Raw genomic sequence first — 96,779 nt, 5'->3', positions numbered from 1 at the left:
AAGGCGGGTGGAAGTGCAAGCTCGAGATGATTCCGCGGCGACCTCAGACGAAGCGGCGGCTGACCTTCTCCGGGAGCAGCGTGAGCAGCGGGCCGATCACCTTCCAGGGCTTGGCCGGGACGAGCGCGCGGACGGGCTCCGCATCGATCGTCTTGACCAGCGCGTCGACGCCTTCGTCGAACTCCGTCATCAGCGCGGTCTTCACCGATCGGTTGATGTCCGTGCGGATGTAACCGGGGAGGATGTCCGTCACCTTGATACGGCTTCCGGCGCTGTCGAGTTCGGCGTACATCCCCTGCGCCAGGGACGAGACGAAAGCCTTGGTGGCGCCGTACGTGTTCTGCGCCTTGGGCATCCCCCGCAGCGCACTCACAGACGAGATGAACACCAGGTGCCCCTCCCCTCGCGCGAGCAGCAGCTGAGTCGCCGCCTCGGCCTGGTTGAGAGTGCCGATCACGTTCACCATCGCGGTCTCGCGATTGGCGTGCGCCTTGCCCGTGCCGATAGAAGCGCCCTTGCCCAGCCCGGCGTTGAGCACGAACCTGTCGATCCCACCGAGCTCCGCGTCCAGCTCGCGGAAGACCCGCTCCACCGCCTCCCCGTCGGCCACATCAAGCTCGCGAACGGCGACGGTGATCGACGGGTTGGCGGCCACCAGCTCGGCGCGCAGCTCCTCGAGGCGGTCGAGACGCCGTGCGCACAGTGCCAGGTTCTTGCCGTGCGCCGCCCAGCGGCGGGCCATACCCTCGCCGAGCCCGGAGCTGGCCCCGGTGATCAGGATCGTCTTGCGGTCGGTCACGAGTTCTCCTCAGTTGGCGATGCGCCCAGTGTGGCACGGCTCGGCTGGCAGGACGGGCAGCGGTACGCGATGCGGTCGAGCGAATCACTCGGCTCATCGGGGTTCGCGAGGCCGCCGAGGCGGAAGGTCTCCACCTCGGTCCCGCACCGTCTGCACGGTTTGCCGTCGCGGCCGTACACCCACAACTCGCGACCACGCCGGGCCTCGCCCGTGGTCACCCGGACGACACGGTCGGCGTTCGCCACCAACATCCTGCGTGCGAGCCTCACCATCGCCGGGAGATCCCGGACCGTCTCGACGGGATCGCGCGGGTCCACTCCCCGCACGAAACACAACTCGGCGCGGTAGACGGTGCCGATGCCCGCGAGGTTGCGCTGGTCGAGGAGCGCCTCGCCGATGGTGCGGGTGGGACGTTCCTCGATGCGCCGCACGACCTCGGCCACGCTGGCCGCCGGATCCCAGTCGGCACCGAGGAGGTCGGGCCCGAGGTGCTCGACAGCCACGTCGGCTTCGGCGGGCGACAGGGCGCGCAGGAAACCGAGTTCGGTCCCCACCACCTCGACGTCGTCCGCGCGCAGGACCAGCCGGGCGGTGTGTGCGGGGAACCGCCACCTCTCCCCGGCGCGGAGCACGAGGACCCGGCCCTCCATCTTGAGGTGGAGGTGGAGGGTGACGGGGTCACGCCCCTGGTCGTCGGGCCCGATGTCGACGAAGAGGTGCTTGCCCCGCGACCGGGCAGCCTTCACGGTCCTCCCGCGCAGGTCGACCGCGGCGAACCTCGGCACCCGGAGTTCGCCCCGGTCCAGGGTCCGCCCGGCGAGTGCGGCGTCAACCCGCGTGGCCGCGCGGTGGACCGTGTCTCCCTCGGGCACGGCTCACCACCCCAGTTCGCGGCAGCCGCCGACGCCCGCGGTCTCGATCTGCACGGTCACGTGCTCGATCCCGTGCTCGTCGAACAGGACACGTCGGGCATCGTCGAGCACCTCGGCGTGGTCCGCGTCCGGGGCGACGACCAGATGGACGGTCCCCACGTCCATCCCGGACGTGAGTGTCCAGAGGTGGAGGTCGTGCACCTCCTTCACGTCGCGCAGGACGCCGAGCTGGGCCTCGACCGCGGCGGGTTCAACACCGGCCGGGGCGTGCTGGGCGAGGACTGCGAGGACCTGCCGGCCGAGCGCCACCGCGCGGACCACGATGAATACCGCGATCGCCGCGGCCACCACGAGGTCCCAGACCGTCGACCCGGTGGTACGTATGAGCAGCGCGGCCGCGATCACCCCGACCGACCCGGCGGCGTCGGCGAGGACCTCGAGGTAGGCGCCGCGTACCGCGAGGCTCTCGTCGGACCCGCCACGGAGCAGCAGGAGGGAGATGACGTTGACGACCAGGCCGAGCACGCCGACGACGAGCATCGTCCCGGTGGCGACGGGCGTATCGGAGCCGAGGCGGCCGAGCGCCTCGACCAGAACGTACACGCCCATTCCCAGCATGATGAGCACGGCGAGGCCGGAGGCGAAGATCTCCACGCGGTAGCGGCCGAACGTTCGCCGGCCGGTGGAGTCGGGACGGGTGGCGATGATCGTCGCGAGGAGAGCCGCACCGAGAGCGACGACGTCGGCCCCCATGTGGCCGGCGTCGGAGAGCAGGGCGAGGGAGCCGGAGAGCAGGCCGGCAACCAGTTCGACGACGAAGAACGCTGCCGTCAGTGCTAACGCGATCGCCAGCCTGGCGCGGTGGCGCCCACCGGCATGTCCGGCGGGACGAGCGTGGGTGTGCCCCGAGCCGTGTGCACCGTGCGCGTGACCCACTCCCATCCGGCTACCCCCTCTGACATATGCACCAATGCGCATATTCTAACTAATCGGGCGTGGGGTCTCAAGGGCGTCAGCGCCGAATGCGCACCCCCTTGGGGGTGATGCCGAAGCCCGCCGCCTCGAACGCGGCGGCGTGTGGAGAGCCGTGCACGGGCTCGCCGCCGATAGTGGTGACGGTCAACGGACCGACCGCTCCCGAGCGGACGGCGTCGACGAGCGCGCCCGCGGCGAGAGGCACCGCACCGGCGCGGTCGTCGAAGATGAGGACGGTGCGTCCGCCGCGCTCGACGAACAGCACGCAGATCCCGTCGACCAGAACCACGAGCGCGCCCGCCTTCCGACCGGGCCGGTGACCCGAGCCGCCCGTGGCCGCTGCGTCGCCTCCGCCCGCCGCGTCGCCTCCACTGGGCGCGGTGGCGGGCCAGGGCAGAGCGGCACCGTAGGGGTTGGCGGGGTCGGTGGCGGCAAGAACCCGGACGGTGGGTTCGTCGGTTCCGGAGGGCCAGTGGGCGTCGTCGGCGGTGTCGTCGAACGTGCGCAGTCTGTCGATCGTGTTGCCGGCCGCGAACTGCGCTGCGCCGAGACCGTCGACGAAGTACCCGCGGCGGCAGCGGCCGGAGTCCTCCATCTGCGCCAGCACCTTGTACACGGCGGCGAACCCGCCGGGGATCTCTTCGGCCTCGACCGCGCCCCGGGTGACGACGCCGTGGCGCAGCAGAAGGGTCTCGGCCCAGGCGTGCGCCCGCAGCGTGGCGTCGCTGATCGGCTCCGGAACGAGGGACCAACGGCCCGCCAACACGGGTGGCGTCCTCGTCCCCGCGGCGACCGCACCGTTGAGCTGCGCCATCGCGGTGCGGCCGAACCGGGCGCGACGTGGGCGGGCGGAGGCGCGGGGCGACCGGTGCGCGGTCCCCGACCCGGACGAGCCACCGCCGGCGAGCACCGCGCGCAGCGGTGAGAGCGTGTCGTTGGTGACGACCCCGTCCCACACCAGGTCCCAGACGGCGTCGCGCACCGCAGCCTCGGGGACGGCGGGTGCGGGGTCGGAAGGGGCGGGGTTCACGGGCCCAGCGTCGGTAGGGGCGGTGAGTGCGCTCCTCACCGTGGTGACTATGTCGCGGAAGAACAGGGCTCCGCCGCGCAGGGAGTCGACGACGGCGAGGTGGACCGGCCCCTCCGGCTGCGGTCGCCCCAGGGGCAGGGTGGCGCCGGCGGAATCGGCCGGGTGCAGGGAGATCCAGCCGTCGCGGGATCCGGCACGTCCACGCCCGCTCCAGATGACCTCTCCCCCGGCGAGGAGTTCGTCGAGCATCGCCGGAGAGTAGTCGCTCACCCGGGGCGCCAAGACGAGTGGTTCGAGGGCGGAGGCGGGAAGCGCGAGCCCGTCGAGCTGCTCGATCACTGCGAGCAGCCCGTCGACACCGGATTCGGCACCCGCCCGCGCGCCACCGCCAGCGCCGCCACCTGACCCCAGGCTCTGCCACCCGGGCAGGAAGCGGCCCAGCGCGGACTGGGACACCGGCTCGATCTGCGAGCGCAGAGCGGCCAACGATCGACGGCGGATGTGGCGCAGCACCTCGGCGTCGCACCACTCGGGACCCGTCGCGCCGGGGCGGAACTCTCCGGCCAGCAGTGTGCCCGAGGAGGTGAGCCTGTCGAGCACGCCGCGAACGACCGCCACGCCGAGTCCGAACCGCTCGGCGACCGCCTCGACCGAGAAAGGGCCGTGGGTGCGCGCGTAGCGGCGGATCAGCTCACCCAGCGGGTCGCCCACGTCGCCGAGGAAGGCCGACGGCACGCCGGGTGGAGGCGGGACTCCGAGGCCGTCGCGGAGCCGGGCCACGTCCTCGACCCCGGCCCACCAGCTGCGACCGGAGTGCTCCACCGGCACGATCCGCCACGTCCGAGCCAACTCGTCGAGCCAGCCCGGGACGGCGCCGGGCTCGGCGGAACGTTCGGCGATCTCGTCGACGGTGAGCGGGCCGAGCAGCCGGAGCAGGTCGACCACCGCCTCGGCGTCGCGTGCCGCGCGCTCGGGCTCGAGGTGCTGAAGGCGTCGCTCGATCGAGTCGAGGACCTCCACGTCGAGCAGTTCGCGCAGCTCGACGCGGCCCAGCAGCTGACCGAGCAGGGCGGGATCGATGCTCAGTGCGGCGGCCCGCTTCTCGGCGAGCGGGGAGTCACCCTCGTAGAGGAAGGCGCCGACGTAGTCGAAGAGCAGCGACTGCGCGAACGGCGAGGCGCCGGGCGTATCCACCTCGACGATCCGCACGCTGCGCGACTCGATCTCCTCCAGCAGCCGCTCGAGCGCGGGCACGTCGTAGACGTCCTGGAGGCACTCGCGCACCGCCTCGAGGATCATCGGAAAGTCCGGATACCTCCGCGCGACGTCGAGCAACTGCGCGGACTTCTGCCGCTGCTGCCACAGCGGGGCCCGCCGGCCCGGATCCAGCCGGGGGAACAGCAGGGCGCGTGCGGAACACTCGCGGAAGCGTGAGGCGAACAGCGCCGACCCGCCCACATGCCGGGTCACCAGATCGACCGCCTCCTCCGCAGAGATCGCGAACGTCTCAGCCCCCGGGCGCGCGCCCCCCTCGCCGTCGTCACCCGTATCGGGAACCCGGAGGATGATGCCGTCGTCGGACACCACCGGCACCGCGTCGAAGCCGTGCGCGGCGGCCAGCCGGGCGCGCACGGCTTCCGCCCACGGCCAGTGCACCCGCGCGCCGAACGGCGAGTGCAGCACGATCCGCCAGTCCCCCACCTCGTCGCGGAACCGCTCCACGACCAGGGTCGTGTCGCTGGGCACGTGGCCGGTCGCCTCGCGCTGATCGGTCAGGTACCGCCGGAGGTTGGCGGCGGCGTAGGTGTCGAGGCCGGCGGCGTCCAGGCGCGCGGTGACCTCCGCCTCCGACCCGGACGACACCTCGCGCAGGAACCCGCCGAGGGCGCGGCCGAGTTCGGCGGGCCGGCCCTGGTCGTCGCCCAGCCAGAACGGCAGCCGGCCGGTGCCGCCGGGCGCGGGAGAGACCAGCACGCGGTCGTGGGTGATCTCCTCGACGCGCCAGCTGGAGGCCCCGAGCGCGAAGACGTCACCGACCCGCGATTCGTAGACCATTTCCTCGTCCAGCTCGCCGACGCGGGCGGCCTTCTCCCCCACCATGAACACGCCGAACAGGCCGCGGTCCGGGATGGTGCCGCCGGAGGTGACGGCCAGTCGCTGGGCGCCGGGGCGGCCGGTGAGGGTGCCGGCGTCGCGGTCCCACACCAGGCGTGGCTTGAGCTCGGCGAAGTCCGCGGACGGGTACTTGCCGGCGAGCATGTCGAGGGTGGCCTCGAACGCGGACCGCGGCAGACCGGCGTACGGGGCGGTGCGCCGGACGGCCGAGAACCACTCCTCCACGTCGATCGGCTCGAGTGCGCACGCGGCCACGGTCTGCTGCGCCAGCACGTCGAGCGGGTTGGCGATCACCGTGAGTTCCTCGATCGCGCCGGCGAGCATCCGCTCCACCGTGACCGCGCTGTGCACGAGGTCAGCGCGGTGCTTGGGGTAGACGACGGCCCGCGACACCTCGCCGACCTGGTGTCCCGCGCGCCCCACGCGCTGCAGCCCCGAGGCCACCGACGGCGGGGACTCGACCTGCACGACCAGATCCACCGCGCCCATGTCGATGCCCAGCTCGAGCGAGGAGGTCGCCACCACCGCGCGGAGCCGGCCGGACTTGAGCGCGTCCTCGATGATCGCCCGGCGTTCCTTGGACACCGACCCGTGGTGGGCCATGGCCAGTTCCGGCGGCGCCCCGCGCGAGACCTCTGACGGCACCATGAGCTGCGCGGGCGGCCGGGCGGGGGGCTCGGGGAGCGAGCCCGGGTCGGTGTCCTCGGCGTAGATCTCGTTGAGCCTCGCGGTGAGCCGCTCGGCCAGGCGCCGGGAGTTGACGAACACGATCGTCGAGCGGTGGGCGGTCACGAGGTCCACGACCTGACGCTCCACGTGCGGCCAGATGGAGCCCTGACCCGGGGTGCCGGGCGGCGCGGTGACCTCCGGGGCCGACGAGGACAGGTCCGCCATGTCCTCGACCGGCACGCGCACCGAGAGCTCGAAGCCCTTGTCCGACCCCGGCGCCACGATCGTGGTGGGACGCTCCCCCGCGAGGAAGCGGGCGACCTCGCTGTGCGGCCGCACCGTCGCCGACAGCCCCACCCGCTGCGCGGGCGTGTCGAGCAGCTCGTCGAGCCGCTCGAGGCTGAGAGCGAGATGCGCGCCGCGCTTGCTGCCGGCGACCGCGTGGATCTCGTCGATGATCACCGTGTCCACCGTGGCGAGGGTCTCCCGCGCGGCGGAGGTGAGGAGCAGGAACAGCGACTCCGGCGTGGTCACGAGGATGTGCGGTGGCCGGGCGCGCTGGCGGCGACGCTCGTCAGGCGGGGTGTCACCGGTGCGGATCCCGACGGTGACGTCCGGCGTCGGTACCCCCATCGACGCGGCCTCACGGGCGATCCCCGCGAGCGGCGCGCGCAAATTGCGCTCGACGTCCACCGCGAGGGCCTTGAGCGGCGAGACGTAGAGGACGCGGGTGCCGGGCCCGGGGTCCGGCGCGCCGCCCCGGTCACCCAGGAGCAACCCGTCGAGCGCGGCGAGGAACGCCGACAGGGTCTTGCCGGAGCCGGTAGGGGCCACGACGAGGGTGTGCGATCCGCCGGCGAGCGCGGTCCACGCCCCTTCCTGGGCCGCTGTGGGCGCGTCGAACGCGCCTCGGAACCAGGAGGCGGTGGCCGGGTGGAACCGGTCCAGGGCGGCGGGCATGAAGTCATGATGGCCTACGACTACGACAGAGCGGCCTACGACAGAGCGGCCGACGACACAGGCCGCCACGCGCCGCCTGCTCCGTAGAGTGAGGGCATGCGCGAACTCAGCGACCACGACCTGGCCTACCACCTCGCCACGGGCATCGGGGACATCGTCCGGGGCACCCGGGCCGGCGGGTTGCTGCACGGGCGGTCGCTCGCGCGGGTCGCCAACGAGGTCGCCCAGAGCTGGACCGACGAGGTGCTCGCGGTGCACCGGCCGGACGACGGCACCCTCTCGGAGGGCGTCTCCGACGACCTGAGCCGCCTGGACAAGGCGCGCGTGTGGATCATCGATGTGATCGACGGGACCAAGGAGTTCTCGACCGGCCGCTCGGACTGGTCGGTGCACGTGGCGCTCGTGGTGGACGGCCGGCCCGCCCTCGCCTCGGTGGGCCTGCCCGACGCGGGCAGGGTGTTCCGGTCGGACCAGGTCGACCACGTCGACGGGCCGTTCTCCGGCACCATGGTGATCAGCCGCAACAACCCACCGGCCGGCGTGCACGAGATCGCCGACGAGCTCGGGCTACGCGTGCGTCCGATGGGCTCCGCCGGGGCCAAGATGCTCTCGGTACTGCTCGGCGACGCCGACGTCTATCTCCACGCCGGCGGGCAGTACGAGTGGGATCAGGCCGCGCCGGTCGCGGTGGCGCTGGCGTCCGGGTTGCACGCGTCCCGGCCCGACGGCTCGCCGATCGAGTTCAACAAGTCCGACGCCCACTCCCCGGACATCCTCGTCTGCCGGCCAGATCTCACGGAGAAGGTGCTCGCCGCCACGGCGGGCTGGTCGGTGTGACGGAATGGGTCGCTGAGAGCCCCAGTGGGTCGGCCCCCGGATTTTCAGTAGACTCCGCCTCATGACCGTCCCCACCCCGTACGAGGATCTGCTCCGGCTCGTCCTGGAAGAGGGCACCCCGAAGGCGGATCGCACGGGAACGGGCACGCGCAGCCTGTTCGGTCACCAGATCAGGTACGACCTCGCCGCCGGCTTCCCCCTTCTCACGACCAAGCGGGTCCACTTCAAATCGGTCGCCTACGAGCTGCTGTGGTTCCTGCGCGGCGACTCGAACGTGCGATGGCTGCAGGACCACGGCGTGAGCATCTGGGACGAGTGGGCGGACCAGGCCGGCGAGCTCGGCCCCGTCTACGGCGTCCAGTGGCGGTCGTGGCCCACCCCGGACGGCCGGCACATCGACCAGATCGCGGCGGCCGTGGACCTGCTGCGTACGGACCCGGACTCGCGGCGCAACATCGTCAGCGCGTGGAACGTCAGCGAACTCTCGCAGATGGCGCTGCCACCGTGTCACCTGCTGTTCCAGTTCTACGTGGCCGACGGCAAGCTCAGCTGCCAGCTCTACCAGCGCAGCGCCGACCTCTTCCTGGGCGTGCCGTTCAACATCGCCTCCTACTCCCTGCTCACGCACATGGTCGCGCAGCAGGTAGGCCTCGAGGTGGGCGAGTTCATCTGGACCGGCGGGGACTGCCACATCTACGACAACCATGTCGAGCAGGTGCGCACCCAGCTGGAGCGTGAGCCGTACCCGTACCCGGAGCTACGGCTACGGAAGGCGGAGTCGATCTTCGACTACCGTTTCGAGGACTTCGAGGTCGTCGGTTACGAGCACCACCCGGGCATCAAGGCCCCGGTCGCGGTCTGAGCCGGCGCCGTGGCGGTGCGGATGGTGTGGGCGCAGGCCCGCGGCGGGGTGATCGGTGACGGCCGGGATATGCCGTGGCATATCCCCGAGGACCTGGCCTTCTTCAAGCAGGCCACCGTCGGCCGCCCCGTGGTGATGGGCCGCGCGACGTGGGACTCTCTGCCGGAGCGCTTCCGCCCTCTGCCGGGACGCCGCAACATCGTGTGCACGCGGGACCCCGGGTGGGCGGCCGACGGCGCCGAGCGCGCCGGGTCGGTGGACGCCGCGTTGGCCTCGGCGGGCCGCGACGCGGTCGTGATGGGCGGCGGTCAGGTCTACGCCGCCGCGCTGCCCGCGGCCGACGAGTGCCTGGTGACCGAGATCGACGCCGACGCGCCCGGGACCGTGCTGGCGCCCACGTTGGACGCGGCGTGGGAGCGGGTGGAGGTCGGCGAGTGGATCACCGATCCACGGAGCCGCGTCGACGGGTACGACGACGAGGTGCGGCACCGGCACACCGTGTGGCGTCGCCGGGAGCGCTAGAACCACTTCCAGGTCTTGGGGATCTTCTCCCCCGCGGCGAGGATCTTGATCTTGGCGTTGGCCATGAAGCCGTTGATCTCGATGTCCAGATGCGGGCCGCCGTGGACCTCGTAGCGCCCCTCGTCGATCTTGAGATCGGTCATCGTCCGGTTCCCGGTGATCGTGACCGAGACGCCCGGCGGGAGCAGCACCCGGGCGTTGGCGGCCCACAGGTCCAGCTGGAGGTGGGTGCGGGGGCGGTCGACGACGGCCTCGCGGGCGTCGAGGTAGATCTCCCCCATCCACGAGGTGAGCCGGTAGTCGTCCGGCAGCATCCATCTCCCCTCGCGCTTGAGGGTGTCAAAGATCGAGGTGGTCTTCTGGCCCTCGTCCACGACGATGGCGGCGCCGGGGCGGGGGGCCGGCGGGCCCGGGCGGTGCGCGGCGGGCGGGGCGGCCGGGTCGGACCCGGCGGGCAGTCCGCTCAGCGCCACCTCGAGTTCGGCGGGGCAGGTGGCCGCCCAGATCTGGGCGGCGCGGTCGGAGAACTCGGCGAGCGAGAGCTCACCGCGCCCCACCATCGCCTCCAGTCGCCGTTGGGCCAGTGCTCTGGGGTCGTTGTCCTGCTCCGGATCCATGGCCTCAGATTACCCAGCGACCGGGTGCCTGATGGGAGGGCCCGGAACGCCAGACCCCGCGGGGTCGGTGTAGGTCCGGGTCGTGGGCCGCCGCGGTCAGTCCTCGTGCACGATGATGCCGCGCACCATGCCCTCGCCGCCCGCCTCCATCATCTCGTAGCCCTCGTTGACCTGGTCGAGGGTGAAGCGGTGGGTGACGAGCTCGTCGAGCTTGAGCTGCTTCTCGTCCCACAGACGCAGGATGTTGGGGATGTCGTGGAACGCGTTGGCCGACCCGAAGAGCGACCCCTTGATGACCTTCTCGTACTGGGAGACGAACAGTCCGGTGAGGGTGATCGACTGGTTGTCGAGGCCGCCCATCGAGGTGAGCACCACGACACCGCGCTTGCCGACCATGTCGACGGCGTCGGCGGTGACCTTGGCGTCGGCCACGCCGATCGTGATGATGGCCTTCTCCGCCATGAGGCCCCAGGTCAACCCGGGCAGCTCTGCCTTGGCCTGCTCGACGTCCGTGTAGACGTGGGTGGCACCGAACTCTCTGGCCTTGGCGAGCTTGGTCTCGTCGGTGTCGATCGCGAGGATGAAGCGGGCGCCGGCGTGCCTGGCGCCCTGGATCGCGTTGATGCCGATGCCACCGATGCCGAAGACCACGACGGTGTCTCCGGCCTTGACGTCGGCGGAGTAGACCGCCGAGCCCCACCCCGTGGTGACACCGCAGCCGACGAGCGCGGCGACCTCGAAGGGGATCCAGTCCTGGATCTTGACCACCGAGTTCATGTTGGCGACGGTGTACTGGGAGAACGTTCCGAGCGTGCACATGGCGCCGGCGGTCTCGCCATTGTCCAGGGCGAAGGGGTACCGGCCGTCGGCCATGACGCCGAAGGTGCCGTTCAGGCCGCCGTCGCAGAGGTTGGACATGCCACGGGCACACGCCGGGCACTTGCCGCACGCGGGGATGAACGAGCCCACCACGTGGTCACCGGGCTGGACGTGGGTGACCCCCTCACCGACGGCCTCGACCACGCCCGCACCCTCGTGCCCCAGGACGATCGGGAGCCGACCGGGCAGGTCCCCGGTCCGCATGTGCAGGTCCGAGTGGCACAGGCCGGCGACCTTCCACTTGACCAGCACCTCACCGAAGTGGGGTCCGTCGAGCTCGGCCTCGACGATCTCGAACGGCTTGCCGAGCTCACGGGCGATTACGGCCTTGGTCTTCACTGCGACTCCCTCCGGGCGCGACGGTGGTAATCACCGTCACTGGAACGTGTTCTCGTCACACTAACCCCGGTTCTGACATCTGTGGGGTGGCTACAAGAACGTGTTCTCCCCCCGGAGGGAGCGCGGTGCGGACCAGAGGTCCCGGATCCGCGCGCGGGGATTCAGGCCTGGGCGTCGCCCTGCTGGGCCTGCGCCTCCTCGACGGCCTTGCGGACCTCGTCCATGTCGAGTCCCTTGATCTGCTCGACCAGGTCGTCCAGGGCCTGCTCCGGGATCGCACCCGAGTGACGGAAGACGGCGATGCCCTCACGGAACGCCATCAGCGTCGGGATCGACTGGATCTGCAGCATCGCACCGAGCTGCTGCTCGGCGTCGGTGTCGACCTTCGCGAAGGTCACCTCGGGGTGCTTGCCCGACACCTTCTCGTAGACCGGGCCGAAGGCCTTGCACGGGCCACACCACTCGGCCCAGAAGTCCACCAGGACGATGTCGTTCTCGGTGACGGTCTTCTCGAACTCGGCGGTCGTGATGTCGACGGTGCTCATACGAATGCCCTCCTTGCGCGTACGGGGCGACTCTCGACCCGTCTGCTTGTCGCCAGCCTACGGATCGCGCGGGCCGGCGACGAGATTCCCCGGCCACCGATACCCGGACGGGTATCGACGACCGCTCATCCAGGGCAACGTACACGGAGTGGGGTTATTCCCCGGACGCCCCCGCGCCGCGGCTCGTCGGGGACTCAGCGGAGGGGCGGCGAATCGAGCACCTCGGCCAGGAACCACTCGAGCTGGTCGAGGAAGACGGCGTTGTCGTCGCCGGCGACCATGTGACCGGCGTCGGCGACCTCCGTGGTGTGGGCGTGCGGGAGCAGCTCGAGCAGATGCTGCACGGAGTCGTCGCTGACGATGTCCGAGGCCGACCCGCGGATGAGCAGGGTGGGCTGGGTGATCCTCGGGACGAGCTCCTCGAAGAAGGCGTTGCCGATCTCGGCGTTGTCGGCGGAGGCCCCGCCGGCGAACTGCGGGTCCCAGTGCCAGTGCCAGCGCCCGTCCTCGCGCAGCCGCAGGTTCTTGCGCAGTCCCTCGGGGTTCGGGGGCCGCTTGCGGTGGGGCTGGTAGGCGGCGATCGCGTCGGCGGCCTCCTCGAGACTCGCGAACCCGTCGAACCCGGACCGCATGAACTCCCCCACCCTCTCGACGCCCGCGGCCTCGAGCCTGGGGGTGACGTCGACCAGGACGAGCGCGCGGGCGACGTCCTTGCCGGTGCCCAGCGAGAGCATCGCGGTCATCCCGCCGAGCGACGCACCGACGACGACCGGACGCCGCTCGGGGAACCGCTCTGCGACGATCGCCTCGAGATCGGCGGCGAGGCGATGGATGTCGTAGTCACCCTCCGGGTCCCAGTCGCTGTCCCCGTGTCCGCGCGCATCCATCGCGGTGACGCGGTAACCCTCGGCGGCCAGGCGGCGGGAGGCCCGGCTCCAGGCGTGGCGGGTCTGCGCACCGCCGTGGAGCATGAGGATCTCGTCGACGGGCTCGGTGGGCCGGCCGTCCGGTCCGTGCGGCTCCCAGACCTCGCCGACCAGCCGGACGCCGTCCTCGCGCTCGACCGCGAACTGCTGTGGCTCGACGGTGGTCTCAGTACTCGGCATGCGCGCCTCCCGGGCCGCCGCCCACCCTCTCGGTGGAACGTGTTCTATCTGTGTTCTACCACGCCCGCTCGGCGACCATCCGCGCGGCGAGGTCCTCGGCCACCGCCAGGACGGTGTAATACGGACCGCATAGCGGCAGCGACGGCAGGACCGACGCGTCGGCCACCCGCACTCCCTCCACCCCGAGCACCCGACCGGAGTCGTCGAGCACCTCCCCGACCCGCGCCGCGCCCGACAGGTGGTGGGAGGTCGAGCGGGTGACGGTGCCGTCGATGCCCAGGCGTTCCGCCACGAACGCCGTCGCCTCGGCCAGCGCCGTCGCGTCGCCCGGGTCGTCCGGGAGGTCCACGCTCCCGTCGGCGTGCACCCGCCCCCGTCCGAGGGGGTTCATCAGTGCCACCCCGATACGGTGCGGCACCTCGCCGAGGCCGGGGATCGCGCGGTGCATCGGGACCGCGTAGGGGCGCACCTCGATCTCCGGCACCCACCCGCGCTCCCGCACAGGGAGGTCGAGCCGCACCACGTGGGAGAGCAGGGGCGGCAGCCCGCCGGCCGCGTCGGGCCCGGCGCCCGCCCCCGCGCCTAGCCCGGCGTCAGCCACGGCGGTCAAGCCCGCGGGCACGTCCAGCAACAGTTCGGGATGCTCCTGCACCCTGTGGCCCACGGGGTGCCCGCCGGCCCGGTCGATGCCGGAGCCCAGCAGGAGAACGGTCGTCCCGATCGTCCCTGCGCACAGCACCACCTGGCGGGCGGCGATCGCCTCGTCGTCGTCGAGGACCACGCCCACACACCGCCGGGCGCCTCCCGTTCCGCCGACGGCCCCGCCCGCCCACGACAGTTCACGTACCGCGGCACCGGTGCGTACCCGCACGCCAGCGCCGGCGGGGTCCCACGCGTCGAACGCCGTCACCCTCCGCCCGTCGCTGCGCGCCTGCGGGACGGCCGCTACGCGTCCGGGGAACGCGGCGGCGACCCACGCGGCGACCGGCCCCATCGGCGCCAGGCGGGGGCGCAGGCGCTCGGCCGCCCGCGCCAACCCCACCGCGTAGCGCCGGGGCCAGCCCTGTCCCCACGCCTCGAGATCCGCCGGCCGGGCCGGCGCGCAGTACCCCCCGTTCACCGCGCCCGACCCGCCGACCGCCCGGCCGCGGGGCAGCTCAAGGGCCGTGTCCCCGAGCGTGGCGGGGTGGCGTGCGACCACGCGGGAGCCGGGGCCGATGTCGAGCAGGCCCGCGAGCGGGGTGGCGGCGGCCGTACCGGCCTCGAGCAACAGGACGTCCGCGCCGGCGTCGGCGAGCCGCCGGGCCACCACACACCCGGCGGCGCCCGCACCGACCACCACGACATCGGCGTCCCCGCCCGGGCCGCCGGTCATCGCGTGAGTTCCGGGCGCAGGGCGGCCGGGGAGCGCTCCGTCACCGCAGAGCGCCAGACCCCCGCGCCGTAGGCCAGGTCGTCCAGGCGGTGCAGCAGGACGTGCCCGACCGGCTCGTCGGCCGGCCATCGGCCCGGTTCCCGCGCGCTCCACCAGTGCCACAGCCCCTCCGCGGCGGCCGCGACCGCGAGGCGCCGGCGCAGCGCCCGCGCGATCCGGCCCCGCGACCCGGCGGTGAGCGCCAGCGCGGTCGCGGTGACCGGCCCATACGGGCGTAGTAACGCCTCCGGCAGCTGCCTGATCGAGGCCCCGGCGCCGCGGGCGACGAGCTCGGCGGCCGCGCGTCCGTCGCCGGTCAGCGCGCGCGTCCGCCACCACGCCCTGGCCACCGCGCCGAGCGCGACCACCGTGCCGAGCGGGCTCGCGCTCCATACCCCGACCGCCACGGCCAGCGACCACGGCGCGGCGACGGCGGGCGCGACGTCGGCGCCGTGCCGCGCTGCCAGAGGTGCGGCTCCACGTCCGTAGTAGGCGCGGCGGGTCAGCAGGGCGCGAAACCCGGTGCGGTGGCGGTGGGCGACGCGGGCGGCGGGCTCGTAGCGGATCCGGCCCCCGGCGTCGTCGATGCGCCAGCACAGGTCCACGTCCTCCGCGACGTGCATGCGTTCGTCGAACGGTCCGGTGCCCCCTCCGGCCGGGACCGGGGGCAGCCGGTCGGGGCGGACCGCGAGCGCGGCACTGGGCACGTACGCCACGCGCGTTCGCGGCCTCACCCGCGCCGGTTCGGGCCCCATGTCCAGCGCCGAGCGCGCCGTCTCGTAGCCGCGCACCCAGAACCGGCCGGGCTCGGCGGCGACGACGCGCGGCGCGACCGCCGCGACCAGCGGATCGTCGAGGCGGGCGAGGAGGATGTCGAGCCAGCCCGGTAGTGGGAGGACGTCGGCGTCGAGGTACACCACCACCTCGGCGCCGGAAGCGACCGCCGCGGACGTGCCGGCGTTGCGCGCGGCCGCCGGGCCGCGGGAGCGGTCGTGGCGCAGGACGGTGACGGGCGGATCGGGGGCCCGCGCGGGACTGAGAGGCACCGTCAGCGGCGGGGTGGAGCCGTCGTCGACGACGACGAGGTGGACGCCGCGCGCGAGTTCGGGGGCGAGGGTCCGCGCGAGGGCGGCGACCCCGTCCGCGTCGTCACGGACGGGGACCACTACGGCGACGCCGTCCAGCGGGCGGTCCGCCGACACCGGGCCGGCGGGATGGGCCATCCCGCGATCGGTGAGAGCGCGGGCGAGCGCGGCCCCCGCGGGAGTGTCCGTCGCGACGGCCCGGCCCCCGTCCAGGAGGCCCGCCACCGACGGCGCGGGCGTGATGAGCGTGACCGGGTCGCCGCCCAGGACGCGCACGACGCCGCCGCGTCGCAGGATCCGGGTCCGGCGGTCGAGCAGCACGTGCGGCCGGTCGGTGGCGGGCGGGGTGGGTGCGGCGGGCGGGGCAGGTGAGGGCGCACGGTGTCCGGCTGGTCTCATCGGAGCATCCCGTCGTCGTCCGGGCGCCACCCGTCGAGGCGCGCGCGGGCGTCGGCCACCAGCGAACCCCACAGCCGCTCGCCGTCCGCGGCCGTGGCGGTGGTGGGATCCCCCAGGACACCGGACGGGCTCACCGCGGCGACCCCGCCGTCGCGCACGGCGGGCAGGATCTGCGGCAGCGGCCGGACACAGCCCCGGGTCGCGAGATCGGTGCGGACGAGGTCCGCGTGCAGGTGCAGCATGAGCGAGGTCTCGGCGTGCCCGGCGTGGGTGTCGCGGGCGTCCTCGGCGGTGCGGCAGGACAGCCAGGCGGCGTCGCGGCCCTCGCTGCGCAGCCGCGGGACCGCGCGGCGGAGGGCGTCGACGTTGCCGCCGTGACCGTTGACCACGAGCAGTCGGTCCGCCCACGAGGACACGGACCTGCCCAGCTCGAGGAGCACCTCGGCGAGCGCCCCGGTCCCGATGGAGACGGTCCCCGCGAACGACTGGTGCTCCCCGCTCGAGCCGTAGGCCAGGGCCGGGAGCACGCGGACGTTGTCGCCGGTCGCCGCGTGGGCCGTGGCACCGGCCGCCGCGTCGGCGACGGCGCGGGCCGCGGCCTCCGCGAGGAGGGTGTCGGTCTCCTGCGGCAGGTGCGCACCGTGCTGCTCGGTGGCCCCGAGTGGCAGCACCGCCAGCACGCCGCCGCCCGGCCGTCCGTCCGCGCCGGTCGCGCCCGTCATGTCGGGTCAGACCTTGATCGCGCCCATGTCGACGGTGAAGGTCGAGGCGGTGATGGTGCGCGAGGCGTCCGACGCGAGGAACATCACCGAGTCGGAGATGTCGTCGGTGCTGGCCATGCCCATGCCCAGGATCGGGGTGAAATGCGGCAGGAACTGCGGCATGTTGTTGAACACCTCGAGCGCGTCGGGGTCCTCGGCACCCATCGGCGTCCGCACGCCGTAGGGGTGGATCGTGTTGACCCGGATGCCGTGCTCACCGAGCTCCTTCGCGGCGGTCTGCGCGAGGCCCACCACGCCGTACTTGGAGGCCGAGTACGGGGACTGCACCGGCATGGCCTTGAGGCCCGCCACCGAGCTGACCAGGATGATCGAGCCGCCGTTACCCGCGTCGAGCATGTGCGGGATCGCCGCACGCAGCGTCTTCCAGTACCCCGTGAGGTTGATGTCGAGGGTGTCCTGCCACTGCTGCTCGTCGAGCTCCCAGACCTTGCCCCAGTTGCAGATGCCCGCGTTGGCGATCACCACGTCCAGGCGGCCACCGAAGCGCTCCAAGCCGCGGGCCACGAGGGCCTGCTGGAACGCCAGGTCGCGGACGTCACCGACCTCGGCGAGGATCTCCCCTCCCTCGGCCTCCACGCGCTCGATGGTGGTGGCCAGGTCGTCCTCGGTGGCGGCCCGGTACTTCACGTACTCGGACGGCGAGTCACACAGGTCCAGGCCGATGATCCTGGCGCCCTCGCGCGCGAAGCGGATCGCGTGCTTGCGGCCCTGGCCGCGGGCCACACCGGTGATGTAGACGACCTTGCCGTCGAAATCTCCCATTACAGGGGGTGTCCTTCTCTTCCGTGGTGGTGGGTCAGACGCCGAGACGGCGCATGAAGTCGTCGGGGATGACGTAGTCGTCGCGGTTCAGCTCGGAGATCGAGGACTTGCTCAGCCCGATGAGGCTCGAGTCGAGTCCGGAACGCATGATGTCGAGGACGTTCTCCACTCCCGCCTGGCCGTTGGCCCCGAGCCCCCACAGGTACGCGCGACCGATCATCACGGCCCGGGCACCGAGCGCGAGTGCCTTGGCCACGTCCGAACCGCGACGGATGCCGCCGTCGAGCAGGACCTCTACCTGATCGCCCACCTCGTCGGCGATCGGCGCGAGGCACCGGATGGACGCCGGGGTGGCGTCGAGGTTGTTGCCGCCGTGGTTGGAGACGGAGATCGCGGTGACCCCGGCGTCGACGGCCCGCTTGGCGTCGTCGACCCGGATGATGCCCTTGAGCATGACCGGTCCGTCGTAGTTCTCCACGACCCAGGCGATGTCCTCCCACGTGGCCGGCGGGGTGCCCATCCACTCGCCGTAGGCACCGAAGAACGTCGGGCCCATCTCGCCCTTGCCCACCAGGTTGGGGGTCGTCAGATCGGGGAACCGCTTGTTGACCACCACGTCGCGGGCCCACTCGGCGGCCCAGCGGGGACGCACGGCGATCTGCGGGGCGAGGGTGATCATGGCCCTGGCATCGAGCTTCTCCGGGATGGCCGGGCTGCCCCAGTCACGGCCCATCGAGAACGACCAGTCGGTGGTGAGGATGACCCCCGCCGCCCCGGCGGCCTTGGCGCGCTCCAGCCGCTCCAGCACCTTCTCCTTGCCGCCGAGCCAGTACACCTGGAAGAAGGTCTGCGGGTTGGCCGCGATGACCTCCTCGATCGGCTTGGACGCGAACGAGCTCAGTCCCATCGCGGTGCCGCGGGCGGCCGCGGCACGGGCCACATCCACCTCGCCGTCCGGCGTGACGGCCTGGACACCGGTCGGCGAGATCATCACCGGCAGGCTGATGGGCTGGCCCATCACCGTGGTGGCCATGTCACGGTCCTGCTTGGCGCCGATCACGTGGGGCTTGGGCTCGAGCTCGGTGAAGGCGTCCATGTTGTCGCGGATGGTCACCCCCGCCTCGCTGCCGCCGACGAGCGCCATGTACACGCTCTTGGGCAGCTTCTTCTTCGCGCGGCGCTGGGCCTCCGCGACAGACTCGAACCACGGGTTCTGGCGCCAGGGGTTGGCCTCGGCGATCTTCGACAGGCGGGACACGGTGGTGGCTGCTCCTTCTAGGGGGTTGGTCCGGGCCAGCGGGGTTCGTCCGGGCGGGCCGGCTCAGATCGGGGACTCGTCGCACAGGCTGGTGGGCCTGCGCGGCGGTGTCGTGACGAGGGTCAGCGGCACCGGGCCGGTGGGCTGCTTACGCGCCGCGAGCCCCATGGGCCGCGTGTGGTCCTGCGAGGGGTCGGGGATGCTGCGCTCAGCCGCGAGCAATCCCTCTCCGTAACCCTGGACGCACTCGGGGTCCGGGCCGTCCATCGGCAGCCCGGTGAAGAACTTGGCCGCCATGCAGCCACCCCGGCAACTGTCGTAGAAGTCGCAGGACGCACACGCCCCGGCCGACTGCGGCTCGCGCAGCTCACGGAACAACTCCGAGGTCTGCCACACCGTCTCGAGCCCGCCGTCGGCGACGACGTTGCCGGCGAGGAACTCCTCGTGGATGGCGAACGGACAGGCGTAGACGTCGCCGATCGGGTCGATCAGGCACACCACACGGCCGGCGCCGCACAGGTTGAGCCCGGGTAGCGAGCCCTGCGCCTGTCCTTCACCGAAGGGGGTCAGGTGGAAGAAGCTGTCGCCGGTAAGCACATCGGAGCCGTTCGCGACCAGCCAGTCGTACAGGTCCTTCTGCTGCTCGGGCAGGGGATGCAGGTCGTCCCACACGTCGGCGCCGCGGCCCGACGGACGCAGGCGCGTGATGCGCAGGGTCGCGTCGTACTTGTCGGCCAGCGCCTTGAACTCGTCCAGCTGGGTGACGTTCTCGCGCGTCACCACCACCGAGATCTTGGCGTCGGTGAAGCCGGCGTCCTTGAGGTTCTGCAGCGCACGGCAGGCCATGTCGAAGGACCCCGGGCCGCGGACCGCGTCGTTGACCTCCGCGGTCGCACCGTCGATGGAGATCTGGACGTCCACGTAGTCGCTCGCGGCCAGGCGCCTGGCGACCTTCTCGTCGATACGGACACCGTTGGTGGAGAACTTCACGCCCACCTGGTGGCTGGTGGCGTAGTCGACCAGCTCCCAGAAATCGGAGCGGACCGTCGGCTCGCCTCCGCCGATGTTGACGTAGAAGACCTGCATCTTCTGCAGCTCGTCGATGATCGACTTGCACTGCTCGGTGCTGAGCTCGCGCGGGTCACGGCGACCGGAGGAGCTCAGGCAGTGCACGCAGGCGAGGTTGCAGGCGTAGGTGAGTTCCCAGGTCAGGCAGATCGGCGCGTCGAGCCCACGCTCGAACTGGTCGACGAGGCGGCCGACGGGCGCCGGGGCGGGACGGTCGAGCATGCTGGTCATGAGGTCTCCTCGATCATGCGCGAGGCGGCGAGCTGGCCGAGCGCGTGCAGGTACAGCCGCGCTGTCGCCGGATCATCGATCGACACCCCGGCGGCGGCACAGGCGGCGCGCGCGGTGGGGTGGTCGGCGAGGGTGCTGACCACCTCGACGATGGTCGGCGACTTGAGGAAGCTGAGCTTGCGGGTGTGGAAGTGGTAGAGCAGTGCCCCGAACGGCTCGGGCCGGAGCGCCACGCCGGGGTGCAGGCGCCAGCCGGCGTCGAGGTCGAATTCCGCCGGGGCGGCTGACTGCTCGGCGTCGGCCGGCGCTGCTGCGGAGGTCATCTCAGTAGACCCCACACATGCCGTCGATGGAGACCTCCTCGATGAGGGCCTCCTCCAGCACGACCTCGGTGTTCTGCGTGTTCTCCATGACGTGTCCTTTCGTCTGGCACTCCAGCGACATCCCACCGGTTTCCGGTGAGATCTGCATCATATTGGCACTTAGTGCCAGTGGCAAGAGTCACTCATCTAGGCTCTCGTGTCATGGGAATGCCGGAAATGCCCGGAACCGAGACACGGCCCCCGGGACGTCGGCCGTCGACCACGCGCGCCTCCATCGTCGACGTGGCCCTCGACCTGTTCGCCCGGCAGGGCTACGACGCGACCAGCGTCGACCAGATCGCCGAGGCCGCGCACATCTCCCGCCGCACCCTGTTCCGCTACTTCCCCGGCAAGGCCGCCATCGCCTGGGGCGAGTTCGACGAGCAGATCGACCTCATGCTGGGGTACCTGGACGGCGTCCCAGAGAACACGCCGCTGCGCGACGCGCTGGCGGACGCCCTCATCGCGTTCAACACGTTCCCGCGCGAGCAAACGGAAGCGCACCGACTACGGATGCGCCTCCTGCTCGGCGTGGACGAACTGCAGGCGCACTCGACCCTCGTGTACGCCGACTGGCGCCGGGCCGTGGCCGGGTTCGTCGCCGCCAGGCTCGGCCAGACGGTGGACGATCTCGTGCCCGCCGCGACCGCGCACGCCGCGCTGGGGATCGCACTGTCCGCCTACCGCCTGTGGGTGGCCGAGCCCGGAGCCGACCAGGATCGCCTCCACGAGCTCCTGCGTCACGGGACGCAGATCCTCGCCCGAGAGGACGCGTTCGAGCCCGGTGGGCGACCGCGCTGAACTTACCGGCGGGTAACCTCGTCGTCGTGACCCACTCCGACACCTCCCCCACCCACCACACCGACACCTCCACCTACCGGCTGTGGAAGACCGCCACCCGGCTCCCGTTCGGCTCCCGCCTGTTCAGCGCGGCGGTGAGCCTCAAGGCCCCGTACTTCCGCACCGCGTACCCGCACGTCGTCGAACTCCGACCGGGCCGCTGCGTCGTCCGCGGACCCGGCTGGTGGGGCAACCGCAACCACATCGGCACCTTCCACGTGATCGCGGCGTGCAACCTCGCCGAGATGGCCATGGGCATGCTCGCCGAGGCCACGGTTCCCGCCACCCACCGATGGATCCCCGTGGGCATGAACGTGCGCTACCCCGCCAAGTCGACGGGCGGGATGACCGTCACGGCCGAGTGGACCGAGCTGCCCGACTTCGCGTCGATCACCACCGGGCAGGACGTCGAGGTGCCCCTGCGGTTCGTCGACGACGCGGGGGTCGAGCCCATCACCGGCTCGATCACCATCCGCGTCTCGCCCAGGAAGAAGCGCTGAGACGGTACCGGCTCTCCCGTCGGCGGGCTCGTCGGCGGGCTGACCGGCGCGCTAATCGCGGGTGCGGGCGTCGAAGGCCTTGATCGCTATCGGGGCGATCACCACCGTCAGGCCGACGATCCACAGCAGTGACGCCAGCACCGGGTGCTGCAGCGGGAGGGCGGCGTCCGGGCCGACGGCCGGGGCGTTGCCCCAGAGTTCCCGCATCGCCTGCACCACCGAGGAGAGCGGGTTCCACTCCGCGATCGCCCGCAACCACACGGGCATCGACTCCGGCGGGGCGAAGGTGTTGGCGACGAACGTGATGGGGAACGTCGTGGTGAACATGACGCCGTTCACCGCCTCGATCGTCTTGAGCCGCGAACCGACGACGATGCCGATCCAGATCATGACGAAGCCGAAGCCCAGCAGGATGAGGTATCCGAGCAGCGCGTCGATGATCCCGCTGCGGATCCGCCACCCCACGATGAGGCCCGTCAACGACATGACCACGACGCCGATCGAGGAGTGGATGAGGCTCGACGCGCTCCGCGCGATGAGGATGGACGCCCGCTGGATGGGCAGCGTCCGGAAACGGTCGATGATGCCCTTGTTGAGGTCGTTGCACAGTCCCGAGGCCACGACGAACGACGAGAACGCCATGGTCTGCGCCATGATCCCGGGAAGCAGCCACTCGCGGTAGTTCCCGCTCCCCGCCACGGCGATCGCACCGCCGAAGACGTACGCGAACAGCAGCACGAACATCACCGGCTGGATGGTGACGTCCGCGAGGTTCTCCGGCTGCCGCCGGATGTGGAACAGATTGCGGCGCACCAGCGCCGAGACCTGCCGGCCGAACGACGGGCCGTCCGGGCGGGCCGGGACGACGAAGCCGTCCGCGCTGGTGGTTCCCACGGCGGGGTCCGCGACGGTGCTCATACCCGGTACTCCTCCTCGGTGGTGCCGAGACTGGCGGTCTCGGATCGGGCGGTGTCGGATCGGGCGGTGTCGTCTCCGCCGGACTCGAGTCGGGGGTCCTCCGCCTTACGCCCCGTCAACGAGAGGAAGACGTCGTCCAGGCTCGGGCGCTGCAGGCCGATGTCGTCCAGCTCGATACCGGCCTCGGTGAACGCCGCGGCGATCCCCGCGAGCGCGGAGACACCTTCCGACGGCGCGGTGAGGCGGCGCGCGTCCCGGTCGACGTGGAAGTCGGCGATCCGGGTCGTCAGCACCCGCGCGGCTTCGTCGACGTCCTCCGGACGCGACACCGTGATCACCAGACTCGCCACCCCCGAGCGATCCTTGAGCTGCAGCGGCGTGCCCTCCGCGATGACGCGTCCGTGGTCGATCACGATCACCCGGTCGGCGAGCTGATCGGCCTCGTCGAGGTACTGGGTGGTGAGCAGCAGCGTGGTGCCGTCACGGACCAGTCCGCGCAACACGTCCCACAATTCGTTGCGCGACCGTGGGTCCAGACCGGTGGTCGGCTCGTCGAGGAACAGCACCGGCGGGGCCGCCACGAGACTGGCCGCCAGGTCCAGGCGGCGCCGCATCCCGCCGGAGTAGCTCTTGGCGACGCGGGTCGCCGCCTCGGTGAGCGAGAACTTCTCCAGCAGTTCGTCCGCCCGCGCCTTCACCGCCTTCTTCGGCAGCCCGTACAGGTCACCGACTAGCCGGAGATTCTCCCGCCCGGTGAGCAGTTCGTCCACCGTCGCCGATTGGGCGGTCAACCCCATCTTCTTGCGCACCAGTGCGGGTTCGGAGACGACGTCGTGGCCGGCCACCCGGGCGGTTCCCGAGGTCGGCGGACTCAGGGTGGTCATCATCCGGATCGTGGTGGTCTTGCCGGAACCGTTCGGGCCGAGCAATCCGAGGACCGTCCCGGTGGGGACGGTGAACGAGATGTCGTCGACAGCGGTGAAGTCACCGAATCGCTTGACGAGGTGTTCGGCCTCGATCGCCGGTGCGGACGTGGATCGGGTACTCACCCTCAAAGGGTGGCCTCCACCCGTGGAGTAGTCAACAGTCCCGCCGCGCCGTGCGGACAGATCCTGTCAGCAATGCGGTCCGCGGCGCCGGATCGGATGCCGACGAGCCCCGACCGACCTACCGTCGTTCCATGCCCCGCATAGCCATCACCTCCGTCCACGTCGACGACCAGTCGCGTGCGCTCACCTTCTACACCGAGGTCCTGGGGTTCGTCCACAAACACGACTTCCCCGCAGGCGACTTCCGCTGGCTCACGGTGGTCGACCCGGGTGACCCGAACGGCACCCAGTTGCTGCTCGAGCCCGATCAGCACCCCGCCGCCCGGGCCTACGCCACCGCGTTGCACGCCGACGGCATCCCCGCCGCCCAGTTCGAGGTGGACGACATCCACCGGGCGCATGCCGAGCTGCAGGAACGGGGCGCGCGGATCGTGCAGCCGCCCACCGAGGCGGGTCCGGTGTGGACGATGATCCTCGACGACACCTGCGGCAACCTCGTCCAACTCGTCACCGCCGCGGACGTCTGAGGTCCGGTCGCCGGAGCCGTACCCGGCTCGTCGACGTATCGTGGGGAGGCCGCGCCAGCGCCTTCCGACGCCCCCACGACCAAAGGATGACCGGTACCCGTGAGCCCCCAGTCGACCATCCCGCCGACCATCGCCCGTTCGTGGCTCCTGCTGCCCGCGGACAAGTCCGAGCGTTTCGACGACGCCGTGGACTCCGAGATGGACGTGGTGGTCCTCGACGTCGAGGACGGGGTGCGGCAGTCCGAGAAGGAACGCTCGCGCCGTGAAGTGCGCCAGTGGCTCGAGGCGGGCAACCACGCGTGGATCCGCATCAACGACGTCCGTTCGCCGGAGTGGGAGAAGGACCTCATGGCTCTGGGCCACTGCCCCGGGCTGGACGGAGTGATGCTGGCCAAGACCGAGAACGCCGAGCACGTCGCCCTCACCGCGGCCCGCCTGGCCGAGGGCACCCCGATCGTCGCCCTGGTCGAGTCCGCGGACGGCCTGGCACAGGCGGCGGAGATCGCCAAGACCGACCAGGTCGTGCGCCTGGCGTTCGGCGTCGGGGACTACCGCCGCGACACCGGGATCGGGTCCTCTCAGATCGCCCTGGCCTACACGCGCTCGCAGTTCGTGGTGGCCAGCCGGATCGCGCGCGTCGCCCCGCCGATCGACGGGCCGACCATCTCCAACGACACCCGGGTCCTCATGGACGCGGCGGAGCACGCCGTCGAGATGGGCATGACCGGCAAGCTGTGTCTCCGGGTCGACCAGGCGCCGTACATCAACGAGGTCCTCTCCCCCTCCGCCGCGGACGTCTCGTGGGCCGAGTCGGTCATCGACGAACTCGGGAACGGCGGCGAGCGCTGCCGCGACGGTTCCGACCTGCCGCGTCTGGCCCGCGCGCAGAAGATCGCCCGGCTCGCGCAGGCGTACGCCGTCGCGCGCTGACGGAAACCGCGGACGCCTGGCGCGTCGCGGACGTGACAGGGCCCCGGCCGCGGGTGCGGCCGGGGCCCTGTCGTCGCTCCGGGGCGGTCAGCGGGGCGAGTCGCCGGTGACCAGCGGGAGGCCGGGATCGCCGGCCCACGCGGTCATCGACCCGTCGTACACCGCCACGTCCTCGCGGCCGGCCAGCGCCAGCGCGTGGGCGACCCCGGTGGCCGCGATCCCGCCACCGCAGTAGGTGACGACCGTGCGGTCCTCGTCGAGCAGCCCGGCCGCCTCGAACTCGGCGCGCAGTTCCTCGAGCGGACGCAGCGTGCCGGTCTCGGGGTCCCGGAGGCGGGCCACCGGCAGGTTGATGCTGCCGGGGATGTGGCCGGGACGCCCGTACGAGGCGACGGCGCCGCGGTACGTGGCCTCGTCGAGGACGTTGACGAGGATCGTGTTCTCGTCGTCGAGGGCCGCGGTCACGTCCTCGGTGGACCGGATCAGTTCCGGCCGACGGACGCCCGTGAAGGTGCGCGGCGTCGGCACCGCGATCTCGTCGGTGACCTCGTAGCCCGCGGCCTTCCACGCCGGTAGGCCGCCGTCGAGGACCGCGACGTCGTCGAATCCCTCGAAGCGCAGGTGCCACCAGAACCGGGTGGCCCAGAACCCCTCGTGCTGGTCGTAGACCACCACGGTCGCGCCGTCCCCGATGCCGAGCCCGCTCGCGGCGGCCGCGAAGCGCTCGTGATCCGGCGCGGTGGCGGGCAGGGGGCTGGACGGGTCCGCGAAGTCGCCGAGCAGGTCGGCGAACAGGGCACCGGGGATGTGCTCGGGCCGGTACGTCTCGAGGCCCGAGACCGGGCGTGGGGTGCCGTCCGCGTCGGCGGTCAGGTGGGTCGTGGCGTCGACGACGACGAGGTCGGCCTCACCCAGGTGGTCGTGCAGCCACTCGGGGCTCACGGTGAGCGGAGTCGTCATGTCTCGTCCTTTCGATGGGGTACGCCCCCCGAGAATAGACAGATCTGTTCAGCTGACGCGCTGGAGCCGGACGTTGGCGAACTCGGTCAGGCCCCATCGTCCCAGTTCGCGGCCGTATCCGGAGCGCTTGACGCCGCCGAACGGTAGCCCCGGGAGGGTGGTGCCGTGTTCGTTGACGTAGGCCATGCCCACCTCGAGCCGCTCCGCCACCTCGGAGGCGCGCTCGGTGTCGGTGCCCCACACGGATCCGGAGAGCCCGAAGGGCGTGTCGTTGGCGATCCGCACCGCCTCGTCGATCGAGTCGTAGGTGTACACCATCGCGACGGGGCCGAAGATCTCCTCGCGGTAGGCGTCCATCTCCTCGGTGATGCCGGTGAGGATGGTGGGCTGCATGAACGCGCCGGGCCGGTCGATCGCCGCGCCGCCCGTGACGAGCGTCGCGCCCTGCCGGACGGCCGTCTCGACCTGCTCGACGACGTCGTCGCGGGCGTCCTCCGACGACAGGGGCCCGAGCTCGGTGCCCTCGTCGGCGGCGGGCCCGACGGTCAGCTCCTCGTAGAGGTTCTTCAGCCGGCCGAGGAAGTCCTCCTCGAGCTGCGTCGGGACGAAGATCCGCTTGGGCGAGTTGCACGCCTGCCCGCAGTTCGACAGCCGCGCCCGACCCACGGTCTCGGTGAGCTCGTCGAGATCGTCGGCGTCGAGGATGATGAGCGGGTCGGACCCGCCGAGCTCCAGCACGCTGGGCTTGAGGTTCTCCGCGGCCACCGTGGCCACCGCGGCGCCGGCTCCCTCGCTCCCGGTGAGGGAGACGCCCTTGATCCGCGGGTCGGCGATCATCTCGGCGACCGTGTCGCTGGAGGCGTAGACGTTGACGAAGACGTCCTCGGGTAGGCCCGCCGCGCGCTGCACCTTCTCGATGGCCGCGGACGAGCGGGCACAGATGCTCGCGTGCTTGAGCACGACGGTGTTGCCGAGCAGCAGGTTGGGCGCGGCGAACCGAGCGACCTGGTAGTAGGGGTAGTTCCACGGCATGATCCCCACCAGCGGCCCGACGGGCTCGTAGGTGACCCGGTTGAGACGCGCCTCGGGCACGTCCAGCGACTCGGGCTCCAGGAGGGCGGGACCGTGCTCGCCGTACCAGCGGTAGATCGACGCCGCGAGCTCCACCTCGCCCTGCGCCTGGTCGGGCAGCTTGCCCATCTCGGTGGTGATCGCCTTACCGAGTTCCTCGCGGTGCTCGTCGAAGGCGTCGGCGATCGCCACCAGGATGCGGGCCCGCTCGGCCACGTCGGTGGCGCGCCAGGTGGCGAATCCCCCGGTGACGGTGTCCAGGACGCCGTCGACGTCGCGGATCTGCTCGTACTCGCGGTCGGTCCGACCGGTGGACGGGTCGTGCGTGACGTACATGCGGTCCTCCCTCTTCTCGCGGCGGCCGGTGGTGGTACCCGGTCGTGTCCCGCGACGGTAGGCGGGGGGTGGGACCGTTGCATCCGGTCGGTGCGCCCCGACCCCGCCGCCGCGGTGGTGCGGGGCGGGGTCGCGGGAGGTCGGACGTGGGTGTCGGGGCCGGTGGATCAGCTCCAGCCCTGAGCGGCACGACGATCCGCGTCGGCCATGCCCTCGTTGCCCTGGGCGGCGGCGCGGGAGATCTCGGCGAGCATCGCCTGCAGCGCTGCCGCGGCCTGGTCCCAGTCGTTCTGGTGCGCCTGGTAGGCGACCGCGGCGTCGCCCTCCCACTCGGCGACCAGCGGGGCGAGGTAGGCCTTGAGGTCGTCGAGGGTGGTGCGCAGGCTGGTGGACGCCTGCGCGACCTGGCCGACGAGGGCCTCGATCGGGCCGTGGTTGTAGGTGATCTGTCCAGAGGTCATGACGGTCCCTTCCGGTGGTGGTGGTGTCGGCGATCAGAGGTTGAGCGGGCCGGTGCCGCCGGCCCGGGTGATGAGGGCGGCCGAGTCCTGGTCCGCGGCGTCGAACGACGAGCTGTTGGTCCGCATCGTCTCCGAGATCCCGGCGAGGGCGTTGTTGAGCTTGGCGCTCTGCTGCTGCCACTCGGTCATGATCTGGGTGAAGCGTGCCTGCGCGGCGCCGCGCCACACCGAGCCGCCGAGCTGGGACACCGAGTCCCGCACGGTGCCGAGCAGCCGGTCGATCTCGAGGTTCACGTCGTCGACCCTCCTGGCCGCCGTGTCCATGGTCCCGATGTGGGTGTTGAACCCGGTCATCTCGTCCTCCCCTGTGGTCGCTGCGGACTCCCCTTCTGGGTCCGTCACAGTGTTCGACGCGGCCGGGAGGTCGTTCGGTTCCACGGGATCGGGAAAATCTCCGTCGGGCTCGTCAGGAGGTGGCGTAGAGCCGGGCCGCCGCCTCGACCGGCGCGACCTCGGGTACGACGAACGACAGCAGGCGGGCCCGGTCGCACGCGTCCACGACCCGCTCGGCGACCCGTCCGCGCACGAGGACCTCCGCGGACCCGGTGGCCGCCTCGCGCCGCCGGCGCCTCAGGCCGGTGACCGCGTCGAGGATGCGCGGCACCTCGTCGTCGGCGGCGGTGTCGCGGAACGGGTCGCGGCGCTGCACCACGGCGCGGTCGACCAGGGTCAGTCCGCCGCGCGCACGTTCGACGAGTGAGACCGTGGTGCGTGTGCGGGAGGCTTCCACGCACACCGCCCAGCGCGCCGACGACGACGGGAGCGCCTCGGCCGTGACCAGGGCTGAGCGGACCACGCGGGCGGCGACCCCCACGTCCCGGGCGGCGGCCACGAGCCGGGTGGTGCGGCTCGTCCCCCAGTCGCTGGGCACCACCAGCACGGCGGCGTCGCCGTCACCGTCATTGTCGCCGGCTGAGGCCCCGGCCCAGCGCAGTGCGCGCGCGACGGGGGCCGCGAGGAGTTCGGAGACCGGCACGGAGAGGCCGGCGACGTCCACGCGGTCGCGGTGTGCGTGGGCGACCGGGTCCGCGAGGCACCGGGCCGGGAAGCGGGCGGCGGCCTCGTCGGCCCGATCCGAGCACTCGATGCGGTCGCCACCGGGCGGGAGCGCCGATCCGTCGAGGCCGGCGAGGACGGAGGCGGGGGCGACCACCGGGGACAGCACCGCCGAGGCGGACGCCGCCGCGACGGCCAGCCCCGAGCAGGACAGGTCGACGGCCAGGGTCGCCGCGCGCGCGTCGGTCACGGTTCGGACAGGGCGGTCTGGACCAGCCGCACGCCGCCGTCGCGGGTGACGAGCCGTCCCCGCCCCGCGGGCAGCGGGCCGGGTCGCACCCCTCCGAGCAGCGGCCCCTCCTCGCGGCTGCCGGACATGACGAGACCCGCGCCGCCCAGGTCGCGGATCCGGGCGACGAACGGGTCGAACAGCGCGCGCGAGGCGCCGGCGCTGCGCCGGGCCAGGACGACCGACAGGCCGATGTCCCGGGCGTGCGGCAGGAAGCGCGCCAGGGGCTGCAGCGGGTTGCCCCCTCCCGTGATGACGAGGTCGAGGTCGTCGACGAGGAGGTAGATCCTGGGTCCGCTCCACCACGACCGCGCGCGCAGCTCCTCGGCCGTGACGTCGGCGCCGGGCATGCGCTCGTCGAGGACCTGCGCCAGGTGCTCGACCATGGGCACGAGGGCCGTCTCGGTGGGCGCGTATCCCGCGAGGTGGTCCCCGGTGACCTCGCCGAGCATCGTGCGCCGGTAGTCCACCACGATGAGCTTGGCGTGTTCGGGGGTGTTCCCCGCGACCAGCCCGCGGGACAGCGACCGCAGAAGGGAGGTCTTCCCGCACTCCGAGTCGCCCAGCACCAGCATGAGCGGGTCGCCCTCCAGGTCGGCGTAGACCACCGTGAGGTCGGCCTCGTCCACGCCGAGCGGGAGGCGGGTGCGACGACCGTCGGCGTCGGGACGGGCCAGGCTCGCGACCTGCGCGTAGGGCAGCACCTCGGGCAGCATCCGGACGGGGGCGGCGCCGACGTCGCCCACCCGGGCGCGCCACCGCCGGGCGAGGTGACGCGAGGCCTCGGCGGTCGCGTCGGCCATACCCTCCGGGTCGACCCGACCGTCGAGCCGGGGCTGGTAGACCAGCATGTGATCGCGGGTGCGGGTGAGTCCCCGCCCCGGGGCGGCCGGGACCGTCATCGCCGCGCGCCGGTCGATCATGGAATCGGTGGGATCACCCAGGCGCAGCTCGACCCTGGTACCGAGGGCGTCGCGCAGCGCCGGCCGCAGGTCCGCCCAGCGGGAGGCGGACAACACCACGTGGATCCCATAGGACAGCCCGTCCGCGGCCAGGCCCAGGACCACGGCCTCGAGGTCCTCGAACTCGGTGCGCAGGGCCTGCCATCCGTCGAGTACCAAAAGGACGTCGGGGTACTCCGCCACGGGGCGCCCGTTCCGGTCGATCTCCCGACGGCGCGCCTGGTCGACGGAGGTGATACCCGCCTCGTGGAAGGCGGTCTCGCGACGACGACGCTCGGCGTCCACCTCGGCGATCGTGCGCCGGATTCTCTCCTCCTCGCCGCGGCGGGCGACCCCGCCCACGTGCGGCAGGTCCGCGACTGACTGCAGCAGTCCGCCGCCGAGGTCCACGACGTATACCGACAGCCGGTCGGGCTCGGTGGTCGCGGCCGCGGACAGCACGAGGGTGCACAGCGTCGTCGACTTGCCGGAGCGGGTGCCGCCGACGACGGCGACGTTGCCGTCGGCCCCGGACAGGTCCACGTACCAGGTGTCGCGGCGCTGCTCGAACGGCAGGTCCACCTCGGCGAGCGGGAACCGCAGCCCGACCGGCCGGACGGCCGCGATCGCGGCCCCCGCCGGGTCCGAGCCGGTCGGCTCGGTGCCCGTCGGTTCGGTGCCCGTCGGTTCGGTGCCCACGGCCGAGTCCAGCGGGGCGCCCTCCCCCAACGGGGCCAGCCACACCTCGTGCGCGGGTCGGCCGTGCCCGGCGAGTCGGCCCACCAGGACGTCGAGCAGGCTCGCCGACTCCCCCGCGCCGTCGGCGTCCGCGGCGTCGCCGGGAACGAGGTCCTCCTCGTCGTCGCCTCCGATCACCACCGGTGGGGTCGGCACCGGCATGTACCAGGCGGTGAACGGCCGCACCGCGGCCCGGGCGGCGACCATGGCCACCGTGGAACCGTCGAGGCGTCGGTCCTCGGTGTACGGACCGGAGACATAGGCGGCGTCGAACCGCACCGGGTCGCCGGCGTCCACCTTGAGGTAGCCGGCGCCCGGGGTCGCGGGCAGGTGGTAGGCGTCGGTCACGCCCAGAACCGTGCGGGACTCGGTGGCCGAGAACGTCTTGAGCGCGATCCGGTAGGACAGGTGGCTGTCCAGCCCGCGCAGCCGTCCCTCCTCGAGGCGCTGGGAGGCGAGCAGCAGGTGGATGTGCAGGGACCGCCCGAGGCGCCCGATCGTGAGGAACAGCTCGGCGAACTCGGGCTTGGAGGACAGCAGTTCGGAGAACTCGTCGACCACGATCACCAGCGCGGGGAGCGGGTCCAGCGGGGCGCCCTTGGCGCGGGCGGCCTCGTACTCCGCGACGTTCGAGTAATTGCCGGCCGCGCGGAGCACCTCCTGGCGCCGGGTGAGCTCCCCCTCGAGGGCGTCCCGCATGCGGTCCACCATGGTGACCTCGGCCTGCAGGTTGGTGATGACCGCGGCGACGTGCGCCAGCGACTCCAGCCCGAGGAACGTGGCGCCGCCCTTGAAGTCCACCAGCACGAGATTGAGCGAATCGGGGTCGTGGGTGGCGACGAGGCCCAGCACGAGGGTGCGCAAAAACTCGGACTTGCCGGATCCGGTCGCGCCGATGCACAGCCCGTGCGGACCCATGCCACCGTGAGCTGCCTCCTTGAGGTCCAGCTCCACAGGCGCGCCGTCAGGACTAACCCCCACGGGCACGCGCAGCCGGTCGCGCTCGCCGCGGCGTCGCCACGCGACCGCCGGGTCGACCTGGGTGGCCACGCCGATCCCCAGCAGGTCGGGCAGGCCGGGCGCGCGGCGGGTCGAGGTGGAGCCGTCGGCGTGGGTCACCGTGTCGGCGGGCCGGTAGCGCGACAGCGCCATGGCCAGGCGTTCGGCCTCCGGCGGGCTCATCGCGTCGACACACGCGACCTCCTCCTCCCCCGCCTCGGTGCGGACGCGCGCCACACGATCATCGTCGACGCGGATGCACAGACCCCGGCGCAGCGCGAGGTCGCGCAGCTGCCCGGCGCGGCTGCCGGAGACCTCGAGCACCGTGACGCCGTCGAGACCGTCCTCGGCCAGGAGACGCTCGGCGCCGGTGACGCCGACCCCGTCGACGACGACGACGAGGTGCGCCCGCCCCGGGACACCGGCCGCGCTCGGGGAGAAGGCGGGACGGTCCGAGAGGTCGGTCCCGAGCATCGACTCGACCCCGGCGAGCGAGAACTCGGTGAGCCGGACCCGCCCGCCGCCGTCGGTGTAGACGGGGTGTTCGTGGTGCGGGAGCCATTTGAGCCACTCCCAGGCCCGGCGGGCGTCGCCCTCGCTCGCGGCCACCGCGACGCGGACCCGGTCGGGACCGTGGGCCACCACGAGGCCGGCGATCATGGCGCGTACGGCGGCGCGTACGCGGTCGACGTCGCCGTCGAGGGACAGGGCGGCGAACGCGCGCAGTTCCAGCGCGACGGGCAGCTCGTCGACCACCGAGTGCACGCGGACGAAGCGTCGCATGCTCACCACCGACACCGGCTCCAGGTCGTCGACGGGACCGGCGTCCGGGGCCTCGAGCCGGGTCGCGAGCGACTGGCGGCCGGGGCCCACGCGGATGGTGAGGTCGTCGGGATCCGACTCGTCGCGCTCCCACATGCGGGGCGTACCGACGAGCGCGGGCAGCTCGACGGGGTCCGGGTGGCGCCACAGTGCGGCCGCCCGCTGCGCGGCCGCGGTCTCACGGACGATGTCCCTGGTCTGACCGAGGTAGCGCAGGTAGTCCTTGCGCAGTTCGTCCGTCTCGGCGGTCTTGCTCCCGCCGGTCAGCGTGCCGGCGAGCATGCCCACCGCCGAGACGGCCATCATCACGGGGAAGAGCATGAACACGGGGTTGCGCATCATTCCCGTGCGCATCATCACCACGACCATCCCGCCCACGGCCACCACCAGGACGATCGGCAGCACGATCTGGATGAGCGGACGCGGGGTCGGCCGCGGCAGGGCGGGCGGCGCCTGCAGCGCGATCTCGCCGCCGGGTATGGGCGGGGCGTCGAGCTTCTCGGCGCGCGCGAACACGACGTCACCCATCAGCGGCACCCGTGTGCGTCATCTGCGATCGTCCCCTCCACTGCCGACGGGCGCGCGGCGCGCCGCCGGGAGTTGGGGCCCCCACGAGCGCCCTTCCGCCCCGACAATGATCGGCGTATCGGGTGGCGATGTTAGGGCAGTACACGTCCTGGCGGGGGCACCAACCGGGAACGAGCAGGAGGTCGGTGAGATGTCGGCGGACAGTGAGATCAGGGGCGTCGCCGCGGGCGTCGAACCCCTGGACCAGCGCCGGGTGTCGGTGGTGTGCCGCTCCACCCGGGTGGATCTGAGTCTGCCCGCCCACCTCGAGCTGGTCGCGGTGATCCCGGAGGTCGTGGACCTCGTCCGCGACCACATCCGCGCGGCCGCGGGCCCGGCGTCGGGGGTGGACGTCGACGCCCGGATGGGCGGCGGCACCGGCGGGTCCTGGCAGCTGTCCCGACTGGCCGGCGGCCCGCTGGCCGTGTCGGAGACCCTCGCCCAGCAGCGCGTCCACGACGGCGAGATACTCGTGCTGGACCACCGCCCGGTGCCGACGCCCGCCCCGCTGTTCGACGACGTCCTACAGGGACTGACCGAGCCGGACGTGGCCCGCTCCGCCTCGTGGGACCGCCGTGACGCGGTCACCACCGCGACCGCCGCGACCGCTGTCGTGGCGGTCGCCGCCGCGGTGGCGGCGACACGGCAGTGGTGGCTCGACGGCGGGCTCACGACCCCGCTGGTGTCGTTTCTGCTCGGGCTGCTCGGCCTGGCCGCGGTCCTCGCCCTGCGTCGCGCCTCGGTGCACGGGTCCGCGGACGCCGTCGCGGGTGCGTGTGCAGTGGGCTTCACGGTGCTCGCGGGGGCCACCGTGGGTGGCCCTCCCGTCGGCGCCGGGCATCTCCTGGGCGGGCTCACGGCCGGGTCGGTCCTCGCCGCGTTGTTGCGGTCGACCGTCTTCCGCCCCGGGCCGGCCCTCGGCTACGACACCGCCGCCGGGTACCTCGCGGCGTGCGTGGCGCTCGCGACGGGCGCGGTCGGTGCGCTCGTGGCGGCGACGACCCCCACGCCGGCCCCCGCGGTGGGCGCCGGTGCCGTGCTCGTCGGGCTCCTCGTGCTCACCGCGGCCCCGCGGATCGCCGTCTGGGCCGCCCGCATCCCCATCCCGCCGGTGCCCGCCCCGGGCGAGGACGTCGAGGCCGGCGACCTCGAGGACATCGACCACGACGTGCGCGGTAGGGCCCGCGGCCCCCTGCCCACGCCGGGCGTGTTGCGGCACCGGTTCCTCACCTCGCGGTCCTGGCTCACCGGCCTGTTGGCCGCGGCCGGCGCGGTCTGCACCGCCGGGTCGCTGACGTCCCTGACCGGCGACGGCGACACCACCCGCTGGTCGGCTCCGCTGGCGCTGGTCCTCATCGTGGTGCTGGTGCTGCGCGGGCTGGGCTACGCCGACCGGGTCCACACCGCCGTGCTGCTCATCTCGGCGCTCGTGCTGACCGCCAGTGTACTGGTGGGCGCGGGCCTGACCGTCGACTCGCCGGTGGGGGTCGTCGTCCCGGCCGCGGTGGCCGTCGCCGCGGCGGTCATCGTGGCCGCGTCGGTCCTCCCGCACGTCGACCTCTCCCCCGGGGCGCTCCGGGCCGTGGGCGTGGTCGAGGCCGTCGCCCTCTGCGCGATCGTCCCCCTCGCGGTGGGTGCCATGGAGGTCTACTCCCTCGTCCGCCAGCGATGACCGACCCGGGACCGGCCGCGCGCCCCGCCCACGGCCGCCGTGCCGCCCGTGTCGCCCGTGCCGTCCGGCGGACCGCTGCCACGGCAGCCGTGGCAACGGTGGTGGCCGGTCAGCTGCTCGCCCACCCGGCGGGGACGCCCGCCGCGTCCGCGGTGGAGCGCCCGTCGATCGACGGCCCGGTCCCCGAGGGCTCAGGGCTGGACTCCGGGCCGCTTCGCCTGGACGGCCCGTGCCGCACCACCGCCGCCGTCCTCGACCCGACCGCCCCACCCGCCTCGGCGACCGCCGCCGAGCTGGCCGACGCATGGATCCACGGCCGCGGGGAGGGCCAGGTCGTGGCGGTCATCGACACCGGGGTCAACCCCGGGCCGCGGCTGCCCCGGGTCCGCGGCGCCGGTGACGTGGTGCCCGGCCGGGACGGTACAGAGGACTGTGACGCCCACGGCACGCTCGTGGCCGGGGTGCTCGCGGGCACCGAGGACGCCACCGGACACTCGGGCATCGCACCCGGCGTCGAGATCGTCTCGATCCGCCAGTCCAGCAGCGTCCTCCGGGCCGAGAGCCCCGGCCCCGACGGCCCGACGGTCGGGGCCGGGGTCGGCACCCTGTCCACCCTCGCCCGGTCGATCCGGGCCGCCGTCGACGCCGGCGCCGGCGTCATCAACATCTCCGAGGTCGCCTGCGTCCCCTCCGGCACCGTGCTCGCAGACGCCACCCTCGGCGGTGCGATCCGCTACGCCGCCGTCGACCACGACGTCGTGGTCGTCGCCGCCGCCGGGAACGTCGGCGAGGCGTGCGGCGAGCAGAACCCGCCCTCCGCCGACCCGTCCGTACCGGGCGACGACGGTTGGGACGACGTCCTCACTATCGCCTCCCCCGCCTGGTACGACGACCACGTGCTCACCGTCGGTGGCGTCGACGCGGACGGCGCCCCCGCGGAGTTCTCGTTGCGCGGCCCGTGGGTGGACGTCGCCGCGCCCGCCGTGGGGCTGCGGTCCGTGGGCGCCGACGGCGCGGGCGTGTCCGACTTCGTCGTGGCCGGCGACGGCTCCCGCACCCCGATCAGCGGCACCAGCTTCGCCGCGCCGTTCGTCGCCGGCACCGCCGCGCTCGTCCGTCAGGCCCACCCCGGACTCACCGCACGTCAGGTGATCGCCCGGATCGAGGGCACCGCGATCCCTGCCGCGGGCGGGCACGACCACGCGATCGGCCACGGGGTGGTGGACCCGGTGGCGGCCGTGACCGGCGTCCGTAGAGCCGGCCGTCCCGCCCCGTCGACCACCACGATCGCCGCTCCCCCGCCCGATCCCGGCCCACCGGGTGCGGGCGCCGGCGCGGGCGTGGCGGCGGGCGCTCTGGCCCTGGGCGCGATGGCCCTCGTCGTCGTCACCCTGCTCGGGTCCCGCGACACCGGGCGCCGCGACGACCGACACACCCTCGCCGACTGACGGCGCCCCGCCGCCCGTCGCGCACCTCCCACCCGTCACGGGCCACCGCCCGCCACGCGCCCGGTTCAGCGCGTCGCGTCGTCCGGACCCGCCGGCTCCAGATCCGAGCCGTCCCGGGCGACCAGCGCCGACCCGCGGTCCAGGCGCGGTCCGGCCGGGAGGCGGTCGAGAATCGCGGTGTCCACGGGCACCGGCGCGCCACCCAGGCCGAGCACCGCGGCGGTCGGTGCGTCGGGGACGTCGAACCGCACGCCGGTGTCGGCCACGATCGTCGTGACCGCGGTGCGCGTCGTCGTGCCCCGTCCCGTCGCCGCGACGAGCAGCCCGCCGCCCGGCACGCCCACGGCGTCGACCGCCGGGCCTCCGCCGTCGGCGCCGGCCACCGCCCGGGCCTCCCCGGGGCCCGGAGCCGGCGCGCCCGCCACCAGGGACACCCGGCGCGCGGCGGGGCCCGGCCCGCCCGCGTCGCGCACGCACATCACCGGCGAGGCGGACGTCTCCAGCACCGTCGGGCGCTCGCCGGGGAAGGCCTCCACGTCCAGCGCCACCGACCGCGGCACGCCCATCCGGTCCGGCGGCACCTGCGCGACCGTCCCGACCGTCGCGGTGGACCGGATCACGTCGGCGAGGACCGGTCCGACCTCCTGCACACCGTCGGCCAGCGCGACGTGGGTCCGCGTCCCCGTGGCCGTGTCCACGGTGAACACCTGGCCGATCCGCAGCCCGTGGAGTCCGTAGTCGACCGGTTCGCCCGCCATCTCGATCACCGGCCGGCGCACCGGGTCCACCTCCGGCAGCGGGTCCACCAGGGCCGCCGTGACCGGACGCGGGTCGACCCCGCCGAGGCCGAGGATCTCCAGCAGGTCGCCGTCCCCGAGGTCGATGCGCGCGCGGGTGCCGTCGCGGAGCAGCCAGCCGGTGCCGTCCTGGTCCGCCAGCACGATCTCGTCCGGGCCCGTCTCGCGACCGGACGCGGCCCCGGCGTCAGCGTCCTCCCGCGCGACGATGCTGGTGCCGGTGACGCGCGGGCGTCCGCGGTCGGCGTCGACGACCTCGTCGCACACCGTCCACGACACGGCGGCCGCCGCCTCGGCGTCCCGGTGACCCGGTAGCGCCGAGGGCGCGCCGGGGATGCCGAGCAGCCCGCCGCGCGGGGTGCCGGCGATGTCGGCGTCGCGCACGGTCCGCGGCTCCGCCGGCTCTCCTGACACGAGGCGCGCGGACGCGAGGTTGCGCACGGGGTGCACCTTCTCACCGGCGCGCACGTACATCTGACCGGAGTCCCGCCCGACCATGATCATCGTGCTCCCGACGTCCGGGGCGGGGTCGAGCAGGGCCAGCACCGCGGCCCCGGCCACACCGAGCACAGCCGCGACCACGCCCACCGTCAGCCCCGTCGACTGACGCCTGAGCGGATCGTGCAGCATCCGGACGTCCCGGGCGACCACGGCGTGGCGGGCCCGGCGGGCGAGAAAGCGGTGGCCGTCCACCTGCGCCCTGGTCGTCGGCTTGAGCGGCACCGGCGCGGCCCCCTTTCCACGGATGTGGGACCCCCGCGGCCGGGGGCACCGGGGGTAGGGTACGCCAGGATCCGGCCCCCGTGGCCGGTCTTCCGGGCGCCGTCCGCACGCGCCCGAGTGCTCGGGACAGGCGTGGAGGAGGCGGGTGGATGACGGCGGTTCCCACCCTGGCCGGGCTGCTCGCCGCGCTCGTGGCGACGGTCGTTCTCACCGTGGTCTGCCCGCCGCAGGCGCAGCCGTGGGCCCAGTTCGCGACGGTCGCGCTCGTCGCCACCGTGATCACCGCGCGCCGCGGCGGCCGCCCGGTGCTGGCGCGCCCGGGGACCGCGCGTCAGCGGCCCGTCGACGTGGTGGACCTCGTCGCCCCGGACCGCTCCCCCGTCGGATGCGTGGAGGGCGAGCGCGTGGTGACGACCGCCGTGGAGATCTCGGCTGGCGCGCTCGTGACCACCGAGGTGGGGCGCGACGACCCGGCCGCGCATCGTGGTGTCCGCCTCCCGCTGGCGGTGGTGGCGCGCCAGCTCGAGCAGGGCGGGGTGCGCCTCGAGGGGATCGACGTGGTGGCCGACGGTCGCCGCGCCGCGACGGGTGGCGACGGCGAGGTGTACGACGCGCTCGTCGGCCCGCTCGCGCTGATCTCGCACCGACGCGTCCACCTGCTGCTGCGGTTCGACCTCGCGCGGCTCGCGCTGGGGCCCGCCGGACGGGCCGACGGCTCGCTGGAGCAGGTGGTCACGGTGGCCACCGAGCGGTTGCGCCGGTCGCTGGTGCATCACGGGGTGCCGTGCCGGGTCCTCGACGCGGCCGGACTCGCCGGCCTCTACCTGGACGCCGAGGGCGACCCGGGGCCGGGCGTCGGCGTGGTGGTGCGCCCGTCCGCCGACCCGCGGTCGGTGATCGACGGGCTCACCGCCGTGCGGGCCGCGCGCGTCACCGAGGTGCTCCGTCTGAGGCGTGTGGAGGGTCGTGACGACGTGGTGGACGTGGTGACCACCGTGGGGCTGACCGGCGTGGCCGAGGGGGCTGTGGCCGAGCGCGTCCTGCCGACCACCGCCAACACCTGCCATCGACTGCCGTCGGCGGGTGTCCTGCCCGTCCCCGGCGAGGAGATGCCCGTGGCCGTGGCCGGGTCGCTGGTCCGGCGCCGTGTCGACGAGCTCGCAGCCCTCGCCCCGCCGGCGCACGGCTGCGGACAGATCCTGGGAGCCACCCGCACCGGGGGCGCGGCGGCGGTCCAGCTGGCCGGCCCGCATCTGCGGTCGGTCCTGCTCGCCGCGGGACCCGCGGTCTGCCGACAGGTCGCGTTCCGCGCGGTCGCGGCCGGCTACCGGGTCGCGGTGGTCACCGACGTCCCCGACCGGTGGCGGCCCCTGACCGCGATCGGCGACGAGTCCCGCTACCGGATCGTCGACCCCGACGCCTCCGACGCGGGAGCCCCGGTCGACGCCGTGATGTGGGATGTCGACGGCCCGTTGACCGAGGGGCGCATCGACGCCCTCGCCGGGCCGGGCGGGCCGGACGTCACCCCGCCCACCGTCGTCCGCGTCGACGCCGACTGGGACCTGCGGGGCGAGCGGCACGCGGACACCGCGGCCCCGCCGGACCTCGTCCTGGACGGGCGGATCGACGGGTGGATCTCGATCGAGCCGCGCGCGGGTGAGTCCCGCCGCGTCTCGGTGGTGGCCGGGCCAGGCGAGGAGGCGTTCGTCGGCCCCCTCACCGTGCCGGGCGAGCTCACACCCGCAGGTGCTGCACCTTCCGCCAGCCCGGATCGTCCGTGACGGTCACCGTCACCTCGCCCTGATCCCAACCGGACGCCGCCACCCGCAGCTGCTCGTGGGCGGGGGTCGTGGAATCGACGTAGAAGTGCAGCAGACGGCGCCCGTCGCAGCTCTCCGCCCCGACGCACTCGCCGTCGCCCTCGAGGCGCTCGACGAGGTGGTCCTCGAGATCCCGCAGGCCGGGCAGCGAGCGAGAGCCGGGCAGGCCCCCGTCCTCGACGTCCGTGTACGGCACGTCGACGGCGACGTGGCGGTCGAATTCCGGCGCCGACAGGGCGACCAGCGGGACGCGGACCACGGCCACGAGCGGGCCCCGGTCGGTGTCCCCGTGGAGGATCTGCCACGCCGGGTCGCCCAGCTCGTCGGTGTTGTCCGCGGCGAGCTCACGCAGGATCCGGGGCAGGTCGGCGAGCGGCACCGCGTCGACGCCAGGCGCGGTGGCATTGGCCCTGATGAGCCCGACCCACGTCTCGACCTGCTCCTCGCCGCACAGGGCGTCCAGCAGGAGGTAGGCGGCGATCGACGAGTCGGCCCCGGTCAGCGCGGTGAACGCCGGGTGGTGGACGGTGACGTCGGCCCGGGACAGCCCCAGGTCCACCACGACCTCGGCGTCATCGAACCCCAGCCGGTGATCGCGGAAGTACATCGCGCAGCCCCGGACCGGCTCACGCAGGTCGGCGAACGACCACGTCTCGTCGGCCCGCGGCGCGGCGGCCAACCACCGGCGCGCGGCGCCCCGCAGCTCGGGCACTCCGGCCGCGGTGACGGTCAGCCGGTGGGGCACCTCCTCGCAGCCCGGGACGAACTCCCACGACAGGCCGGGATCGATGGCCTCGATGAGCGAACTGAGCTCCGCGACCACCCGCCCGGTGACGCCGGAGTCGATCGCCGCGGTGGCCCGGCGCCTGCCGTCGGCGGACCACCAGCGCCAGAAGGTGGTGATGGCCCGGTCCGATCGCGAGCGGGCCGTCTCGATGCGCACGCCGGAGAAGTCCAGCGATCGCGAGAGCTGCCGGGGTCGAGCCGCGCGAATCGCCATGTGTTCTCCTCCCGTGGCCGCGGTCCGTGAATGCGTGTCTCACCCCAGTATCCGGATTACCCGCCGATCGCGCCCGCGCCGACACACCCGGACAGGTCGTAAGGCTGATCGCGGTGCGGGTGCGGCGGGACGGTGACGGTGGCATGGTCGGAGCCATGACCTCCTCCCAGGACCTGGCCGGGCTGTCTTCCGGAGCGCAGCACGGCCGGCGGGTGCTCGTGATCGGCGCGACCGGATACATCGGATCGCGGCTGGTACCCCGGCTCATCACGGACGGTGCCGAGGTCTCGGTGCTCGCGCGCACCCCCGCCAGACTCGACGACGTGCCGTGGAGAGACGAGGTGACCATCCACGAGGGTGGCCTGGGCGATGCCGACGCTCTCCTCGCCGCCCTCCGCGAGACCGACGTGGCCTGCCACCTCGTGCACTCGATGGGTGGCTCCAGGGACTTCGAACGGGAGGAGCGCGAGACCACCGAGCAGTTCGTCCGCGCCGTCGAGGAGGCGGGTGTCGAGCGCATCGTCCACCTGTCTGGCCTCCATCCGGAGGGCGAGGAGGAGCTCTCCCCCCATTTGCGGTCCCGCGCCGAGGTCGCCCGGATCATGCTCGAGTCAACCGTGCCCGCGCTCGTGATCCAGGCCGGGGTGGTAATCGGCTCCGGCTCGGCGTCATTCGAGATGATCCGGCACCTGACCACCCGGCTCCCGGCCATGGTCACGCCCAAGTGGGTGAGCAACCACATCCAGCCCATCGCGATCCGCGACGTCCTGCACTACCTCTCCGCGGCCACCACGGTCCCCCTGTGCGGCGAGCTGGCCCACGGCCGGGCCATCGACGTGGGCGCGCCGGACTTGCTCACCTATGGCGAGATGATGCAGGTCTACGCCGAGGAGGCCGGACTGCGGCGCCGGGTCATGGTCCCCGTACCGGTGCTCACCCCCAAGCTGTCCTCCCACTGGCTGGGACTGGTCACACCCCTCGAGACCGGCCTGGCCAAGCCGCTCGTGGAGTCTCTGCGCTGCGAGGCCGTCGTCGCCAGGGACGACGCCGACGAGGTGCTCGGGCCCCCGCCGGGCGGGCGCACGACCTACCGCGACGCCCTGCGCGAGGCGCTCCGGGTCCCGCACGGTCCGGCGCGGCCACCCCTGTGGGAGGGCGCGGATCCGCTCGGCGACCCCGCGCGCCTGCTGCCGTCCGACGCCGACTGGGCCGGGGTCCGCCCGCCCACCCTCGGGCGCACGCGATCCCGGCCGTGACGTCCGGGCAGCGGGACCGGGACACGCCCACCGGCCGCTACCTGCGGGCGCTGCGGACCGGTGACATGGACACCGCGCCGTCGCACCCGTCCCGGCGGCGCGTCCTCGTCGTCGTCGTCACCCTCGTCGTCGGCGCGGCGGTCGGCGCGTGGGCGCTCCGGATCCCCGCCGGGGACGCCCTCTTCTACCCCGCCACCGCTCTCCTCGCCGCGGTGTGGCTGACCGGCGCGTTCGCCTCGGGACCGATCCGGGTGGGCTGCGAGCCGTACCGCCCGCGCCGGCCGGTGCTGTCCTCGGTGCTCACGGCCGCCGCGCTCGCGGTGGTGTTCTGCCTGGGGGCGCTCGTCGTGGCGCGTATCGAGCCACTCCGCGACCCGGTCGACGCGCTCCTCGCCCACGCGACCGTGGGGAACCTCGCGCTGGTCGCAGCCCTCACGGCGGTCAACGGGGTCGCCGAGGAGTGCTTCCACCGCGGTGCCGTGTACTCGGCCGTCGCCAACCTGCGGCCGATCCTCACGACGACGGTGATCTACGCGACCGTCACGGCCACCGCCGGGATCCCCCTGCTGGTGCTCGCGGCCGTCATCGTGGGTGTCGTGACGGCGCTACAGCGGCGCGCCACCGGCGGCGTCCTCGGGCCGGCGATCACGCACGTCGCGTGGTCGATGGTGATGCTGTTCGCGCTCGGCCCGATCCTCGACGCCGCGCGGGCCTGATCCCCGCAGGACCACGCGGCGCGGCCCGGCCCCGCTATCCCCCGCAGCACCCCGCCGCGCCGCCGCCCGGGCCCGGCCGCAGCTCGCGCGTGACGAGGTTCCGCGCGGCGAGCTCGTCGTCCGCCGGGTAGTCGACCCCGATCAGCGACAACCCGCGCGCGGGCGCCACGGGCACCGCGGAGGACCGCTCGGTCTCCGCCAGCAGCCCGCTGATCCAGTCGAGGCTGCGCCGGCCCTCCCCCACGGCCATCACGGCGCCCACGAGGCTGCGCACCATCGACCAGCAGAACGCGTCCGCGCTGACCGACGCCGTCCACACCTCGGTCGCACCGGGCGCGTCCGCACCGCGCGGATCCGGCTCGGTCCGCCACTCGAAGCGCTGCAGCTCCCGGATGGTGGTGGCACCCTCGCGGCGGCGGCAGAACGCGGCGAAGTCGTGCAGGCCCAGCAGCCGCTCCGAGGCCGCGCGCACCGCCTCGAGGTCCGCGGTGCGGGTCCACGCCGCCGTGTCGCGGGCGCGGGTGGGTTCGGCGCCCCACGGCGCGGTGGTGAGGCGGTACTCGTAGTGACGGCGCAGGGCGGAGAAGCGGGCGTCGAACTCGTCCGGCACCCACCGCGCGTCCATCACGGCGATGTCCGCGGGCAGCAGCCGTGCGAGCCTCCGGACCAGCGCCTCAGGGCGCCCGTCCAGCGAGCGCTGGTCGAGCCACGCCGGGTCCACGTCGACGTGGCAGACCTGGGCGCGGGCGTGCACCCCGGCGTCGGTCCGGCCCGCGACGGTCAGCGTGACCGGGTTCCGCAGCACGGTGCCGAGTTCGGCCTCGAGCACCCCGCACACCGTCCGCAGCCCGGGCTGACGCGCCCACCCGGAGAAGTCGGTGCCGTCATAGGCGACGTCGAGGCGGATCCGGCGGGTGCTCACGGCCTACAGACGCTAGACCACGCCCGCGCGCGCCCGCCACACCAGCCCACCGCCGCCCGGTCCGGCACGATGGCCCCATGTCGTCGCCGCGCCCACCGTCGTCCCCGTCCCGACCGGCGCCGGGGTGGTCCGCCCCGTCGGTCCGTCCCCCGCACCGCGCCGCGCGTAGCCGCCCACGCAATGCCGCGCTCCTCGCCGTCGGCGTAGCCGTCGCCCTCACGCTGGGGGCCTGTTCCGGGAGCGACGACGAGGCCCCGCCCCCCGCGTCCCCTCCCGCGCCCACCGACATCGCAGGACCGCCCGACACCGCCGTGGCCCGGTACGTGGCACTCGGCGACTCGTTCGCCGCCCTGGGTCCGACCAACGCCCCGACGAGCGGGCCGGAGGCGTGCCTGCGCTCCACCCGCAACTACCCGTCTCTGCTCGCCGGCGACATCCGGCCGGGCGAGTTCATCGACGCCACCTGCGGCGGAGCGCGGACGGTGGACATGACCGCACCCCAGATCCCCGAGACCCCGCCGCAGTTCGACGCCCTCACCGCCGAGACGGACCTGGTGACCCTGTCGATCGGCGGCAACGACATCGGGTTCGGCGACATCGTGGGATGCGTGATGCGGACAGCCCGAGTCGCCGACGGTGCGCCCTGCCGCGAGCGGCTGGACGGCGTCACCTCGGACGCGCTGGCCGGGCTGGCGGGCCGACTGGATGACGTGTACGCCGGCATCCGCGAGCGCTCGCCCGATGCCCGGATCGTCACCACCGCGTACCTCCCGCTGGTGCCCGAGCTCGACAGCTGCGACTTCGTGGACCGGATGAGCCCCGGTGACGTGGACTGGACGCGCTCCGTCACCGAGCGGATCAACCGGGTCGTCGTGGACGCCGCGGACCGCGCGGGCGCCGCGGCGGTCCTGCCCGACGACGCCGCGAGCCGCCACGCCTGCGCGCCGGTGGCGGGGCGTTACACCGACTTCACCGGCATCGAGACCGCCTCGCACCCGATGCACCCCACGGCTGCGGGGCACCGGGCGATGGCCGAGGCGGTCGCGGACGTGCTCTGACCGGAGGCGTGTACGACGAGGGCCCCGTCTCCGCGGGTGCGGTGACGGGGCCCTGCATCTCGTACCGGGGCGGATCAGGCCTTGTCGGCGTCCGAACCCTCGGCGTGGGTCGCGTCCTCGGACACGGCCTCGGCGGTCTCCTCAACGGCGTCCACCTGGGCGTCGTCGGCGCCCTCGACCTGGTCGGCGATCGGGCTGTTGGCCTCGGCCTCGGCGGTCACGTCATCGGTCGACTCGGCGGCGGCCGGGGCGGCGGCGGCCTTGGAGGCGGCGGCGCGGGTGGCGCGGGAGGCCTCCGCGGAGGCGAGCTCCTCGGTCACGAGCGCGATCATCGCCATGGGCGCATTGTCGCCCTTGCGGTTCTCGAGCTTGACGATCCGGGTGTAGCCACCGTCGCGGTTGGCCGCGCGCGGGCCGATCTCGGCGAACAGCTTGTGCAGGACGTCCTTGTCGCGGATGACCTTGGCGGCCTCACGACGGTCGGCCAGCGTGCCGCGGCGGGCCTTGGTGATGAGCTTCTCCGCGTACGGGCGCAGCAGCTTCGCCTTGGTCTCCGTGGTGCGGATGGCGTCGTGCTCGAACAGCTGGGTGGCCAGGTTCGAGAGGATGAGCCGCTGGTGGGCGGCGGATCCGCCGAGGCGGGCGCCCTTCTTGGGCTTGGGCATCAGATTCTCCTAGGAATGGTGTTCCGGGCGCTCGTCAGAGCTGCTCGGTCTCGGCGTAATCCTCGCCGCCCTCGTCGGTCCACGTCCCGGTCTCGGCGTCGTAGCCGGCGACCGAGGCGGGATCGAATCCGGGGGGCGCGTCCTTGAGCGACAGGCCCAGCTCGACGAGCTTGACCTTGACCTCGTCGATCGACTTCTGGCCGAAGTTGCGGATGTCGAGCAGGTCCGACTCGCTGCGGGCCACGAGCTCGCCCACCGTGTGGACGCCCTCGCGCTTGAGGCAGTTGTAGGACCGGACCGACAGGTCCAGGTCGTCGATGGGCATGCCGTAGGCGGCGATGTGGTCGGCCTCGGCCGGGCTGGGCCCGATCTCGATCCCCTCCGCCTCCTCGTTGAGCTCACGGGCGAGACCGAAGAGTTCGACGAGGGTCTTACCGGCGGACGCCAGGGCGTCACGGGCGGTCATCGAGTTCTTGGTCTCGACGTCCAGGACCAGGCGGTCGAAGTCCGTGCGCTGGTGCACACGGGTCGCCTCGACCTTGTAGGTCACCTTGAGGACGGGCGAGTAGATCGAGTCGACCGGGATCCGGCCGATCTCGTGGCCGGCGTCCTTGTTGAGCCCGGCGGGCACGTAGCCACGGCCGCGCTCGACGACCAGCTCGATCTCCAGACGGCCCTTCTCGTTGAGAGTGGCGATGTGCAGGTCCGGGTTGTGCACCTCGACGCCGGCGGGCGGGACGATGTCACCGGCGGTGACGGCACCCGGCCCCTGCTTCTTGAGGTACATGGTGACCGGCTCGTCCTCGACGGACGAGACGACCAGGCCCTTGAGGTTGAGGATGATGTCGGTGACATCCTCCTTGACGCCCGGCACGGTGGTGAACTCGTGCAGGACGCCCTCGATGCGGATGCTGGTCACGGCCGCGCCCGGGATGGACGACAGCAGCATGCGCCGCAGCGAGTTGCCGATGGTGTAGCCGAAACCGGGCTCGAGGGGCTCGAGCACGAACCGCGAGCGGTTCTCGGAGACGACCTCCTCGGTGAGGGTGGGCCGCTGGGAGATGAGCATGTGCTACCTCTTTCGATTCTCGGCGCCCGCTATTTGACGCCGTGGGAACCCACCGTCGCCGGGCGGGCCGCGGTGTGCGGCCCGCCCGGCGACGAGGGAGGACAGATCACTTCGAGTAGAGCTCGACGATCAGCTGCTCCTGCAGCGGCACCTCGATCTGGGCGCGCTCGGGGAGCTGGTGGACGAGGATCCGCAGGGTCGTGGGGACGACCTGCAGCCACGCCGGGACGGGACGCTCACCGAGCGTCTCCTGGGCGATCTCGAACCAGTCCATCTTGGTGGACTTGGGACGGACATCGATGATGTCGTACTGCGAGACGCGGTAGCTCGGGATGGTCACCTTCTGGTCGTTGACCAGGAAGTGGCCGTGCGCCACGAGCTGACGGGCCTGGCGGCGCGTCCGCGCGAGACCCGCGCGGTACACGACGTTGTCCAGCCGCGACTCGAGGATCTGGAGGAGGTTCTCACCGGTCTTACCGGCGCGGCGGTTGGCCTCCTCGTAGTAGCGACGGAACTGCTTCTCCATCACGCCGTAGGTGAAGCGGGCCTTCTGCTTCTCCTGCAGCTGGGTGCGGTACTCGGACTCCTTGATCCGCGCACGGCCGTGATGACCGGGCGGGAAGGGCCGACGTTCGAATGCGGTGTCTCCACCCACGAGGTCCACGCCGAGACGGCGGGACTTGCGGGTGACGGGGCCGGTGTAACGTGCCATGGTCTAGTGCGTTCCTTCCGGCTCAGACTCGACGCCGCTTGGGCGGACGACAGCCGTTGTGGGGCTGGGGGGTGACATCGGAGATCGTGCCCACCTCGAGGCCGGCGGCCTGGAGGGAGCGGATCGCGGTCTCACGTCCCGAGCCGGGGCCCTTGACGAACACGTCGACCTTCTTGACGCCGTGCTCCTGCGCCTTGCGGGCCGCGTTCTCGGCGGCGAGCTGGGCGGCGAAGGGCGTCGACTTACGCGAGCCCTTGAAGCCGACGTGGCCGGAGGACGCCCATGCGAGGACGCCACCGGACGGGTCGGTGATCGAGACGATGGTGTTGTTGAACGTGCTCTTGATGTGGGCCTGGCCCAGGGGCACGTTCTTCTTATCCTTGCGACGGCCCGTCTTCTTCGGGCCCGCAGCGCGTGACTTGGGGGGCATTACTTCTTCTTTCCGGCGACGGTCTTCTTCGGACCCTTACGGGTACGGGCATTGGTCTTGGTGCGCTGACCACGGACGGGCAGGCCACGACGGTGACGCAGTCCCTGGTAGCTACCGATCTCGATCTTCCGGCGGATATCGCCCTGGATCTCGCGGCGGAGGTCACCCTCCACCTTGTAGTTGCCCTCGATGTCGTCACGAAGGACGGTCAGCTGCTCGTCGGAGAGGTCCTTGGTGCGCAGATCGGGGCTGATACCCGTACGCTCCAGGATCTCCAGCGACCGGGTGCGACCGATGCCGAAAATGTAGGTGAGCGCGATCTCCATGCGCTTGTCGCGTGGGAGATCGACGCCGGCAAGGCGTGCCATGTGGCGTATCTCTTTCGTCGTGCGGTAGGTCTGCTCCCCGACCGTCCCCGATCCGGATGGTCATCTCTCGATGAGCAACCGTCCGGGGCCCCGGCCTCCGCAACCGGGGGTACGAACCCGCCGACCCCTTTCGCGGAGGCGGCGGCTGGTACGGGGAGTTGAGCGTCTTTACTTGTAGCGGTAGACGATCCGTCCACGCGTCAGGTCGTAGGGCGAGAGCTCCACGACCACGCGATCCTCCGGGAGGATGCGGATGTAGTGCTGCCGCATCTTCCCGCTGATGTGGGCGAGGACCTTGTGCCCGTTCTCGAGCTCGACGCGGAACATTGCGTTCGGCAACGGCTCGACGACACGGCCCTCGACCTCGATGGCTCCGTCTTTCTTTGCCATGCTGGTTACGGTCCTCCACGATTCCCCGGATGACGTCTACCGGATTGTGGTGCACTGGTGGGCACACCGACGTATAAGCCTACGCGAGGTCGCTGGTCAGCGCCAATCGCGACGAACCGGCCCGCCCGGCCACCTGTCAGACGTAGCAGGCGCGACCGGCGGGGGCGCCCTCGAACCGCTGCTGTAGCCAGTTCATGGCCGCCGGCAGCTTCTCCACCGCGCCCAACAGATGCTCGGGCGCAAGGCCGGGTTCCCAGGTGACCGGCGCCCCCTCGCGGCAGTACCGCTTCGCCGTCTCCTCCGCGTCCCAGAACGGCACGAGAGGATCGGTGCCGGAATGCCACATGAACACCGGCACCCGCGGCACATCCGGACTGAGGCGGACGCTGTTCTCGGCGAATGCGCGCATGAGCCCCTCCTCCGCCATGAGGTCGCCGCCACGCAGGACCATCGGGACCGACCGGAACGCGCCGAAGGTCAGCAGCGTCGCGGTACACCGGCCCTTCAGCTGGTGGTAGAGATGCCAACCGTCAGGGGTGAGCTTCTCCTCGAGACGGATCGCTTCCGGGTACTCACGGGCCATCCCCACCGCGGCGGCGAACGCCAACCCGAACGCCGGGTGCGGCTGGTTGCCGATCATCCGCGCCATCGTGGTCATGTCCGTCGGGACGCCGCCCTTCGCAACGCCCACCAGGTTCACGTCGGGGGCGTAGTCGTCGTGCAGGAGCGAGACCCAGGCACTGGCGATGCCGCCCCCCGAGTACCCCAGCGCGCCGAACCGGCTGTTCCGGGAATCGAAACGAGGGTCATCCCGCACCGCCCGCATGCCGTCGAGGACGATGCGCCCGGACAGCTGTCCCCCCGGGTATGCGACCTTGGGTCCCAGATGGTCCGGGATGATGACGGTCCAGCCCTGGTCCAGACGGGACCGGAGGAAGACCATGGCGTTGTCCTGCACGGTCTCGAGGGTGGGGTGCACGAGGGTCTCGGTGGGCGCACACCGCTGCCCCAACGCGTTGAGGTAGTGCTGGTAGCTCAGGACCGGGCCGTCGGGGCGGGCGTGATGGGGCCGGACCACGGTCGCGGTGGCCAGCAGCGGCCGGTCCCGAGTGTCCGTGGACCGGTACGCGATCTCGGTGACGCCGTACCCGAGGAATACCGGCATCGTCACGGTCCTGGAGTTGATGACCCGGCCCGGCGCCGCATCCGCGAGCGCCTGCGGGTCAGCGTGGTAGAAGGGTCCGGGCTGCGGGTCCTCCGCGATCGACCCCGCGCCGCCCTCCGCCACGGATTGTGCGGCGGCTCCCTGCGTTACGAGCAGGGCCTGCGCTAGCACGAGGGAGAGCATCACCAGGACCGCGACCGCGGGACGCACTGACGTGGGGAGTTCCCGGGGAACGCGGACGGGTGTTGGCATGCCCTGACCTTTCAGGCCGATCTGAACCGAGAGAACATGCTAACCCGACCGCGGTCGTCCGCGGCCGGCCCCCCGGGCCCGAGCGACGCCGGCCCCCGGGCCGGCCTGCGCCCTCCGGGGCGCGGGACGACCCGCCTCAGCCGAGTGGACGGGGGGTGAGGATCCGGGGCCCGTCCGCTGTGACGGCGACGGTGTGTTCCCAGTGCGAGGCCGGCGAGCCGTCGACGGTGACGACCGTCCAGTCATCCGACAGGGTCCGCGTGTCGGTCTCTCCGCCGAGAACCAGCATCGGCTCGATCGCCAGGACCGACCCCTCCTGGAGGCGCGGTCCCCTACCGGGCTTGCCCTCGTTGGCGAGGAACGGCCATTCGTGCATCTCACGGCCGATGCCGTGGCCGCCGAAACCGTCGACGATCCCGAGTGAGACGCCGTGCCGTTCCTCGGCCCGCCGGGTGGCCACCTCGAGCGCGTGCGACACGTCGGTCAACCTGTTCCCCGGGAGCATCGCGCGCATGCCCACCTCGAGGACCTCACGTGTCGCGTCGTTGAGGGCGGCGACATCGGGCGCGAGGGAGCCCACGCCGAACGTCCACGCCGAGTCCCCGTGCCATCCCTCGAGGATGGCTCCGCAGTCGATAGAGACGAGGTCCCCTTCCCGCAGCACCGTCTCCGGTCCGGGGATCCCGTGCACCACGACCTCGTTGACCGAGGAACAGATGGAGCCGGGGAAACCCTCGTACCCCTTGAAGGACGGTATGGCGCCGGACTCGCGGATCACCTGCTCAGCGACCTCGTCGAGATCACCTGTCGTCGCGCCCGGGACGGCGGCGTCCCGGACCGCGATGAGCGTGCGGCCGACGATGCGCCCCGCCGCCTCCATCGCGTCCAGTTCCCCCGCTGTGCGGGCGGCGACGACGCCCTTGCGCGACCGGCCGAGCACGGCGGGCGTCAGCGACCCAGCGCGGCGAGCGCGCGGGCGTTGATCTCCTCGACCGAACCGACGGCGTCGATGCTCTTGACGTCGCCCGCGTAGTACTCGAGCAGAGGGGCGGTCTCGGACCGGTACACCGACATGCGGTTGCGGATGACGTCCTCGGTGTCGTCCTCGCGACCGCGGGCCAGCATCCGCTGGACGACCGTGTCGTCGTCGACCTTGAACTCCAGCACCGCGTCGAGGGAGCACCCCGCCTCGGAGAGCATGTCCTTGAGGGCGTCCGCCTGCGCGACGCTGCGGGGGTATCCGTCGAGCAGGAAGCCCTCCGCGGCGTCGGGCTCGGCGATCCTGGCCTTGACCATGCGGTTGGTCAGCTCGGCCGGGACCAGGTTTCCGGAGTCGATGTACCCCTTCGCCTCCTTGCCCAGATCGGTGCCCTGCGAGATGTTGGCGCGGAAGAGGTCACCGGTCGAGATGTGGGGCACGCCGAGCTTCTCCGACAACAGAGCCGCCTGGGTTCCCTTACCGGCACCGGGAGGGCCGAGGAGGACGAGACGCATGGTGGGGACCTGCCTTTCTACAGTGGGGTTGCTCGGACGAGGCCGCGGCTACTTGAGGAAGCCCTCGTAGTTGCGCTGCATCAACTGGGCTTCGATCTGCTTCACCGTGTCGAGGCCCACGGAGACCATGATGAGCACGGCGGTGCCGCCGAACGGCATGTTCTGCATGTCGCCACCCCCGCTGCCCATGTCGAGGAAGATGTTCGGGAGCACGGCGATGAGGCCGAGGTACAGCGAACCGAAGAGCAGGATCCGGTTGAGGACGTAGCCCAGGTACTCGGCGGTCGGGCGACCGGGACGGATCCCGGGGATGAATCCGCCGTACTTCTTCATGTTCTCGGCCTGCTCCATCGGGTCGAACTGGATGGCCACGTAGAAGTACGCGAAGAAGATGATGAGGGCGAAATACAGGACGATGTAGCCCCAGCTCGACGGGTTCTGGAGGTACTGCATCACGTAGCGCTGCCAGAAACCGTCACCCGACGGCTCGGGGCCCTGCACCAGCTGGGTGATGAGGATCGGCACGTACATGAGCGACGACGCGAAGATCACGGGGATGACGCCCGCCTGGTTGACCTTCAGCGGGAGGTAGGTCGAGGTCCCGCCGTACTGACGGCGACCGACCATCCGCTTGGCGTACTGGACGGGGATCCGGCGCTGTCCCTGCTCGACGAAGACGACGGCGACGACGATGAGCACGACCGCGAACATGACCGCGGCGAACTTCATCGTCGAGGAGTTCTGGTAGATGTTCACGCCCTCTGCGGGGATACGGGACGCGATGCCGGCGAAGATGAGCAGCGACATGCCGTTGCCGACGCCGCGATCGGTGATGAGCTCGCCGAACCACATCACCAGGGCCGCACCGGCGGTCATGACGATCACGATCGTGATGAGCGTGAGCACGTCGTCGTCCATGAGAACGGACTGCCCGTTACCGAGGAGCTGTCCCCGGTCGGCCAACGCGACGATGCCGGCGGACTGGAGCACGGCCAGCGCGATGGTCAGATAGCGCGTGTACTGCGTCATCTTGGCCTGGCCGGACTGCCCCTCCTTCTTCAGCTGCTCGAAGTAAGGGATGACCACGGTGAGTAGCTGGACGATGATGCTCGCCGTGATGAACGGCATGATGCCGATCGCGAAGACGGACAGCTGCAGCAGCGCGCCACCGGAGAACAGGTTGACCAGGGAGTACAACTGGGCGTTGTCCCCGGTCATCGCGGTGTCGAGCAGGCCGCGCAACTTGGGGTAATCGACGCCGGGCGACGGGATCTGCGCGCCGATCCGGTAGAGGATGATGATCCCGAGGGTGAAGAGGATCTTCTTCCTCAGGTCCCGGTCCTTGATCGCGGACGCGAGTGCGGAGAGCACATGTCCTCCTGGTCGTGGTCGGCCGTGGGCCGCCGGTCGTCGTAAGCAGATGCGCCGGGCGCGGGTCACATGGACCGCACGGCGGATGCCGGGCCCGGAGCGCACAACGGGAAAACTCTATCAAGACGAGGGCAGGGGCCGGATCCGAGACTCTCGGACCCGACCCCTGCGCACCTCAGCGGCCCTCGGCGGGCCTACCGGGGATCAGGCCCCGGCCTCCGACACGCTTCCGCCCGCGGCCTCGATCTTGCTCTTGGCCGACGCGGAGACCTTGTCGACGGTCAGTGTGACGGCGACGGAGATCTCCCCGTCACCGAGAACCTTGACCGGCTGGTTCTTGCGGACAGCGCCCGCGTCGACGAGCTCGGTCACGCCGATCTCGCCGCCGTTGGGGAACAGCCGCTGGATGTCGGACACGTTGACGACCTGGAAGACGACCTTGTTGCGGTTCTTGAAGCCCTTGAGCTTCGGGAGCCGCATGTGGATCGGCATCTGGCCGCCCTCGAACGCCGCGGGGACGTTCTTACGCGCCTTGGTGCCCTTGGTACCGCGACCGGCCGTCTTGCCCCGCTTGCCGCCTTCACCGCGACCAACGCGGATCTTGTCGGTGTGGGCGCCCGGCGCGGGACGCAGGTGGTGCAACTTGATGGTCATTCTCACTCCGTCTCTTCGACCACGACGAGGTGGTTCACGACGTTGATGAGACCCCGGGTCTGCGCGTTGTCCTCACGCACGACCGACTTCCGGATGCCCTTGAGGCCGAGCGTACGCAGGGAGTCCCGCTGGTTCTTCTTGGTCCCGACGGTCCCACGGACCTGGGTGATCTTGAGGTTCGCCATGGTCAGGCCCCCTGTCCGGCACGCGCGCGGAGCATGCCCGCGGGCGCGACGTCCTCGATCGGCAGGCCGCGACGGGCCGCGACCTCCTCTGGACGGTGCAGACCCTTGAGGGCGGCCACGGTCGCGTGAACGACGTTGATGGCGTTGTCCGACCCGAGCGACTTGCACAGGATGTCGTTGACGCCGGCGGCCTCGAGCACGGCGCGCGCGGCGCCACCGGCGATGACACCGGTACCCGGGGACGCCGGACGCAGCATGACGACACCGGCGGCGGCCTCACCCTGGATGGGGTGCGGGATCGTGGAGCCGATGAGCGGGACGCGGAAGAAGTTCTTCCGGGCCTCCTCATTGCCCTTCTGGATGGCCGCGGGGACTTCCTTGGCCTTGCCGTAGCCGACGCCGACCATACCGTTGCCGTCACCGAGGATCACGAGCGCGGTGAAGCTGAAACGCCGACCGCCCTTCACGACCTTGGAGACGCGGTTGATGGTGACGACGCGCTCGATGTACTGCGACTTCTCGTCGTCGTGGCGGCCACGACGGTCGTCGCGGCCCCGCCCGCGGCCGCGGTCGCCGCCGCGCCCCTGGGCGTTGTCGTTGGTGTTCTTGTTGTCTGCGGCGGGTCCGTTGCCTCCGCCGTCACGACGCTGACGTCCCGGCATCAGACGGTCCTTCCATTCGCGGTCAGTGCAGTGGTGTTGATCATCAGAACTCCAGCCCACCCTCGCGGGCGGCGTCGGCGAGCGACGCGATCCGGCCGTGGTACTTGTTGCCGCCACGGTCGAACACGACGGCGTCGATGCCGGCGGCCTTGGCGCGCTCGGCCAGGAGCTGGCCGACCTTCGCGCTGCGGGCCTTCTTGTCGCCCTCGAGGGACCGCACATCGGCCTCGATGGTCGACGCGGCGGCGAGCGTACGGCCCGCCAGGTCGTCGACGATCTGGGCGTGGATGTGGCGCGAGGAGCGGTTGACGACCAACCGCGGACGCTCCGGCGTGCCGGAGACCTTCTTGCGGAGGCGGTAATGGCGCCGGGCCCGACCCTCGCGACGTGCGGTCGAGGCGTCGGTTCCCAGCGGGGAACGCTTCTTGGTGCTGCTCATGATCACTTACCCGTCTTTCCGACCTTGCGACGGACCTGCTCGCCGGCGTAGCGGATGCCCTTGCCCTTGTACGGGTCGTGCTTCCGCAGTCGCTTGATGTTGGCGGCGATCTGGCCCACCTGCTGCTTGTCGATACCGGAGATCGAGAACTTGGTCGCACCGTCGACGGCGAACGTGATGCCCGCCGGGGCGGCGACCGGCACCGGGTGCGAGTAACCGAGGGCGAACTCGAGGTCCGAGCCCTTGGCCACGACGCGGTATCCGACGCCGAAGATCTCCATGTCCTGCTTGTAACCCTCGGTCACGCCCACGACCATGTTGTTGACCAGCGAGCGGGAGAGGCCGTGCAGGGAGCGGTTGTCGCGGTGGTCGTCGGGACGGTTCACCGTGAGGGTGCCCTCCTCGACTGTCACCGAGATGGGCTCGGGCAGCACCTGGGTGAGCTCACCCTTGGGGCCCTTGACCGTGATGGTCTGGCCGTCGACCTTGATGTCGACACCGGACGGGACTGTGATCGGAGCCTTGCCGATACGTGACATTTCGTCGCCCCCTTACCAGACGTAGGCGAGGACTTCCCCGCCCACCTTCTTGTTGTTCGCCTGACGGTCGGTGAGCAGACCCTGGGACGTCGAGATGATCGCGACGCCCAGCCCGCCGAGGACCTTGGGCAGTTCGGTGGACTTGGCGTACACACGCAGACCCGGCTTCGAGATGCGCTTGATGCCCTGGATGCTCCGCTGGCGGGACGGGCCGTACTTCAGATCGATGGTGAGCTTCTTGCCCACCTCGGCGTCGGAGACGGCGTAGTCGGCGATGTAACCCTCCTGCTTGAGGATCGCCGCGATGTTGCCCTTGAGCTTGGAATGCGGCATCGACACGGTGTCGTGGAACGCCGAGTTGGCGTTACGCACACGCGTCAGCATGTCCGCGATGGGATCGGTCATCGACATGGATGGACCATGTTCCTTTCTCGTAACGGTTCCCATGCAACACGCCCGCCCGGCGACCTGTGGGTCGCCCGCGAACGCCGTGGGCCTATCACGAAGAGTGCGAATGTTCTCTTGTATGGGATCCGGCTCCCCGTGGGGCGCTCGGGTGTCCCGCCGTTCACAGTGCTCTTCTCACTGTTCACGACCAGACGACTGGGCCGTCTGCCCGTCGCCGGGGACCCGCGATGCGGTGCCCCGGCGAGGACGGCCGGTCCGGCCTGTCAGGAGAGGATCAGTTCTCCTTGAAGGGGAATCCGAGGTGCTTGAGAAGCGCCCGGCCCTCTTCGTCGTTCGTCGCGGTGGTGACGACAGTGATGTCCATACCGCGCGGACGATCGACCTTGTCGACGTCGATCTCGTAGAACATCGTCTGCTCGTTGAGACCGAAGGTGTAGTTGCCGTGACCGTCGAACTGCTTGCCGGAGAGGCCGCGGAAGTCGCGGATACGCGGCAGGGCGACGGTGGTCAGACGGTCCAGGAACTCCCACATGCGGTCGCCACGGAGGGTGACGCGCGCGCCGATGGGCATGCCCTCACGCAGCTTGAACTGCGCGATGGACTTGCGGGCCCGCCGGACCTCCGGCTTCTGGCCGGTGATCAGGGTGAGGTCGTTGATCGCGCCGTTGATGAGCTTGGCGTCGCGAGCGGCGTCGCCGACGCCCATGTTGACGACGACCTTGACGACGCCCGGGATCTGCATGACGTTCGCGTATTCGAACGTCTCGTTCAGCGCCGGCTTGATCTCGCTACGGTACTTCGCCTTGAGGCGCGGGGTGTAGCCGGTGGGAAGAGCGGTATCGGTCATGGTCACAGGTCCTTCCCGGTCTTACGCGAGACACGGACGCGCTTGCCGTTCTCGTCGGTGCGGATTCCGACCCGGGTCGGGGTGCCGTCGGCGTCCACGACCATCACGTTGGACACGTGGATCGGGGCCTCCTGGGTGACGATGCCGCCGGAGGAGGCGCCACGCTCGGCAGCCGAGTTGGAGGTGTGCTTCTTGATGCGGTTGACGCCCTCGACGAGGACCTTCTCCTGGGCGGGGAAGGCCTGGATGACCTTGCCCTTCGCGCCCTTGTCCTTGCCCGAGATGACGAGCACGGTGTCGCCCTTGTGAACCTTCATGTCAGAGCACCTCCGGAGCCAGCGAGACGATGCGCATGAACTTCTTGTCGCGCAGCTCGCGGCCGACGGGCCCGAAGATGCGCGTGCCACGCGGGTCGTTGTCGTTCTTGATGATGACGGCGGCGTTCTCGTCGAACTTGATGTACGACCCGTCCGGGCGACGGCGCTCCTTGGCGGTGCGCACGATGACGGCCTTGACGACCTCACCCTTCTTGACGTTGCCGCCGGGGATGGCGTCCTTGACGGTGGCGACGATGATGTCGCCCACGCCCGCATAGCGACGCTTGGACCCGCCGAGAACGCGGATGCAGAGAATCTCCTTGGCACCCGTGTTGTCGGCGACCTTCAGCCGCGACTCCTGCTGGATCATGGTTCTCCTGACCAGGTCTGTTCGATGTGTGCCGGATACCGACCCGACACACGCGGTCATGCCGCCCGGGCGCGCGAAAGGTGCGCGACAGCTCGGGCAACTGTTCCAGTGTAGGGTGCGGCTGCTCCGCGGCCCAAATCCCGGTCAGCTGCCGCCCGACCCCGCCGAGCCGCCGCCCACCGTGCGGAGCGATCCGGAGGCGCCGGCCGAGCCCGTCCCGCCCGAAGAGCCGGCCGAGCCGGCCGAGCCCAGGGAGCCGAGCGGGCTGTGCTCGCGATCCGCCACTCCCCCGGTCGTGGCCCGCGAGTTGGGAACGGCGGCATCGAGCCCGGAGAGGATGTGCTGCAGCCCCGGAAGCATCTGCGGGACGAAGGTCGGCCAGTTGTGGATACCCGCGTCCATGTAGACGACCTGCAGATCGACATCCGGGACCCCGCGCAGTGCGCCCTCGAGCGCGCGGGTGCTCTCGTAGGACCCCTTCTCGAGGATGTGGCCGTCGAGCAGCACGACTTCGTTACTCCCGAAGTACCCCAGCTCGGTCGATCCGACGAGCCCGGTGGCAGCGCTGAGGAACACGGACTGTCCGGCCAGCCCGCTCGGGTCGGCGACCGTGTCGTGGTCCTCCCACGCCTGCGATCCCCGTGGTCCCCACATGTTGGTCACCTCACCGTGGCGGGCGGCCACGGTCAGACGGGCGTACTGGTACCCGAGCTCGTCCAGTGTCGAATAGGCACCCGACACTCCCCCGGCCCCGCTGAACATCTCCGGAGTGGAGTTGGCCAGGTGGAGCGCCGACGCCGCCCCCATCGAGACGCCCAACACGCCCCAGTCCCCGTTGTGCGCGAGCCCGTCGGCGGTGCCTTCGAGACCCTGCTCGAGCAGCGGCGGCAGCTCCTCGGTCAGGAACGTCTCCCAGCTGTTGGGGCCGAGGACCGGATCGTCGGTCCGCCAGTCGGACCACATCGATGACGGAGCGCCGGTCGGCGCGATCACGTTGACGTCGAGGTCGCGCACGGCCGGATCGCCCCAGCCCATGCCACCGCTCCAGCCCGAGGGGGACTCGCTGCCCACACCGTCGAGGAAGTAGACGTTGGGGGCGTCGACGCCCGCGGGAGCGCGGTAGACCTCCACCCGCACGACCCGCTGCATCGTCGCCGACGTGACCGTCCAGACCTCGGCGCGCCCGTCGACCTCGTGTGGGGACGCGGGGAAGAGCGGATCTATGCTCCGCACCTCGGACCGGGTGATCGACTTGTCGCGGACCGCTATCGGCTGCCCGGGCGGCAGCGAGCTGCCGGGGCGGGCGAAATCCCCGGACCCGGCGTCCGCGAGTGATCCGAGGACGCCCGTCAACGGGATCGGCGCGCCGAGATGGGTCGAGGCGGCAATACTCAGCGACGGTACCCCGAACAGGCTCCCGGGCACGACGCTCGGCGCCAGGGACGCAGGGTCGACGGACCCCGGCCCGATCGATCCGGCGTCGGGGCTCTGCGCGGCGGCCGGCACGGCCCCGCCGGCGATCAGAGCCACCGCGGCTGCCGACGCGGCGAGGGCGCGCAATCCGCGGGCGGCCCCGGCTCGCACTTCCTTCCGCTGGTGATTATCCACTCGTACGGTCATGTGGCGTCCTGTCCTGGCTGGGCGATGTCGCTGTCGTGTGTGAGGCTCCGGTCCGTACCCGGGCCGATGACACAGTACGTTCCCCGTCGTATCAGCGTCTACTCATGTGACAAATGCGAACAACCCGCCCCCGGGAATCCCAGGGGCGGGTTGCTCGTGTGGAGCGGGGCGGACCTACTTGGCGCGCTCCAGGACCTCCACGAGGCGGTACCGCTTCGAGGCGGACAGCGGGCGGGTCTCCATGATCCGCACGCGGTCGCCGACACCGGCGGTGTTGGTCTCGTCGTGCGCCTTGACGCGCTCCGTACGTCGCATGATCTTGCCGTACAGCGGGTGCTTCACGCGGTCCTCGAGCTCGACGACGATGGTCTTCTCCATCTTGTCGGACACGACGTACCCGATCCGCACCTTGCGGCTGTTGCGCTCGGTGTTCTCGTTGGACTCAGTCACAACTGCTTCCTTGTCACTCACTTGGCATCACCCGGCGCCGCCGACAGCCCGAGCTCGCGCTCGCGCATGACAGTGTAGATGCGAGCGATGTCGTGACGGACGACACGCAGGCGACGGTTGTTGGTCAGCTGACCGGTGGCCATCTGGAAGCGCAGGTTGAACAGCTCTTCCTTGGCCTCACGCAGACGCGCGGTCAGCGCTTCCGCGTCGAGCTCGCGCAGCTCGGGGGCGGTGGTTCCACTAGCCATCAGAACTGCTCCTCCCGGGTCACGATGCGGGTCTTACAGGGGAGCTTGTGCTGCGCGCGGCGAAGCGCCTCGCGAGCGGTCTCCTCGTTCGGGTACGACATCTCGAAGAGGATGCGCCCCGGCTTGACGTTGGCGACCCACCACTCGACCGAGCCCTTACCGGAACCCATGCGGACCTCGGCGGGCTTCTTGGTCAGCGGACGGTCCGGGTAGATGTTGATCCAGACCTTGCCACCACGCTTGATGTGGCGGTTGATGGCGATACGAGCGGACTCGATCTGACGGTTGGTGACGTACGCCGGCTCGAGGGCCTGGATGCCGTAGTCACCGAACGTCACCTTGGTGCCGCCCTTGGCCGCACCGCTGCGGCCGGGGTGGTGCTGCTTGCGGTGCTTGACGCGCTTCGGGATCAGCACGGTCAGGCCTCCTTGTTTTCTGCGGGCGCCTCGGCCGGGGCAGCCGAGCCGGCGCGGCCGGTCTCGGTGCTGGTGGCCGTGGTGCCCTGGGCGCCGGAGCGACGGGGCCGGCCGGCACCGCGCTCGCGGCGCGGGCCACGGTCAGCGCCACCGCGGTTGCTGGACTGGGCGTACTGGTCGGACTCGCGGCGACCGCCCACGACGTCGCCCTTGTAGATCCACACCTTGACGCCGATGCGACCGAAGGTCGTCTTGGCCTCGTAGGTGCCGTAGTCGATCTCGGCACGCAGGGTGTGGAGCGGGACGCGGCCCTCGTGGTAGCGCTCCGAGCGGGACATCTCGGCACCGCCGAGACGGCCCGAGCAGACCACCTTGATGCCCTTGACCTGCGGCTGGCGCATGGCGGACTGGATGCCCTTGCGCATCGCGCGGCGGAAGGCGACGCGGTTGGACAGCTGCTCGGCGATGCCCTGGGCGACGAGCTGGGCGTCGGCCTCGGTGTTCTTGATCTCGAGGATGTTGAGGTGGACCTGCTTGCCGGTGAGCTTCTCGAGCTCGCCACGCAGGCGGTCGGCCTCGGCGCCACGACGACCGATCACGATGCCGGGACGGGCGGTGTGGATGTCCACGTGGACTCGGTCACGGGTACGCGAGATGTCCACGCCCGAGATGCCGGCCCGCTCCATGCCCTTCGACAGGAGCTGGCGGATCTTGATGTCCTCGGACACGTAGTCGGCGTACTGCTTGTCGGCGAACCACTTGGACGTCCAGTCCGAGGTGATGCCCAGACGGAAGCCGTGCGGATGGATCTTCTGTCCCATTTAGCGGGCACCTCCCTGGTTACGACGTCCCCGGCCGGATCCGGCCTTCTCGGGCACGCTGGTCACCTCGACGGTGATGTGGCTCGTGCGCTTCCGCACGCGGAAGGCCCGGCCCTGGGCGCGCGGACGGAACCGCTTCAGGGTCGGCCCCTCGTCGGCGTACGCCGTGGTGACGACCAGGGTCCGGGGATCCAGATCCAGGTTGTTCTCGGCGTTCGCGATCGCCGACGCCAGAACCTTGGCGACCGGCTCGCTGGCGGACTGCGGGGCGAACCGCAGGATGTCCAGCGCGTCAGAGGCGTCCTTGCCTCGGACCAGGTCGATCACACGACGCGCCTTCATGGGCGTGACGCGGACGAACTTAGCGGTGGCGCGGGCGGTGAGCTTCTGCTCGGCCTGCGCGTCGTTCTTCTGGGTGTCAGTGCTCATCGACGCTTACTCTTCCGATCGTCCTTGATGTGCCCCTTGAACGTGCGCGTCGGCGCGAACTCGCCGAGCTTGTGACCCACCATCGAGTCGGACACGAACACGGGCACATGCTTGCGGCCGTCGTGGACGGCGAACGTGTGGCCGATGAAATCGGGCAGGATCGTCGAGCGACGCGACCAGGTCTTGATGACCTGATGAGTGCCCTTGTCGTTCTGCACGTCCACCTTCGCGAGGAGGTGTTCGTCGACGAACGGACCCTTCTTGAGACTACGAGGCATCCTAGTTTCCCTCCTTAGCGCTTCTTACCGGTGCGACGGCGACGGACGATGAGGCTGTCGCTCGCCTTGTTGGGCTTGCGGGTCCGGCCCTCGGGCTGGCCCCACGGGCTGACGGGGTGACGTCCACCGGACGTCTTGCCCTCGCCACCACCGTGCGGGTGGTCGATGGGGTTCATGACCACACCACGGACGGTCGGGCGGACGCCCTTCCACCGCATGCGGCCGGCCTTACCCCAGTTGATGTTGGCCTGCTCGGCGTTGCCGACCTCGCCGATCGTGGCGCGGCAGCGCACGTCGACCCGGCGGATCTCACCGGACGGCATACGCAGGGACGCGTAGGTGCCCTCCTTGCCGAGCAGCTGGATACCGGCGCCGGCCGCGCGGGCCATCTTGGCGCCGCCGCCCGGGCGCAGCTCCACCGCGTGCACGACCGTGCCGGCGGGGATGTTGCGGAGCGGCAGGTTGTTGCCGGTCTTGATGTCGGCGCCTGCGCCCGACTCCACCTTCATGCCCTGCTTGAGGTTGCGGGGGGCGAGGATGTAGCGCTTCTCGCCGTCCGCGTAGTGCAGGAGCGCGATGTTCGCGGTGCGGTTCGGGTCGTACTCGATGTGCGCCACGGTGGCGAGCACGCCGTCCTTGTCGTTCCGACGGAAGTCGATGACACGATACTGACGCTTGTGCCCACCGCCCTTGTGGCGGGTGGTGATGCGGCCGTGGCCGTTACGGCCGCCGGTCTTGCTGAGCGGGCGCAACAGCGACTTCTCGGGCGTCGAGCGGGTGATCTCGGCGAAGTCCGAGACGCTCGAGCCGCGACGACCGGGGGTCGTGGGCTTGTACTTGCGGATAGCCATGAGGTTCTCTCGTCCTTAACTCTTCCCGCCCTCAGGCGGTCAGACCCGGGATCTCGATGGGCTTGCTGTCGGCCGCGAGGGTCACGATGGCGCGCTTGGTGCTCTTGCGCTGTCCGTACCCGGTGCGGGTGCGCTTGCGCTTGCCCTGACGGTTAGCGGTGTTCACGGACTCCACCGTGACGCCGAAGATCTCCTGGATGGCGATCTTGATCTGCGTCTTGTTGGCGTCCGGGGCCACCAGGAACGTGTACACGCCCTGCTCGAGCAGGCCGTATGCCTTCTCGGAGACGACCGGGGCGAGGATCACGTCCCGGGGATCGGCGACGGTGCTCACTTGTCGGCCTCCTTCGCAGCCTTGCCGGCGAGCGAACGGCTCGCCTGCGTGACGAACGCGTCCAGAGCCTCGACCGAGAACACGACGTCGTCGGCGTTCAGGACGTCGTAGGTGTTGAGCTGATCCGGAGCGATCGGGTGGACATGATCGAGGTTGGCGGCGGAGCGCCACGCGGCGAGGTCCTCGCGGCCGACGACGATCAGGAACTTCTTCCGGTCGGACAGGGTGCCGAGGAAGTCACGGACACCGGAGGTCGACGGCTTCTGGCCCTCGACGAACTCGGTGACCACGTGGATACGCTCGCTGGCGGCCCGGTCGGACAGGGCGCCACGCAGAGCGGCGGCCTTCATCTTCTTGGGCGTGCGCTGCGAGTAGTCGCGCGGCTTGGGGCCGTGGACCGTGCCGCCGCCGGTGTAGGCGGGGGCGCGGGTCGAGCCCTGACGGGCGCGGCCGGTGCCCTTCTGGCGGAACGGCTTACGACCGCCGCCGCGGACCTCGCCGCGGGTCTTGGTCGAGTGGGTGCCCTGGCGCGCCGCGGCGAGCTGGGCCACCACGACCTGGTGCATCAGGGGCAGATTGGGCTCGACGCCGAAGATCTCGGCGGGGAGCTCGACCGAGCCGTCGGTCGAGCCGGCTGGGGTACGGACATCCAGCTTGAGGTTCACGGTGTTCTCCGTCGTGGTCATGCGCGCGCACCGCCCTTCACAGCGGAACGGACCATCACGAGGCCGCCGTTGCGACCCGGGATGGCTCCCTTGATGAGGAGGACGCCGGCCTCGGCGTCAACCTTGTGGACCTTGAGGTTCATGGTGGTCACACGCTCGTTGCCCATGCGGCCGGCCATGGCCTTGCCCTTGAAGACGCGGCCGGGCGTCGAGGCGCCTCCGATGGAACCGGGCTTACGGTGCACCGCCTGGGTACCGTGCGAGGCGCCCTGACCAGCGAAGCCGTGGCGCTTCATGGTGCCGGCGAACCCCTTGCCCTTCGACGTGCCGGTGACGTCGACGAAGGCACCGTCCTCGAACACGTCGGCGCCGATCTCCTGGCCGATCTCGAAGCCGGAGGCCTGCTCGGCGTTGTCGAGCCGGATCTCGGCGATATGCCGGCGCGGGGTGACCCCGGCCTTCTCGAACTGACCCGCGACCGGCTTGGTGACCTTGCGGGGGTCGATCGCGCCGAACGCGATCTGGACGGCGTTGTAGCCGTCGTTCTCTTCGGTACGAATCCCGGTCACGACGCACGGCCCGGCCTTCACGACGGTCACCGGGACCACCCGGTTGTTCTCGTCGAAGACCTGGGTCATGCCGAGCTTGGCGCCCAGGATGCCCTTGATCTCGGTGTTACTCATCTGTTCACTGTCTCCGCTGCACGTTGCTTGCTGACCGCTACGCGGTCGGAGGTCACTGGATGTTGACGTCGACGCTGGCAGGCAGGTCGATGCGCATGAGCGCGTCCACGGTCTTCGGCGTGGGGTCGAGAATGTCGATCAACCGCTTGTGGGTACGCATCTCGAAGTGCTCACGCGAATCCTTGTACTTGTGCGGCGAGCGGATGACGCAGTAGACGTTCTTCTCGGTGGGCAGCGGCACGGGGCCGACGACACGAGCACCCGTACGGGTCACCGTCTCGACGATCTTGCGCGCCGATGCGTCGATGGCCTCGTGATCATAGGCCTTGAGCCGGATGCGGATCTTTTGTCCCGCCACTTCGTCCTCTTCTCCTCCCGCCCGTGAAGGCGGCTGTCGTGAGCGCCCTCGCCGCGCGGGGACACTACTGTGTTCGCTTGTCATACGTGACACCGTCAGACCGTCGATAACCCGGTCCCGTGCATCGGTGCCCGTCGTGGAGGGCTCCCCCGTGCACACACGTGACACGACTACGAGACCCCCAGAGGACGGGATGCCGCACACTCGCGCGAGGCGAGGATGACGGCGGACCGATCCGCTGCCGCTGTTGACGTGTCACGACGCGTCCACGCAGTCGGGCGTGTCGCCCTCCCGCTTTCCCGGCGGGTGATCGCTCACCCGCCACTGTCGTGCTCGCCCGGCCAACCCGACCCAGCGCACCGATCCCTGAGGACCCATACGCAGACGCCGCCTTGTCCGGGCAACTCGACCAGTATGCAGTACATCGTGGCCGAGGGCAAAATCGGCGGGCCCGACGCCTTACTCCCGCACCGCCTCAGCCCGGACATCGCCGCGTCGGGCATGCTGATGTGGGTACCGTCGGGGAGATCAACGACCGCGTCCGCCCACTAGGAGATCTGCCCGTGAACAGTCGACGTGAACCCCGTGACCCGGTCGCCTATCGAAGGGACAGGCGGCAGGCCGTCCTCCGCCATCATCCCGACAAGGGCGGCGATCCCGACGCGCTCCTGCGCGCTCTCGAAGAGGTCGACAGGCGACACGGCGTGGTGGGCGCCGGTCGCGGCGATCACGGCGCCAGCGCCGAACAGGTCGCCGCGGTCGCCGTCACGGCGTTCGCGGGGGTCGCCGCGGTCGGCCTGTCCGTCGCCATGAGCATCCTGGGCCGCCGACGATGATCGACTCGGGACCACCGCCGCCAGCGAATGCGTGAAGGGCGCCCCACCTCTTGGTGGGACGCCCTTCACGAGTAGCGCGAGTTGCTCACCCGCGCCGTGGGATCACTCGATCACTTGATGATCTTCGTGACCTGGCCGGCGCCGACGGTGCGGCCACCCTCACGGATGGCGAACCGCAGGCCCTCGTCCATCGCGACCGGCTGGATGAGCTCGACGCTCATCTCGGTGTTGTCGCCCGGCATGACCATCTCGGTGCCCTCGGGGAGGGTCACGACGCCGGTCACGTCCGTGGTACGGAAGTAGAACTGCGGGCGGTAGTTGTTGAAGAACGGCGTGTGACGGCCACCCTCGTCCTTGGACAGGATGTACGCCTGACCCTCGAACGTGGTGTGCGGGGTGTAGGCGCCCGGCTTGATGACGACCTGGCCGCGCTCGACGTCCTCACGCTTGAGGCCACGCACCAGCAGACCGACGTTGTCGCCGGCCTCGCCGTAGTCGAGCAGCTTACGGAACATCTCGATGCCCGTGATGGTGGTCTTGGTGGCCTTGTCGCGGATGCCGATGAGCTCGACGTCCTCGTTGACGTTGATCCGGCCACGCTCGATACGACCGGTGACGACGGTGCCACGGCCGGTGATCGTGAAGACGTCCTCGACGGGCATGAGGAACGGCTTGTCCGTCTCACGCTCGGGATCGGGGATCGAGTCGTCGCAGGCCTGCATGAGGTCACGAACGGCCTGGACCCACTTCTCGTCACCCTCGAGCGCCTTCAGCGCCGAGATGTGCACGACGGGGGCGTCCTCGTCGAACTCCTGCGAGGCCAGCAGCTCGCGGACCTCCATCTCGACGAGCTCGAGGATCTCCTCGTCGTCGACCATGTCGCACTTGTTGAGGGCGACGAGGATGTAGGGCACGCCGACCTGACGGGCGAGCAGCACGTGCTCACGGGTCTGGGGCATCGGGCCGTCGGTGGCCGCCACGACCAGGATCGCGCCGTCCATCTGGGCGGCACCGGTGATCATGTTCTTGATGTAGTCGGCGTGACCGGGGGCGTCGACGTGCGCGTAGTGACGCTTCTCGGTCTGGTACTCGACGTGGGAGATGTTGATCGTGATGCCACGAGCCTTCTCCTCCGGCGCCTTGTCGATCTCGTCGAACGCGAAGGCGTCGTTGAGCTCGGGGTAGGTGTCCGCCAGAACCTTGGTGATGGCCGCGGTGGTGGTGGTCTTACCGTGGTCGACGTGACCGATGGTGCCGATGTTAACGTGCGGCTTCGTCCGCTCGAACTTCGCCTTCGCCACTTGTTGTCCTCCTGGACTGGTCTGTCCCCACCCGTCGAGGTGGGCACTGCATTGTGTGGGGTCTGATCTTACTCATCGTGCCGTGAGGCACGAACCGGCGGCCACCCGGAGGTTCGACCGTGCGCCGCCGGCATCGGCCCCGGCGCGCCTTCACAGACGCACCGGAGCCGTACCGGTCACTCGCCGGTCGCCTTGGCGATGATCTCCTTGGCCACGCTCGCCGGGACCTCGGCGTAGTGGGAGAAGACCATCGAGTAGTTGGCCCGGCCCTGCGTCTTCGACCGGAGGTCACCGACGTAGCCGAACATCTCGGAAAGCGGCACGTTGGCCTTCACGACGCGGGCGCCGGAGCGCTCCTCCATCGCGTTGACCTGGCCGCGGCGGGAGTTGAGGTCGCCGATGACGTCACCCATGTAGTCCTCCGGCGTCACGACCTCGACGGCCATGAGCGGCTCCAGGATCACGGGCTGGCACTTACGGGCGGCCTCCTTGAAGGCCATCGAACCCGCGACCTTGAACGCCATCTCGGACGAGTCCACCTCGTGGTACGCGCCGTCGACCAGGGTGGCCTTGATGTTGACCATCGGGTACCCGGCGAGGATGCCGTACTGCATCGCGTCCTGGATACCGGCGTCCACGGAGGGGATGTACTCCTTGGGGACGCGGCCACCGGTGACCTTGTCGCTGAACTGGTAGGTCTCGCCCTCTTCGACGGCCTCCTGATCGAGCGGCGCGAGCGCGATCTGCACCTTCGCGAACTGACCGGAACCACCGGTCTGCTTCTTGTGGGTGTAGTCGTACTTGTCGATCGAGCCCTTGATGGTCTCACGGTACGCGACCTGCGGCTTGCCGACGTTGGCCTCGACCTTGAACTCGCGCTTCATACGGTCCACGAGGACGTCCAGGTGCAGCTCGCCCATGCCGCCGATGACCGTCTGACCGGTCTCCTCGTCCAGGCGCACGGAGAAGGTGGGGTCTTCCTCGGCGAGCTTCTGGATGGCGGTCGACAGCTTCTCCTGGTCGGCCTTGGTCTTGGGCTCGATGGAGACGTCGATAACCGGGTCCGGGAACGTCATCGACTCGAGGACGACCTGGTCGTTCAGGTCGCACAGCGTGTCACCGGTGGTGGTGTCCTTGAGTCCGATGAAGGCGTAGATGTTGCCGGCCACGGCCTCGTCGACCGGGTTCTCCTTGTTGGCGTGCATCTGGAAGAGCTTGCCGACACGCTCCTTCTTGCCCTTGGTCGAGTTGGCGACCTGGGCACCCGGCTCGACCCGACCCGAGTAGACGCGCACGAACGTGAGCTTACCGAAGAAGGGGTGCACGGCGATCTTGAACGCCAGCGCGGAGAACGGCTCGTCCTTGGACGGCTTCCGGAGGATCTCGGTCTCCTCGTCGCCGACCTTGTGGCCGTGGACCTCGCCGATGTCGAGCGGGGTCGGGAGGAAGTCGATGACCGCGTTGAGCATCGGCTGGATGCCCTTGTTCTTGTACGCGGAACCGCACAGGACCGGGTACACCTCGGAGTTGACGGTCATCTTGCGGATGGCCGCCTTGATCTCGTCGAGGGTGAGCTCTTCGCCGCCGAAGTACTTCTCCATGAGCTCTTCGCTGCTCTCGGCGACGGTCTCGAGGAGCTTCTCGCGGTACTCCTCGGCCTTCTCCTGGAGCTCGGCCGGGATGTCCTGGATCTGCGCCTCGGCGCCGATCTCGGTCTTACCCGGCCAGACGTGGGCCTTCATGGTGAGCAGGTCGACGATGCCGTCGAACTGGTCCTCGGCACCGATCGGCAGCTGCAGGACCAGCGGCTTGGCGCCGAGACGGTCGATGATGGTCTGGACCGTGTAGTAGAAGTCCGCACCCAGCTTGTCCATCTTGTTGACGAAGCAGATGCGGGGGACGTCGTACTTCTCGGCCTGGCGCCAGACCTGCTCGGACTGGGGCTCGACGCCCTCCTTGCCGTCGAAGACGGCGACGGCGCCGTCGAGCACGCGGAGCGAGCGCTCGACCTCGACTGTGAAGTCGACGTGACCCGGGGTATCGATGATGTTGATCTGGTTGTCGTTCCAGAAGCAGGTCACCGCGGCCGAGGTGATCGTGATGCCGCGCTCCTTCTCCTGCTCCATCCAGTCGGTGGTCGACGCGCCGTCGTGGGTCTCGCCGGCCTTGCGGTTGACACCCGTGTAGAACAGGATGCGCTCGGTCGTGGTGGTCTTACCGGCGTCGATGTGCGCCATGATGCCGATGTTTCGGACCTTGTTGAGGTCGGTCAGCACGTCCTGTGCCACGGATTCTCCCGATTGTGAGTCGTCGGTGGCCCGTGCGGTCGGTGTCGACCGTCCGAACCGGGTCGGTGTTACTGCCGGTACCCGCACTCGGTGCGGCCGGTACGGGCCTTGTTCAATGATGCCACCCGGCGGGTGACCGCGGGACCCTGGCCGGGGGGGTCGTTCCCGACACCGCCCCGGCCACGGCCCCACCGGATCACCAGCGGTAGTGCGCGAACGCCCGGTTGGCCTCGGCCATCTTGTGCGTGTCCTCGCGACGCTTGACCGCGGCACCCAGGCCGTTGGCGGCGTCCAGGATCTCGTTGGCGAGACGCTCGACCATCGTGTTCTCGCGACGCTGCCGGGAGAAGGTCACCAGCCAGCGCATCGCCAGGGTCGTCGAACGCCCGGGGCGGACCTCGACGGGCACCTGGTAGGTGGCGCCGCCGACACGACGGGAGCGGACCTCGAGGGCCGGGCGGACGTTGTCCAGGGCCTTCTTGAGGGTGATGACCGGGTCGGTTCCGGTCTTCTCGCGGCAGATCTCCAGCGCCGAGTAGACGATGCGCTCGGCGGTGGTCTTCTTACCGTCGAGGAGGATCTTGTTCACGAGCTGGGTGACCAGCGGCGACCCGTAGACCGGGTCGTTGATGAGCTGGCGCTTCGGGGCGGGACCCTTACGAGGCATTACTTCTCCTTCTTGGCGCCGTAGCGGGAGCGGGCCTGCTTGCGGTCCTTCACACCCTGGGTGTCGAGCGAGCCGCGGATGATCTTGTAACGGACACCCGGGAGGTCCTTCACACGACCGCCGCGCACGAGCACCATCGAGTGCTCCTGCAGGTTGTGGCCCTCGCCGGGGATGTAGGCGGAGACCTCGACGCCGCTGGTCAGGCGCACACGGGCGACCTTACGGAGCGCGGAGTTCGGCTTCTTGGGGGTCGTGGTGTACACGCGGGTGCACACGCCGCGACGCTGAGGCGAACCCTTGAGGGCAGCCGTCGACGTCGCCGACTTCTTGTCCTGGCGGCCCTTGCGGACCAGCTGGTTGATGGTTGGCATGAACCGACTTTCTCTAGCTGGCGGCCTCCGTCGAGGGCGACCACCGGTCTCTGGGACATGGCTCGTATCCGGACTCTCGCGCACCTGTCGCCGCGCACGGGCGACCTCGTCAGCCGCTCTCGCTGGCCTACAGGGCACGATCCTCCAGCTCGCATACTGCGAGCACGATGGTCAAGCCTAACCGCCCGGAGGAGTGACGGTCAAAATGAGGCGTTCGCGACATCCCCGGACGGCGACTCGGGGGTCTCCTCGAGGACGCCGTCGAGGGTTTGCGCCCAGAACCGCACAATCTTCTCACGCCGCTCGGAGTCGTCCGAGAGGACGTCGGCGAGGCCGAGCCCGCGGGCGAGGTCGAGGGTGGTCTGGAGCCCGCGTCGCACGCGGACGTCGGCGGCGTCCCGACCGAGTGCCGCCGCGGCGATGGCCAGCACCTCGCGTGACATGTGGTTCTCGAGGGGCAGGACCCGGTCACGGAGCGCCGGATCGCTCGCCGCGGCGGTCCACACGTGCAGGGCGGCTTTGAACAGGTTCGAGGTGTAGTGCTGAACGATGAACCCCACCACGGCGACGGTCCGCTCGGGCCCGGGCTCGGGCAGATCGAGCCCGCCCCGTCGGACGTCGGAAATGCGCTGCTCGATCATGTGACCGAGCGCGGCCGTGATGAGGTCCTCGCGGGTCGGGAAGTGGTGCTGGGCGGCGCCCCGTGAGACGCCGGCGGCGGCGGCCACCGCTCCGACGGTGGTCGCCGCCCACCCCTGGGTGGCGAGGAGGTCGATGGAGGCACCGAGCAGTCGCTCCCGCGTGATGCGGCTGCGGTCCTGCTTGGGCACGCGCTGCTCTGGTGCCGTCATGCGTCCTCCTATTACCAGTCCTGCTCGTCGTAGATGATCACACCGCGAAGATTCTTGCCGTCGCGCATGTCCTGGTAACCCTGGTTGATCTCCTCGAGCCGGTACGTCTTGGTGATGAGTTCGTCGAGTTTGAGGTTGCCCGCCCGGTACTGGTGCAGCAGGTGCGGGATCTGCTTGCGCGGGCCGGTGCCGCCGAAGATGGCCCCCTGCAGGGTCTTCTGCTGCATCGCCAGGTCAAGTATTGAGATCTGGGCGTCGACCGCGTTCATGTCGCCGAGCCCCACCACCACGCACCGTCGCCCCTTGCCGGTGAGCAGCAGCCCCGGGAGCAGATCCTTGCCCTCGACAACGCCCATGGTGAGGATGACGAGGTCGGCCATCCGGCCCCAGCTGATCTCCCCCACCAGCCCCATCGCCTCGTCCATCGAGGCACAGGTGTGGGTCGCGCCGAATTCCACGGCCTTCTCACGCTTGAACTCGACGGGGTCGACCGCGACGATGGCGCGCGCTCCGGCGGCCGCCGCGCCCTGCACGGAGTTGACGCCGATGCCGCCCACGCCGACGACGACGACGATGTCGCCCTCCTTGGCGCCGCCGATCTCCGTGGCCGATCCCCAGCCCGTGCACACGCCGCACCCGAGCAGGGCAGCCTTGTCCAGGGGGATGTCCTTCTCGATTTTGATGACCGACGACTGGTGCACGGTGACGTGGGGCGCGAACGTGCCGAGGACACACATCGTGGCGACATCGGTTCCGTCGGCCGTGTGGACCCGGTACCCGCCGTCGCTGATGGCCCGCCCGCTGAGCAGGCCGGCGCCGTTGTCACAGAGGTTCTGCAGGCCTTCGGAACAGGGCGGACAGGTACCGCAGGCGGGGATGAAGGCCAGGACCACGTGATCGCCCTCCTCGAGTCCGATCACCCCCTCCCCCACCTTGGTGATCACACCGGCACCTTCGTGACCGCCCATGATCGGATACGACTCGAACTGCAGGTCCCCCGTGAGCAGGTGCTCGTCGGAGTGGCAGAGACCTGACGCTGCCAGCCTGATCTGGACCTCCCCGGCTTGGGGATCGTCGATGTCGACGTCGACGATCTCCCAGCCGTCCTGCTTCGGCTCCCGGATGATGGCGGCCTTGGTGCGCATTCGCGCCTCCTCAGAAGAGAAAGGGTGAGTGAGAAAGAGTGACGTGGCACTAGTCACGTGACCAGTGTCACAGTTCAACCTACTCCGACTCCGCCTCCCAGGAGGGCCGTCTGCGTTCCAGGAACGCCGTCATCCCCTCGGCGACCTCGGGGGTGCCGAACAGGCGGGCCGTGACGCCCGCCAGGTCCTCGCCCCGTGCATCCAGCTCGGCGAGCAACGGTGCGCTGAGCAGGGCCTTGTTCTCCTCGAGGCCTTGTGGGGAGCAGGGCCCGAACGCCGCGACGAGCTCGGCGACGGCGGCGTCGAGATCGTCGACCGCCTCGGAGAGCAGACCGATGGAACGCGCGTGGGCGGCATCGAACTTCTCCCCCGTCAGCAGTGCCCGGGTGAGGTCACGCGAGTTCACGCGCGCGGCCAGCGGTACCGAGATCATGGCCGCGGCGAGGCCGAGGCGGACCTCGGTCAGTGCGAACGTCGAAGCCGGGCCGGCCAGCGCGAAGTCGCATGCCGCCACCAGCCCCATCCCGCCCGCACGGACATGACCGTCGACGGCCGCGATCACGGGTTTGGGATGGGACACGATCGCCCGCAGCAGGCCCAGGAAGATCCGGGTCCGCTCGGCCGCCTGCTCCTGCGGACTGCTCTCCGGAGCGGCGGCCGAGGCCTCCGAGAGGTCCGCCCCGGCGCAGAACGTGCCGCCCGCGTGCCCGAGCACGACCACCCGCGCGGCGTCCTCGCCGGCCGCGCGTTCGAGCGCGGCGTGGAGTTGCTCGACGAGAGCCGTGGAGATGGCGTTCCGGTTGTGTTGCGAGTCGAGGGTGAGGCGGGCGGCACCGCCGGAGACCTCGTAGCGCACCAGCATCCGGTCGCCCCCGGCCCGATCACTCCGGGCCTGATCACTTCGGGCCTGATCACTCCGGGCCTGATGACTCATCGCCTGGTCACTCATGTCACGCCCCTCAGTAGCTCTTCGGCAGCCCGAGCGAATGCTGGGCGACGTAGTTGAGGATCATCTCCCGGCTGACGGGCGCGATCCGGGGCAGCCGGGACGCGGCGAGCATCCCCGCCAGGCCGTACTCGACCGACAGTCCGTTGCCGCCGAGGGTCTGGATGGCCTGGTCGACCGAGTGGGCCGAGACCTCGCCGGAGGCGTACTTGGCCATGTTCGCGGCCTCCCCGGCGAGGTCGTCGCGGCCGGCGTCGACCAGGGCGGCTGCCTTGCGCATCATCAGCCGCGCGAGTTCGAGCTCGATCTTGCACTGCGCGAGCGGGTGGGCGACGCCCTGGTGCGCGCCGATGGGGGTCTTCCACACCGCCCGCTCGTTGGCGTACTTCGTGGCCCGGTCCAGGGCGAAGCGAGCGGTGCCGCACGCCATGCCGGAGGCCATGATGCGCTCGGGGTTGAGGCCCGCGAACAGCATGAGCAGGGCGGTGTCGCCGTCGCCGATGAGCGCCTCGGCGGGTACGCGGACGTCGTCGAAGTACAGCTGGAACTGCCGCTCCGGCGTACGCACCTCCGTGGGGATGTGGGTCTTCTCCAGCCCGGGCGCGTCCGTGGGGACCATGAACAGCGCCGGCTCGAGTCGGCCCGAGGCGGAGCCCTCGAGCCGGGCCACGACGAGGATGGCATCGGCCTGGTCGACGCCGGAGATGTAGGTCTTCTGACCGCTGATGAGGAAGTCCGCGCCGTCGCGGCGGGCGGTGGTGGTGATGGCGTGTGAGTTGGAGCCGGCGTCGGGTTCGGTGATCGCGAACGACGTGATGGTCTCGCCCGACGCGATGCCGGGCAGCCAGCGCTTTTTCTGCTCCTCCGTGCCGAAGCGAGAGATGATGGTGCCGTTGATGGCGGGCGAGACGACCATCATGAGCAGCCCGGCGCCGGCGGCGGAGAGCTCCTCCTCGACGATCGCGAGCTCGGTCATGCCGGCACCGCCTCCGCCGTACTCCTCGGGCAGGTTCACGCCGAGCAGGCCGAGCCTGCCGGCCTCGGTCCACAACTCGTCGGTGGTCTCCCCCGCGTCGGACTTCGATCGCATGTATTCGAGCCCGTAGCGCGAGCCCAGGTCATAGGCCACCTTGCGGAGCTGGGCCTGCTCGTCGGTGTCGATCACGGGATTGGGGATCTGGGAGATGTCGGTCATCGTGGTCACTCCTGGGCTGTGGTGGGATCGGTGGTGTCGGTGTCGTCGGTGTCGGTGCCGTGGGTGTCGGTGCCGGGTTCGGTGACGACGGCGAGGACCGTTCCCGACTCGACCTGGGTGCCGACCTCCACGGGAAGCTCGGTGACGATGCCGTCGACGGCGGCCGCGATGGTGTGTTCCATCTTCATGGCCTCCATCCACAACAGGGGCTGGCCCGCGGTGACGGTGTCCCCGACGGAGACGGCCACCCGGATGACCGCACCCGGCATGGGCGCGAGCAGCGACCCCGCGGCGACCTCGGCGGCCGGGTCGGTATAGCGCGGAGGTTCGACAAGCGAGACGGGCCCGAGCGGCGAGTCGACCTCGACGACGGTGTCCGCGCCCGGGGTCTCGTAGCGCGCCACGGTGAACACCCGCCGTACCCCCCGGACCGAGAGCACGGCGGAGTCGGCGGACACATCCTCGATGCCGACGACGTCGGCGAGCTCGCCGACCGGGCGGGGGCCCGAGCGGTCGCGGAGGTAGCTCACCTCGAGCTCGTCCTCGCCGACCCGGAAGGTGCGCTTCTGAAGGGCGCGACCGACGTTGCGGAAGCCTGGCTGCGCCAGAGCGACCGGGCCGGCGGCGTGCTCGGCGGTGCCGGAGACGACGGCAGCGGCCAGGGCGGAGATCCGCACCGCCTCGGCGTCGGCGAGCGGCGCGGCCAGCGCCCCGGCGCCGTGGTCGTCGAGGAACGCGGTGGACAGGTTGCCGGCGACGAACTCGGGGTGACGCAGTACGCGGACGAGCTGCGCGCGGTTGGTGGTCAGGCCGTGCACCTTCGCGCGGGCGAGCGCTCCGGCGAGGGAGGCACGGGCCTCGGCGCGGGTGCGACCGTAGGAGATCACCTTGGCCAGCATGGGGTCGTAGTGCACGCCGATGAGGGCGCCGCCGGGGCCCGGCTCGACGCCGCTGTCCAGGCGGATGCCCGGGCGGTGCGGCCCGGAGAACCATGACGAGACGCCGGGGACGTCCAGCGCCCACAGGGTCCCCGTCCCGGGCGTGTAGTCGTTCGCGGGGTCCTCGGCGTACAGGCGGGCCTCGAGAGACCAGCCGTGGGCGGCCGGGGGCTCGGCCGACGGCAGCGGCAGGCCCGCGGCCACGTCGAACTGAAGGGCGACGAGGTCCAGACCGGTGGTGGCCTCGGTGACCGGGTGCTCCACCTGGAGGCGGGTGTTCATCTCGAGGAAGAAGAACTCGCCGTCGTCGGTGGCCAGGAACTCCACCGTGCCGGCGCCGGTGTACCCGATCGCGGCGGCGGCGTGCCGCGCCGCCTCGTAGAGCTTCTCCCGCATGCCGGGGGTGCGCTCGACGAGCGGGCTGGGGGCCTCCTCGATGACCTTCTGGTGGCGGCGCTGGATGGAACACTCGCGCTCCCCGACCGCCCAGACGGTGCCGTGGGCGTCTGCCATGACCTGGACCTCGATGTGTCGGCCGCGTTCGAGGTAGCGCTCGCAGAACACCGCGTCGTCGCCGAAGGCCGACCCGGCCTCGCGCTGCGCGGCGGCGATCTCGTCCTGCAGCGAGTCGAGGGTGCGGACGACGCGCATGCCACGACCACCGCCACCGGCGGAAGCCTTGATCAGGACGGGGAGCATGTCGGAGGTGACGTCGGCGGGTTCGAGGTCGGTGAGCATCGGCACGCCCGCGGCGGCCATCATCTTCTTGGCCTCGATCTTGGAGCCCATGGCCTCGATCGCGGCGACCGGCGGCCCGACCCAGGTCAGCCCTGCCGCGATCACATCGCGGGCGAACCCGGCGTTCTCGGACAGGAAGCCGTATCCGGGGTGGATCGCATCGGCGCCGGCCGCCTGCGCCGCGGCGATGACCAGGTCACCGCGCAGGTAGGTCTCGGCCGGGGTGTTTCCCGGCAGCCGGACCGCCGCGTCGGCCTCGCGGGTGTGGGGCGCGTCCGCGTCGGCGTCGGAGAAGACGGCGACGGTGCTCATCCCGAGCGCGCGGGCGGTGTGGTGGACGCGCCGGGCGATCTCGCCGCGGTTGGCCACCAGGACGGACGTGATGGGTGTGGTGCTCATGGTCTCGTTCCTCACATCCGGAAGACGCCGAAGCGGTCGGTTCCGGCGACCTCTCCGGAGTGGATCGCGGACAGGCTGAGGCCCAGCACCGTCCGGGTGTCTCGGGGGTCGATGACGCCGTCGTCGTAGAGCATCCCGGACAGGAACGCCGGCAACGACTCGGACTCGATCTGGTCGGCGATCGCCGCCTTGAGCCCCTCGATGGTCTCGGGGTCCATCTCCTCTCCACGGGCGGCCGACGCGGCGGCCGCCACCGAGGTGACGACGTCGGCGAGCTGCTGGCCGCCCATCACCGCGGACTTGGCGCTGGGCCAGGAGTAGAGGAACCGCGGGTCGAAGGCGCGGCCGCACATCCCGTAGTGGCCGGCGCCGTAGGACGCGGCCGTGATGAGAGACAGGTGCGGGACCTCGGAGTTGGAGACCGCGTTGATCATCATGGCGCCGTGCTTGATGATGCCGCCGCGCTCGTACTCCGAGCCGACCATGTAGCCCGTGGTGTTGTGCATGAACAGCAGCGGGGTGTCGTAGCGGTTGGCCAGTTCGATGAACTGCGTGGCCTTCTGGGCCTCCTCGCTGAAGAGCACGCCGCGGGCGTTGGCGATGATGCCGATCGGGTAGCCGTGGATCTCGGCCCACCCGGTGCACACGCTCGCGCCGTAGAGGGGCTTGAACTCGTCGAAGTCCGAGCCGTCCACGATGCGGGCGATGATCTCGCGCGGGTCGAAGGGGATCTTGAGGTCGTCGGGCACGATGCCCAGGAGCTCGTCGGCGTCGTAGAGCGGCTCGACCACGTCGGCGCGCGGTGCGCGCCCGGCCTTGGTCCAGTTGAGGCGGCGGACGATGCCGCGGGTGATGCGCGCGGCGTCGGACTCGTCGACGGCGAGGTGGTCGGCGAGCCCGGAGACCCGAGCGTGCATGTCGGCGCCACCGAGAGTCTCCTCGTCGGCGATCTCCCCGGTCGCGGCCTTGACCAGCGGAGGGCCGGCCAGGAAGACCTTGGACCGTTCCTCGATCATGACGACGTGGTCGCTCATGCCGGGCACGTAGGCGCCGCCGGCGGTGGAGTTGCCGTACACGACGGCGATGGAGGGGATGCCGGCCTTGGACAGCCGGGTGAGGTCACGGAACAGGCCGCCGCCCGGGACGAAGACCTCCTTCTGCGTGGGCAGGTCGGCGCCGCCGGACTCGACGAGGCTGATGACCGGGAGCCGGTTCTTCATGGCGACGTCGTTGAGTCGGAGGATCTTGCGTAGGGTCCAGGGGTTGGAGGTGCCGCCCTTGACCGTGGGGTCGTTGGCGATGAGCAGGCATTCGACGCCGGAGACCACCCCGATGCCGGCGACCACGGAGGCGCCGGTCTGGAAGTCCGAGCCCCACGCGGCGAGCGCGCACAGTTCGAGGAAGGGCGACTCGCGGTCGAGGATCATGTCGATCCGCTCGCGGGCGGTGAACTTGCCGCGCTCGCGGTGGCGGGCGACCTTGCGCTCGCCGCCACCGGCCAGTGCCGGCTCGAGGTCGGTGGCGAGCTGGTCCAGCTTGCCCTCCATCGCCTCTCTCGCTGCGCCGAACTCGGCGCTAGTGGTGTCCAGTGTGGACCGCAGGATGGTCATGCCGTGTACCCCAAACGTCGTCCGGCGAGGGTGGTGAGGATCTCGGTGGTGCCGCCGCCGATGCCGAGGAGTCGGACGTCGCGGTACTGGCGGCTCACCTCGGACTCGGCCATGAAGCCGAACCCTCCGAAGAGCTGCACCGCCTGGCCCGCGACCCATTCGGCGCACTCGACGGCGGTGTTCTTGGCGAAGCAGACCTCGGCGATGGCGTCGTGCCCGGCGACGGCGAGGTCGGCGCACCGGTGCGTGTAGGTGCGGGCCACGTCGACACGACGGGCCATCTCGGTGACCGTGTTCTGCACGGCCTGGCGCGACAGCAGCGGGCGGCCGAAAGTCTCGCGTTCGCGGACCCAGGCCAGGGTGAGGTCGAGGCAGCGCTGGGCGTGGGAGTAGCCCTGGGCGGCCAGCGCGATCCGCTCGCCCACGAAGCCGATGGCGATCTGGGCGAACCCCTCGTTCACCTCGCCGACGAGGTTCTCGACCGGCACCCGGCAGTCGGCGAAGGTCATCTCCGCGGTGTCGGAGGCGCGCCAGCCCAGCTTTTCCAGCGGGGCCGATCGGTGGAATCCCGGGGTGTCGGTGGGGATGACCAGGAGGCTGACGCCGGACGCCCCGGGTAGGTCCTCGCCGCCGGTGCGGACCGCGGTGACGACGAAGTCGGCGCGGGTACCGGAGGTGATGTACGTCTTGGCCCCGTTGACCACGAAGTGGTCGCCGTCCCGGCGCGCGGCGGTGGTCAGGTGCCCGACGTCCGACCCGCCGCCGGGCTCGGTGATGGCCAGGGAGCCGATCATCTCGCCGGCCAGGGTGGGGCGGACCCACCGGTCGATCTGATCGGGGCGTCCGGACTGGGCGAGGTGCGGGGTGGCGATGCCGCAGGTGAACAGGGAGGCGAAGACCCCGCCGGACACGCCGGCCTCGTGGAGGGCCTCGCACACGATGACCGAGTCGCGCATGTCTCCCCCGCCGCCGCCGACTTCCTCCGGGAACGACACGCCGAGCAGGCCGAGCTCCCCGGCCGCGCGGTGCAGGTCGCGGGGGATCGCTCCAGCGGCCTCCCACTCATCCTGGTGCGGCAGGATCTCACGCTCGGCGAAGCGAGTCGTGGTCTCGCGCAGGGCGAGACGTTCGTCGGTGTACCAGGGGTCCCCGGGGACGTGCGGTGGGATGGTGGGGGCTGTACTGCGTGGGATGGTCACGCGTTCTCCTCGGCGGCCGCGCGGGCGGCATCGGCGGTGGTGGGCACGGGGGCGGTGAGGGAGTCGGGGATGTCGACGTGTCGGGAGCGCAGCCACTCGGCCAGCCCCTTGGCCTGCGGGTCCCAGCGGTAGCCGTGGGCGACGCCCTTGCCGAGAAGACCGTCGATGACGAAGTTCACCGCGTGCAGGCGCGGCAGCTCGTAGCGCTCGATCGGCAAGTCGGCGGCCTCGGGCAGCAGGCGGCGGACTTCGTCGACGGTGAGCGTGGCCAGCATCCAGCGGTAGGCCTCCTCGTCACCGGCCCACAGCCCGATGTTCGCCGTACCGCCCTTGTCCCCCGAGCGGGCGCCGAGAACGTCGCCGAGAGGGCGACGGCGGACCGGGCCGGAGGGCGGGACGTAGGCGTCGAGCGGGGCCCCGTCGGCGCCGAGCCCGTCAGAGGTGTGGCCGTCGCCCATCTCCTGCGTCCGCTGCGGCGGTTCGATGTCGACGCGGGTGCCGTCGGGGAGCACGGCCACGTGCGGCACCTCGGTCTGCGGGAGGTAGGCGGGGATGTAGACGCCGTACGGTCCGCCGCGGCCGGGCGGTCCGCTCGGGGTGGCCCCGGGGTAGCTGGACAGCGTCATCGCGACGGCGGCGTCGGAGAACGCCCGGCCCACAACGTCGGGGTCCGCATCCCAGGCGACGATGGTCAGCATGGCCGTCGCGGCGGCCTGGGTGTCGGCGTCGGGGTGGTCGGTCCGGTGCAGACGGAAGTCGAGCTGGGCGGGTTCCCGCTCGAGGCCCGCGCGGAACTGCCGCTCGACCAGGGCGGCCTTGTCGGAGATGTCGAGGCCGGTGAGCAGGAACGTGACCTCGTTGCGGAATCCGCCGAGGCACGTGACCGACACCTTGGTGGTGGGCGGGGCGGGCTCGCCGAGGACTCCGGAGATGCGGACGCGGTCGGTGCCCTCCTGCTCCACCACGGCGGTGTCCAGGCGGGTGACGACGTCGGGGCCGCCGTACCGCGCGCCGGTGACCTCGTACAGCAACTGGGAGGTGACGGTGCCGACGGTCACGGCGCCGCCCGTGTCGGCGTGCTTGGTGATGATCGAGGTGCCGTCGGCGGAGATCTCGGCGATGGGGAACCCCGGTCGGGTGAGGTCGGCGATCTCGCCGCGGTCGAAGAACGCGTAGTTGCCGCCGGTGGCCTGGGTGCCGCACTCGATGACGTGACCGGCGGCCGTGGCGCCGGCGAGCGCGTCGAGGTCGTCGCGGCCCCAGCCGAAGTGGCTGATGGCCGGCCCGACGATGACAGAGGCGTCGGTGACGCGACCGGTGACGACGATGTCCGCGCCCGCGTCCAGGCAGCGCGCGATGCCGAACGCACCGAGGTAGGCGTTGGCGGTGACGGGGACGCCGGCGTCGGCCGGGATGTCGAGGTCAGAGACTCTGGACATGAGGTCGTCGCCCTCGACGTGCGCGACGACCGGCGACAGTCCGAGGCGCGTACCCAGCTCGCGGATCGCGTCGGCCAGTCCGGCCGGGTTGAGGCCGCCCGCGTTGGCGACGATCTTCACGTTCTTCTCGAGCGCGAGCCCGAGGCAGTCCTCGAGCTGGCGGAGGAACGTCTTGGCGTAGCCGAGCTCGGCGCTCTTCAGCCGGTCCCGGCCCAGGATGAGCATGGTCAGCTCGGCCAGGTAGTCGCCGGTGAGGACGTCGAGCTCGCCGCCCTCGAGCATCTCGCGCATCGCGGAGATGCGGTCGCCGTAGAACCCGGACATGTTGCCGACGCGGAGCGGGGGCACCGTCGACTCAGGGCCGACGCGGCGCGGCGCCGGTGGGGTGGACCCGGTCATGCCCGCGCTCCCTTCTCGCGGCCGCCGCCGGGGAGGCCGGCGAAGGCCTGGGCGATGCGCAGCCACTCCTCGGCCTCGGCGCCGACCGCCTCGTGGGCGGTGTCCTCGCGGTGGACGCGCTGGGTGACCAGCAGGCAGAAGTCGAGGATCGGCCCGGTGACGCGCTGCTCGGCGTCGGCGGGGCCGAACTCGACGACGGTGCCGTCGGCCTGCGCGAGCGCGACGTACACCTCTGAGGCGGGGGCCTCGAGGCCGTTCATCATGTAGGCGAAGGCGCGGGTCTTCCATCCCAGCCGGGCGACGTGCGGGAGGGCTCCCACGAACGCCGGGTCGGAGTCGACCGGGACGCCGAGCGCGTCGGCCACATCGACCCCGTGGGCCCAGGTCTCCATGATCCGCGCGGTGGTCATCGACTTGGGACGCATAGGCGGCCCGAACCACGGGATCTTCTCGCCCGGGTCCGCCGCCTTGAGGGCGTCGGCGAGCTCGCCACGGGCCAGGCGCCAGCGCGCGAGGACCTCGTCGCGGCCGGTGGCCGCGACCTCGGCGGCGCCGGCGTCGACGAAGCCGGTCGGGTCGGCCTCGGCCTTCTCGACGACCGACCGGAAGGCGTCCGCGTCGCGAATGGCGGTGACCGAGACCTCGTCGGTCCAGGCCAGGTGAGCGATCTGCAGGCCGATGTCCCAGCCCGCGGCCGGGGTGTCGATGTTCCAGCCGTCGACGCCGGCGGCCTCGACGAGCTCGTCCAGTCGGGCGCTGAGCGCGGCGAGGGCCGCGTGCGGATCCTCTGTGACGGAGGTCTCGGGGTTCGTCATGTGATCACGATGACACCCCGCCACAAAAAAAGCAAGCGTGATTGTTTGCTTTCTCGCCGGGCCTCTGCGAGCCTATGCCTACGGTGATACGCGTCACAGACACGCGTTCCCCTCACCCCTCCCCCGAGCCCCTGGAGACACTGTGCGACTCGACCCCACCGGCATCGACCCGACCGATCACGCCCTCGCCCGCCGCTGCTCCGTGGGGGACATCCCCACCCGTGCGGCCGCTACGTTCTCTCACCGCACCGCCCTCACCGATGACACCGGTTCATGGACGTACCTCGAGCTCGAGTCCGCCGCCAACCGGTTCGCCCACGGGCTGGTCGAGCACGGCATCCGCGAGTCCGAACCCGTCGCGATCCTCTCCACGAACTGCCGGGAGTTCGTCGCCACCTACTTCGGGACCGCCAAGGCCGGGATGGTCTCGTTGCCCGTCAACCTGCTGTCCGGGCTCGAGAACATCGCACACGCCCTGACCGACTCGGGGACGCGCATCGTCGTCGTCCACGGCTCACTCGTGGAGCTCGTCCTCGGAGCGACCGCCGCCATTCCCGGCGTCGAGACCCTCGTCGTCGTCGGCGGGGTCCCGGACGGACTCGGGGCCACGACCGACGGACCCACGCTGATCGGCTGGGACGACCTGCTGGCGGACGACGACTCCAACCCGGACACCGTGATCGGCGACCGCCAGGTCGTCCAGTGCCTCTACTCGTCCGGGACCACCTCCCGCCCCAAGGGCGTCCTCACCTCCCACCTCTCGGTGACCGTCGCCGCCCTCGGCAACGGCGCGCTGTTCGGCCTGAACTGGGGCGCGGAACCGTCGGTCACCGTGTGCCCGCTCCCCCTCTTCCACACCGCCGGCCTCAACGGCGTCCTGCTGTCCGCGGTGACCATGGGCGCGACGGTCCACCTGCTGCCGGGGTTCGACCCCATCGGGTACGCCGACACCGTCGCCCGCGTCCGCGCCACGCACCTCGTGGGCCTGCCCCTCATGCTCGAGGCGCTCGCCGACGGCACCGACCGGGGACTCGACCTGTCCTCGGTCCGGTTCCTCCTCTACGCCATGGCCCCGATGTCGGAGGAGATGCGCCGACGCCTCGAGACCGCGCTCCCCGACGCGCGGATGGTCCTGGCCTCGGGGATGAGCGAGTGCACGCCGGCCACCGTCATGCAGTGGCCCGAACTGGGCCCGGACAAGTCCGACTCGTGGGGCTACCCCACCCCGATCGCCGAGAACCGGATCGCCGAACCCGGCACCGACGAGTTGCTGCCGCCCGGGACCGACGGCGAGATCGTCTACCGCGGCCCGACCGTCATGGAGGGGTACTGGAACAACCCGCAGGCCAACGCGGAGGCGTTCGTGGGTGGGCGCCTGCACTCGGGCGATCTGGGGCGCATCGACGACGAGGGCGTGGTGTGGTTCTCCGACCGCGTCAAGGACATCGTCAAGTCCGGCGGCGAGAACGTCTCGTCACTGCACGTCGAGCGCGTCCTCATGGACCACCCGCACGTCGCGGAGGTGGCCTGCGTCGGGCGCCCCGACCCGACGTGGGGCGAGCTGGTCGTGGCGGTGGTCGTGCCCTCCGAGGGCGCCCCGGCCGAAGACGAGCTCAAGGCCTCGGTGAGCGAGTTCGGCGCCGAGCGGCTCCCCTCGTCACACCGACCGCGCGATGTCGTGGTGGTGGACTCGATCCCCCGCACCGCGACCGGCAAGATCCGCAAGGTCGAGCTGCGCGCGCTCGCCTGACGACCCGATCGGCCTCTCCGGGCGCCCGGCTGGCGCGGGCGGCGCGGGCGGCGCTGGTTCCTAGGGGCCGACCTCGAGCAGCTCGCCGGGGATCTCCAGTCGAGCCGCGGCGAGGTCGGCACCCAGCCCGGGCCGCAGCACCTCTCCGCGCGGCGGGCGCGCCACCAGGTTGACCGCGCGGAGGTTGGGCAGCAGGTACAGCCTGGTGTCCATGCCCTCCAGCTCGGGGACGAGCTCGCGGAAGCGCTCCGCGGTGAGCTCGCCCGCGAGCCAGGCGAAGGCCGAGTCGTCCCACGTCCACACCGCGATGTTGACCCCGCGCCCGACGACGCCGCGGCGGACGCCGGCCACCGACCCCAGGGTCGCGGCGACGGGTTCCCCGCCCGGGACGGCGCCCGCCGACCACGGGACCGGCAGCTCCCCCGGGCCGATCGGCGCGGTCTCGCGCGGCACGGGAACACGGACGCGCGCACCGTCTGGCAGGACGACGGTGTGCCCGGACTCGTCCTGCGGCAGCGGGCGGGCGACCCGGGTGGGGCGCCGGCCGTCCGGGCCGCCCTGGCCGCCCCGGCTCATGCCGACCACCGCGACGACCGGCGGAGCCTGCTCGCCGCGGGCGCCGCTGATGCGGACGCGGTCGGTGCCCTCCTGCGCCAGGCGGAGGGAGTCGAGCCGCAGGACGACGTCGGGCGCCGCGTACCGGGCGCCGGCGACGCCGTCGAGGAGTTGGTCGGTGACGGTGCCGACCGTGACCGAGCCGAACGCCGACGGGTGTCGCGTGATCACCGAGCAGCCGTCGTCGGCGATCTCGGCGATCGGGTACCCGCCGGTGACGGGGTCGGTGGTACGGGTGACGTCGGTGGTGGAGTCGACGACCCCCGTCGCGCCGGGGCCGCCGGAGAGCACGTGTCCCACCGCGACGGAGCCGGCGAGGGCGTCGAGGGCGGACGGGGTCCAGCCGTGGTGCGCCGCCGCGGCGCCGGCGACGAGGGCCTCGCGACTGACGCGCCCGGTGACGACGACGACGGCGCCGGCCGTGAGCGCGCGTGCGATCCCGAACGCACCGTGTCGGACGGTGGCCACGTCGACGTCACCGAGCCCGAGTGCGGGCGCCCGGTCCGTCACCTCGCCCGGGTCGAGGTGGGCCACGGCGAGCTCCACGCCCTTGTCCGCGGCCAGGGCCCGCAGCTCGCGCGCGAGGCCGGCAGGGTCGAGCGCACCCGCGTTGGTGACGATCCGGACCCCGCCGGCACGGTTCCCTCCGGCGCCGTTCTCGCCGGCGCCGTCCCCGCCGGCACCGCCCGCGCCGAGACGGTCCAGGCACTCGCCGATCTGTACGAGGGCGGCGCGCTCGTACCCCGGACCGCCCGCCGCCCGCTGCTCGGCCAGATCGAGCATCGCCTCGTCCGAGAGCATGTCCAGCGCGAGGACGTCCAGGGACGCCGCCGCGAGGAACTCGGCGGTCGCGCTGGAACGATCGGTCCGCGACGCGGAGACGTTGCCGATGCGTAGGGGCCTCGGGCTGGTCGTCATCGATCCTCCGGGTGCGTCTGTCGGGATGGTGCTCCTCTACTCCAGCATGCTTCCCGTCGCGGCGAAGCGGGTGTGGAAGGAGAACGCCTCCTCGAGCATATGCGGGGTGTTGCCGGCGTCGGGCCGGGCGTTCGCCCTGTCGAGGTAGTCGTGGAGCAGCGGCCGGTACGCCGGGTCGGCGCAGTTGTCCACGACGAGGCGGGCGCGCTTGCGGGGGCTGAGCCCGCGCAGGTCCGCCAGGCCGTGCTCGGTGACGATCACCTGGACGTCGTGTTCGGTGTGGTCGACGTGCGGGATCATCGGGACGATCGCCGACACCGCACCGCCCTTCGCTGTGGACGGGCTCAGGAACATGGAGACGTACCCGTTGCGGGTGAAGTCGCCGGAACCACCGATCCCGTTCATGATCCGGGTGCCGCACACGTGGGTTGAGTTGACGTTGCCGTACACGTCCGCCTCGAGCATGCCGTTCATCCCGATGATGCCCAGGCGTCGGACGATCTCCGGGTGGTTGCTGATCTCCTGCGGGCGCAGCGTGATGTGGTCGCGGTAGAGGTCGATGTTGTCGACCAGCTCCTCGAGACCCGCCTGCGACAGGGCGAGCGAGGTGGCGGAGGCGTGCGCGACCTTGCCCTCGCGGATGAGCCGCAGCATGGAGTCCTGGATGACCTCCGAGTAGCAGGTCAGATTCTCGAACGGCCCGGCCTCCAACCCGGAGAGCACAGCGTTGGCGACGTTGCCGATCCCGGCCTGCAGCGGGAGGAGGCTGCCGGCGGGCATCCGCCCGCGCTCGACCTCCTGGCGGAAGAACTCCACGACGTGCCCGGCGATGGCCCGGCTGGTCTCGTCGGGCTCGGTGAGTGCGCTGGCGGAGTCCTGACGGTCGGTCGGCACCACGGCGATCACCTTGGCCGGGTCGACCTCCAGGTGTGCCTGCCCGATCCGGTCGTCGGGCCGGGTGAGCATGATCGGCCGACGCTCTGGCGGCAGCGCGGTGCGGTAGTAGACGTCGTGCATGCCCTCGACGCCCAGCGGGACCCACGAGTTCACCTCGAGGATCACCTTGTCCGCGACATCGAGCCACGTCTTGTTGTTGCCCACGGACATCGCCGGGACGAGCTTGCCGTCGTCCGTCACCGCCGCCACCTCGACCACGGCGACGTCCACGTTCCCGTAGTAGCCCTCCCACACCTGCTGCGCGACATGTGAGAGGTGGATGTCCACGTAGTCCACGCGGCCCTCGTTGATCGCGCGCCGCGCGGTGGGCTCGCTCTGGTACGGCATCCGGAGGTCGACGCCGCCGACCTCCGCGAGCATCGCCTCGACCTCGTTGCTCACCGAGGCGCCGGTGAGCAGGTTGACGCGGAGTCGGCCGCCCGCCGCGCGAACGGTCCGCATCCGCTCAGCGAGGGCCGGCGCGAACGCCTTGGGGGTGCCCGCACTGGCGAACCCGCTGATCGCGACGGTGTCCCCGTCCTCGATCCGGGAGACGGCCGTGGCGGCGTCGGTGAGGAGGTCCCGGAAGTGCGGATGACGGATACGCGCCGGGTCGAACGATGTTCCCGACTGCTGGACAGCAGATCTCATGCGGCGACCATAGCGTCGGTCACACCGCGAACCCGCGTCGCCGGAGCGCCGCGGTCCCCCCGACATGGTGGGGCGCGCGTGCGGCGGACCCCGCGTGGCCGTGCCGGGTCCTCCCTGCACGGGCCCGCCGGGCGGATAGACTCTGCTGACCGCCCCGACCGTCGTGCCCTCCAGGAGTGTGCCCTTGCCCCCCAGGACCACCCCGATCCCCGATCGCATCGACCAGGCACGCGCCAACTGGGAGCGCGAGGGGTGGGCCGACGCCGCGCAGGGCATGACCGTGGTGACGTCGGTGATGCGGGCGCACCAGATCCTGCTCGCCCGCGTCGAGGAGACCCTCAGGCCCTGGAACCTGTCGTTCCCCCGCTACGAGCTTCTGCGGCTGCTCGCTTTCTCGCGTTCCGGGTCGCTCCCCATCACCAAGGCGTCCGAGCGCCTCCAGGTGCACGTCACCAGTGTCACCAGCGCGATGAAGCGGCTGCTCGACGCGGGCCTGGTCGAACGTCGCCCGCACCCGACGGACGGCCGCACCACGCTCGTCGAGATCACCGACGACGGCCGGCGTGTGGTGGCCGAGGCGACCGCCGCGCTCAACGCCGGCGTCTTCGCCGACCCGGGAATGAGCGCCGACGAGCAGGTCGCGCTCATCGACGCGATCGCCTCCCTGCGCCGGTCCGCCGGAGACTTCTGATCCCGGGGCGCCACACGACACCGCGCCCGGCCCCCTCTCGGGTGGGGCCGGGCGCGGCTGATGGTGGCGGGCTCCCTCGGCGGGGAGTCCCGGGGTCACCCGGTGCGGGTCAGGGCACCTCGGTGGCGAGGACGCGGTCCTCGGAGATCTCGGCGTCCGCGTGGATCTCGTTCTTGCTCGACTCCGTCATCGCCACCACGCACAGCATGGACATGGCCGACAGGAGCGACAGCATGATCCCCACCCCGAGCGTGTTGCCGGCGGCGACCATCGCGGCGGCGGCCAGCGGCGGCAGCGCACCGCCGAGGATACCGGCGAGGTTGTAGCCGAGGCCGGCACCGGTGTAGCGGTAGCGGGCCTGGAACAGCTCGGGTAGCAGAGCGCCGGCCGGGCCGTAGGCGATGCCGAAGATGATGAGGGTGACGAACAGGACCAGGGCGAACGCGATCGGCGAGCCGGTGTCGAGGATCGGGAACACGAACAGCGCCCACACCACGGCCAGGGCGACCGAGGTGCCGATGACCTTCTTGCGGCCGATGCGGTCGGAGTAGATGGCCGAGACCGCGATCGCGGCACCGAAGATGAGCGCGGCGACCATGCCCATGCCCAGGACGAAGGGGCGCGGGTGCTCGAGGTTCTTGGTGGCGTAGTTCGTCAGGAAGGAGGTGCCCATGTAGAAGAGAGAGAACAGCGAGGTGAGCGCGCCACCGGCGATGAGGATCTCCTTCCACTGGAAGCGGATCGCATCGGCGAAGGGCAGGGTCCGGGGAGCGGTCTCCGTGGCGGCGAGCGCCCGGTCCTGCTTGAAGACGGGGGTCTCCTCGACTGAGATGCGGATCCACAGACCGATGAGGACCAGGACCGCGGACAGCAGGAACGGGATGCGCCAGCCGTACTGCATGAACGGGCTGTTGACGTCCGCGCCGTCACCGGCGATGAGGGAGAACAGCAGGAAGGTGCCCGAAGAGAGGAAGAAGGCGAAGGCCACCCCGAGCTGCGGCCACATACCCATGAGTCCGCGCTTGCCCTTCGGCGCGTACTCCGCCGTCAGCAGGGTCGCGCCGGCCCATTCTCCGCCGACGGCGAAGCCCTGGAAGAAGCGGCACGCGACGAGAAGGATCGGCGCGAGTATGCCGATACCGTTCTCGAACGCCCCGAACGCCCCGGTTTCGTACCCGGGCAGGAGGCCGATGAACACGGTCGCGACACCCATGATCATGAGCGTCCAGACGAGGGTGCGCTTGCGGCCGATCCGGTCGCCGAAGTGACCGAAGACCGCCGCGCCCACGGGCCGCGCGAAGAACGCGACCGCGAACGTGGCGAAGGACGACAGGGTCGCCGTGGCGGGGTTCTGGTCCGGGAAGAACAGGGCCGGGAAGACCAGGGCCGCGGCGGTGCCGTAGATGAAGAAGTCGTACCACTCGATCGTCGTACCGATCGAGGAGGCCGCGGCTACCTTCGCTAGCGAGGTCTTCTGCGTGACCGGCGGGTCGTTCGGCGACTGTGCCGAATCCCCCGCGGGGAGGTTCGTGGCTGTCAAGACAACTCCAAGTCCTGTAAGGGGCCGTCGGGCGGAAGACCCGGCGGGGTGGTCCCCGGCGCGTAAACGCCGATTGACGGACAAGGTATGTGATGGCTGCCACACCCCGTTACACCCGAAAGTGGAGGGTGGGTGATCTGGCTCACGCGGAGGGCGCGGACAACTCCTGTGGCGTCCTCGTGCGGAACCACTCGACCGTCCGCCGGAGTCCGTCACGCCACGACACCGTCGGCTCCCACCCCAGCGCCTCGGCGGCCAGTGCGGTGTCCGGGCGCCGGACCTGCGGGTCGTCGACGGGACGGTCGATGTACCGGATCCGCGAGGACGACCCCACCACCTCGATGACGTCGCTCGCGATGCGCAGGACCTCGAGCTCGTTGGGGTTGCCGATGTTCATCGGCCCCGCGTGGCCCGATTCGGCCAACGCGAGGATCCCGCGCACGAGATCGTCGACGAAGCACACCGACCGGGTCTGGGATCCGTCGCCGGCCACGGTGAGTTCCTCGCCGCGCAGCGCCTGCCTGATGAAGGTCGGGATCGCCCGCCCGTCGTGGGGGCGCATACGGGGGCCGAAGGTGTTGAAGATGCGCACGATCGCCGTGTCGACGCCGTGGGTGGTGCGGTAGGCCTCGGTGAGTGCCTCCGCGTACCGCTTGGCCTCGTCGTACACCCCTCGGGGGCCGACCGGGTTGACGTTGCCCCAGTATGTCTCGGGCTGGGGGTGCACGAGCGGGTCGCCGTACACCTCGGAGGTCGAGGCCAGGAGGAACCGCGCGCCCTTGTCGCGGGCGAGGCCCAGGGCGTTGTGCGTGCCCTGAGATCCCACTCGAAGGGTGTGGATGGGCAACTTGAGGTAGTCGATCGGTGAGGCCGGGGACGCGAAGTGCAGGACGAGGTCGACCGGGCCCGGCACGTGGACGTAGTCGGTGACGTCGCGCTCCATCAACTGGAACCCCGTGTCCGCCGCGAGGTGCGCGAGGTTGTCCGGGGTGCCGGTGAGGAAGTTGTCCAGGGCGACCACCTCGACGCCGCGGCGGCGGAGCTCGGTGCACAGGTGGCTGCCGAGGAAGCCGGCGCCTCCGGTGACGACGGCCCGTGCGATGGTTCGGGTCATGATGTGGTCCTCCCCGTGTCGTGGCTGAGTAGGTCGAAGGCGGAATCGAGCACCTCGTCGGTCCGCACGGCGTCCAGTCGCGGATCGACGACGTCACCGTGGGGGTCGCCCCACGAGTCGGCGTCCGGGTCGCCGTGCCACAGGACGTGGTGCAGGTGAGGGTCGATGAGCGGACCCCACCAGCGGGGCGGGACGGGGCCGAAGAGAACCACCGACGGGGTGGCCAGCGCCGTCGCGAGGTGCGCGATGCCGGTGTCCCCGCTGAGGACGAGTGCGGCCCCGCGGACGAGGTCGGTCAGGGCGTCGAGGTCGAGTGCTCCCCCGGCATCGGTCGCGCCGGGGGTCGACCCGGCGACCTCGGCCGTCAACGCCGCCTCGTCGGCCGAGCCGGTGACCACCACGCGGTGACCGTCCTCGGCCAGCGCGCGCGCGACGGCCGTCCACCGCCCGACCGGCCAGCGTCGGGCGGGCGCGGCGGCGCCGGGGTGGACGACGACCGGCCCCCCGGGAGCCCGGCCGGATGATCCGCCGGACGAGCCGGTGAGGCGGAGGTCCTCGGGACCGCACGGCCCGCCGGCGTCGCTCACCAGGCGGCACCACCGGCGGACCTCGTGTTCGTCCCGGTGCCAGGGCGGGCCGGTGTGCCCCACCTCCGGGCAGTCGAACCCGATGAGGCGGCCAGGGCCCGTGGCGGTGAGCAGGCCGCGACTGGCCGGTCCGTTGCCGTGCAGGTCCACGGCGATATGCCCCCCACGGATCGGCCCGAGCGGGACCAGGCCGGGGGTCGGCAGGACCGCGTCGACCACGCCCAGGCGGGCCAGCCAGCCCCCGACCCCTGCCGGGGCCGCCAGCACGAGGCGGAACCCCGGTGCCAGTCGTCGCAGGCCCCGCAGCGGTGCGATACCGGTGAGGGCGTCCCCCATCCCGAGGGCACGGAGGGCGAGCACGTCGCCGGATCCGATGTCCTCCGGTCGCAGCGCCCACGACTCCTCACGGGCGACGTCGATGTGCGTGGGCACCCCGGCCGCCCGGAGCGCCTCGGCGGTGTACGGCTCAACCGGCATCGCTGATCCGATCGAGGATCGAGGTCGTGGACCGACCGGACAGGAGCGGGAGGATCTCGACCCGGCCGCCCCAGCCGTGGACGATCGGCGCCTCCGGCAGGTCGGCCACGCGGTAGTCGCCACCCTTGACCCAGACGTCGGGCCGCAGTGCGTCCAGTGCGTGACGCGGGTCGTCCTCGTCGAACACCACCACGGCGTCGACGCTGGCCAGCGCCTCGAGCAACGCGCGCCGGTCGGCGACCGGGTTGACCGGCCGGCCGGGCCCCTTGAGCCTGCGTACGGAGGCGTCGGAGTTGAGCAGGACCACCAGCAGGTCGCCCAGCTCGCGGGCGGCGCGGAGGTACTGCGCGTGTCCGGCGTGCAGGACGTCGAAGCAGCCGCCGGTCGCGACGACGACCCCGCCCGCCTCACGGGTGCGGGCGATGCGGTGGGCGAAGCCGTCGAGGGTGCTCGGTGCGGGCTGGTTGCCGCGGCCGCGGAACCCGGCGGCGCCGCCCTCCGCCACCCACCGGGAGGCGTCGGCCACGGCCCGGACCGCCGCGGTGGCCGCCGACTCCCGCCGGCTCAACGACGCGGCGATCGACGCCGCGACGCGGTCGCCCGCGCCGCACGGGTCGCCGGCCTCGCGCCCGCCGGACGGGATCTGCCGCAGGTCGTCCCCCTCTGCGAGCCAGGCGCCCTCGGAGCCGACGGTGACGACCACGGCGCGGGCCTCCCAGGCGCGCCGGAGCGCACGGGCGAGTTCGCCCGGCCGTTCCGGGTCGGCGTCGAGACCGAGGGCACCCGCCGCGTCGAGGGCCTCGGCCAGGTTCGGGGTGACGACAGCGCACCCCGTCACGGGCGACCCGCCCCGGGGGTGCGGGTCCCAGACCACGTCGCCGTCCCGCGCGGCGTGCTCGAGCCCCGCGCGCACGGCCGGGTCGCGGGTGGTCCCCGCGCCGTAGTCACTCACGAGCACGACCGCCCCGGCCAGCGCGTCCGCCAACCGGGCGGGGTCGACATCGCGCGGTGTGGCCGGCCCACCGTCGTCCACGCGGAGCAGCGTCTGGCCGCCGGCCCGGATGCGGGTCTTGGTGCGGGTGCCGCCCTTGTGCCCGAGCGCGCGGACCTCGATGTCGGCGAGCTCGGAACGCAGCGTCTTCCCGGCGGCGTCGTCGGCCAGGGGCGCGACGAGCCGGACGCGGGGCACGCGGTCGATCCGCGCGCACATGAGCGCCGCCAACCCGGCGCCGCCGGGACTCACGCGCGTGTGGTCGGCGTCCACGACGGGGACGGGGGCGTCGGGGCACAGCCTGGTCGACGTGCCCTCGAGGTCACGGTCGAGGACGACGTCTCCGACGACGGCCACGGGTTCAGCGTGCATTGTCCACCTCTCGGCTCCGGGGCAGCCGCGTGTCCACGGCGGCCGCGAGGGCGTGCAGGAGCACCAGGTGACACTCCTGGATCACCGCCGTGTTGCAGGAGGCGACCCGGATCGACTCGTCGCACTCCTGCTCGAGCGGGCTGGGTCCGCCTCCGGTGAGCGCCCATGTGGTGACCCCTCGTTCGCGCGCCCGGCGGGCGGCGGCGATGACGTTCTCGCTGGTGCCGCTCGTGGACAGCAACACGAGGATGTCGCCCGGCGAGGCGTGTGCCTCGACCTGGCGGGCGAAGACCTCGGCGTAGCCGTAGTCGTTGCCGATCGCGGTGAGTCCGGACAGGTCGGAGGTCAGGGCGATCGCGGAGACGGGACGCCGGTCGTCGATGAACCGTCCGACGAACTCGGCCGTGAAGTGTTGGGCCTCGGCCGCGCTGCCGCCGTTGCCGGCGGCGAGGAGCCGGCCGCCCGCGAGCAGGCGCGCGGTGAGCCGGCCCGCCCACCGGTCGAGGGTGGGTCCGTGTCGGGCGACGTCGTCGAGGGCCGCGCGCAGTCCCCCGAGGTGCGACTCGAGCCACCCGCTCGCGGGGGTCGCGTCCCCTGCCGTGCGGGGGGCGGCCGACCGCGCGGCGTCCGCGTAGGCGGCGAGGGTCGCGTCCACGACGCCGTCCCAGGAGAAGAGCGTCTCGGCCCGGCGGCGCGCGGCGGCGCCCATGGCCTCCGCGTGGTCACGGTCGTCGAGCAGCTCGGTCACCGCCCGGGTGACGGCGGCCTGGTCGCCGGGTGGCACGAGTAGCCCGGTGACGCCGTCGTCGACCGAGTCGAGCAGCCCGCCCACGGCCGTGCCGACGAGGGGGCGGCCGCACGCCATGGCCTCGAGCGGGACCATGCCGAAAGGTTCGTACCACGGGGTCACCACCACGACGTCGGCGGAGGCGAGGAGGGCCGCGGCGTCCGGGCGGTCGAGCCGCCCGGTGAAGGTCACCCGGTCGTCCACCCCGAGTTCGCGCGCGAGCGCCTGCAGCCGCACGGCCTCGGGGTCGCGGTCGAGTTCCGCACGGTCGGGTCCGCCGGCCACGACGAGGTCGGCGTCGGGGATGGAGGTGAGCGTGCGGATGGCGTGGTCGATGCCCTTGCGCGGCACCATCCGGCCGAGGGAGACGATCCGGCGGTACCCGTCGCGGCGCGACGGCAGGTGTTCCGCACGCGTCTGGTGGGCGTCGGGGCGGAACAGTTCGAGATCGACCCCGCAGGGGATGACGTGGATCCGGTCGGGGTCGGTGCCGAGGTCGACGAGCTCACGGCGTTCGTCGCGGCAGCTGGCGGTGACGGCGTCGGCGCCGGTCGCGAGCGCGACCTCGTCGGCGAGGCGGCCGGGCGGGCTGGTGTCCGCGCTGCCCTGATGGCGTCGCTTGACCGCGCCGAGGGCGTGGAACGTCTGGAGGAAGGGCACGTCGACCGTCTGCCGGGCGCGATGAACGGCCAGGCCGGACATCCAGAAGTGGGCGTGGGCGACGTCGGGGACGCCGTCGGCGAGCCAGTGCCGCGCCAGCGCGCGCCCGAACTCGTCCATGTAGGGGGCGAGCTCGTCCTTGGGCAGCGGCGCCGGTGGGCCGGCGGTGACGTGGACCAGCCGTACTCGCTCGGCGAGCCGGATCGTCCCGGGAGCCGAGGCCGACTCTCTACGGGTGTAGACGGTGACGTCGTGCCCGCGCGCGCCGAGGCCGGTCGCCAGCTCGGCGACGTAGACGTTCTGCCCGCCCGCGTCCTCCCCGCCGAGCGCGGCCAGTGGACTCGCGTGTTCCGATACCAGGGCGATCCTCATGTCGTCATCTCCTGCAGGACGGTGTCCCAGTCCGCCAGGAAGCGGCCGAGTCCGTAGTGGCGCAGTGCGTGGTCCCGGGCGGCGGCGCCGGTCGCCGCGGCGGCGTCGCGGTCGTGGAGCCAGTCCCGGGCGCGCGCGAGCAGTTCGTCGGGGTCGTTGCTGAGCAGGCCCGCCTCGGGCGGCACCGCGTGGGGCGCCTCGGTGGTGCTCAGCGCCAGGACTGGCATGCCGAGCGTCATGGCCTCGAGCAGGGCCAGGCCGAGGCTGGTCCAGCGGTACGGGTGGAAATAGGCGCGGTGCCGGCCGAGCGTGCGGTGCAGTTCGGCCTGGGGCGGGTTCTCGTGCAGCGTCGGTGCGAGGTGCGGTGCGAGCTCGGCGAGCTCGTCCATCCCCATGCCGTAGACGTGGAGGGGCACCTGACGTCCCAGGTCCACGACGAGGTCGGTGCCGGCGATGCGACCACGGCGTACCGGTTCGTTGACGACGACGGCGAGGCTGGCGTCCTCCCCCGTCCACGACCGCCCGGGATCGACGATGCCGTGCTCGACCACGCCCGTGCGAGCGGATCCGCAGTCCCACATCATGCGGTTGAAGCGGGTGACGTGGATGACGGGCACCCGGTCCTGGTCGGCCATCGGGTGCCGGGACCCGGCCGCGTGCTCGCGGGGCGTGTCGTGCTCGACATAGACGGCCGGCACGTCGACGCCGGCCCGTAGTCCGGTCCACTCGCGCAGCAGGTCGACCTCGTGGGCGCGTTGGAGGATCACGACGTCGATCCCGCCGTCCGCGGCCCGGTCGCGCAGCTGCCCGGGGTCGAGCTCGGAAACCGAGGCGGGCCAGTCCCACGTCTGTGCGCGGCCGCGGCCGTCGGGGCCCCGGTCCGGCAGGACGGGCACGAGGTACTCGTGGTCCCCCTGGACGAAGGACGTGGTCCAGGAGCCGTGGACGTGCCAGATCAGGATGCGCATCGGGTCCTCCTCTCCGTGGCGAGTCCGGTGACGGCGGCGACCACCTCGTCCGGCGGGACGCCGGTCAGGCACGGGTGCCCGTCGACGGGGCACTCGCGGGCGCGGGTGTCGCGGCACGGCGCGTGTTGGTCGCCGAGAAGCCGCACGGGGACGCCCCAGGGCGCCCAGCGGTCGGCGGGGACCACCGGGGAGAACAGCGAGACGACGGGGGTGCCGACGGCGGCGGCCAGGTGGGCGGGGCCGGTGTTGCCGACGACGACGACGGCCGCGCGCTCGAGGACCGCGGCCAGCTGCGCGAGGTCGGTGCGTCCGGCGAGGTCGAGGACACCGCCGTCGGTGCGGCGGGAGCCGTCGGCGCCCGGGCTCTCGCGGGGGCGGTCGCCGCCGGGGCACGCCGCGAGGGTCCGGTCGACCAGGTCGCGCTCGCCGGGGCCGCCGGTGACCGCGACGAGGTACCCGGCGTCGCGCAGCGTCGCGACGATGCGCCCGGCGTGGTCGGGCGTGAGCGACCGGGCGGGGACGGAGGCGCCGGGGTGGACGACGACGAGGTCGCGCCCGTCGCCCGGGAGCAGGTCGGTCACGTCGGGGAGCGGGTGCCGCACGGCGAGACCGGGGATCCGGGCGGGTCGCCGGGCGCCGGCCGCGACGGCGATCTCGACGGCGGCCTCGACCTCGTGCCCGCCGCCGGGCGGGTCCTCGCGGCGCACGCGCACGTCGAGCAGCGAGCCGGGGTAGTCCACGCTGGCGGCGGCGATGAAGGGCACCCCGGCCAGCCGCAGCAGCAGGGACATCGGCAGGGGGCTCTGGTGGAAGGAGGTGAACACCACCGCACGGTCGTAGCCCCCGGAGGCGATCCTCTCGACCAGCCCGGCGGTGGCGGCGCGGTCGACCGGCGGCGGGCGGAAGCCCGACCAGGGGGCGTCGTACACCAGCACCTCGGAGACCGCCGGGAGGAGCCCGGCGGCCGCGAGGCCCTGGGAGGAGACCAGCAGGTCCACCTCGTCGCCCGTCTCGGCCAGGAGGGTCAGGGCGGGGCCGCAGAGCAGCACGTCGCCGTCGGAGTCGAGCCGGACGGCCAGGGTGCGTCCCATCAGCGCAGCACCTCCCCCACCGCCGTGAGCAGGTCGGGGGCGACGCACGGGGCGTCGCGGACCTCCTCGGGCCGGGTCACCGGGGTCGGCACGAGGACCGGCCGGGCGCGTGCGGCCAGGGCGGCCTCGACGTCGGCGCCGATGTCCCCGATGACCACGCACTCACGCGGGTCGACGCCGAGGTCGGCGGCGGCGGCGGTGACGAGACCGGGTTCGGGCTTGCGGCAGCCGCACCCGTCCTCCGGCCCGTGCGGGCAGTACCGCCAGGTGTCCATCCCGCCGAGGAGCTCGTCGACCCGGGCGTTGACCGCGCGGACCGCCGCGTCGTCGAGCAGTCCCCGGGCGATGCCGGACTGGTTGGAGACGACGCCGACCGCCAGGCCGGCGGCGCGGGCCCTGTCGACGGCCTCGCGGGCGCCGGGCATGAGCTCGACCTTCGCCGGGTCCCCGTTGTAGGGCACGTCCCGCACGAGGGTGCCGTCGCGGTCGAACAGCACCGCGCGGGGCGTCGGCGGCCACGGCGTCGCCCCGCGGTGGCGCCGCCACCCGTCGATCCGGTGGCGGACCGCCGCGAACGGGATGGTGAGGGACGTCGGCACCATCCGGCGCACCTCGGCGCGGAACTCCGGGTGCCCGGGCCGGGGACCGGGACCGAGCCGGATCGCCAGGAAGCGGGCGGTGAGGCCGGCCCAGGCCAGCGCGCCGACGCCCGCCGCCGCGCCGGCCGC

General features: G+C 71.6%; 97 protein-coding genes. 16 read left to right on the top strand and 81 right to left on the bottom strand.

Annotated features, from left to right (window positions below):
* Nucleotides 1–43: 43 nt before the first annotated feature.
* From DCI01S_RS05670 to DCI01S_RS05655, 4 genes are all read right to left on the bottom strand, one after another.
* On the bottom strand, nucleotides 44–799 hold the full coding sequence (locus DCI01S_RS05670) for an SDR family oxidoreductase (protein WP_061228335.1): 756 nt from the start codon (nucleotides 797–799) through the stop codon (nucleotides 44–46).
* Nucleotides 796–1,671, bottom strand: a complete 876-nt coding sequence (locus tag DCI01S_RS05665; RefSeq protein WP_061228334.1) for a DNA-formamidopyrimidine glycosylase family protein — start codon at nucleotides 1,669–1,671, stop codon at nucleotides 796–798. The genes DCI01S_RS05670 and DCI01S_RS05665 overlap by 4 nt, the downstream gene beginning before the upstream one ends.
* A gap of 3 nt (nucleotides 1,672–1,674) precedes the next feature.
* The gene (locus DCI01S_RS05660; RefSeq protein ID WP_061228333.1) at nucleotides 1,675–2,613 is read right to left on the bottom strand and encodes a cation diffusion facilitator family transporter; all 939 of its coding nucleotides are present in this window, start codon (nucleotides 2,611–2,613) and stop codon (nucleotides 1,675–1,677) included.
* A 70-nt stretch (nucleotides 2,614–2,683) separates the two neighbouring features.
* The gene (locus DCI01S_RS05655; RefSeq protein ID WP_061228332.1) at nucleotides 2,684–7,420 is read right to left on the bottom strand and encodes an ATP-dependent helicase; all 4,737 of its coding nucleotides are present in this window, start codon (nucleotides 7,418–7,420) and stop codon (nucleotides 2,684–2,686) included.
* A gap of 96 nt (nucleotides 7,421–7,516) precedes the next feature.
* Between DCI01S_RS05655 and DCI01S_RS05650 the strand changes: the two genes are divergently transcribed.
* The 3 genes from DCI01S_RS05650 to DCI01S_RS05640 all read left to right on the top strand — a co-directional run bounded on the left by DCI01S_RS05650 (nucleotide 7,517) and on the right by DCI01S_RS05640 (nucleotide 9,641).
* Complete coding sequence (locus DCI01S_RS05650) at nucleotides 7,517–8,257, top strand: 3'(2'),5'-bisphosphate nucleotidase CysQ (RefSeq protein WP_061228331.1); 741 nt, start codon at nucleotides 7,517–7,519, stop codon at nucleotides 8,255–8,257.
* A gap of 61 nt (nucleotides 8,258–8,318) precedes the next feature.
* Nucleotides 8,319–9,119 (top strand): thymidylate synthase, encoded by an 801-nt coding sequence (locus DCI01S_RS05645; protein ID WP_061228330.1) that lies wholly within the window; start codon nucleotides 8,319–8,321, stop codon nucleotides 9,117–9,119.
* Between the two features lie 9 nt (nucleotides 9,120–9,128).
* Nucleotides 9,129–9,641 (top strand): dihydrofolate reductase, encoded by a 513-nt coding sequence (locus DCI01S_RS05640; protein ID WP_061228329.1) that lies wholly within the window; start codon nucleotides 9,129–9,131, stop codon nucleotides 9,639–9,641.
* Here DCI01S_RS05640 and DCI01S_RS05635 read toward each other — a convergent pair.
* The 12 genes from DCI01S_RS05635 to mftA form a co-directional block, all read right to left on the bottom strand.
* Nucleotides 9,638–10,258, bottom strand: coding sequence for a DUF1707 SHOCT-like domain-containing protein (locus DCI01S_RS05635; RefSeq protein ID WP_061228328.1), 621 nt, complete (start codon nucleotides 10,256–10,258; stop codon nucleotides 9,638–9,640). The genes DCI01S_RS05640 and DCI01S_RS05635 overlap by 4 nt on opposite strands.
* 96 nt (nucleotides 10,259–10,354) lie before the next feature.
* Nucleotides 10,355–11,476, bottom strand: coding sequence for an NDMA-dependent alcohol dehydrogenase (locus DCI01S_RS05630; protein WP_061228327.1), 1,122 nt, complete (start codon nucleotides 11,474–11,476; stop codon nucleotides 10,355–10,357).
* A gap of 161 nt (nucleotides 11,477–11,637) precedes the next feature.
* Nucleotides 11,638–12,021 carry a thioredoxin gene (gene trxA, locus DCI01S_RS05625; RefSeq protein ID WP_061228326.1) on the bottom strand — a complete coding sequence of 128 codons (384 nt, stop codon included), beginning with the start codon at nucleotides 12,019–12,021 and terminating at the stop codon, nucleotides 11,638–11,640.
* A gap of 194 nt (nucleotides 12,022–12,215) precedes the next feature.
* Nucleotides 12,216–13,127, bottom strand: a complete 912-nt coding sequence (locus DCI01S_RS05620; RefSeq protein WP_061228325.1) for an alpha/beta fold hydrolase — start codon at nucleotides 13,125–13,127, stop codon at nucleotides 12,216–12,218.
* Nucleotides 13,128–13,182: 55 nt separating this feature from the next.
* Nucleotides 13,183–14,502, bottom strand: coding sequence for a mycofactocin system GMC family oxidoreductase MftG (gene mftG / locus DCI01S_RS05615; protein WP_082767657.1), 1,320 nt, complete (start codon nucleotides 14,500–14,502; stop codon nucleotides 13,183–13,185).
* Nucleotides 14,499–16,025, bottom strand: coding sequence for a mycofactocin biosynthesis glycosyltransferase MftF (gene mftF, locus DCI01S_RS05610; RefSeq protein WP_082767656.1), 1,527 nt, complete (start codon nucleotides 16,023–16,025; stop codon nucleotides 14,499–14,501). Before mftF ends, mftG begins: the two co-directional genes overlap by 4 nt.
* The gene (gene mftE, locus DCI01S_RS05605) at nucleotides 16,022–16,747 is read right to left on the bottom strand and encodes a mycofactocin biosynthesis peptidyl-dipeptidase MftE (protein WP_106384950.1); all 726 of its coding nucleotides are present in this window, start codon (nucleotides 16,745–16,747) and stop codon (nucleotides 16,022–16,024) included. The genes mftF and mftE overlap by 4 nt, the downstream gene beginning before the upstream one ends.
* A 6-nt stretch (nucleotides 16,748–16,753) precedes the next feature.
* Nucleotides 16,754–17,569 carry a mycofactocin-coupled SDR family oxidoreductase gene (locus tag DCI01S_RS05600; RefSeq protein WP_061228323.1) on the bottom strand — a complete coding sequence of 272 codons (816 nt, stop codon included), beginning with the start codon at nucleotides 17,567–17,569 and terminating at the stop codon, nucleotides 16,754–16,756.
* 34 nt (nucleotides 17,570–17,603) lie between these two features.
* Nucleotides 17,604–18,827 carry a pre-mycofactocin synthase MftD gene (gene mftD, locus DCI01S_RS05595; protein WP_061228322.1) on the bottom strand — a complete coding sequence of 408 codons (1,224 nt, stop codon included), beginning with the start codon at nucleotides 18,825–18,827 and terminating at the stop codon, nucleotides 17,604–17,606.
* 63 nt (nucleotides 18,828–18,890) lie between these two features.
* A complete protein-coding gene (gene mftC / locus DCI01S_RS05590) occupies nucleotides 18,891–20,126 on the bottom strand; it encodes a mycofactocin radical SAM maturase (protein ID WP_061228321.1) in 1,236 nt (411 codons plus the stop codon).
* Nucleotides 20,123–20,449, bottom strand: coding sequence for a mycofactocin biosynthesis chaperone MftB (gene mftB / locus DCI01S_RS05585; protein WP_061228320.1), 327 nt, complete (start codon nucleotides 20,447–20,449; stop codon nucleotides 20,123–20,125). Before mftB ends, mftC begins: the two co-directional genes overlap by 4 nt.
* A gap of 1 nt (nucleotide 20,450) precedes the next feature.
* Complete coding sequence (mftA, locus tag DCI01S_RS17150) at nucleotides 20,451–20,537, bottom strand: mycofactocin precursor MftA (protein ID WP_067716580.1); 87 nt, start codon at nucleotides 20,535–20,537, stop codon at nucleotides 20,451–20,453.
* 113 nt (nucleotides 20,538–20,650) lie between these two features.
* Between mftA and mftR the strand changes: the two genes are divergently transcribed.
* Entirely contained in the window at nucleotides 20,651–21,289 is a 639-nt protein-coding gene (mftR, locus tag DCI01S_RS05580) for a mycofactocin system transcriptional regulator MftR (RefSeq protein WP_061228319.1), read from the top strand.
* Between the two features lie 26 nt (nucleotides 21,290–21,315).
* Entirely contained in the window at nucleotides 21,316–21,828 is a 513-nt protein-coding gene (locus tag DCI01S_RS05575) for a hotdog fold domain-containing protein (RefSeq protein ID WP_061228318.1), read from the top strand.
* Between the two features lie 51 nt (nucleotides 21,829–21,879).
* On the opposite strand, the gene DCI01S_RS05570 is transcribed toward DCI01S_RS05575, so the two are convergent.
* Both DCI01S_RS05570 and DCI01S_RS05565 read right to left on the bottom strand, forming a co-directional pair.
* Complete coding sequence (locus DCI01S_RS05570; RefSeq protein WP_061228317.1) at nucleotides 21,880–22,746, bottom strand: ABC transporter permease; 867 nt, start codon at nucleotides 22,744–22,746, stop codon at nucleotides 21,880–21,882.
* Nucleotides 22,743–23,795, bottom strand: coding sequence for an efflux ABC transporter ATPase subunit, DrrA-related (locus DCI01S_RS05565; protein WP_061228316.1), 1,053 nt, complete (start codon nucleotides 23,793–23,795; stop codon nucleotides 22,743–22,745). The genes DCI01S_RS05570 and DCI01S_RS05565 overlap by 4 nt, the downstream gene beginning before the upstream one ends.
* A gap of 131 nt (nucleotides 23,796–23,926) precedes the next feature.
* Between DCI01S_RS05565 and DCI01S_RS05560 the strand changes: the two genes are divergently transcribed.
* Together DCI01S_RS05560 and DCI01S_RS05555 are read left to right on the top strand one after the other, a co-directional pair.
* A complete protein-coding gene (locus DCI01S_RS05560; RefSeq protein ID WP_061228315.1) occupies nucleotides 23,927–24,322 on the top strand; it encodes a VOC family protein in 396 nt (131 codons plus the stop codon).
* A gap of 99 nt (nucleotides 24,323–24,421) precedes the next feature.
* A complete protein-coding gene (locus DCI01S_RS05555) occupies nucleotides 24,422–25,252 on the top strand; it encodes an HpcH/HpaI aldolase/citrate lyase family protein (RefSeq protein ID WP_061228314.1) in 831 nt (276 codons plus the stop codon).
* Between the two features lie 87 nt (nucleotides 25,253–25,339).
* Here the strand turns inward: DCI01S_RS05555 and DCI01S_RS05550 are convergent, their stop codons facing one another.
* From DCI01S_RS05550 to eccCa, 6 genes are all read right to left on the bottom strand, one after another.
* On the bottom strand, nucleotides 25,340–26,212 hold the full coding sequence (locus DCI01S_RS05550; protein ID WP_061228313.1) for a sulfurtransferase: 873 nt from the start codon (nucleotides 26,210–26,212) through the stop codon (nucleotides 25,340–25,342).
* A 48-nt stretch (nucleotides 26,213–26,260) separates the two neighbouring features.
* On the bottom strand, nucleotides 26,261–27,619 hold the full coding sequence (locus DCI01S_RS05545; protein ID WP_061228312.1) for an NAD-dependent succinate-semialdehyde dehydrogenase: 1,359 nt from the start codon (nucleotides 27,617–27,619) through the stop codon (nucleotides 26,261–26,263).
* A 167-nt stretch (nucleotides 27,620–27,786) separates the two neighbouring features.
* The gene (locus DCI01S_RS05540) at nucleotides 27,787–28,080 is read right to left on the bottom strand and encodes a WXG100 family type VII secretion target (protein WP_061228311.1); all 294 of its coding nucleotides are present in this window, start codon (nucleotides 28,078–28,080) and stop codon (nucleotides 27,787–27,789) included.
* A gap of 33 nt (nucleotides 28,081–28,113) precedes the next feature.
* The gene (locus DCI01S_RS05535) at nucleotides 28,114–28,434 is read right to left on the bottom strand and encodes a WXG100 family type VII secretion target (protein WP_007628508.1); all 321 of its coding nucleotides are present in this window, start codon (nucleotides 28,432–28,434) and stop codon (nucleotides 28,114–28,116) included.
* 112 nt (nucleotides 28,435–28,546) lie between these two features.
* Nucleotides 28,547–29,386 carry a hypothetical protein gene (locus tag DCI01S_RS05530; RefSeq protein ID WP_061228310.1) on the bottom strand — a complete coding sequence of 280 codons (840 nt, stop codon included), beginning with the start codon at nucleotides 29,384–29,386 and terminating at the stop codon, nucleotides 28,547–28,549.
* Nucleotides 29,383–33,453, bottom strand: a complete 4,071-nt coding sequence (gene eccCa, locus DCI01S_RS05525) for a type VII secretion protein EccCa (protein ID WP_061228345.1) — start codon at nucleotides 33,451–33,453, stop codon at nucleotides 29,383–29,385. Before eccCa ends, DCI01S_RS05530 begins: the two co-directional genes overlap by 4 nt.
* Before the next feature lie 190 nt (nucleotides 33,454–33,643).
* Here eccCa and eccD point away from each other — a divergent pair, with 190 nt between their 5' ends.
* Entirely contained in the window at nucleotides 33,644–35,164 is a 1,521-nt protein-coding gene (eccD, locus tag DCI01S_RS05520) for a type VII secretion integral membrane protein EccD (RefSeq protein ID WP_061228309.1), read from the top strand.
* Nucleotides 35,161–36,612, top strand: coding sequence for a type VII secretion-associated serine protease mycosin (gene mycP, locus DCI01S_RS05515; protein WP_082767655.1), 1,452 nt, complete (start codon nucleotides 35,161–35,163; stop codon nucleotides 36,610–36,612). Before eccD ends, mycP begins: the two co-directional genes overlap by 4 nt.
* 65 nt (nucleotides 36,613–36,677) lie before the next feature.
* Here the strand turns inward: mycP and eccB are convergent, their stop codons facing one another.
* Nucleotides 36,678–38,132 carry a type VII secretion protein EccB gene (eccB, locus tag DCI01S_RS05510; RefSeq protein ID WP_061228308.1) on the bottom strand — a complete coding sequence of 485 codons (1,455 nt, stop codon included), beginning with the start codon at nucleotides 38,130–38,132 and terminating at the stop codon, nucleotides 36,678–36,680.
* A 149-nt stretch (nucleotides 38,133–38,281) separates the two neighbouring features.
* On the opposite strand from eccB, the gene DCI01S_RS05505 reads away from it, so the two are divergent.
* A complete protein-coding gene (locus tag DCI01S_RS05505; protein ID WP_061228307.1) occupies nucleotides 38,282–39,913 on the top strand; it encodes a type VII secretion protein EccE in 1,632 nt (543 codons plus the stop codon).
* Here DCI01S_RS05505 and DCI01S_RS05500 read toward each other — a convergent pair.
* On the bottom strand, nucleotides 39,867–40,952 hold the full coding sequence (locus DCI01S_RS05500) for a DUF695 domain-containing protein (RefSeq protein WP_061228306.1): 1,086 nt from the start codon (nucleotides 40,950–40,952) through the stop codon (nucleotides 39,867–39,869). The two genes, DCI01S_RS05505 and DCI01S_RS05500, sit on opposite strands and share 47 nt — an antisense overlap.
* Before the next feature lie 155 nt (nucleotides 40,953–41,107).
* Here DCI01S_RS05500 and DCI01S_RS05495 point away from each other — a divergent pair, with 155 nt between their 5' ends.
* The gene (locus tag DCI01S_RS05495; protein WP_061228342.1) at nucleotides 41,108–42,208 is read left to right on the top strand and encodes an NAD(P)H-binding protein; all 1,101 of its coding nucleotides are present in this window, start codon (nucleotides 41,108–41,110) and stop codon (nucleotides 42,206–42,208) included.
* Nucleotides 42,205–42,924 (top strand): CPBP family intramembrane glutamic endopeptidase, encoded by a 720-nt coding sequence (locus tag DCI01S_RS05490; RefSeq protein WP_232302948.1) that lies wholly within the window; start codon nucleotides 42,205–42,207, stop codon nucleotides 42,922–42,924. The genes DCI01S_RS05495 and DCI01S_RS05490 overlap by 4 nt, the downstream gene beginning before the upstream one ends.
* 34 nt (nucleotides 42,925–42,958) lie before the next feature.
* Here the strand turns inward: DCI01S_RS05490 and truA are convergent, their stop codons facing one another.
* A complete protein-coding gene (gene truA / locus DCI01S_RS05485; RefSeq protein WP_061228305.1) occupies nucleotides 42,959–43,846 on the bottom strand; it encodes a tRNA pseudouridine(38-40) synthase TruA in 888 nt (295 codons plus the stop codon).
* A gap of 77 nt (nucleotides 43,847–43,923) precedes the next feature.
* On the opposite strand from truA, the gene DCI01S_RS05480 reads away from it, so the two are divergent.
* The gene (locus tag DCI01S_RS05480) at nucleotides 43,924–44,904 is read left to right on the top strand and encodes an SGNH/GDSL hydrolase family protein (protein ID WP_082767654.1); all 981 of its coding nucleotides are present in this window, start codon (nucleotides 43,924–43,926) and stop codon (nucleotides 44,902–44,904) included.
* Between the two features lie 74 nt (nucleotides 44,905–44,978).
* On the opposite strand, the gene rplQ is transcribed toward DCI01S_RS05480, so the two are convergent.
* The 31 genes from rplQ to rpsJ form a co-directional block, all read right to left on the bottom strand.
* Complete coding sequence (gene rplQ, locus DCI01S_RS05475) at nucleotides 44,979–45,569, bottom strand: 50S ribosomal protein L17 (RefSeq protein WP_061228304.1); 591 nt, start codon at nucleotides 45,567–45,569, stop codon at nucleotides 44,979–44,981.
* Between the two features lie 34 nt (nucleotides 45,570–45,603).
* On the bottom strand, nucleotides 45,604–46,638 hold the full coding sequence (locus tag DCI01S_RS05470) for a DNA-directed RNA polymerase subunit alpha (RefSeq protein ID WP_061228303.1): 1,035 nt from the start codon (nucleotides 46,636–46,638) through the stop codon (nucleotides 45,604–45,606).
* A gap of 106 nt (nucleotides 46,639–46,744) precedes the next feature.
* Nucleotides 46,745–47,350, bottom strand: coding sequence for a 30S ribosomal protein S4 (rpsD, locus tag DCI01S_RS05465; protein WP_007628084.1), 606 nt, complete (start codon nucleotides 47,348–47,350; stop codon nucleotides 46,745–46,747).
* Between the two features lie 22 nt (nucleotides 47,351–47,372).
* Complete coding sequence (gene rpsK, locus DCI01S_RS05460) at nucleotides 47,373–47,780, bottom strand: 30S ribosomal protein S11 (RefSeq protein ID WP_043566757.1); 408 nt, start codon at nucleotides 47,778–47,780, stop codon at nucleotides 47,373–47,375.
* Nucleotides 47,780–48,148, bottom strand: a complete 369-nt coding sequence (rpsM, locus tag DCI01S_RS05455; protein ID WP_061228302.1) for a 30S ribosomal protein S13 — start codon at nucleotides 48,146–48,148, stop codon at nucleotides 47,780–47,782. Before rpsM ends, rpsK begins: the two co-directional genes overlap by 1 nt.
* A gap of 168 nt (nucleotides 48,149–48,316) precedes the next feature.
* Nucleotides 48,317–48,538, bottom strand: a complete 222-nt coding sequence (infA, locus tag DCI01S_RS05450; protein WP_010541191.1) for a translation initiation factor IF-1 — start codon at nucleotides 48,536–48,538, stop codon at nucleotides 48,317–48,319.
* 136 nt (nucleotides 48,539–48,674) lie between these two features.
* Nucleotides 48,675–49,955: a lipase family protein gene (locus tag DCI01S_RS05445; RefSeq protein WP_082767653.1), complete on the bottom strand. Its 1,281-nt coding sequence runs from the start codon at nucleotides 49,953–49,955 to the stop codon at nucleotides 48,675–48,677.
* Nucleotides 49,956–50,091: 136 nt separating this feature from the next.
* Nucleotides 50,092–50,895 carry a type I methionyl aminopeptidase gene (gene map, locus DCI01S_RS05440; RefSeq protein ID WP_061228301.1) on the bottom strand — a complete coding sequence of 268 codons (804 nt, stop codon included), beginning with the start codon at nucleotides 50,893–50,895 and terminating at the stop codon, nucleotides 50,092–50,094.
* A gap of 8 nt (nucleotides 50,896–50,903) precedes the next feature.
* Nucleotides 50,904–51,449, bottom strand: a complete 546-nt coding sequence (locus DCI01S_RS05435) for an adenylate kinase (RefSeq protein ID WP_061228300.1) — start codon at nucleotides 51,447–51,449, stop codon at nucleotides 50,904–50,906.
* Between the two features lie 48 nt (nucleotides 51,450–51,497).
* Nucleotides 51,498–52,820, bottom strand: coding sequence for a preprotein translocase subunit SecY (gene secY / locus DCI01S_RS05430; RefSeq protein WP_061228299.1), 1,323 nt, complete (start codon nucleotides 52,818–52,820; stop codon nucleotides 51,498–51,500).
* Nucleotides 52,821–53,024: 204 nt separating this feature from the next.
* Nucleotides 53,025–53,474 (bottom strand): 50S ribosomal protein L15, encoded by a 450-nt coding sequence (gene rplO / locus DCI01S_RS05425; protein ID WP_061228298.1) that lies wholly within the window; start codon nucleotides 53,472–53,474, stop codon nucleotides 53,025–53,027.
* A 2-nt stretch (nucleotides 53,475–53,476) separates the two neighbouring features.
* On the bottom strand, nucleotides 53,477–53,659 hold the full coding sequence (gene rpmD, locus DCI01S_RS05420; RefSeq protein WP_007628098.1) for a 50S ribosomal protein L30: 183 nt from the start codon (nucleotides 53,657–53,659) through the stop codon (nucleotides 53,477–53,479).
* 2 nt (nucleotides 53,660–53,661) lie between these two features.
* Nucleotides 53,662–54,321 (bottom strand): 30S ribosomal protein S5, encoded by a 660-nt coding sequence (rpsE, locus tag DCI01S_RS05415; protein ID WP_007628100.1) that lies wholly within the window; start codon nucleotides 54,319–54,321, stop codon nucleotides 53,662–53,664.
* A gap of 43 nt (nucleotides 54,322–54,364) precedes the next feature.
* Entirely contained in the window at nucleotides 54,365–54,760 is a 396-nt protein-coding gene (gene rplR, locus DCI01S_RS05410) for a 50S ribosomal protein L18 (RefSeq protein WP_007628102.1), read from the bottom strand.
* A gap of 2 nt (nucleotides 54,761–54,762) precedes the next feature.
* On the bottom strand, nucleotides 54,763–55,299 hold the full coding sequence (gene rplF, locus DCI01S_RS05405) for a 50S ribosomal protein L6 (protein ID WP_061228297.1): 537 nt from the start codon (nucleotides 55,297–55,299) through the stop codon (nucleotides 54,763–54,765).
* A 12-nt stretch (nucleotides 55,300–55,311) separates the two neighbouring features.
* Nucleotides 55,312–55,710 carry a 30S ribosomal protein S8 gene (gene rpsH, locus DCI01S_RS05400; protein ID WP_007628106.1) on the bottom strand — a complete coding sequence of 133 codons (399 nt, stop codon included), beginning with the start codon at nucleotides 55,708–55,710 and terminating at the stop codon, nucleotides 55,312–55,314.
* Between the two features lie 271 nt (nucleotides 55,711–55,981).
* Nucleotides 55,982–56,554: a 50S ribosomal protein L5 gene (rplE, locus tag DCI01S_RS05395; protein ID WP_043566766.1), complete on the bottom strand. Its 573-nt coding sequence runs from the start codon at nucleotides 56,552–56,554 to the stop codon at nucleotides 55,982–55,984.
* 2 nt (nucleotides 56,555–56,556) lie between these two features.
* On the bottom strand, nucleotides 56,557–56,871 hold the full coding sequence (rplX, locus tag DCI01S_RS05390) for a 50S ribosomal protein L24 (RefSeq protein ID WP_007628110.1): 315 nt from the start codon (nucleotides 56,869–56,871) through the stop codon (nucleotides 56,557–56,559).
* A gap of 1 nt (nucleotide 56,872) precedes the next feature.
* On the bottom strand, nucleotides 56,873–57,241 hold the full coding sequence (rplN, locus tag DCI01S_RS05385; RefSeq protein WP_007628112.1) for a 50S ribosomal protein L14: 369 nt from the start codon (nucleotides 57,239–57,241) through the stop codon (nucleotides 56,873–56,875).
* Nucleotides 57,242–57,385: 144 nt separating this feature from the next.
* Nucleotides 57,386–58,861, bottom strand: coding sequence for an alpha/beta hydrolase (locus tag DCI01S_RS05380; RefSeq protein ID WP_244881659.1), 1,476 nt, complete (start codon nucleotides 58,859–58,861; stop codon nucleotides 57,386–57,388).
* Nucleotides 58,862–59,035: 174 nt separating this feature from the next.
* Nucleotides 59,036–59,332 (bottom strand): 30S ribosomal protein S17, encoded by a 297-nt coding sequence (gene rpsQ, locus DCI01S_RS05375; protein WP_174521529.1) that lies wholly within the window; start codon nucleotides 59,330–59,332, stop codon nucleotides 59,036–59,038.
* Nucleotides 59,329–59,559, bottom strand: coding sequence for a 50S ribosomal protein L29 (gene rpmC, locus DCI01S_RS05370; protein WP_007628118.1), 231 nt, complete (start codon nucleotides 59,557–59,559; stop codon nucleotides 59,329–59,331). Before rpmC ends, rpsQ begins: the two co-directional genes overlap by 4 nt.
* Nucleotides 59,559–59,975: a 50S ribosomal protein L16 gene (gene rplP / locus DCI01S_RS05365; protein WP_007628120.1), complete on the bottom strand. Its 417-nt coding sequence runs from the start codon at nucleotides 59,973–59,975 to the stop codon at nucleotides 59,559–59,561. The genes rpmC and rplP overlap by 1 nt, the downstream gene beginning before the upstream one ends.
* 2 nt (nucleotides 59,976–59,977) lie before the next feature.
* Complete coding sequence (rpsC, locus tag DCI01S_RS05360; protein ID WP_007628122.1) at nucleotides 59,978–60,796, bottom strand: 30S ribosomal protein S3; 819 nt, start codon at nucleotides 60,794–60,796, stop codon at nucleotides 59,978–59,980.
* Complete coding sequence (gene rplV / locus DCI01S_RS05355) at nucleotides 60,797–61,225, bottom strand: 50S ribosomal protein L22 (RefSeq protein WP_061228296.1); 429 nt, start codon at nucleotides 61,223–61,225, stop codon at nucleotides 60,797–60,799.
* On the bottom strand, nucleotides 61,222–61,503 hold the full coding sequence (rpsS, locus tag DCI01S_RS05350) for a 30S ribosomal protein S19 (protein WP_007628126.1): 282 nt from the start codon (nucleotides 61,501–61,503) through the stop codon (nucleotides 61,222–61,224). Before rpsS ends, rplV begins: the two co-directional genes overlap by 4 nt.
* A gap of 14 nt (nucleotides 61,504–61,517) precedes the next feature.
* Complete coding sequence (rplB, locus tag DCI01S_RS05345) at nucleotides 61,518–62,354, bottom strand: 50S ribosomal protein L2 (protein WP_061228295.1); 837 nt, start codon at nucleotides 62,352–62,354, stop codon at nucleotides 61,518–61,520.
* 31 nt (nucleotides 62,355–62,385) lie between these two features.
* Nucleotides 62,386–62,688, bottom strand: a complete 303-nt coding sequence (gene rplW / locus DCI01S_RS05340; protein ID WP_007628130.1) for a 50S ribosomal protein L23 — start codon at nucleotides 62,686–62,688, stop codon at nucleotides 62,386–62,388.
* Nucleotides 62,685–63,374: a 50S ribosomal protein L4 gene (rplD, locus tag DCI01S_RS05335; protein ID WP_061228294.1), complete on the bottom strand. Its 690-nt coding sequence runs from the start codon at nucleotides 63,372–63,374 to the stop codon at nucleotides 62,685–62,687. The genes rplW and rplD overlap by 4 nt, the downstream gene beginning before the upstream one ends.
* A complete protein-coding gene (rplC, locus tag DCI01S_RS05330) occupies nucleotides 63,371–64,036 on the bottom strand; it encodes a 50S ribosomal protein L3 (RefSeq protein ID WP_061228293.1) in 666 nt (221 codons plus the stop codon). Before rplC ends, rplD begins: the two co-directional genes overlap by 4 nt.
* A gap of 52 nt (nucleotides 64,037–64,088) precedes the next feature.
* Nucleotides 64,089–64,394, bottom strand: a complete 306-nt coding sequence (gene rpsJ / locus DCI01S_RS05325) for a 30S ribosomal protein S10 (RefSeq protein ID WP_003938093.1) — start codon at nucleotides 64,392–64,394, stop codon at nucleotides 64,089–64,091.
* A gap of 563 nt (nucleotides 64,395–64,957) precedes the next feature.
* Between rpsJ and DCI01S_RS05320 the strand changes: the two genes are divergently transcribed.
* A complete protein-coding gene (locus DCI01S_RS05320; RefSeq protein WP_061228292.1) occupies nucleotides 64,958–65,230 on the top strand; it encodes a hypothetical protein in 273 nt (90 codons plus the stop codon).
* A 110-nt stretch (nucleotides 65,231–65,340) separates the two neighbouring features.
* On the opposite strand, the gene tuf is transcribed toward DCI01S_RS05320, so the two are convergent.
* The 13 genes from tuf to DCI01S_RS05255 form a co-directional block, all read right to left on the bottom strand.
* On the bottom strand, nucleotides 65,341–66,531 hold the full coding sequence (gene tuf / locus DCI01S_RS05315) for an elongation factor Tu (protein ID WP_061228291.1): 1,191 nt from the start codon (nucleotides 66,529–66,531) through the stop codon (nucleotides 65,341–65,343).
* A 176-nt stretch (nucleotides 66,532–66,707) separates the two neighbouring features.
* Nucleotides 66,708–68,819, bottom strand: a complete 2,112-nt coding sequence (gene fusA / locus DCI01S_RS05310) for an elongation factor G (RefSeq protein ID WP_061228290.1) — start codon at nucleotides 68,817–68,819, stop codon at nucleotides 66,708–66,710.
* 196 nt (nucleotides 68,820–69,015) lie between these two features.
* Nucleotides 69,016–69,486: a 30S ribosomal protein S7 gene (rpsG, locus tag DCI01S_RS05305; protein WP_061228289.1), complete on the bottom strand. Its 471-nt coding sequence runs from the start codon at nucleotides 69,484–69,486 to the stop codon at nucleotides 69,016–69,018.
* On the bottom strand, nucleotides 69,486–69,857 hold the full coding sequence (gene rpsL / locus DCI01S_RS05300) for a 30S ribosomal protein S12 (protein ID WP_007628148.1): 372 nt from the start codon (nucleotides 69,855–69,857) through the stop codon (nucleotides 69,486–69,488). The genes rpsG and rpsL overlap by 1 nt, the downstream gene beginning before the upstream one ends.
* Before the next feature lie 200 nt (nucleotides 69,858–70,057).
* The gene (locus DCI01S_RS05295; RefSeq protein WP_061228288.1) at nucleotides 70,058–70,708 is read right to left on the bottom strand and encodes a TetR family transcriptional regulator; all 651 of its coding nucleotides are present in this window, start codon (nucleotides 70,706–70,708) and stop codon (nucleotides 70,058–70,060) included.
* 11 nt (nucleotides 70,709–70,719) lie between these two features.
* Nucleotides 70,720–71,853, bottom strand: a complete 1,134-nt coding sequence (locus DCI01S_RS05290; protein ID WP_061228287.1) for an NDMA-dependent alcohol dehydrogenase — start codon at nucleotides 71,851–71,853, stop codon at nucleotides 70,720–70,722.
* A gap of 79 nt (nucleotides 71,854–71,932) precedes the next feature.
* A complete protein-coding gene (locus tag DCI01S_RS05285; protein WP_061228286.1) occupies nucleotides 71,933–72,715 on the bottom strand; it encodes an enoyl-CoA hydratase family protein in 783 nt (260 codons plus the stop codon).
* A gap of 97 nt (nucleotides 72,716–72,812) precedes the next feature.
* A complete protein-coding gene (locus DCI01S_RS05280) occupies nucleotides 72,813–73,994 on the bottom strand; it encodes an acyl-CoA dehydrogenase family protein (protein ID WP_061228339.1) in 1,182 nt (393 codons plus the stop codon).
* 5 nt (nucleotides 73,995–73,999) lie between these two features.
* Nucleotides 74,000–76,069: an ATP-binding protein gene (locus DCI01S_RS05275; protein WP_061228285.1), complete on the bottom strand. Its 2,070-nt coding sequence runs from the start codon at nucleotides 76,067–76,069 to the stop codon at nucleotides 74,000–74,002.
* An 11-nt stretch (nucleotides 76,070–76,080) separates the two neighbouring features.
* Nucleotides 76,081–77,679 carry an acyl-CoA carboxylase subunit beta gene (locus DCI01S_RS05270; RefSeq protein ID WP_061228284.1) on the bottom strand — a complete coding sequence of 533 codons (1,599 nt, stop codon included), beginning with the start codon at nucleotides 77,677–77,679 and terminating at the stop codon, nucleotides 76,081–76,083.
* Entirely contained in the window at nucleotides 77,676–78,878 is a 1,203-nt protein-coding gene (locus DCI01S_RS05265) for an acyl-CoA dehydrogenase family protein (RefSeq protein ID WP_174521528.1), read from the bottom strand. The genes DCI01S_RS05270 and DCI01S_RS05265 overlap by 4 nt, the downstream gene beginning before the upstream one ends.
* A complete protein-coding gene (locus DCI01S_RS05260) occupies nucleotides 78,875–80,716 on the bottom strand; it encodes an acyclic terpene utilization AtuA family protein (protein ID WP_061228283.1) in 1,842 nt (613 codons plus the stop codon). Before DCI01S_RS05260 ends, DCI01S_RS05265 begins: the two co-directional genes overlap by 4 nt.
* Nucleotides 80,713–81,531 carry a TIGR03084 family metal-binding protein gene (locus DCI01S_RS05255; RefSeq protein WP_061228282.1) on the bottom strand — a complete coding sequence of 273 codons (819 nt, stop codon included), beginning with the start codon at nucleotides 81,529–81,531 and terminating at the stop codon, nucleotides 80,713–80,715. The genes DCI01S_RS05260 and DCI01S_RS05255 overlap by 4 nt, the downstream gene beginning before the upstream one ends.
* Nucleotides 81,532–81,673: 142 nt before the next feature.
* Here DCI01S_RS05255 and DCI01S_RS05250 point away from each other — a divergent pair, with 142 nt between their 5' ends.
* Nucleotides 81,674–83,281 carry a class I adenylate-forming enzyme family protein gene (locus DCI01S_RS05250; RefSeq protein ID WP_061228281.1) on the top strand — a complete coding sequence of 536 codons (1,608 nt, stop codon included), beginning with the start codon at nucleotides 81,674–81,676 and terminating at the stop codon, nucleotides 83,279–83,281.
* Between the two features lie 60 nt (nucleotides 83,282–83,341).
* On the opposite strand, the gene DCI01S_RS05245 is transcribed toward DCI01S_RS05250, so the two are convergent.
* Nucleotides 83,342–84,814: an acyclic terpene utilization AtuA family protein gene (locus DCI01S_RS05245; protein WP_061228280.1), complete on the bottom strand. Its 1,473-nt coding sequence runs from the start codon at nucleotides 84,812–84,814 to the stop codon at nucleotides 83,342–83,344.
* A 36-nt stretch (nucleotides 84,815–84,850) separates the two neighbouring features.
* Nucleotides 84,851–86,401 carry a succinyl-CoA:acetate CoA-transferase ScpC gene (gene scpC, locus DCI01S_RS05240; protein ID WP_061228279.1) on the bottom strand — a complete coding sequence of 517 codons (1,551 nt, stop codon included), beginning with the start codon at nucleotides 86,399–86,401 and terminating at the stop codon, nucleotides 84,851–84,853.
* Nucleotides 86,402–86,585: 184 nt separating this feature from the next.
* On the opposite strand from scpC, the gene DCI01S_RS05235 reads away from it, so the two are divergent.
* Nucleotides 86,586–87,092, top strand: a complete 507-nt coding sequence (locus DCI01S_RS05235) for a MarR family winged helix-turn-helix transcriptional regulator (protein WP_061228278.1) — start codon at nucleotides 86,586–86,588, stop codon at nucleotides 87,090–87,092.
* A gap of 109 nt (nucleotides 87,093–87,201) precedes the next feature.
* Here DCI01S_RS05235 and DCI01S_RS05230 read toward each other — a convergent pair whose 3' ends face one another.
* From DCI01S_RS05230 to DCI01S_RS05195, 8 genes are all read right to left on the bottom strand, one after another.
* Complete coding sequence (locus tag DCI01S_RS05230) at nucleotides 87,202–88,632, bottom strand: MFS transporter (protein WP_061228277.1); 1,431 nt, start codon at nucleotides 88,630–88,632, stop codon at nucleotides 87,202–87,204.
* A 142-nt stretch (nucleotides 88,633–88,774) separates the two neighbouring features.
* Nucleotides 88,775–89,746, bottom strand: a complete 972-nt coding sequence (locus DCI01S_RS05225) for a UDP-glucuronic acid decarboxylase family protein (protein ID WP_061228276.1) — start codon at nucleotides 89,744–89,746, stop codon at nucleotides 88,775–88,777.
* Nucleotides 89,743–90,810 carry a glycosyltransferase family 9 protein gene (locus tag DCI01S_RS05220; protein WP_167349545.1) on the bottom strand — a complete coding sequence of 356 codons (1,068 nt, stop codon included), beginning with the start codon at nucleotides 90,808–90,810 and terminating at the stop codon, nucleotides 89,743–89,745. Before DCI01S_RS05220 ends, DCI01S_RS05225 begins: the two co-directional genes overlap by 4 nt.
* Nucleotides 90,800–92,158, bottom strand: coding sequence for a D-glycero-beta-D-manno-heptose 1-phosphate adenylyltransferase (gene rfaE2 / locus DCI01S_RS05215; protein ID WP_244881658.1), 1,359 nt, complete (start codon nucleotides 92,156–92,158; stop codon nucleotides 90,800–90,802). Before rfaE2 ends, DCI01S_RS05220 begins: the two co-directional genes overlap by 11 nt.
* Before the next feature lie 4 nt (nucleotides 92,159–92,162).
* A complete protein-coding gene (locus DCI01S_RS05210) occupies nucleotides 92,163–93,992 on the bottom strand; it encodes a glycosyltransferase (protein ID WP_061228274.1) in 1,830 nt (609 codons plus the stop codon).
* Nucleotides 93,989–94,960, bottom strand: a complete 972-nt coding sequence (locus DCI01S_RS05205) for a glycosyltransferase (RefSeq protein WP_061228273.1) — start codon at nucleotides 94,958–94,960, stop codon at nucleotides 93,989–93,991. Before DCI01S_RS05205 ends, DCI01S_RS05210 begins: the two co-directional genes overlap by 4 nt.
* Nucleotides 94,948–96,051 carry a glycosyltransferase family 9 protein gene (locus tag DCI01S_RS05200; RefSeq protein ID WP_174521527.1) on the bottom strand — a complete coding sequence of 368 codons (1,104 nt, stop codon included), beginning with the start codon at nucleotides 96,049–96,051 and terminating at the stop codon, nucleotides 94,948–94,950. Before DCI01S_RS05200 ends, DCI01S_RS05205 begins: the two co-directional genes overlap by 13 nt.
* Nucleotides 96,051–96,779 (bottom strand): D-glycero-alpha-D-manno-heptose-1,7-bisphosphate 7-phosphatase (locus DCI01S_RS05195; protein ID WP_156482549.1); only part of this gene is annotated, 729 nt, incomplete at its 5' end. The genes DCI01S_RS05195 and DCI01S_RS05200, both read right to left, overlap by 1 nt.

The sequence above is a fragment of the Dietzia cinnamea NBRC 102147 genome (assembly GCF_001571065.1).
Lineage (GTDB): Bacteria > Actinomycetota > Actinomycetes > Mycobacteriales > Mycobacteriaceae > Dietzia > Dietzia cinnamea.
The sequence above is the reverse complement of the archived record's forward strand: the minus strand, read 5'-3'. Positions and strand labels throughout refer to the sequence as shown.

Bases quoted from the DNA above. Each gene is read 5' to 3' on its own strand.
- DCI01S_RS05545 (WP_061228312.1), bottom strand. From the start codon at position 27,619: ATGTACGTCACGCACGACCCGTCCACCGGTCGGACCGACCGCGAGTAC.
- DCI01S_RS05290 (WP_061228287.1), bottom strand. From the start codon at position 71,853: ATGCGCACCAAGGCCGCCATCATCCGGGAGCCGAAGCAGGACGGCTGG.
- DCI01S_RS05435 (WP_061228300.1), bottom strand. From the start codon at position 51,449: ATGCGTCTCGTCCTCCTCGGCCCTCCCGGTGCCGGTAAGGGAACCCAG.
- DCI01S_RS05200 (WP_174521527.1), bottom strand. From the start codon at position 96,051: ATGGGACGCACCCTGGCCGTCCGGCTCGACTCCGACGGCGACGTGCTG.
- rplX (WP_007628110.1), bottom strand. From the start codon at position 56,871: ATGAAGGTTCACAAGGGCGACACCGTGCTCGTCATCTCGGGCAAGGAC.
- rpmC (WP_007628118.1), bottom strand. From the start codon at position 59,559: ATGGCTAGTGGAACCACCGCCCCCGAGCTGCGCGAGCTCGACGCGGAA.
- mftF (WP_082767656.1), bottom strand. From the start codon at position 16,025: ATGAGACCAGCCGGACACCGTGCGCCCTCACCTGCCCCGCCCGCCGCA.
- scpC (WP_061228279.1), bottom strand. From the start codon at position 86,401: ATGAGATCTGCTGTCCAGCAGTCGGGAACATCGTTCGACCCGGCGCGT.
- rplV (WP_061228296.1), bottom strand. From the start codon at position 61,225: ATGAGCACTGACACCCAGAAGAACGACGCGCAGGCCGAGCAGAAGCTC.
- DCI01S_RS05535 (WP_007628508.1), bottom strand. From the start codon at position 28,434: ATGACCGGGTTCAACACCCACATCGGGACCATGGACACGGCGGCCAGG.
- rplB (WP_061228295.1), bottom strand. From the start codon at position 62,354: ATGGCTATCCGCAAGTACAAGCCCACGACCCCCGGTCGTCGCGGCTCG.
- DCI01S_RS05650 (WP_061228331.1), top strand. From the start codon at position 7,517: ATGCGCGAACTCAGCGACCACGACCTGGCCTACCACCTCGCCACGGGC.
- rplN (WP_007628112.1), bottom strand. From the start codon at position 57,241: ATGATCCAGCAGGAGTCGCGGCTGAAGGTCGCCGACAACACGGGTGCC.
- DCI01S_RS05570 (WP_061228317.1), bottom strand. From the start codon at position 22,746: ATGAGCACCGTCGCGGACCCCGCCGTGGGAACCACCAGCGCGGACGGC.
- rpsC (WP_007628122.1), bottom strand. From the start codon at position 60,796: ATGGGACAGAAGATCCATCCGCACGGCTTCCGTCTGGGCATCACCTCG.
- DCI01S_RS05245 (WP_061228280.1), bottom strand. From the start codon at position 84,814: ATGACGACCAGCCCGAGGCCCCTACGCATCGGCAACGTCTCCGCGTCG.
- DCI01S_RS05260 (WP_061228283.1), bottom strand. From the start codon at position 80,716: ATGACCGGGTCCACCCCACCGGCGCCGCGCCGCGTCGGCCCTGAGTCG.
- mftG (WP_082767657.1), bottom strand. From the start codon at position 14,502: ATGACCGGCGGCCCGGGCGGGGACGCCGATGTCGTGGTGGTCGGTGCG.
- DCI01S_RS05655 (WP_061228332.1), bottom strand. From the start codon at position 7,420: ATGCCCGCCGCCCTGGACCGGTTCCACCCGGCCACCGCCTCCTGGTTC.
- DCI01S_RS05210 (WP_061228274.1), bottom strand. From the start codon at position 93,992: ATGAGGATCGCCCTGGTATCGGAACACGCGAGTCCACTGGCCGCGCTC.
- mftB (WP_061228320.1), bottom strand. From the start codon at position 20,449: ATGACCTCCGCAGCAGCGCCGGCCGACGCCGAGCAGTCAGCCGCCCCG.
- DCI01S_RS05270 (WP_061228284.1), bottom strand. From the start codon at position 77,679: ATGACCATCCTGCGGTCCACACTGGACACCACTAGCGCCGAGTTCGGC.
- DCI01S_RS05560 (WP_061228315.1), top strand. From the start codon at position 23,927: ATGCCCCGCATAGCCATCACCTCCGTCCACGTCGACGACCAGTCGCGT.
- DCI01S_RS05540 (WP_061228311.1), bottom strand. From the start codon at position 28,080: ATGACCTCTGGACAGATCACCTACAACCACGGCCCGATCGAGGCCCTC.
- rpsH (WP_007628106.1), bottom strand. From the start codon at position 55,710: ATGTCGATGACCGATCCCATCGCGGACATGCTGACGCGTGTGCGTAAC.
- trxA (WP_061228326.1), bottom strand. From the start codon at position 12,021: ATGAGCACCGTCGACATCACGACCGCCGAGTTCGAGAAGACCGTCACC.
- rplE (WP_043566766.1), bottom strand. From the start codon at position 56,554: ATGACCGATACCGCTCTTCCCACCGGCTACACCCCGCGCCTCAAGGCG.
- DCI01S_RS05660 (WP_061228333.1), bottom strand. From the start codon at position 2,613: ATGGGAGTGGGTCACGCGCACGGTGCACACGGCTCGGGGCACACCCAC.
- DCI01S_RS05620 (WP_061228325.1), bottom strand. From the start codon at position 13,127: ATGCCGAGTACTGAGACCACCGTCGAGCCACAGCAGTTCGCGGTCGAG.
- mycP (WP_082767655.1), top strand. From the start codon at position 35,161: ATGACCGACCCGGGACCGGCCGCGCGCCCCGCCCACGGCCGCCGTGCC.
- rpmD (WP_007628098.1), bottom strand. From the start codon at position 53,659: ATGGCGAACCTCAAGATCACCCAGGTCCGTGGGACCGTCGGGACCAAG.
- DCI01S_RS05295 (WP_061228288.1), bottom strand. From the start codon at position 70,708: ATGACGGCACCAGAGCAGCGCGTGCCCAAGCAGGACCGCAGCCGCATC.
- rplC (WP_061228293.1), bottom strand. From the start codon at position 64,036: ATGAGTAACACCGAGATCAAGGGCATCCTGGGCGCCAAGCTCGGCATG.
- mftA (WP_067716580.1), bottom strand. From the start codon at position 20,537: ATGGAGAACACGCAGAACACCGAGGTCGTGCTGGAGGAGGCCCTCATC.
- rpsL (WP_007628148.1), bottom strand. From the start codon at position 69,857: ATGCCAACCATCAACCAGCTGGTCCGCAAGGGCCGCCAGGACAAGAAG.
- DCI01S_RS05505 (WP_061228307.1), top strand. From the start codon at position 38,282: ATGACGGCGGTTCCCACCCTGGCCGGGCTGCTCGCCGCGCTCGTGGCG.
- rpsG (WP_061228289.1), bottom strand. From the start codon at position 69,486: ATGCCTCGTAAGGGTCCCGCCCCGAAGCGCCAGCTCATCAACGACCCG.
- DCI01S_RS05280 (WP_061228339.1), bottom strand. From the start codon at position 73,994: ATGACCGACATCTCCCAGATCCCCAATCCCGTGATCGACACCGACGAG.
- DCI01S_RS05550 (WP_061228313.1), bottom strand. From the start codon at position 26,212: ATGACGACTCCGCTCACCGTGAGCCCCGAGTGGCTGCACGACCACCTG.
- DCI01S_RS05470 (WP_061228303.1), bottom strand. From the start codon at position 46,638: ATGCTCATCTCCCAGCGGCCCACCCTCACCGAGGAGGTCGTCTCCGAG.
- DCI01S_RS05205 (WP_061228273.1), bottom strand. From the start codon at position 94,960: ATGCGCATCCTGATCTGGCACGTCCACGGCTCCTGGACCACGTCCTTC.
- rplF (WP_061228297.1), bottom strand. From the start codon at position 55,299: ATGTCACGTATCGGCAAGGCTCCGATCACAGTCCCGTCCGGTGTCGAC.
- mftR (WP_061228319.1), top strand. From the start codon at position 20,651: ATGGGAATGCCGGAAATGCCCGGAACCGAGACACGGCCCCCGGGACGT.
- mftC (WP_061228321.1), bottom strand. From the start codon at position 20,126: ATGACCAGCATGCTCGACCGTCCCGCCCCGGCGCCCGTCGGCCGCCTC.
- infA (WP_010541191.1), bottom strand. From the start codon at position 48,538: ATGGCAAAGAAAGACGGAGCCATCGAGGTCGAGGGCCGTGTCGTCGAG.
- eccD (WP_061228309.1), top strand. From the start codon at position 33,644: ATGTCGGCGGACAGTGAGATCAGGGGCGTCGCCGCGGGCGTCGAACCC.
- rpsD (WP_007628084.1), bottom strand. From the start codon at position 47,350: ATGGCACGTTACACCGGCCCCGTCACCCGCAAGTCCCGCCGTCTCGGC.
- rpsE (WP_007628100.1), bottom strand. From the start codon at position 54,321: ATGCCGGGACGTCAGCGTCGTGACGGCGGAGGCAACGGACCCGCCGCA.
- rpsS (WP_007628126.1), bottom strand. From the start codon at position 61,503: ATGCCTCGTAGTCTCAAGAAGGGTCCGTTCGTCGACGAACACCTCCTC.
- DCI01S_RS05255 (WP_061228282.1), bottom strand. From the start codon at position 81,531: ATGACGAACCCCGAGACCTCCGTCACAGAGGATCCGCACGCGGCCCTC.
- DCI01S_RS05275 (WP_061228285.1), bottom strand. From the start codon at position 76,069: ATGAGCACCACACCCATCACGTCCGTCCTGGTGGCCAACCGCGGCGAG.
- DCI01S_RS05225 (WP_061228276.1), bottom strand. From the start codon at position 89,746: ATGACCCGAACCATCGCACGGGCCGTCGTCACCGGAGGCGCCGGCTTC.
- rpsK (WP_043566757.1), bottom strand. From the start codon at position 47,780: ATGCCCCCCAAGTCACGCGCTGCGGGCCCGAAGAAGACGGGCCGTCGC.
- DCI01S_RS05445 (WP_082767653.1), bottom strand. From the start codon at position 49,955: ATGCCAACACCCGTCCGCGTTCCCCGGGAACTCCCCACGTCAGTGCGT.
- DCI01S_RS05495 (WP_061228342.1), top strand. From the start codon at position 41,108: ATGACCTCCTCCCAGGACCTGGCCGGGCTGTCTTCCGGAGCGCAGCAC.
- DCI01S_RS05480 (WP_082767654.1), top strand. From the start codon at position 43,924: ATGTCGTCGCCGCGCCCACCGTCGTCCCCGTCCCGACCGGCGCCGGGG.
- DCI01S_RS05645 (WP_061228330.1), top strand. From the start codon at position 8,319: ATGACCGTCCCCACCCCGTACGAGGATCTGCTCCGGCTCGTCCTGGAA.
- rplR (WP_007628102.1), bottom strand. From the start codon at position 54,760: ATGAGCAGCACCAAGAAGCGTTCCCCGCTGGGAACCGACGCCTCGACC.
- rplQ (WP_061228304.1), bottom strand. From the start codon at position 45,569: ATGCCCAAGCCCAAGAAGGGCGCCCGCCTCGGCGGATCCGCCGCCCAC.
- rplO (WP_061228298.1), bottom strand. From the start codon at position 53,474: ATGACCATCAAGTTGCACCACCTGCGTCCCGCGCCGGGCGCCCACACC.
- DCI01S_RS05635 (WP_061228328.1), bottom strand. From the start codon at position 10,258: ATGGATCCGGAGCAGGACAACGACCCCAGAGCACTGGCCCAACGGCGA.
- DCI01S_RS05380 (WP_244881659.1), bottom strand. From the start codon at position 58,861: ATGACCGTACGAGTGGATAATCACCAGCGGAAGGAAGTGCGAGCCGGG.
- DCI01S_RS05600 (WP_061228323.1), bottom strand. From the start codon at position 17,569: ATGGGAGATTTCGACGGCAAGGTCGTCTACATCACCGGTGTGGCCCGC.
- rpsM (WP_061228302.1), bottom strand. From the start codon at position 48,148: ATGGCACGCCTTGCCGGCGTCGATCTCCCACGCGACAAGCGCATGGAG.
- DCI01S_RS05220 (WP_167349545.1), bottom strand. From the start codon at position 90,810: ATGCCGGTTGAGCCGTACACCGCCGAGGCGCTCCGGGCGGCCGGGGTG.
- eccCa (WP_061228345.1), bottom strand. From the start codon at position 33,453: ATGGGTGACGTCGTGTTCGCGCGCGCCGAGAAGCTCGACGCCCCGCCC.
- DCI01S_RS05285 (WP_061228286.1), bottom strand. From the start codon at position 72,715: ATGCTGGTGCGCTACGAGGTCTCCGGCGGTGCCGCCCGCCTCACCCTC.
- rplD (WP_061228294.1), bottom strand. From the start codon at position 63,374: ATGACCACGACGGAGAACACCGTGAACCTCAAGCTGGATGTCCGTACC.
- DCI01S_RS05500 (WP_061228306.1), bottom strand. From the start codon at position 40,952: ATGGCGATTCGCGCGGCTCGACCCCGGCAGCTCTCGCGATCGCTGGAC.
- mftE (WP_106384950.1), bottom strand. From the start codon at position 16,747: ATGACGGGCGCGACCGGCGCGGACGGACGGCCGGGCGGCGGCGTGCTG.